Source organism: Bacillus sp. JZ109 (assembly GCF_053903135.1).
In genome coordinates this window covers 3,546,552-3,661,894 of sequence record NZ_CP096388.1, presented here as the reverse complement: position 1 = coordinate 3,661,894, position 115,343 = coordinate 3,546,552, and the positions used below count along the sequence as shown (strand labels likewise).

The window sequence follows — 115,343 nt, the reverse complement described above, 5'->3', positions numbered from 1 at the left end:
GACCGGTCAGCTGAAGTCATGGTATCGATTCTCGGTGTCATGAAGGCGGGGGCAGCTTTCCTTCCGATTGATCCTGATACACCTGAAGAACGAATCCGTTATTCATTAGAGGACAGCGGAGCAAAAATTGCGGTCGTGAATGAAAGAAACATGACGGCTATTGGGCAATATGAAGGGACAATCGTCAGCCTTGATGACGGTAAATGGAGAAATGAAAGCAAGGAGCGCCCATCATCCATTTCCGGGTCTCGCAATCTTGCATACGTCATTTATACGTCCGGTACGACCGGAAAGCCAAAGGGCGTGCAGATTGAGCATCGTAATCTGACAAACTATGTCTCTTGGTTTAGTGAAGAGGCGAGCCTGACGGAAAATGATAAGACTGTATTGCTTTCATCTTACGCATTTGACCTTGGCTATACGAGCATGTTCCCTGTACTTCTGGGCGGGGGCGAGCTCCATATCGTCCAGAAGGAAACCTATACGGCGCCGGATGAAATAGCGCACTATATCAAGGAGCATGGGATCACATATATCAAGCTGACACCGTCTCTGTTCCATACAATAGTGAACACCGCCAGTTTTGCAAAAGATGCGAACTTTGAATCCTTGCGCTTGATCGTCTTGGGAGGAGAAAAAATCATCCCGACTGATGTTCTCGCCTTCCGTAAGATGTATGGACATACCGAATTTATCAATCACTACGGCCCGACAGAAGCAACGATCGGCGCCATTGCCGGGCGGGTTGATCTGTCTGAGCCGGATGCATTTGCGAAACGCCCGACAATCGGACGCCCGATTGCGAATGCCGGCGCGCTTGTCTTAAATGAAGCATTGAAGCTTGTGCCGCCGGGAGCGAGCGGACAGCTCTATATCACGGGACAGGGGCTTGCGAGAGGGTATCTCAACAGGCCTCAGCTGACAGCCGAGAGATTTGTAGAAAATCCATATTCGCCGGGAAGCCTCATGTACAAAACCGGAGATGTCGTACGAAGACTTTCTGACGGTACGCTTGCATTTATCGGCCGGGCTGATGATCAGGTGAAAATCCGAGGCTACCGCATTGAGCCGAAAGAAATTGAAACGGTCATGCTCAGCCTCAGCGGAATTCAAGAAGCGGTTGTATTAGCGGTTTCCGAGGGCGGTCTTCAAGAGCTTTGCGCGTATTATACGTCGGATCAAGCTATTGAAAAAGCAGAGCTCCGGTACCAGCTTTCCCTAACACTGCCGTCTCATATGATTCCTGCTTTCTTTGTGCAGGTTGACGCGATTCCGCTGACGGCAAACGGAAAAACCGACAGAAACGCTCTGCCGAAGCCTAACGCGGCACAATCCGGAGGCAAGGCCTTGGCCGCACCGGAGACAGCGCTTGAAGAAAGTTTATGCCGCATTTGGCAGAAAACGCTTGGCATAGAAGCCATCGGCATTGATGACAATTTTTTCGATTTAGGCGGCCATTCATTAAAAGGGATGATGCTGATTGCCAACATTCAGGCGGAATTGGAGAAAAGCGTACCGCTTAAAGCACTGTTCGAGCAGCCGACTGTTCGCCAGCTGGCGGCTTATATGGAGGCGTCTGCCGTTTCAGGCGGCCATCAAGTCCTCAAACCGGCTGACAAGCAGGCTATATATCCATTGTCATCCGCACAGAAACGGATGTACGTGCTCAATCAGCTTGACCGCCAGACGATAAGCTACAACATGCCATCTGTTCTTCTAATGGAAGGAGAGCTTGATATTTCGCGCCTGCGTTACTCACTCAATCAGCTTGTGAACCGTCACGAATCATTGCGGACATCATTTATGGAAGCCAATGGTGAGCCTGTTCAGCGCATCATTGAGAAGGCGGAGGTTGATCTTCATGTGTTTGAAGCCAAAGAAGACGAAGCGGACCAAAAGATTAAGGAATTTATCCGGCCATTCGACTTAAACGACGCACCGCTCATTCGCGCAGCTTTGCTTCGAATAGAAGCAAAAAAACATTTGCTGCTTTTAGATATGCATCACATCATCGCAGACGGCGTCTCAAGAGGCATTTTTGTAAAAGAATTGGCGCTGCTTTACAAAGGAGAACAGCTTCCGGAGCCGGCGCTTCATTATAAAGATTTCGCCGTTTGGCAAAATGAAGCTGAGCAAAAAGAACGGATGAAGGAGCATGAGGCGTATTGGATGTCGGTTCTTTCTGGCGAGCTGCCAGAGCTTGATCTCCCGCTCGATTATGCCCGTCCGCCTGTGCAAAGCTTTAAAGGAGATACGATCCGTTTCCGTACGGGAAGTGAGACGGCAAAGGCGGTAGAAAAACTGCTTGCGGAAACCGGAACGACCTTGCACATGGTGCTCCATGCTGTTTTCCACGTCTTTTTAAGCAAAATTTCCGGACAGCGGGATATCGTCATCGGCTCCGTTACTGCCGGCCGGACGAATGCTGATGTTCAGGACATGCCGGGAATGTTCGTCAATACACTTGCCCTGAGAATGGAAGCGAAAGAACAGCAAACATTTGCGGAGCTTTTGGAGCAAGCAAAGCAGACGAGCCTGTCAGCGCTTGAGCATCAGGAGTATCCGTTTGAAGATCTCGTTAATCAGCTTGATCTCCCTCGGGATATGAGCCGAAACCCATTGTTTAATGTGATGGTGACGACAGAAAACCCTGATAAAGAACAGCTTACATTGCAAAATCTGAGCATTTCACCTTATGAGGCTCATCAGGGAACTTCTAAGTTTGATCTGACACTGGGCGGATTTACTGATGAAAATGGCATTGGCTTGCAGCTCGAATATGCGACAGATCTGTTCGCGAAAGAAACAGCTGAAAAATGGAGCGAATACGTTCTGCGGCTACTAAAGGCTGTTGCGGATAACCCGAACCAGCCGCTTTCCAGCCTGTCACTGGTCACCGAGACAGAAAAGCAAGCGCTTCTTGAGGCATGGAAGGGCAAAGCGCTGCCTGTGCCGACAGACAAAACGGTTCATCAGCTATTCGAAGAGACTGTCCAGCGCCACAAAGACTGTCCGGCTGTCACATACAACGGCCAGTCTTGGACGTACGGCGAGCTGAATGCGAAGGCAAACCGTCTCGCGCGGATTCTGATGGACTGCGGCATCAGCCCGGATGACCGCGTCGGCATTCTCACGAAGCCGTCGCTTGAAATGTCCGCCGCGGTGCTCGGCGTCTTGAAAGCCGGAGCGGCGTTTGTGCCGATTGATCCTGACTACCCGGATCAGCGGATTGAGTATATTTTACAGGACAGCGGCGCGAAGCTCCTCTTGAAACAGGAAGGCATTTCAGTGCCGGACAGCTATACGGGAGATGTCATTCTTCTCGACGGAAGCCGCACGATTCTAAGCCTGCCGCTTGATGAAAACGACGAGGGAAATCCAGAGACGGCTGTAACCGCGGAGAACTTGGCGTACATGATTTACACGTCTGGAACGACCGGACAGCCGAAGGGTGTCATGGTCGAGCACCATGCGCTTGTGAACCTGTGCTTCTGGCACCACGACGCGTTCAGCATGACAGCGGAGGACCGCAGTGCGAAGTACGCGGGCTTCGGATTCGACGCTTCCATTTGGGAGATGTTCCCGACCTGGACGATCGGCGCCGAACTTCACGTCATTGATGAAGCGATCCGCCTCGATATCGTCCGCCTGAACGATTATTTTGAAACGAACGGCGTAACGATCACGTTCCTGCCGACACAGCTTGCGGAACAGTTCATGGAGCTTGAGAACACATCACTTCGCGTATTGCTCACCGGAGGAGACAAGCTGAAGCGCGCAGTGAAAAAGCCGTACACACTCGTCAACAACTACGGGCCGACAGAAAACACGGTCGTTGCCACAAGCGCAGAAATCCATCCGGAGGAAGGCTCGCTTTCCATCGGACGGGCCATTGCCAATACGAGAGTATACATTCTCGGCGAGGGCAATCAGGTGCAGCCGGAAGGCGTAGCCGGAGAGCTTTGCGTGGCGGGGCGCGGACTGGCACGCGGCTATCTGAATCGAGAAGACGAAACCGCGAAGCGGTTTGTCGCTGATCCGTTTGTGCCGGGTGAGCGCATGTACCGCACCGGCGATTTGGTGAAATGGACGGGCGGCGGCATCGAATACATCGGCCGGATCGACCAGCAGGTCAAGGTCCGCGGCTACCGGATCGAGCTCTCAGAAATTGAAGTCCAGCTCGCCCAGCTTTCTGAGGTGCAGGATGCGGCGGTGACAGCTGTCAAAGATAAAGGTGGCAACACAGCGATCGCGGCGTATGTCACCCCGGAATCAGCTGACATAGAAGCACTGAAATCAGCACTGAAGGAAACCCTGCCGGATTACATGATCCCGGCGTTCTGGGTGACGCTGGACGAGCTTCCGGTTACGGCAAACGGCAAAGTGGACCGCAAAGCCTTGCCTGAGCCGGACATCGAAGCGGGAAGCGGAGAATACAAAGCGCCGACGACCGACATGGAAGAACTGCTTGCCGGCATCTGGCAGGACGTGCTTGGAATGTCTGAAGTCGGTGTCACCGACAATTTCTTCTCGCTTGGCGGAGATTCCATCAAAGGAATTCAAATGGCGAGCCGCTTGAACCAGCACGGCTGGAAGCTGGAAATGAAAGATCTCTTCCAGCACCCGACGATCGAAGAGCTGACCCAATATGTAGAGCGTGCCGAAGGCAAACAGGCAGACCAAGGCCCGGTGGAGGGCGAAGTCATCCTGACGCCGATCCAGCGCTGGTTCTTTGAAAAGAACTTCACGAACAAGCACCACTGGAACCAATCGGTGATGCTTCACGCCGCGAAGGGCTTTGATCCTGAACGGGTGGAGAAAACATTGCAGGCGCTGATCGAGCATCATGACGCGCTCCGCATGGTCTTTCGTGAGGAAAACGGGCACATCGTTCAGGCGTATCAACCGATCGGTGAGAGCGAGGTCAGCTTCGAAATCGTGGATCTGTACGGCTCCGATGAAGAGATGCTGAGAAGCCAGATTGAAATTCTCGCGAACAAGCTGCAGAGCAGTCTCGATCTGCAAAACGGGCCGCTTCTAAAGGCGGAGCAATATCGCACAGAAGCTGGGGATCACCTGCTCATTGCTTTACACCATCTCGTGGTCGACGGTGTGTCATGGCGGATTTTGCTTGAAGACTTTGCTTCAGGCTACATGCAGGCTGAGAAAGAAGAGAGCCTTGTCTTCCCGCAAAAAACAAACTCCTTCAAGGATTGGGCGGAAGAACTGGCGGCATTCAGCCAATCAGCGCATCTTTTACAGCAGGCTGAATACTGGTCGCAAATTGCCGCTGAACAGGTTTCTCCTTTACCGAAGGATTGTGAAACTGAGCAGCGGATCGTCAAGGATACATCATCCGTCCTATGTGAATTAACGGAAGAAGACACGAAGCATCTTTTAACAGATGTTCATCAGCCATATGGAACTGAAATCAACGATATTCTTCTCAGCGCGCTCGGTTTGACAATGAAAGAATGGACAAAGGGGGCCAAAATTGGCATTAACCTTGAGGGACACGGCCGGGAGGACATTATCCCGAATGTGAATATCTCCAGAACGGTCGGCTGGTTTACGGCACAATACCCTGTTGTGCTCGACATATCTGACGCAGATGCCCCGGCTGTGATCAAAACAGTCAAAGAAAACCTGCGCCGCATTCCGGACAAAGGTGTTGGCTACGGCATTCTTCGTTATTTCACAGAAACAGCGGAAACAAAGGGCTTCACACCGGAGATCAGCTTCAACTATTTGGGCCAATTCGACAGTGAAGTCAAAACCGATTTCTTTGAACCGTCCGCTTTCGATATGGGGCGCCAAGTAAGCGGAGAATCAGAGGCGCTGTACGCTTTAAGCTTCAGCGGCATGATCAGAAACGGCCGGTTTGTGCTTTCCTGCTCCTACAATGAAAAGGAGTTTGAAAGAGCCACGATTGAAGAGCGAATGGAACGGTTTAAAGAAAACCTCCTGATGCTAATCCGCCATTGCACGGAAAAAGAAGACAAGGAATTCACACCAAGCGACTTTAGCGCCGAAGACCTTGAAATGGACGAGATGGGAGATATCTTTGACATGCTTGAGGAGAATTTAAAATAAAACGCAAGGGAATTACAGAAGGCGGGAGCGAAACATATGAGTCAATTTAGCAAGGATCAGGTTCAAGATATGTATTACCTATCGCCGATGCAGGAAGGGATGCTTTTTCATGCCATCCTGAATCCCGGCCAAAGCTTTTACCTTGAACAAATCACGATGAAAGTAAAAGGCAGCTTGAATATCAAATGTCTTGAAGAAAGCATGAATGTGATCATGGACCGGTACGATGTATTTCGTACCGTGTTCATTCACGAAAAAGTAAAAAGACCTGTCCAAGTCGTATTGAAAAAACGGCAGTTCCGTATAGAAGAAATCAATCTGACACACTTAACGGGCAGCGAGCAAACAGCCAAAATCAATGAGTACAAAGAACAGGATAAGATCAGGGGTTTTGATTTGACGCGGGATATTCCGATGCGGGCAGCCATTTTCAAGAAAGCTGAAGAAAGCTTTGAATGGGTGTGGAGCTACCACCACATTATTTTGGACGGATGGTGCTTCGGCATCGTCGTACAGGATCTATTTAAGGTATACAATGCTCTGCGCGAACAAAAGCCGTACAGCCTGCCGCCCGTCAAACCGTATAAAGACTACATCAAGTGGCTTGAAAAGCAGGATAAACAAGCATCACTGCGTTACTGGCGCGAGTATTTAGAGGACTTTGAAGGACAAACGACGTTTGCGGAGCAAAGAAAGAAACAAAAGGACAGCTATGAGCCGAAAGAGCTGCTCTTTTCACTCCCGGAGGCGGAAACAAAGGCCTTTACCGAGCTTGCAAAATCGCAGCATACCACTTTGAGTACGGCACTGCAGGCAGTCTGGAGCGTATTGATCAGCCGCTATCAGCAGTCTGGCGATTTGGCCTTCGGTACAGTTGTTTCAGGGCGTCCCGCGGAAATCAAAGGCGTTGAACATATGGTCGGGCTGTTTATCAACGTTGTCCCGAGACGTGTGAAGCTGTCTGAGGGTATCACATTTAACGGCTTGCTCAAGCAGCTGCAGGAGCAATCGCTGCAGTCTGAGCCGCATCAATATGTGCCGCTTTATGACATCCAAAGCCAGGCCGATCAGCCGAAACTGATTGACCACATCATTGTTTTTGAGAACTATCCGCTTCAGGATGCGAAAAATGAAGAAAGCAGTGAAAACGGCTTTGATATGGTGGATGTTCATGTTTTTGAGAAGTCGAATTATGATCTCAACCTGATGGCTTCCCCGGGAGATGAGATGCTGATTAAGCTTGCTTATAACGAGAATGTGTTTGATGAGGCGTTTATCCTGCGCTTGAAATCTCAGCTTCTCACAGCAATTCAGCAGCTCATCCAGAATCCGGATCAGCCTGTCAGCACGATCAACATCGTTGACGACAGGGAGAGAGAATTTTTGCTAACCGGCTTAAACCCGCCGGCTCAAGCTCATGAAACAAAGCCTCTGACGGATTGGTTCAAGGAAGCAGTGAACGTCAATCCGGATGCACCGGCGCTTACGTATTTCGGCCAGACCCTGTCTTATCGCGAATTAGATGAGGAAGCGAACCGCCTTGCACGCCGGCTGCAAAAACACGGTGCGGGCAAAGGCTCTGTTGTAGCGCTGTACACGAAGCGCTCACTTGAACTGGTGATCGGCATTCTCGGTGTATTAAAGGCGGGAGCAGCCTATCTGCCGGTTGATCCGAAGCTGCCAGAGGACCGAATCTCGTATATGCTGGCTGACAGTGCGGCAGCCTGTCTTCTGACGCATCAGGAGATGAAAGAACAAGCGGCTGAGCTGCCGTATACAGGCACAACGCTCTTCATTGATGATCAAACACGGTTTGAAGAACAGGCAAGCGATCCTGCAACCGCGATTGATCCTAATGATCCGGCATATATCATGTACACGTCCGGCACAACCGGAAAGCCAAAGGGCAATATCACCACTCATGCCAATATTCAAGGATTGGTCAAGCATGTAGACTACATGGCATTCTCTGAGAAAGATACATTCTTGTCTGTTTCGAATTACGCCTTTGACGCATTTACTTTTGATTTCTATGCTTCTATGCTGAATGCGGCACGGCTCATTATCGCAGATGAACATACGCTGCTTGATACAGAACGGCTCACAGATCTGATCCTGCAAGAGAATGTCAATGTCATGTTTGCGACAACCGCACTATTTAATCTTCTCACAGATGCGGGAGAGGATTGGATGAAGGGGCTTCGCTGCGTGTTATTCGGCGGAGAGCGCGCGTCTGTGCCTCACGTCAGAAAAGCGCTGCGGGTCATGGGGCCGGGCAAGCTGATTAACTGCTACGGGCCGACTGAGGGAACAGTGTTTGCGACAGCTCACGTCGTGCATGATCTGCCGGATTCCATCTCCTCATTGCCGATTGGAAAGCCGATCAGCAATGCCAGTGTTTATATTCTGAACGAGCAAAGCCAGCTCCAGCCATTCGGGGCGATCGGTGAACTGTGCATCAGCGGAATGGGCGTGTCAAAAGGGTATGTAAATCGTGCTGACCTCACGAAGGAAAAGTTTATCGAGAACCCGTTCAAGCCGGGAGAAACGCTTTACCGTACAGGGGATTTAGCGCGCTGGCTGCCGGATGGAACGATTGAATACGCCGGCCGTATTGACGACCAGGTCAAAATACGCGGACACCGGATTGAGCTTGAAGAAATCGAAAAGCAGCTGCAGGAATACCCAGGTGTGAAAGATGCGGTCGTTGTGGCGGACCGCCCTGAGTCTGGCGATGCATCAATCAATGCCTACCTTGTGAACCGAACGCAGCTTTCAGCTGAAGACGTGAAGGCGCACCTGAAAAAACAGCTTCCTGCTTACATGGTGCCGCAAACCTTTACCTTCTTGGATGAGCTTCCTTTAACGACGAACGGGAAAGTCAATAAACGGCTGCTCCCAAAACCTGATCAGGATCAGCTGGCGGAAGAATGGATTGGACCGCGGAACGAGATGGAAGAAACAATCGCACAAATATGGTCTGAGGTTCTCGGCAGAAAGCAAATTGGCATTCATGACGATTTCTTTGCGCTCGGAGGGCATTCCTTGAAGGCCATGACCGCCGCGTCCCGCATCAAGAAAGAGCTCGGGATTGATCTTCCAGTAAAGCTTTTGTTTGAAGCGCCGACGATCGCCGGCATTTCAGCGTATTTGAAAAACGGGGGTCCTGATGGCTTGCAGGATGTAACGATAATGAATCAGGATCAGGAGCAGATCATTTTCGCATTCCCGCCGGTCTTGGGCTATGGCCTTATGTACCAAAATCTGTCCAGCCGCTTGCCGTCATACAAGCTGTACGCCTTTGATTTTATTGAGGAGGAAGACCGGCTTGACCGCTATGCGGATTTGATCCAGAAGCTGCAGCCGGAAGGGCCCTTAACATTGTTTGGATATTCAGCGGGATGCAGCCTGGCGTTTGAAGCTGCGAAAAAGCTTGAGGAACAAGGCCGTATTGTTCAGCGGATCATCATGGTCGATTCCTATAAAAAACAAGGTGTCAGTGATCTGGACGGACGCACGGTTGAAAGTGATGTCGAAGCGTTGATGAATGTCAATCGGGACAATGAAGCGCTCAACAGCGAAGCCGTCAAACAAGGCCTCAAGCAAAAAACACATGCCTTTTACTCATACTACGTCAACCTGATCAGCACAGGCCAGGTGAAAGCAGATATTGATCTGTTGACTTCCGGCGCTGATTTTGACATGCCGGAATGGCTTGCATCATGGGAAGAAGCTACAACAGGTGCTTACCGTGTGAAAAGAGGCTTCGGAACACACGCAGAAATGCTGCAGGGCGAAACGCTAGATAGGAATGCCGGGATTTTGCTCGAATTTCTTAATACACAAACCGTAACGGTTTCATAAATGAAGTGATGAAAGGAGGAGACAGCCAATGAGCCAACTCTTCAAATCATTTGATGCGTCGGAAAAAACACAGCTCATCTGTTTTCCGTTTGCCGGCGGCTACTCGGCGTCGTTTCGCCCTCTCCATGCTTTTTTGCAGGGGGAGTGCGAGATGCTCGCTGCCGAGCCGCCGGGACACGGCACGAATCAAACGTCAGCTATTGAGGATCTTGAAGAGCTGACGGATTTGTACAAGCAAGAACTGAACCTTCGCCCTGATCGGCCGTTTGTGCTGTTCGGACACAGTATGGGCGGAATGATCACCTTCAGGCTGGCGCAAAAGCTTGAGCGTGAAGGCATCTTTCCGCAGGCGGTTATCATTTCTGCAATCCAGCCGCCTCATATTCAGCGGAAGAAAGTGTCCCACCTGCCTGATGATCAGTTTCTCGATCATATTATCCAATTAGGCGGAATGCCCGCAGAGCTTGTTGAAAATAAGGAGGTCATGTCCTTTTTCCTGCCTTCTTTCCGATCAGATTACCGGGCTCTTGAACAATTTGAGCTTTACGATCTGGCCCAGATCCAGTCGCCTGTTCATGTCTTTAACGGGCTTGATGATAAAAAGTGCATACGAGATGCGGAAGGGTGGAAGAAGTGGGCAAAAGACATCACATTCCATCAATTTGACGGCGGGCACATGTTCCTGCTGTCACAAACGGAAGAAGTCGCAGAACGGATTTTTGCGATCTTGAATCAGCATCCGATTATTCAACCGTGATCAAAAGCGGACAGCTTCGGCTGTTCCGCTTTTTTTTATGTTGAATGCCAATTTTTGCATGGTATAATAGTCGAAATACTCAAATAAAGGAAGGTCGAAACATGCGCACGTCTCCCAGGATGAAATGGTTTGTATTGCTGTTTACGTTTGTTTTCGCCATCGGAATGAACTCATTCAGAAATTCCTTTCAATTTTTTATGCTGCCAATGGCAGATGCCTTCCATGCCGACAGGTCGCTGATTTCGGTTTCTGTCAGCATTTTTATGATCACAACCGGCATCGTCCAGTTTTTTGTCGGTTTTTTTATTGACCGTTTCAGTGTCAGAAAAATTATGGCGCTTGGAGCTGTCTGCATCAGCGCAAGCTTTTTGGTGCTTCCTTATTCACCGAATGTTCATGTGTTTTCCGCCATTTACGGTGTGCTTGGCGGAATCGGCTATTCCTGCGCGGTCGGCGTGACGACCCAGTATTTCATCAGCCGTTGGTTTGACATACACAAAGGTCTGGCGCTTGCTATTTTGACCAATGCCAACTCTGCGGGCCTGCTGCTTCTCTCGCCCATTTGGGCTGCGGCTCCGTATCATGCCGGCTGGCAGAGCACCTATACGATTTTGGGAATCGTCATGGCGGCTGTTCTGCTGCCGCTCCTCGTCTTTGGGATGAAGCACCCGCCACATGCGCAAGCGGAGTCTGTGAAAAAATCTTATGATTGGCGGGGGTTTTGGTACGTGATGAAGCAATCCCGCCTCATTCATATCCTGTACTTCGGCGTGTTTACTTGCGGATTTACAATGGGAATTATTGATGCTCACCTCGTCCCGATACTGAAGGATGCGCATGTCTCTCATGTCAACGGAATGATGGCCGCGTTCGGGGCATTTATTATCATTGGCGGATTATTGGCGGGCTGGCTGTCAGATCTCCTCGGCAGCAGAAGCGTCATGCTATCCATCTTATTTATCATTCGGCTGCTCAGCCTGATTTGCCTGCTCATTCCCATTCTCGGAATTCATCACAGCGACCTTTGGTACTTCGGGTTTATCCTGTTATTCGGGCTCAGTTACACAGGCGTGATCCCGCTGACCGCGGCGTCAATTTCGGAAAGCTATCAAACAGGATTGATCGGATCGCTGTTAGGCATCAATTTCTTTATCCATCAGGTTGCCGGAGCTCTCAGCGTGTATGCGGGCGGTTTGTTTTTTGACATGACTCATGATTATTTGCTGATTGTCGCTGTGTGCATCGTGTTTGTGGGTTTATCGGCTGTAATAGAGCTGGTGCCGTTTTTAGATAAACAGAAGGCAAAAGAAACTCACCTTTCAATATAAAAGGATCAGCACTGTCAATGCTGGTCCTTTTTAAATTTGAGTTTTTTTGTTCCGGTATTTTTAAGGATAATCTCCTTGAATCTGTTCATTTCCTCTTTGGAATGAAAAAAACGTTTTGGGATCGCAATATATTGGCCACTTGATGTATTGACCCTGAAGATATTTTTATATTCGAAAACAGCTGTGATTACATCCCAATTGAAAATGAGGTCATATTTTTTAGAACATATACGAATTCCTTCTTGGTTCAGAGTATATGTTCTTTTAGATTTCATCCGTTCGTTCTTCTTGTATGCTCTGGAAAACTTCACATATAGAAGAAGGAGGAGCAGCAGTGTAAACAGAACTGACATCACGATAATCAACATACTGTTCATCAACAAGTTAAGCGCGTCACTGCCATAAACGATACGGGGCCATCCATTAATGAAGTTAACTGCAGCAAATATGGCGCAAAACAACAGAAAGTAAAAGCATGATATTTTTGCGATTTGATAAAAAAAGATTTCTCTTACATCCTTAAAAGCGATTTCTCCTGGAAGATTGATACTTTCACTAGCATATTGAATCATACAGTAAATCTACACCTCTAACCATGTTTTTCCTTTCAGTCTAGCATAATTTCTCATTTTTTTGCAGGCATACCAGGGCGCTTTGTTTTTTTCTCCAGATTGATATTGCTCCCCACCACGCCAATCATAATACAAACAGCCCCGGCAAGATGATACCAGGCCAGGCTTTCGTTGAGAATCACAACTCCTGCAATCATCGTCACAATGGTAGATACATGATTAAAAGCACTCATTTTAAACGCCTCAATTCGCGACAGCGTATAGTTAGACAGAAATGAAGTGACAAGTGAAGACAGCACGCCCAAATACACAATGGCGAGAACGAAGCCGGGCTCCCGGAACGGCAGAAAATAAGTGCCGACTGTTCCCGCCACTCCGTGACGCACAAGGGCGATGGCGTTGAAGACGACAAAGCCGATGGCTGACATGATGTAGGTGAGCTCGGTCAGCTTGAACCGCTGCGTCATTTTTCTGGCAGCAGTATTGTACATCGCTGAAGACAAAGCAGACAATAGGATCAGCAAAGACCCTTTTAAGCTGGCTGATTCCACGTCAACGCCTTTCATCACAAAAATAAACATGACGCCGGCAACGGATAAAACCGTGAACCCCTTTTGCGTCCACGTTGGGCGTTCCTTTAAAACATAAGCGGCAAAGACCATCGTGAAAATCGGAATGGCTGCCTGAATAATTCCCGCTTCAGAGGAGGACGAGTACACAAGGCCGAATGCCTGAAAGCTGAAAAATAACGCGGGATACAGCAGGGCGAGCGGCAAAATGGCAATGACGTCCTTTATGCGGATTGATAGCTTTACCCAGCCGAATAAGATCGGTATAGTGGCCGCAGCAAACGCAATGGTGAACCGATGCGCCAAAATATCAAACGGCTCTGCTGTTTGCAGTGCGATTTTTACGAATAGAAAGGATAAACCGATAATGAACGAATATAAAATAGCCGCTATATAAGCGGGGGCTTGCTGATGTTTAACCATAATGGGAAGGGCTCCTTTACCTGAATTGCAGCGCCGGTCGCTCCCTTTATTGTATGGCCGCGGTCAGAACGGTACAATGAGAAAAACAATGAACTGTACCGGTACAAAACAGGGGGAGAAGGCATGGAGAAATATATGAGTCTAGTAACGAGGATAGAGGAGATGATGCAAAGCACCGCCTATCAAGAAGGAGACAGGCTTCCATCTATCCGTCAGCTGTCCGCCCGCTACCAAGTCAGCAAAAGCACAGTGATCCGCGCGCTGCAGGAGCTGGAAAAGCGCCACCTTATCTATTCTGTTCCGAAAAGCGGCTATTATATTGTGAAAAAGACAGGGAAATCAAAAAGCGGGCAACCTGGCCCCATCGACTTTGCCACATCTGCGCCGGATCCAGATGTGTTTCCGTATCTTGATTTTCAGCACTGTATCAACAAAGCGATTGATACATACAAAAACGATTTGTTTATTTATGGGACGCCAAAGGGGCTTCCATCACTCATCCGCGTACTCCGAAAGCTCTTGGCCACTCAACAGGTATTTGCGGATGAACGGCATATTTTTATTACATCAGGTGTCCAGCAGGCGTTATCCTTGCTTTGTGCCATGCCGTTCCCAAATGGGAAAGAGAAGATCGCCATTGAACAGCCGGGCTACCATTTGATGGTCGAACAGCTTGAGACGGTCGGGATTCCCGCCATCGGGGTGAAACGAACGGAAGAAGGGCTTGATATAGCCGAGGTTGAGCGGTTATTTCAAACAGAATCGATTAAATTTTTTTATACGATGCCGCGCTTCCATAACCCGCTTGGCTGCTCATTGTCAGAGCGTGATAAACAGGAGCTTGTGAGACTGGCAGAAGCGTATGATGTCTATCTCGTTGAGGATGATTACCTCGGTGATCTGGAGGAAAATAAAAAGGCAGATCCGCTGTACGCATATGATCTGTCCTCACATGTCATCTATTTGAAAAGCTTCTCGAAAATGATGTTCCCCGGCCTCCGCGTGGGGGCGGCTGTTTTGCCCGAAGCGCTGACTGACACGTTCTATGCGTACAAAAAACTGAACGACATCGACTGTTCGATGATTTCTCAAGCGGCATTGGAGATTTACCTGAAAAGCGGTATGTATGGCAGGCATAAGGAGAAAATCAGAGATTCTTATAAAGAGCGGTCGCTGAGGCTACATCAAGCCATTCGAACTCACAGGCAGCTGGGAAGCGGACGCTTTACGTTCTCCAGCGGGCAGGCACCCTGTATGCACACCCATCTGGTGCTTCCTCAGGATCTGCCCGCCTCAAGAGTGATTCATAGACTGAAAAAACAAGGGGTTCTCCTTGAGGCGATAGACCGTCATTATTTATCAGATTATCCGAAAGAAAATCTATTAAAAATCAATATTTCCAATGTGAAAACGGAAGATATTGAGCGCGGTGTCAAGCTGTTGATGAGCCATTTATAAAAGCTCTTCGTACGAGACCATTGTGATATCCTCAGGGAAATCAGGGTGTGCGGCGCATACAGCCATTTTGTAGCCGGGATCGACCTCATACGTTTTGATATAGCATGGGGAATGGCTGTCCGGAAGCTCAATGGATACTTGTCCGTCCTGATGCAGGCGCACTGAAAAGGAATCAAGCGGAAGCGATAAGCCTTTGCCTTCCTGTTTGATAAAACTTTCTTTCATTGACCATAGATGATAAAAATAGTCTGTCTGCTCGTCCTTGTCTTTTGCTAAAAGGTCGCTGTACTCTGTTTTTGAAAAGAAGCGCTTGGCGATCTCAAGGCTGATCGGTTTCGTTTTTTCGATATCTATGCCGATCGGCTGTGAATCAAACGCACCAATGACCCAGCGGCCGGAGTGAGAAATGTTGAAATGAGCGTCGGGAAGATCAGGGATGCACGGCTTCCCGTATTCCTGTGTGCTAAAGCGGATATCGGATTTGTCCAACTGATACTGCCTGCTTATGACTGAGCGAACGAGCACATCTCCCAGCAGGGTGCGGTGAGCATCTTCTTTATGATAAAATCTCCGGCATTTCTCCCGTTTTTCAGGTGATATGAAAGACATGAACCGTTCATTTTCTTCCTGTGAAAGCGGGCGGTCCATATAAATTCCGTAAATCTTCATTCTAGATCCTCCGTCTGCAAAAGATTGTCAAAACCATCCTATCATACTTCCACAAGACTCATATAGAGGAGAAAATAAAAAAACAAAGCCAAGGCGGCTTTGTTTTAGTGTACAGGCGGAGATGCTTTCACAGCGGCGGTCCGCCTTGCCACAGCATAATTCAGCAACTGGATTGACTGGGGCAATGAAAAGCGCAAAATAAGTCCGGTGAGGATGGCGGTCAAAATGGTGCCAAAACCGATCGGCCCGCCCATGCCCCATGCCGCAAACAAAATGGTTATTTCCATGCCGTTCCGCACCCATTGCACATTCCAGCCGGTTTTTTCTGTAATCAGCATCATCAGTGAATCACGCGGCCCCGCGCCAAGGCCTGCTGATACATAAACACCGACGCCGTAACCGATCAGCACCACGCCTAGAGAGAAGACGATGATCGAGCCTGTGTAGGTCGAGGGGGCAGGCAGAATGAAATTGAAAAAATCTATAAATACACCAATGAGCACCATATTCAGGAGGGCACCAATTTTCGGCCAAGCTCTCGTAAACAATGACGTGAATCCGACGATGAGCGCTCCAATAATGATGGACCACTGGCCGACGGTAAGCCCGAAGTGCTGAAACAGGCTGTAATGAAATGCATCCCACGGACTAATGCCGAGTGCTTTTCCTTCTATCGTCAGGGATACACCAAAAGCCAAAATGATCAAACCGGCAAAATAAAATGTCCAGCGCAGAACAAGTTCTTGCTTCACGTGAGGTCCCTTCTTTCGTAAAAATCAGTCGATTGTCATTGTAGCACATCTGACAGAAGGGCGGAATAGGCGAAAGGGGCTCAACAAAAAAACAGGGCCGCCGCAGGCGCCCTGTTTCAGCGTGTTGGCAAACCCTTGCATTCGTTGTCAGGCCTGTGCTTCGGTGCTCACGAATTTAACATTCGCTGTGCTCCAATGCTCGCCCTTCCTAGACTTCAAAGGTTTTCAATCACGCTGAAAATCACAAAATCCTAAAACGAAAATCGTTTTAGGATTTTGTCAATAATCTGAAACAGGGCGCTGGCGCCCTGTTTTTCTTATTACAGCGGGTTCAAAATCCGGTTCAAGAACCGCTGTGTCCGTTCTTCTTTTGGTGCAGAGAAAATTTGCTCCGGCGGTCCTTGCTCCACGATAACGCCGCCGTCGATGAAGATGACTTCATCCGCAACTTCCTGCGCGAACTTGATTTCGTGGGTCACGACGACCATGGTCCAGCCTTCATTGGCCAAGTCCTTGATAACCTTCAGCACCTCTCCGACAAGCTCGGGATCAAGCGCTGAGGTCGGTTCGTCAAACAGCATGAGCTCAGGCTGAATCGCCAGTGCGCGGGCGATGCCGACGCGCTGCTGCTGGCCGCCGGAAAGCTGGAACGGATATAAATCCATTTTGTCCTTCAATCCGACTTTATCAAGAAGCTGAATCGCTTCTTTTCTGACTTCCTCTTTGTTCCGTTTTTGCACCTGAATAGGGCCCTCCATCACGTTTTCGAGGGCTGTGCGGTGCGGGAACAGGTGATACGCCTGAAACACCATTCCGGATTTTCGGCGAAGCTTTAGGATATCCGCCTGTTTCACCTTTTTAGAGAAATCGATGGAGAAATCATCAAATGCAAGCTCTCCGCGATTCGGGATCTCCAGAGCGTTCAGGCAGCGAAGCAGCGTCGTTTTCCCTGAACCTGAAGGCCCAAGTATGGCGATGACTTTTCCTTTTTCAATCTTCATATCTATCTTTTTTAAAATTTCATTTTCACCGAATGATTTGTTTAATCCTTTAACGGTAAGCATACTCGGAACCTCCTTATTTGGCCACGTAGCGGTCAAGACGCCGTTCGATGACATGCTGGACGAGTGAGAGCAGGAAGCAGATAATCCAATAAATAAAGGCTGCTTCAATATAGATCACTAAAATTTGATCAAGATTCCGCGCGCCGATTTCCTGGGCTTTTCTGAACAGCTCAGCGACCAGAATTTGAGAGGCGAGGGATGTATCTTTAATCAGGCTGATAAAGGTATTGGATAATGGCGGGATCGACACACGAAACGCCTGCGGCAAAATGACGCGGAACAGCGTTTTTTGATGTGTCATGCCAATTGTGTAGCCGGCTTCCCATTGCCCTTTCGGCACGGATAAAATAGATGCCCGAATGATTTCAGATGCATAGGCGCCGACGTTTAAAGAAAAGGCGATAACTGCGCTTGGAAATGGATCTAATGTGACGTTAAAGGCCGGGAACAGATAGAAAATGATGAACAATTGAACGAGAAGAGGAGTGCCGCGTATTGCGGATACGTATACGCTGAACACCCATCTCAAAGGTCTCACTTTCGACATTCTGGCAAGCGCCGTAATCAGCGCCAGGATCATTCCGAATATAAAGGAAAGAATCGTAAGGGGAATCGTATAGTAGATTCCCCCTGAAAGTATCGGCCAGAATGACTGCTGCACCAGATCCCACGGGATCGCCGTGCCAAGCGTCAATGCCGGCAGATTATTTAGAAACATCTTCGCCGAACCATTTTTTAGATATTTTAGAAAGAGTCCCGTCCTCTTTCATTTCTTTTAATGCTTTGTTGACTTGATCAACAACCTCGCCGCTTCCTTTACGGAACGTGAAATATGTTGACTGAGGATCACCTGTTTCAAACGCGATTTTCACGTTTTTATTGCCAGATGTTTTTAAGTAGTTCAATACGGCAAGCTTATCGTTGTATGTCATATCGACACGGCCTTGCTGGATCATTTGAAGGGCCTGCGCCATACCTTCAACGCCTTCTACTTTAGCGCCGGCATTTGTAGCTAATTTGTTGTAGTTGCTTGTCAGTGATTGAGCTGACGTTTTTCCTTTTACGTCTTTTTCAGACTTAATATCGTTGTTGTCTTTTTTCGTTACGACAACAGCTCTTGATGTTGTGTATTTATCTGAGAAATCATATTTGTCTTCACGATCTGTTTTTCCGACTTGGTTGGCAACAACGTCAAACCGTTTGGAATTCAGGCCGGCAAACATACTGTCCCACTGTGTTTCCTTAAAGTCGACTTTAAGCCCGAGGCGTTTTGCGACTTCTGTGATAACTTCGACATCATAGCCAGTCAGTTTATCAGTGTCTTTGTCGTGGTAAGTGAACGGCTCATATGTTCCTTCCGTTCCGACTGTGAGCACACCTTTTTTCTTAATTGAAGCCCAAAGATCGCCATCTTTGGCATTATCTTTTGACTGATTGTCATTTCCTGCTCCGCAAGCTGCAAGAGCTGCAATACTTACGACCATGAATAAAGCCAATAATGCTTTTTTCATCTTATTCCCCACTTTTCTGGTTGATTTTATTGAAATAAAAAAATAGCTTACAAATCTAAAGGATAACTTTTTTTTAGTATGAGTCAAGTAATTGGTTTTCATAAGGCAAATTCTTTTAAAATAAATCCAAAAATTGCTGTGCCGGTTTAGGCAAATAACTGTCCGTTCTCCACATGACAGCCGGTGTCATAATGAAGGGATTATTTTCGATATGGACGGTGTGAACGTGATTTCTCATATGAACGGGAATCATTGTGACGGGCAAAATAGACGCACCGAATCCGGATGACACGAGGCTGAGCAAAGTTGCAGAGTCGTGGCATTCACAAACAATGCGCGGCTCCAGATTCAAACGATGAAATTCATTCATGACCTGATTATAGACGCCTTTTCCGTTGACAGGCCGCAGCAGGATCAGCGGAAATGAAGGAATGTCCTCCATCTTAATGGTGTCTCCGCACGGATATCCGGCTTCATCTGAAAGCACGAGCACACATGGAATGTCATCAAGCTGTTTGAATTGTACCGTGTCACTTTTGATCAGTGTTGTCGTGACCGCCGCATCGATTTGCCGGCTTTCCAGCAGTTCCAACAGTGTCGCGGGTTCATTTTCCCAAATATTAAAGGTGAGATGGGGGTATCTCTCTTTGATCTGTGTTACTTTTTCAAGCATCAAAGCCGCGCAATAAATCGTTGATCCCACGGCAAGTGTGCCGGCTACTTCCTCCTTCAGCTCCTGTACCTCAATGACTGCATCTTCAAACCTATGCAGAATCTCTTTTGCTCTTTTTAGAAAAACAGCTCCTTCATATGTAAGAGTCATTTGTTTTTTCTTGTTCCGGTCAAACAGAACAACACCAAGTTCGTCCTCCAGCTGTTTGAGCTGCCTGCTTAAAGGCGGCTGCGCCATGTGAAGCTTTTTGGCTGCGGACGTGATTTTCTGTTCTTGGGCAATGGTAATGAAGTATCGAAGCTGGCGAATGTCCAAAAGAAAGCGCCTCCTTATCATACCTTTTAGGTATTAAATATAGATTTAATAGATATTTTTCATATGGATATATCAGGAGTATGATTGAAATGAAAGCAGAATTCAAGCGTAAAGGAGGGGGCAAAGTGAAACTCGTTGTCGGAATGACAGGGGCAACAGGGGCCATTTTCGGGGTCAGGCTGCTGCAGTGGCTGAAGGCCGCCGGAGTGGAAACCCATCTCGTTGTGTCTCCTTGGGCAAACGTCACGATCAAACACGAAACAGGCTATACCTTACAAGAAGTAGAACAACTGGCCACATACACTTACTCACATAAGGATCAGGCGGCAGCCATTTCAAGCGGGTCGTTTGATACCGATGGAATGATCGTTGCGCCGTGCAGCATGAAATCTCTCGCAAGCATTCGCACCGGAATGGCGGATAATCTGCTGACACGTGCGGCGGATGTCATGCTCAAGGAGAGAAAAAAACTCGTCCTCTTAACGAGAGAGACGCCTTTGAACCAGATTCATCTCGAAAATATGCTAGCGCTTACGAAAATGGGCACCATCATTCTTCCTCCGATGCCGGCATTTTATAATCAGCCGAGCAGCTTAGAGGAAATGGTTGACCATATTGTGTTCAGAACGTTGGACCAATTCGGCATTCGGCTTCCTGAAGCGAAGCGCTGGAATGGGATTGAAAAACAAAAAGGAGGAGCTTGATCATGGCTTATCAAGATTTCAGAGAATTTCTCGCTGCCCTTGAAAAAGAAGGACAGCTGCTTACAGTGAATGAAGAGGTAAAGCCGGAACCGGATTTAGGGGCCGCCGCACGGGCAGCCAGCAATCTTGGCGATAAAAGCCCCGCGCTCTTATTTAACAACATTTACGGCTATCATAACGCACGAATTGCGATGAATGTCATCGGCTCTTGGCCAAACCATGCAATGATGCTGGGCATGCCGAAAGACACACCGGTAAAAGAACAGTTTTTTGAATTCGCAAAGCGTTATGACCAATTTCCGATGCCGGTCAAACGTGAGGAAACAGCGCCATTTCATGAAAATGAAATCACAGAAGATATCAATTTGTTCGATATACTGCCTCTTTTCAGAATAAACCAAGGAGACGGAGGCTACTATCTAGACAAAGCGTGTGTTATTTCCCGTGATCTTGAGGACCCTGACAACTTCGGCAAACAAAATGTCGGCATTTACAGAATGCAAGTCAAAGGAAAAGACCGCCTCGGCATTCAGCCTGTCCCGCAGCACGATATTGCAATCCATCTGCGCCAAGCTGAAGAACGCGGCATCAATCTTCCGGTCACTATTGCGCTCGGCTGTGAGCCGGTCATTACAACGGCGGCATCGACTCCGCTTCTCTATGATCAATCAGAATACGAAATGGCAGGTGCGATTCAAGGCGAACCATATCGCATCGTCAAATCAAAGCTGTCTGATCTTGATGTTCCGTGGGGCGCTGAAGTGGTGCTTGAAGGTGAGATTATTGCCGGAGAGCGCGAATATGAAGGGCCGTTCGGTGAATTCACAGGACATTATTCCGGCGGACGCAGCATGCCGATTATCAAAATTAAACGCGTCTATCACAGAAACAATCCGATCTTTGAACATTTATACTTAGGCATGCCTTGGACAGAATGCGATTACATGATCGGCATTAACACATGCGTGCCGCTTTATCAGCAGTTAAAAGAAGCGTATCCGAACGAAATTGTGGCAGTAAACGCCATGTACACACACGGTTTAATCGCGATTGTTTCCACAAAAACCCGTTATGGCGGATTTGCGAAAGCGGTTGGCATGCGCGCACTCACAACGCCGCACGGACTTGGCTATTGCAAAATGGTCATTGTCGTTGATGAGGATGTCGATCCATTCAACCTTCCGCAGGTCATGTGGGCGCTTTCGACCAAAATGCATCCGAAACACGATGCGGTCATCATTCCGGACTTATCTGTCCTGCCGCTTGATCCGGGATCCAATCCATCAGGAATCACTCACAAAATGATTCTTGACGCCACTACACCGGTTGCGCCGGAAACAAGAGGCCATTATTCACAGCCGCTTGATTCTCCGCTAACAACGAAGGAATGGGAACAAAAACTAATGGACTTAATGAATAAATAAGGAAAGGATGTTCGAAATGCATACATGTCCTCGATGCGACTCAAAAAAGGGAGAAGTCATGAGCAAATCGCCTGTAGAAGGCGCATGGGAAGTTTATCAGTGCCAAACATGCTTTTTTACATGGAGATCCTGTGAACCGGAAAGCATTACAAATCCCGAAAAATACAATCCAGCGTTTAAAATTGATCCAAAGGAAATAGAAACAGCAATTGAAGTTCCGGCGGTGCCGGAACGAAAGGCTTGATCCGCGTGAACTGTATGTCAGACCGTCTCTTTGAGCTGCTTGACGGGAGCTGCCTGAATGAGAAGCAACATGAGGCCTTCGTTCTGCAAACAGTATCAGAGGATGGCTGGCCGCATGCCGCTATGATCAGTGCAGGTGAAATCATCGCGCTGAGCCGAACTGATATCCGAATCGCTCTGTGGAAAAACACAATGACTTCGGCCAACATCCTTCGTACAGGAAAAGCACAGTTCACGGCGTGGTGGAAGGGAGCGGCCTATTATGTAAAGCTTGAATGCGCGCCTTTACCGCCTTTGAAAGATGCTGAATATGATAGAGACCGTTTTTCCTGCCGCATCGTTTCAGTGAAGGAGGACGTTGCGAAATACGCTGATTTGACTTCAGGTGTCCGTATACAGCTTCACAGCGCTGAAGAGGTGCTGAGCAGATGGGAAAAGACCCTGGAAGATTTAAAGCGGTAATATCGATAGCCTGACGCCATGCGTCAGGCTTTTTTTATATAATGAAAACAAAGGGGGCGTGAGAAATGGAACGTGCGGGGATCTGTCACTCGGACGGCTTTGATTTAGCTTATCGAATTGAGGGCGAGGGCGCACCCATCCTTGTGATCGGGAGTGCGGTTTACTATCCGCGCCTTTTTTCCTCAGATATCAAACAGAAATATCAATGGGTCTTTATCGACCATAGGGGATTTGCTAAGCCTAAGCGGGAGCTTCGTGCGGAGGATTCGAGGCTTGATGCCGTCTTGGCTGATATCGAAAGGATGAGAACATTTCTTCAGCTTGAGGATGTTACTATCCTGGGACATTCCGGGCACGCTTTTATGGCTTTAGAGTATGCCAGGACATATCCCAAACAAGTTCGGAAGGTGGCGCTCTTCAATACTGCGCCTGATAACAGTGAAGAAAGACAGCGAAAAAGCGAATCATTTTTCATGGAAACAGCCAGCCTTGAGAGAAAGAAACGCTTTGAAAAAGACATCGCGAATTTGCCGCAGGACATCGACAAAGATCCTGAAAGGCGCTTTGTGCACATGTGTATTCGCGCTGAAGCGAAAAGCTTTTATCAAGAGCGGCCGCATGCAGCTGCCTTATGGGATGGTGTATTCACGAATATGCCGATCATTGATGAATTATGGGGCAATACATTTGCCCAGATTGATCTTATTCAGCGGTTAGCTGATGTTCGTATGCCGGTGTATATCGGATTAGGGAGATATGATTATTTGGTTGCGCCCGTTGCGCTATGGGATGCAGTTGACTGTTTATATCCCCATGTGGATAAGGTTATTTTTGAAAGGAGCGGCCATCAGCTGATGCTGGAAGAACCGGAAGCCTTTGATCAAAGCTTCAGGAAATGGCTTGATCAATAAAAAACAGCCCGCAGATCAACATCTGCGGGCTGTTTCTGATTATAAGACCCCTTTCATCGCGCGTTTGATCATCGGCGAGAGCAGCAGGAGAATGCCGCCAAGAACGATAGAAATCAAACCGATGGTGCCGAAGTACATTGTTTCAGGAATTTTATCAAACAATCCGGCTACTTGGGCATTGATCGCTTGGGCTGCTGCGTTCGTCAGAAACCACATACTCATTGTCTGTGCAGAGAAGGCAGCTGGTGCCAGTTTCGTTGTCACGGATAAACCGACTGGAGACAGGCACAGCTCTCCAAGCACGACAAGCAGGAAGCTGAGAACGAGCCAAAGCGGGCTTACGAGTGCTTCTTTTCCTTGCATAGCAGGGAATACCATAATGATAAATGACAATCCGGCCAAAATAATTCCGATTGAGAATTTAACTGGTGTAGACGGCTGGCGTTTGCCAAGCTTCATCCAGAGCCATGCGAATATTGGTGCAAAAATGACGACAAACAATGGATTTAATGATTGGAACCATGATGACTGAAGTTCGAATCCGCCCAATGAAAGTCTTATTCGTTCATCAGCGTATACCGCAAGAATGGTCGCTCCCTGTTCCTGAATGGCCCAGAACATGACAGCACCGATAAACAAAGGAATGTAAGCGGCAAGACGGGATTTTTCTGTGCTGTCCGCTTTTTTGCTTGTAAACATGATGATGAAATAAATGACAGGAATCAAAATACCGAGAATACTTACAAGGTCGATAAAACGATTGATCGTCAGCACGCCTGTTTGTACAGAGATCATCACTGCGATCGCCACGATGATAACACCGATTCCGGTGCCAATCGCAGATTTTTTAGACAGCGGATTCGGCACATTGGAACCTGCAAGCCCGAGGTTTTTCTTTCTTGTCAAAGCAAAAACGATAAGTCCGAGAAGCATTCCGACCGCGGCAGCTCCGAAGCCGAGATGATAGTTGTACTTCTGTCCGAGTGTTCCGACAATTAACGGCGCAAGTAAACCACCGAGGTTAATCCCCATGTAGAAAATACTGAAACCTGAGTCGCGGCGCGGGTCTTCTTTCGTGTAAAGATCCCCAACCACGCTTGAAACGTTTGGTTTTAATAAGCCTGTTCCGACAATAATAAGCACCATGCTGATATAGAATGCAATCGCGCTGCCCGGATAGGCGAGTGCAATGTGGCCGAACATAATGAATATGCCGCCGTAAAACACGGTGTTTGCGGTACCGAATACCCGGTCAGCGAGCCATCCGCCAATAATGGTGGACATGTATACGAGTGATCCGTAAATCGACATAATGGCAACCGCAGTGCCCTTGTCAAAGCCGAGCCCTCCGTTTACCGTCTCTGTATACAAATAGTAAAGTAAGATTGCTCTCATTCCATAGTAAGAGAAACGCTCCCAAAATTCGGTGAAAAATAGTGTAAATAGTCCTCGCGGGTGACCAAAGAACCCTTTTTGCGGGACGCTTTTAATGATACTTTCGTTATCAATCGAAGCCATGTCAGCCAAACCCTTTCTAAAAAAAGTGTATTATAAAAATCATATTCTTATATAATACTTGTGTCAATATAATTTATACTCATTTCAAATAGTTCCATAATGGAAAAATTATAAATACCTAAAAATAGTGATTTTCTCCTAATTTTTATACTCTTTATCGTGAGATTTTCTTACACAACTATTCCTTTATATTTTTTTAATAAAATTTTAGAGAAATGTACAAGCAGATCGGGCCTTTGTGAGTAACATGATAGTAATCATAGAGAAGGAGGCTCGCAATTGGCTGAATTCATATTAAATGCAGCGGATTTCGGTGTTCCTGGAGATGGTAAAACGGATTCGACAGAACGGATTAATCAGTGCCTCAGTACAGCTGTTTCGAAAGGCTATCATACTGTCTGGTTTCCAAAGGGAACATATTTAATAGACGCAACGCTTGGCGGAGATCTTAATCAGAAGTTTCGAAACGCGGGGATCATTGTTCCCGGCAACCTTGAGATTATGATGGACCCCGAATGTATCATGAAAGTGATACCGAATAGTTCGTGGGGTTATTCCGCATTTTATGTAGGCAAGCAAGAGAATATAACCATTTCCGGGGGACAAATTATCGGCGAACGGGATGAGCATACGTATGCCTCGGCAGGGATAAGGTCAACCCATGAATGGGGCTTTGGCATATGTATTGAAGGATGCTCGAATGTTGTCATTGATGATGTGAAAATTTCCGATTTTACCGGCGATGGGATCATAGTCAGCCCAAGGGGATTAAAGACCAATCAAGATTATCGAACGTCAGAGCAAATTATCATCCGCCGCTGTGAGGTTCGGCGGTCGAGGAGAAATAACATTTCCATTACCGGATGTGACATGGTCACGGTGGAGGAATGCTTGATTGAAGATGCCGGAACGGGGAATGGAACAGCGCCGAAATTCGGAATTGACATTGAAGGATATGGCGAAGGTGATGTTGATTATGAGGAACCGATTAATGTATCAATTCGCAATAACCACTTTGTTGGAAACGTTTCAAGTTCTGTGACCAATTTTAACGGGTATGGCATTTTAATAGAAGGAAATCACTCAGACAATACAATCAGCTACGGATATGGGACGCAAACAGTGATCAAGGGAAATATACTGAGGCGCCCTGAAGACGCGGCGGCTGCGCCAAGAGTCGGGATAACCGGACTCGGTGTATCACAAGGAAAAGAGACCAGTGATGCAGTGATCGCTGGCAACCTCATTACCGGATTTTCAACAGGAATTGATGTCAGGGGAAAGAGCGTTCTTGTGACGAACAACAAAATCAGCAACTTTGAAAATACAGGGATATTGGTTTATCAGTCCTCCGACGTAAAGGTAGACGGAAACCAAATTCAAAACGGACTGTCTGAAACAAGGCGCAGCATCGGTCTTCGCGCAGTGCTTTCAGATGACACCGCTTTTCTGAATAACTGTCTCATTCAAGTCGTTGACGGTGTGAGCGTTTCGGGCGGAAACATGATCATTAAAGATAATCTCCTGAGAAAATTCAGCCGAGGCATTTGGATTGCTCAAGGGAACGCGGTGATTGAAGGGAATACACTGAATCCTGGCGCGTTTGAAGCAGTGCCGGAATCATATTCTGTTTCCGTTACAAACAATGCCGGCGCTATCATCAAAAACAATACATTTAAAGAGTTTAAAAATTACCCCATTTACTGCTCCACAAGTGCAAAAACCTCAATTATCGGCAACCACTTAGAGAGATCTCCGCTTTTGGTCACCATCTATATCAGCGCCGGTGTGCATGAGATTTTTGATAATACCATTTCAGTCAACAGAACAGCCGGGAATCCGATTGTGATTTATCTCAATGGCTCTGCAGGCTCTATCATCTCAGGAAACACCATCAATAACCTCTCCGCGGGCACTGCGACAGCTATTCAAACAAACACGTCAACCAATTCCAAAATCATCGGCAACCGCATTTTTAAAGGGACTATCAACAAACACAGCAGTGATGCAATAGACGGCAATATTATGGTCTGAAAAAAGCGCCCCCTCTAGGGGTTCTTTTTTTTCGATTTATAGATCACGTACATTTCTCTCACAAGTACTAACACAAAAAATAAAAGCACGACCCATTCCGCAAATGTTGTCATCTTAAAGCTGGACATATTGTTATAAATGGCTTTTGTTAAACTGAACCCTTGAAGCATGTCCATCAATACAGAAATAGCTAATAAACAAATTAATATAACTCCTGTCACGCCCAATATCTTCATGCTTCATCATCCTCCGCTTTTAGTGTCTATCGTTGGCGGAGAAGTTATACCGCATCTAAACCTAATGCATAATCTCAGTTTTAAAAGGAAGAATATGAGAAAACGACAAGGAAAGGTATTTGTGTATGCCTTTATTTTCTAAGCGAAAGAACAATACAAGTTCGAAAGACAAGCGCAATACAGAAGAAAAGAATCAGGAACAGAAGCAAGAAAAAGAAAGGCCGGTTCTCATTTCTCCAAGTTTGGCAAAGAATATAGCGGAAACGAAAAAGGAAGTCGGAAGCAGCTCTGACGTCATCATTCGCGAGATTAAAATCGGGGAGCAGGATCATGTCCACCTAGCTGTTATCTATATTGCTGGGCTGGTCGATAATAACACGATCCATGAGTCGTTAATTGACCCATTGGTACAGGATGAGTCTATCCAGAATACTCATGCGATCCAGCAAATTCTTGAAAAAACGCTCCCGCTCGGCGGGGTGAAAGCGGAAAAGAGCTGGGACAAGCTTTTTTCCGAGTTAATGCTTGGCAATGCGCTCATTTTTGCTGATGGCTATGATGAAGCTTTGATTTGCAGCACTCAAGGGGGAGAGCAGCGCTCCATCCAAGAGCCGAGCACCCAGGTGTCATTCCGCGGCCCGCGCCAAGGGTTTACAGAGTCTCTGCAAACCAATATTTCCATGATCCGGCGATACATTAAAAATCCGAATTTATGGGTTGAAAAAATGAAAAAAGGTTCTGTTACGAATACGGATATCGCTCTCATGTACATTCAAGGAATATGTGATGAAAAGGTGCTGAAGGAAGTGAAGCAGCGCCTGGAAAAAATAGATATTGACAGTATTTTGGAATCTGGATATATTGAGCAGCTGATTGAAGATGAAACCTTTACGACGTTTCCGACTATGTATCATACAGAACGCCCTGATGTTGTAGCGGGTAATCTGTTAGAAGGAAGATTCGCGATTATTGTGGACGGAACACCGTTTGTGCTTATTGCCCCGGCCTTATTTGTCCAGTTTTTTCAGTCTGTTGAGGATTATTATTCGCGTTTTGACATTGCGACAAGCATAAGAATTCTTCGTGTTTTAGTCTTTTTCATTTCGCTTGTGGCACCGGCTGTATACGTGGCAGCCACGACGTTTCATCAAGAAATGATACCGACTCAGCTGTTAGTGGTCATTGCGGCCCAGCGGGAAATTGTCCCGTTTCCGGCTGTTGTGGAGGCGCTGACGATGGAGGTTGCTTTTGAGATTCTGAGGGAAGCGGGAGTCAGGCTGCCCCGGGTTGTCGGCTCGGCAGTGTCAATCGTAGGCGCGCTCGTAATCGGCCAGGCTGCCGTACAGGCTGGTATCGTCTCTCCGGCAATGGTGATTATCGTGGCACTCACCGCGATTGCGAGCTTCGCAACACCGGCGTTTGCAATGGCGATTTCAGCCCGGCTTATTCGGTTTATTTTTATTATTGCCTCAGCTGTTATGGGTTTTTACGGGCTGATTTTAGGGATCATTATGATGTTTGTCCACTTATGCAGTCTTCGTTCATTCGGCGTTCCATATATGTCGCCGCTTGCACCCTTTTCTTCACAAGGTGTAAAGGACGCGCTTTTCCGGATTCCGTGGTGGGCTGATGAAAAAAGGCCGGAATCGATCAGTAAGGAAGATAAGGTGCGGCAGGGGAAGGATCAACGCCCAGAGCCGGCAGCTTCACGAGGAATGGTGAACAAAGACTTGGAAGAAGGGGATCAGAATGGTACGTAAATGTCTATTAGCCGTTCTCATGCTTTTGAGCGTCATTGTGCTGCCCGGCTGCTGGGATAAGCGTGAACTGACAGATCTTGCGATTATCTCGGCGATTGGCATCGATCGGACAAACGAAGGCAACTACGTGCTGCATCTTCAAATTATCAATCCCGGAAATGTCGCCGGCGGGCTTCAGGGAGGCGGTGCTGGGGACAGGCCGCCTGTATCTGTCTATTCAATTGAAGGCGACAATTTGACGGAAGCACTCAGAAAAGCCTCCATGAAGGTATCTCGGCGGCTTTATTTTGCCCATACCAACCTAGTCGTAATCAGCGAAAAGCTGGCGAAAGAGGAAGGGCTGGATTTTGTATTAGACAATCTTGACCGGGACACGGAATTCAGGACAACGGCGACCTTCGTCGTTGCCCATAAAACAAAAGCAGAAAACATCGTGAAAATCCTGACGCCTATTGATAAAATTCCGTCAAACAAAGTCAATAAAACCCTCGATTTCACGGAGGCGCAATACGGTCGGGTGGTCAAAACCAATATTCAGGACGTTTTGAAAACACTTGCCAGCGACACAAGGGCACCGATTATTCCGGGTTATTTGATGATTGGCGATGATAAAAAAGGAGTCAGCATGGAAAACACGCAGGCAACTGACCCGAAAGCCATTCTTCAGGCAGACGGCTTGGCGGTTTTTGATAAGGCTGGGTATTTAAAGTATTGGATTGAAGATGATGAAAGCGTGGGGGCAGTCTGGCTTATGAATAAGGTCCAGCATACGTTTATTAATGCTGATTGGGGCAAGACGAAAGATGCGGTCAGCTTGCAGGTTACCCATCAAGATACAAAGCTGGTACCTGATATGCGGAACGGACGTCCGCACATCCATGTGAAAGTGACGGTTGAAGGAATTATAGATGCTGTCAAATACCCTTTCCAATTGTCTAATCCGAAGGTGCTGGCCGCTATTGAAAAAGCGCTCAACAAAGAGCTTGAAAAGGAAATCAGCCATACTGTGAAAATGATCAAGAAGAATAAGATAGATTTTGTCGGTTTTGGTGACACGATATATAGAAAGTATCCGGAGCAGTGGGAGAAAATGAAGAACACATGGGACAAAGAATATTTGCCCGAACTGCCCATCGATGTGAAGGCCGAGACGTATATCAGAAGGACGGGATTGCGGAACAATCCGATCAAACACCAGTTTAAAGATGATTAGGTCTGAAGAAAGGGGAAGTGACAGATGGAAAAAGCCAGAATAAGCATAAGGCAGCTGTTTGTCATGATTATCATTTTTGAGCTGGGCAGCTCCTTATTGATTACACCCGGATCAATGGCGGGCAGGGATGCTTGGATCGCAGTTCTGTTGGGGTGTGCGGCCGGTTTGTTTCTTTTCTATTTGTATCAAGGAATTTATCAATGTTACCCCAATTCTTCTCCGAAAGAATATATGGATGATATGCTGGGAACCAAGCTGAGCTGGCTGTTTTCATTTCTCTATATCTTGTACTTTGCCTATATTGCCGCAAGGGTCCTGCGTGACTTTGGAGAAATGCTGCTGACATTTGCTTATCATGATACACCTATCATTATTGTAAATGGTTTATTAGTGATAGTTAGCATATACGCTGTAAGAAAAGGAATCGAAGTGCTCGCCCGCGCGGCTGAGCTACTTTTCGGAGCCATGTATTTACTGGGCGCGATCGGCCTCGTGCTGATTGTTGTCTCAGGTTCTATAGACCCGCATAACTTAAAACCGGTTTTGGCAGACGGCATTTCTCCTGTCCTTTACTCAGTTTTCACTCAGACCATGTACGTTCCGTTTGGCGAAGTCGTTTTATTTGTGATGATTTTCCCTAACCTGAATGACAGAAAAGATGTGAAAAAAATGGGGATGATTGCCATAGCTATTAGCGGATTGGTTGTGGCGCTCACCGTGGCGATTAATATCAGCGTGCTTGATGTTGATCTTACACTCAGATCCCAGTTCCCGCTTTTAAGTACGATTCAGACAATCAAGGTCGAAGAATTTTTAGACCGGCTCGATGTCTTTTTTATGCTGGCGCTGATCATCGGCGGCTTCTTTAAGGTTAGCCTCTACTTATATGCCACTGTGGTTGGGACATCTACGCTCTTTAAGGAAAAGAACCCCTCTCAATTGGCTTATCCGATGGGATTGGGCATCTTAATCCTTTCTATAACGATCGCTACTAACTTTTCAGAGCACTTGAACGAAGGCTTGAAAGTGGTGCCGCTGTATATTCATTTGCCTTTTCAATTATTGTTTCCGCTCTTTCTGTTTATTGTGGCTGTTTGGAAAAAGAAACGAAGAGAGAAGTCAAAAGGGACAGGAGCAAAAAAATGATAAAAAGAGCGGGGGGATGCAGCCGCCGCTCTTTTTATGTTCACTTCTATATAAAAGGGGGATATAGGGTGCGCCCCTGTCTGCACTGGCAGAGGCGCGTTTTGTTATACGACTGCGACGTTTTCCTTCACAGTAAAGCTTCCTCTTGAAAGTCTGATATTGATGTCTGACACTTTTGCAATTTGTTCATCGTGCGTCACCATAATGACGCATTTATCTTCCTTGTGCGCCAGATCCTGAAAGAGCCGTACAATTTCTTTTGATGTGTCCTCATCAAGGTTTCCGGTCGGTTCATCGGCTACGATAAGATCCGTGTCACAGCAGAAAGCCCTTGTAATTGATACCCGCTGCTGCTGTCCGCCGCTCAGTGTGAGCACTTTTTGCCGGGCTTGTTTTTCGTTGATGCCAACCTTCTGCAGCATGTCAAGCGCATATGATTCTTTGTTCTTTTCTTTAGAACCTGTGATTTCCATAGCGGTTGTGACGTTCTGCAAAGCCGTCATATACGGGAGCAGGTTGTACGCCTGAAAGACGATTGATACATATTGATTTCTGAAATTGGTTAAGCCGATTTTAGAAACCGCTTTTCCGTCGTAAAGGATGTTTCCTTCTTTTGGTGCGTCAAGCCCGCCTGCCAGAGACAGGAAAGTGGTTTTCCCCGTCCCTGATGTGCCGACAATTGTGTAGAATTTGCCTTTTTGAAAGCTGATGTTAATATCCTGAAACAATGGCTGGCTTTTGTCTTTATACCAGTAGCCGACTTGCTGAAATTCTAATAAGCTCATAGGTTCCGCCTCTTTCTATTCCTGTTTTGTCAATATCGTTTTCGGATGAAGCCGCAGTACTGAAATTGACGGCAGCAATGTTGCAATGATTGCGATTAGGATGCCGATCCCGCCAAGAATAAGCATGTCGTTCATAGAAACCGCGACGTTCAGTGAATCGATAACGTCCACGTTTGATGAACTGTGGCCGAACATTCCGCCGCCCATGCCGCCACCGCCGCCGGGCATTTGTCCGCTTGCGGTTTGCGTTGAATCGGTTGATGAACTGATCTGCTGGGATAAAAGCTGATTTCCAAGCTGATTCGCGACGAGATTTCCCGTCACAGATGCAAGGCCGATAGCGATAACGGCCACAATCAGAATCTCAGTCAAGAACTGTCCAATCAATTTCCATCGTTTTTCACCGATGGCCATTAACACGCCCATTTCGTATTTGCGCTCCCTGATTGACATCATGACAATCAGGCCAAGGATGACGGCGCCTGCCACTGATACAAGATACACCACGTTTTTAGAGAAAGAAGCCACATTTTCAATCGGGCCGACCATTTGCTGGTAAAGCTGATCGTTTGTATTCAGTGTGTACGTATCGAAGTCAATTGATGTTTTCTTCGCTGCTTTTACGAAAGCATCCATATTTTTCGCGTCGTCCATATAGTAAACAGCTGAGTCAATCGTATTTTTATAGTCGTCGCCTTTCAGCGCCGCTGTTGCTGTGTAAGGCGTATAAAGCTTGTTATAAGGATTTAAGAAAGAGAAATTTTGGGCTTGGTCATCACCTGAAGATGTTGTTTTATAAATACCGACGATCTTCAGCTTTACTGTCGTATCTTCATCTGTTGCTGATTCAATTGTGATCGAATCGCCAACGCTCAAATCATTTTCTTCCGCTAATGTTTCGTTGATCACTGTTACTTTTTTGCCGACATCTGATTTTGTAATCGCGCGTCCGTCAGTGATTTTTGAATCTCCGTCAGAGAAGTCATCAACTAATGCTGTGCTGATGACACCTTCAATCGAAAGATCGGCTTGCACCATTTGCGGTCCGCCTTGTCCGCCACCTTGGCTGTTTTTAGCGGTTGAGCTTGAACTGCTGGAGCTGGAATCACTTGAACTAGAGCTTTCAATCGCATCAAAGTTTCCTGCGTTGGCTGAAGCTGATGTGGTGTAATTGTAGCTCTTCACATGATCAAGCGCTGCAAGCTTATTCGCATCAGACACTTTGATCGGTGTTGATTCGAAGCTGCGTTTTTCACCGCTGTCCTGCTGCTTTTCCATTTGCTTTTGGCGGTCAACCTGAAGTGTCACGCTTCCGCCGAGTTCCTGTCTGGCCAGTTCGCTTGACTTTTGTGCTGCCGACTGGATGGTGAGGCCTGATAGAACAAAGACACATATGACTGTAAACACAAATAATTGCAATAACGTTTTTCCCTTTTTAGCCTTCATATTCCAAAAGGCCCGTTTGATAAAGTTCATTTATGTTCCTCCGCATTGGTATTTTTATTGATAAGACCGCCTCTGGGGCGCGTCCCCTTGCTGATAAATTAATAGTAGTCCAAAGGTATGAAAAAAATATGAACAATCTATTTCTAGTTGATGAAATAAAAACTAACAATTGTGAAACGCAAAACCTTCTGTTTAAAATGGTGCTATTATATAAAAAAGCATCAAAACAACCGGAGGATATAATGAAAATATTAATGATAGAAGATAATGTTAGTGTATGTACGATGACGGAGATGTTCTTTTTTAAAGAAGGTTTTGAAGCGGAATTCGTTCATGACGGGTTAGAAGGGTACCAGCGTTTTACGGAAGAAAATTGGGATCTGATCATTTTGGATATCATGCTTCCATCTATGGACGGCGTGACCATCTGCAGAAAAATAAGAGAGACAAGCACGGTGCCGATTATCATGCTGACTGCCAAAGACACTGAATCAGATCAGGTCATCGGGTTTGAGATGGGGGCGGACGATTATGTCACAAAGCCGTTCAGCCCGCTGACATTGGTTGCCCGCATCAAAGCCGTCATCAGAAGATACAAGGCGACAGGCAAAGCTGTTATTGATGAAGATATGATCGAATCAGAATGCTTTACCATTAATAAGAAGACGAGAGAAGTATTATTAAACGGAGAGCCTGTAGAAAATCTCACGCCGAAGGAATTCGATCTGCTTTATTACCTTGTCCAAAATCCGCGGCAGGTGTTCTCCAGAGAACAGCTGCTTGAGCAGGTATGGGGCTATCAATTTTATGGAGATGAGCGAACGGTTGACGTTCATATCAAACGGCTGCGGAAAAAGCTTGCCAGCGAGGACAAGCCTTTCCTGTATACTGTGTGGGGAGTAGGGTATAAATTTGATGAAGATTAAATATTTATATCAGCTGCTGCTAAGCCATATCAGCATTTTGATTTTAGCGTTTGTCATTATCATTTCTCTGTTTTCCCACTTTGTGAAGGAATTTGCCTATCAGAACAAAGTAGAGGAATTGACGTCATATGCGGTGCAGATTGCAAATGAATTCCAAGCCGGCCAGGTGGACATGCGCAGGCTCTATCCTTATCAGGACATGTTAAGCACAAGAAAGACGCAGTTTATCATCTTTAATGAAGAGCAGCAGCCCTATTTTCTTCCTGAAGGCTTTCATCACCCACCAAGGGAACAGCTGAAGAAATCAGAATGGAATAAGCTTAAAAAAGGGCAGACTGTCATGATCAGGGCAGATGGCCGTTTTGATGATGAAGTGTCACTTGTGGCGCAGCCTATATTTGTTCAGAACGAATTTAAAGGCGCCGTTCTGCTGATTTCTCCGATCAGCGGCGTTGAACAGATGGTCAATCAGGTCAACCTCTATATGTTTTACGCTGTGATCAGCACGCTTGTGATTACGATTCTCGTGAGTTGGCTTCTGTCCAAATTCCATGTCAAGCGGATTCAAAAGCTGAGAGAAGCGACAGATAAAGTGGCTTCCGGCGATTATGACATCCATTTGGAAAACAGCTACGGGGACGAAATCGGCGTTCTGGCCTCTGACTTTAATATCATGGCGAAAAAACTAAAGCAGTCAAGGGATGAAATCGAGCGCCTTGAGAAGCGGAGAAGGCAGTTTATCGCTGACGTGTCACATGAATTAAAAACACCGCTGACGACGATCAACGGTTTGGTTGAAGGGTTGAACAGCCATACGATTCCTGAGGATAAAAAGGATAAATGCTTCTCGCTGATCAGTGAGGAAACGAAGCGCATGCTGCGGCTCGTAAAAGAAAATCTGGATTATGAAAAAATCAGATCCCAGCAAATTACCTTGAACAAGCTAGACGTTCCTCTGATCGAGGTGTTTGAAATCGTGAAAGAGCACTTGCAGCAGCAGGCGGAAGAAAAACAAAACAAGCTGATGATCCAAGTAGAGGATCACGTCATCGTACATGCCGATTATGACCGGTTCATTCAAATTCTCGTCAACATTACGAAAAACAGCATCCAATTTACGCAAAACGGTGACATTTGGCTGCGCGGAATGGAAGGTTATAAAGAGACGATTATTGAAATTGAAGACACGGGTATCGGCATTCCAAAAGAGGATATTGAGCATATTTGGGAGCGATTCTATAAAGCAGATATTTCAAGAACGAACACAGCATACGGTGAATACGGACTCGGTCTCTCGATCGTCAGGCAGCTCGTTGAAATGCACCAGGGCACAGTAGAAATCAAGAGTGAAGAAGGGAAAGGCACAAAGTTCATCATCCGCCTTCCTTTAACGGCAAAACAGCAATAGCATACAGGGCGGCGCATCAACTGATGCATCCGCCTTTTTTGCACACCGCTTCGGTTTATTGCGTGCTCCCGAAAACAAAGATTGCGTGTTTTTCGGGTTGGGACGGTCTATAAACATGATAAAATATGACATAAACAGTTTTTGATGGGAGAGGGTGAAGGAATGAAGAGCGGGGTAATTCCTTCTTCAGCGGTCGGTCAAAAAATTAACGAGTGGTACAGATATATCCGGACATTCAGCGTGCCGGATGCCGAAGTGTTAAAAGCTGAAATCCAGCAGGAACTGAAACACATGCAGCATGATTCCAACTTGCTGCTTTATTATTCACTAATGGAATTCCGGCACCAGCTTATGCTGGATTATCTTGAGCCGTTAGAGAAATTAAATATCGAAGACCAGCCAAGCCTGTCTGAATTATCAAGAAACATTGACAGCAACCAGGCAGATCTCAAAGGGCTGCTCGACTATTACGTGAATTTTTTTCGCGGGATGTATGAATTTGATAAGCGGGAATTTATTTCTGCCATTACATACTATAAACAGGCGGAGAAAAAGCTCTCCTTTGTCGCAGACCATATTGAACGGGCTGAATTTTATTTTAAAATCGCGGAAGCTTATTATTATATGAAGCAAACGTATTTTTCATTGATTAATATAAAAAACGCCTATGAAATTTACGTGGAGCAGGAAACCTATAATGTGAGAATCATTCAGTGCCATTTCGTGTTCGGGGTCAACCTGATGGATGAAAGAAATTTCGAACAAGCCGCACGCCATTTCAAATTGGCGCTCAACATGGCCCAAGCAGAACAAAAAGCCCAGCTGGTTGGAAGAGCATACTACAATCTCGGGTTATGCTATTACAATCAAGACCTTCTAGACCCTGCCATTGATTACTTTGAAAAAGCGGTCTCCACATTTGAAAGCAGCAGGATCGTCAATTCTCTCCCGCAAGCCTATTTTTTAATCACCCTGATTTATTATAAACAGGGAAAACATGATAAAGCTTCGGAATATCACAAGCGGGGCTATGAATATGCTAAAGAAACAGACGATGCAGACTATGCCGTAAAATTCGAGTTTTTACAATCCCTATATCAGGATCAGCCCAATGAAGAAGGAATCGAACGATGTTTCCAATACTTAAAAAATAAAAATATGTACGCTGATATAGAGGATTTAGCCCTAGAAGTAGCAAAATATTACTATGAACAGAAATGGTTTAAACTGTCTGCTTCCTACTTTCTACAAGTTGAAGAGGCAAGAAAACAAATACAAAGGAGTGAAGGTTTGTATGAAATTGAAATCTAAGTTGTTTGTTATTTGTTTGGCCGCAGCCGCGATTTTTACAGCGGCTGGCGTTTCTGCTAATGCGGAAGCACTCGACTTTCATGTGACAGAAAGAGGAATGACGTAAGAACAAGCCCCTTCTCATTAGCGAGAAGGGGTTTTTCTTTTCAAAAAACACCGCAGGACATAGTCTTGCGGTGCCGCCTTCATGGAGATTACGTTTATTTAGTAGCCTCCTACAAATGCAGTTCCCACAATGATCAAGAGGATAAATAACACAACAATCAAAGCGAAAGAAGTTCCGTAACCTGACATTTTGTGCACCTCCTTGCGAGATTGCTTCAGCATATACTGCAAAACTGTGGCGGACAGGGTTCCGCAGAGACGGTCAGCAGCTTAGTAGCCGCCAACAAACGCAGTCCCTACGATAATTAAAAGAATAAACAATACAACGATTAAAGCGAAAGAACTGATGCCGCCGTAACCGCCGCCGTTAGAGTATCCTGACATAAGGTTTCACCTCCCTATGAAGGATACTATAAGATATGCTGAACCGATCCATTTGGCAGGGATAATAGTGGACAAGAGAAAAAATGAAGAATTCGGCTATATGAAGGTGATATAAAAAATAGCGGGCGCTGCCGCCCGCTATTTATGTACGATTAAGAGATCAGCACGCCCGCGAAAAATTCCTGGTATAACGCTTGAACGGCTTTTCTTTCTTCGGCTTCTTTTACGCCAAACATCATGCTCACTTCAGAAGATCCCTGATTGATCATTTCGATATTCACCTGTGCCTCTGATAATGCTTTGGCGGCTCTTGCCGTTGTACCGACATTGTGGCGCATCGCTTCCCCTACAACCATAATTAGGGCGAGATGATGCTCGACGATGACTTCATCGGCATGCAAATCCTCTTCGATCCGTTTGATGACGCTGCGTTCAGTGGCTGCATCCATTTGCCCCTGCCGTAAAATGATTGTCATGTCATCGATTCCCGATGGAACATGCTCATACGTCAAACCATGCTCCTCCAGGATGTGAAGGGCTCTGCGGCCAAAACCGATTTCTCTGTTCATGAGATACTTGCTGATATAAATGCTGCAAAAACCGGTGTCGCTGGCAATGCCGACGACAGGCCCGTTTGTGTTATCCCGCTTGCTGACGACGCGGGTGCCTTCGGCTGAGGGGTTGTTCGTATTTTTGATCTGAACAGGAATCCCCGCTCTGAATGCCGGAATGAGCGCTTCATCATGAAACACTGAAAAACCCGCGTAGGACAGCTCCCGCATCTCTCTATATGTCAGCTCGCTGATTTCCTTTGGATTCTCAACGAAGGACGGATTGACAGAATACACAGCGTCTACGTCTGTAAAGTTTTCGTACAAATCGGCTTGTAGTCCGTTGGCAAGAATCGAACCGGTAATATCAGAACCGCTCCGTGAGAATGTGATCACATCGCCATCCTTGCTGAATCCGAAAAAACCGGGAAAAATGATGAGTCCGTCACGTTCCCGAAGACGATAGAGGTTTTGATAGGATTCAGGAAGAACTTGCGCGTTGCCGGGTTCATTTGTCACAAAGAGGCCAGCATCCTTCGGGTTTACATATTCCGCTTTGACGCCTTTATAACGGAAGTAAGCGGCGATCAACTTGGCATTGTTATCCTCTCCGCTGGCCTTGACTGCGTCAAGGTATTGCTCGGGATTGCTTTTATCTCCTTCTAAAAGCGTAAACAGATCATTTCTGATTTTTTCGATAATGCTTTGCCCCAGCTGAAGCTCATTGGCGATGAGAGCGTACCGTTCCACAACAGCTTCCGCCAGTTCAGGTGCGCTGCCTGATGCCAAATATTGTTCTGCACATGCGATTAAGAGATCAGTCACTTTCGTATCCTCGGCATAGCGTTTTCCCGGAGCTGAGACGACTACAGCTTTCCGTGCCGGGTCTGAGGTAACGATGTGAAACACCTTGTCAAGCTGGGCGCCTGAAGCAAGTGAGCTGCCTCCGAATTTAACGACCTTCATGTTTACATCTCCTAATGTTTAAAATTTTCACACAAATTTAGTTTTTATTATCTCTCTTTCAGTACTGTAAATCAAGGGGGAATTTCTATCCGGGGAGAACATTTGTATTTTCCACGAGGAATAATGTCAGGTTTGCTGACCGTATACCTGCGTTATAAAGATAAATATGGTAAACAGCCTAACGTTTTGGGATGGAAAATGGTTAGAATGATTAGTAAAATGGATAAATGACTAGGTTAATATTTTTAAAGAATATTGACTAACCCTAGAAAAATGGTAATATGTAAATGATAATGATAATCAATTACTATATGGCCATATTGTTTTGAGTCCTTGCGGAGTAGGAGATACGTTCTTTTTGCTGTAAGGATGTAAGGAGGCAGCATGAAGCTACGTTACTTATTTATTCTACTTATCATATTAGCAGTCACATCTGTATTTATCGGTGTAGAAGATCTGTCGCCGCTTGATCTCTTCGATTTAAGCAAACAAGAGGCGTCAACGCTGTTTGCAAGCCGTTTGCCGCGATTGATCAGCATTGTCATCGCGGGATTAAGCATGAGCATCTGCGGTTTGATTATGCAGCAGATCAGCAGAAACAAATTCGTGTCACCGACGACGGCGGGCACGATGGATTGGGCGAGGCTCGGCATTTTAATTTCCTTGCTGCTGTTTACATCCGCCAGTCCTTTAATCAAAATGCTGGTCGCGTTTGTCTTTGCCCTTGCAGGAAATTTTCTGTTTATGAAAATCCTTGAAAGAATCAAGTTTAACGATACCATCTTTATTCCGCTTGTCGGTTTAATGCTCGGGAATATCGTCAGTTCAATCGCGACATTTATCGCATATAAATATGACTTGATCCAGAATGTGTCATCATGGCTGCAGGGAGACTTCTCTTTAGTCGTGAAAGGAAGATACGAGCTTCTTTATCTGAGTATTCCGCTCGTGATCATTGCCTATGTGTATGCGGATAAATTCACATTGGCCGGTATGGGTGAAAGCTTTTCTGTCAACCTCGGCCTGAAGTACAAACGGGTTGTGAACATCGGGCTCATTATCGTGTCCCTGATCACGTCCCTTGTTATTTTGACTGTCGGTATGCTGCCGTTTCTCGGTTTAATCATCCCGAATATTGTATCGATTTACAGAGGAGACAATCTGAAGAGCAGCCTGCCGCATACTGCGCTGTTGGGAGCGGTGTTTGTGCTGTTTTGCGATATACTGGGCAGAATCATTATCTTCCCTTATGAAATCTCGATTGGCCTGATGGTCGGAATCATCGGCAGCGGCATTTTCCTGTTTATGCTGTTAAGGAGAAAAGCCTATGCGTAACCAGATGAAAATAGCTTTGCTCGTTGTTTTAGCCATTGTATGTATCGGCTTGTTTCTGTTTTATGACTTAGGCAATTGGGATTACACCCTGCCGAGACGAATCAAAAAGGTCTCAGCCATTGTGCTGACCGGGGGAGCGATTGCGTTTTCGACCATGATCTTTCAAACGATTACGAACAACCGCATCCTGACGCCGAGCATTTTGGGCCTTGATTCTCTCTACATGCTGATTCAGACTGGCATTATCTTTTTGTTCGGTTCTGCGAATATGGTCATCATGAATAAAAACATCAACTTTATCATCTCTGTTCTGCTGATGATACTGTTTTCTCTTGTTTTGTATCAGATCATGTTCAAGGGTGAGGGGAGAAATATCTTTTTCCTTCTGCTTATCGGAATCGTGTTTGGCACGCTGTTCAGCAGCCTGTCTTCTTTTATGCAGATGCTGATTGATCCGAACGAGTTCCAAGTTGTGCAGGACAAGATGTTTGCCAGCTTTAACAATATCAATACGGATTTGTTATGGCTCGCGTTCATCATCTTCCTGCTGACAGGCGTTTATGTCTGGCGTTTTACAAAATTTTTCGATGTGCTGTCGCTCGGACGCGAGCACGCCGTGAATTTGGGCATTGACTACGACAAAGTGGTGAAGCAGATGCTGATCGTGGTTGCGATTTTGGTTTCTGTTTCAACAGCGCTAGTCGGGCCGATTATGTTTTTAGGCCTTCTGGTCGTCAACCTGGCGAGAGAATTCCTGAAAACATATAAGCATTCATACTTAATCGCAGGCTCCGTTTTCATCAGCATCATTGCGCTGGTCGGAGGGCAGTTTGTGGTTGAGAAAGTGTTTACCTTCTCAACGACGCTGAGCGTCATTATTAATTTTGCCGGCGGGATTTATTTTATCTACTTGCTGTTAAAGGAGAATAAATCATGGTAGAGGTCAGAAATGTAAGCAAACAATATGGCGGGAAAGTTGTTCTTGAAGAGACGTCAGTCACTATTCAAAAGGGCAAAATCACCTCGTTTATCGGTCCTAACGGCGCCGGCAAAAGTACGCTGCTGTCTATCATGAGCCGCCTGATCAAAAAGGATTCCGGCGAGATTTACATAGACGGACAAGAGATTGGAGCATGTGACAGCAAAGAGCTTGCCAAGAAAATGAGCATTTTGAAGCAGGCGAACCAAATTAATATCAGGCTCACGATCAAAGACCTCGTCAGTTTTGGCAGGTTTCCGTACTCACAGGGCCGGCTGACAGAGGAAGACTGGGTTCATATTAACCAGGCGCTCAGCTATATGAAGCTGGAAGACATTCAAGACAAATACTTGGATCAGCTGAGCGGCGGACAGTGCCAAAGGGCATTTATCGCCATGGTCATTGCCCAGGACACAGATTATATTTTTCTGGATGAGCCGCTGAACAATCTGGATATGAAACACTCAGTTGAAATTATGAAACTGCTGAAACGGCTGGTAGAGGAGCTTGGAAAAACGATCGTCATCGTTATTCACGATATCAATTTTGCTTCAGTCTATTCTGACCATATCGTCGCTTTGAAAAACGGCCGAATCGTAAAAGAAGGACCACCTGAAGAAATGATAGAAACATCAGTGCTTGAGGAAATCTACGATATGACCATCCCGATTCAGACGATTGATAATCAAAGAATAGGTGTCTATTTTTCTTAATATATAGAAGAGGTGAAGAGCATGAAAAAGTTCGCATTACTATTCATCGCTTTGGTGACGGCAGTTGTGATTTCTGCATGCGGAAACCAAAGTACAAGCAGCAAAGGTTCTGATTCTAAGGAAGAACAAATCACGGTGAAACACCAGCTGGACAAAAACGGAACAAAAGTACCGAAGAGCCCTAAAAAAGTTGTCGTATTTGACTTTGGAAGCTTAGATACATTAGATAAACTTGGACTTGATGATAAAGTAGCGGGACTGCCGAAACAAGCCCTTCCTAAATATCTGTCCAAATTCAAGGATGACAAATATGCTGACGTCGGAAGCTTAAAAGAGCCAGACTTCGAGAAAGTGGCAGATTTAGACCCTGACTTGATCATTATCTCAGGAAGACAATCTGAGTCTTACAAAGAATTCTCTAAAATTGCGCCGACGATTTACCTTGGCGTAGACACAGCGAAGTATATGGAATCATTTAAGTCTGACGCAGAAACAATCGGTAAGATCTTCGATAAAGAAGATGAAGTGAAGGATGAACTCGCAAAAATCGATCATTCAATCGCAGATGTAAAGAAAATGGCTGAAAAGCTTAACAAAAACGGTCTCGTCATCATGGCGAACGACGGGAAGATCAGCGCATTCGGTCCTAAATCAAGATACGGCCTGATCCATGACGTGTTCGGCGTGACACCGGCTGATAAAAACATCAAAGCGTCTACTCACGGACAAAGCGTTTCTTACGAGTACATTTCAAAAACAAACCCGGATTACCTGTTTGTCATTGACCGCGGTACAGCGATCGGTGAAACATCATCTACTAAACAAGTCGTTGAAAATGATTATGTGAAAAATGTAAACGCAGTGAAAAATGATCATGTCGTCTACCTTGATTCTGCTACTTGGTACTTATCAGGAGGCGGTCTTGAGTCTATGGCGCAAATGATCAAAGAAGTGAAAGACGGTTTAGAAAAGTAAAACCAAAAAGAGCCTCCGCTAGCGGGGCTCTTTTTTTGTTGATCAGCGTGCCGGCTGCTGTTCGGCAGGGCGCTGAGGTTTCTTTAATGTGAATGAGAGAAGGAAGCCGACAAGTGCAATGACGGCAGCCACAATAAAAGCGGCATTCATGCCGTGCAGGGCGGCGTGCTTTACATTTGTCGTGCCTGCATGTGCCGCCTGGTTGCTCATCACGGAAACCAATAGTGCGGTTCCGATCGAGCCGCCGACTTGGCGAATCGTGTTGTTCATCGCAGTTCCGTGCGGAATCAAGTGGCGCGGCAGCGCGTTGATTCCGGCTGTTGTCACCGGCATCATGATCATGGCGGTGCCTAAGAGACGAACGGTGTATAAAACGACAATCCAAGCGAGTGACGTATGGTCAGTCAGCTGCATAAACGGCAGAGATGTCAGGAAGATGATGCAGAAACCGGCAATCGCCAGCCCTCTTCCGCCGACACGGTCAAAAATTCTGCCGATAATCGGCGACATAAAGCCCATCACAACGGCTCCCGGAAGGAGCATAAGCCCTGTATCAAAAGCTGTGACGTCTCTGACATTTTGTGTATAAAGCGGCAGGATGGTTTCCGTACCGATCAATAATGCAAAGACGAGGGTTCCCAGCAGTGTTGTTAAGCTGAAAACGCCAAACGTGAAGACGCGGAATTCCAGCATCGGTTTTTCAAGCTTCATTTGTCTTGTGATAAACAAGAGCAGCGCGATGACACCCACCAGCAGTGAAATCAAGACGGTTGAACTGGACCAGCCATAAGAGCCGACGCTTGAGAAGCCGTACAGAAGGCCGCCGAACCCAAATGTTGAAAGGATGACTGATAAAATATCAATCTGTGTTTTTCTTAAAGTCGTCACGTTTTTCATCAGGATGCTGGCAAGAATCAAATCAATCACAGCAAACGGAAGAATAATATAAAACAATGATCTCCAAGAGAAAGCTTCGACAGCCCATCCGGAAAGAGTCGGTCCGATCGCAGGCGCGAATGAGATGACCAATCCGACCATACCCATAGCCTGGCCGCGCTTTTCAATCGGAAAGATTGTCAGGAATACAGTCTGCATGAGCGGCATCATAATGCCGGCTCCAGCCGCTTGAATGATACGCGCTGTCAGCAGAACCGGGAAGTTCGGCGCGAACGCTCCGACGACTGTTCCGGCAGTGAAAATGCTCATTGCTGTGATGAGCAGCGCCCGGCTTGTGAATTTCTCAATTAAAAACGCGGTAATCGGAATTAAAATCCCGTTGGTTAACATAAATGATGTGGTCAGCCATTGTGCTTGGTTGGCATCGACATTGAAATCCCTCATGATATGGGGAAGTGCGGTAATCAACAATGTCTGGTTCAAAATCGCCACAAACGCTCCGGCTAACAAAATGCCGACAATGACAGAACGGTTAAAAGGTTTTTGTTCAATACTTGTGTTCAATACATATCCCTTCTTTTCTCTAAGTAATTAACAGTGTTTTTAACATGGAAACGGGCTGTGTTAAAACACCGGTTTGTTCCAGATAGCCAATCAGTGATTTGAGTAAAAAAGCGCGGGGTTCTTCCTTCTTCGCTTCTTCCTCCAGCATGGCGGCTGCGGATGTCAGTTCATCTACGTCATAGTCCGCGGCGGACAGGGAAGAGATGCCTTTATGTAATTCCTTCAGGCTTTCCGATAATAGGACTGATTTATCCTTTGGCTTGTAGGAGGATGCTGAATGAATATAAAGCTCGATGGCTTCGGGCGGAAGAAGAGACTGGCGGGTTTCCCTGTTTTTGATAATCTGATTGAGGGTGCTGATGATAAACTCTGCGATCGGGTCAAGCTCAAGCGGTTTTTCCTCGATTTTGATCAGCATTAAAAACTCACGCATCATGCCGTGAAGAATGATAACCAAATCCCACACAAACGGGAGAATGGTTTCTCCATACGCCTGGATCAGCGAATCGCGGTGCCAGCAGATAATCGTCGATCTGGTCTGATGGATATGCTGTTTGACCCGGTCATTGTGCAGCTTGGGGTTTCCGTAGGTCAGCATATTGAAAAACTGCTGGTTCCGCCTGAAGCCCTCCAGTTCCATTTTGACCTTTTGTGTCAAACGCTCCTCCGGTGTAAGCGCGGTATTTTCCTGAAGTCTTGAGGCTGCGGCCACCATTTGCTTCTGGTTAAATGACAGCAGCTCCAAAAGCAGATCTTCTTTAGATTGGAACAGCTTATATATCGAAGCTTTTGACATCTTACATTCTTCTGCGATCGCCTGCATGGAAACCGACGTAAAATCCTTTTCCGAAAAAAGCTTTCGCGCGGCTAACAAGATATCTGTTTTTTTATCAAGCATCTCATGGCTTCCTTCTTTCTTGAACATTAGAAAACCCATTGGTTCACAGAAAACCAATGAGTAACTATGAAAAAATTTTACCAAATAAACAAAATAGAAGTCAATGGATTTTAACCGGGTAAATGAAAGGCCTGCCGGAAAATCCGACAGGCCGAATAAGAGCTTATTTTTCAACTTTAAATCCTTGTTTTTCAAGCATTTCACGGATGTGCGGATAGTACAGGCGCTCATAGTAGGAAGCGATGCTCTGTGACCAGTTTCTTGTTTCTTTTCCGTTTGTCCGTTTATTCATGTATTCAGACATCTGTTTGTCGTATGCCTGAATGTGAGACGTCAGCTCATCCTGATTCAAATAAGTTTCCTGATGATTGACAGCTTCCTGCGGCAAGCGCGGTTTTTTCGCTGAACGGTCGGCAGGATGCCCAATGACAAGGCCGGATAAAGGGAACACGTATTTTGGAAGCTCAAGCAGTTCGATCAGCTCTTGAGGGTTTCCGCGAACTGCACCGATCGGAACTGTGCCAAGTCCGAGTGACTCGGCCGCTGCTGTTGCTGTGCCGAGTGCAATACCAGCGTCTACTGCGCCGACAAGAACAGATTCCAATCCATTTGTGATTTCCATTTTGAAATCATGCAGATCTTCAAGCGCAATTTTGGCCCGGTTGAAATCTGCGCAGAACAGCAGGAAAACAGGAGCTTGATCGATCCATGGCTGGCCGCCTGCCAGCTCGGAGATTTTCTTTTTGCGCTCTTTATCCTGGACTGTGATCACAGTCACTTGCTGTCCGTTGATAGAAGAAGGGGCTGATTGCACCGCTTCAATGATTTGGTCCAATTGCTCCTGAGCTACAGGCTCATCTGTGTAGCTGCGAATCGAGCGGTGGTCTGTTAAAGATTTAATCACTTCATTCATATGAGACACCCTTCCTTTACTCGCTAAGCTCTGTGCGGACAACATCAAGAGGAGCGCTCAGCAGTTCTTTTCCTTTTGCGACAAACCCTTGGAAATGCGCAGTTTCGTTATGGAATTTCATTGCCGCTTCATCTTTCCATTTTTCAAGCATGACAAATGTATTTTCTTCGCCTACTTTTTCGAATAGGTCGTATTGCGCGTTGCCTTCCTCAGCTCTTGAATGCTGAACAAGTGATTGAGCCTCGCTCAAAAATTCCTCGCGTTTTTCTGGTTTTACTTTGATGTAAGCTTGTAATACGATCATTTAAATCTCCTCCGTTGTTATGCGAATTTATTGTTCGAATTTCATCGAACTAAATGTAACATGTATTCTAAATGAGGTAAAGGAAAAACCCTTATATAGTAAAATTGTCATTCTAATTGTTGTGTGATACATTTGTGTCATGAACATTCCAAACCATCCAGAAACAGAAACATTGCAGCTGACAAAGGTTCTTCATGCACTTAGTGATCCGCTTCGTTTAGAGCTCGTCAAGCAATTAGCTGAAGCAAAAGAAAAAACGTGCAGCACCTGTGCAGATGTGCAGGTTGCCAAATCGACTTTGTCGCATCATTTTAAAGTTTTGAGAGAATCAGGCATCGCTCAAGTTCGGATAGAAGGAAAGCGCCGGTATTATTCGCTTCGCGCTGAAGACCTTGAAAAGGCATTTCCGGGCCTGCTTGAAGCCGTGCTGAATGTAGACCAGGACCGCTGGTGAATCAATCCCCTGTAACGGGGATTTTTTTATGTCCGTAAACCGCTTTGAAAAGCCGCTGCACACCCTCCTGAATATCTTCTTCCTTCAGCCGTGCAAAGCCGATAATGAGAGCGGGCCTGCCCGTTTGCCGCTTGTTTTCCTTCAAGTTAAATCGGCTCATTCCGAATATTTCAAGCTGCAGCCCGGCAGCATGTGACAGGATGTCTTGTTCGGTGCGCCTGGTATCAAATTCGGTAACAAAATGCAGCCCCGCATTTGCCCCTTTTACGGTAACCTCTCCGCTGAACTCTGCTTCTAAAGCGGTGATCAGGAGTTCTCTCTTTTCTTTATAATGCTGCTTCATTTTTTTTATATGCTTCTGATATTCACCAGACTCGATAAATTCCTGCAGGGTGAGCTGTGTAAGTGATGAGCAAGTCTGCAGATCGTAGCCCCGCTGTTTGTATGTCCTCAACAGCTCAGGCGGCAACACCATATAGCTGATCCGCAAGCCGGGGAGAAGGGACTTTGAAAAGGTTCCCATATAGATAACATTTTGAAAACGGTCGAGGCTTTGCAGCGCCGGAATACTGTCTACATCATATGTGAATTCACTATCATAATCGTCCTCAATGATATATCGGCGCGGCTCCTCGGCTGCCCAGTTCAGCAGCTGAATTCTTCTGGATACAGGCATAATCGTTCCGGACGGAAACTGATGCGACGGGGTGGTCACCAGCACATCTGGCTGCTGTCTGGTGATTTCAGCAATCGACATGCCCTTTTCATCCAGCATGATCGTCTTGACTTGTTTTCCGGCATTCTTCAAAAGCTGATACATGCGCCTGTAGCCAGGCTCCTCCATCGCATACACGGCTTCCTTGGGTAAAAGCTCAGTCAACAGCTGCATGAGCACCTGTGTGCCTGCCCCTATGATCATTTGTTCTGGCCTGCATTTTACACCCCTCGTCAGGGAAATGAGCCTGGTAATGGCCGCTCTCACTTCATATATCCCTTGCGGATGTGACATATCGCCGAGCGTGCGGTATGAGCGGGAGGCCGCTTTTTGCTCGCAGCGGAACCAGCTTTTGATCGGAAAATGGTCTGTATCGGAACTCATGTGTGAAAACGATATCCAATCGCTCTGGTCGATGTGAATCTCTTTTAGATCATCCGGCAGTGCAAATGGAGGGTGCTCCTCGGCGGAAAACATGTCTAGTTCCTCCACGAAGAAACCCTTTCGTTCAATGGCGTACAAATACCCTTCAGCCAGCAGCTGCTGATAGGCTGAATTCACTGAATTTACGCTGACCTTGAGATTTTCAGCCAGCTCCCGCTTGGAGGGAACCTTCGAGTGCGGCAGCAGATTGCGGCTGAGGATTTCTTTTTTCAGCTTTTGATAAATTTGCTGATAGATATAATCGGCTTGCTCTGAACGATCGAGTGTAATTGTGATATCCATTTTGTAGTTTCTCCTTCTGATACCATCAAAAAGTTATAATTGGTACTTTTCATCATACCAAAGAGAAGTCAGAATGATAAGAAAATACCGACAGGGGGATATTCACATGAGTCAAACAACAGCAAGCATCACAACTGCACAATGGCAGCAAAAACGGGATCAATTTGTGTCAAAAGGTGTGAGCAACGGCAACCGCAGTCTGGCGGTCAAAGGAGAAGGGGCCGAGCTGTACGATCTGGATGGACGGAGATTTATTGATTTTGCAGGCGCCATCGGCACGTTAAATGTCGGACACTCGCATCCGAAGGTGGTTGAGGCTGTGAAGCGGCAGGCGGAGGAGCTGATTCATCCTGGTTTTAATGTCATGATGTATCCGTCTTATATCGAGTTAGCCGAAAAACTGTGCGGCATCGCGCCGGGCAGCCATGAGAAAAAAGCGATTTTTCTTAACTCAGGGGCAGAAGCGGTCGAAAACGCTGTGAAAATCGCCAGAAAGTATACAAAGCGCCAAGGCGTTGTCTCGTTTACACGCGGGTTTCACGGGCGCACGAATATGACGATGAGCATGACAAGCAAGGTAAAACCTTATAAATTCGGTTTCGGGCCTTTTGCGCCAGAGGTTTATCAAGCGCCGTTCCCTTATTATTATCAGAAGCCGGCCGGCATGAGTGATGAAAGCTATGACGATATGGTCATTCAAGCATTCAATGATTTCTTTATCGCTTCAGTGGCGCCTGAAACGGTGGCGTGTGTCGTGATGGAGCCAGTGCAGGGAGAAGGCGGGTTTATTATTCCTTCGAAACGGTTCGTACAGCACGTCGCTTCATTCTGCAAAGAACACGGCATTGTTTTTGTTGCTGATGAAATCCAAACCGGCTTTGCCAGAACTGGCACTTATTTCGCAATTGAGCACTTTGATGTAGTGCCCGATCTGATCACGGTTTCTAAATCGCTTGCGGCAGGCCTGCCATTAAGCGGTGTGATTGGGCGTGCGGAAATGCTTGATGCGGCAGCGCCAGGGGAGCTGGGCGGCACGTATGCAGGCAGCCCGCTCGGCTGCGCGGCGGCTTTGGCAGTCTTGGATATTATCGAAGAAGAAGGACTGAATGAGCGATCTGAAGAAATTGGCAAAATCATTGAAGACAAGGCGTATGAGTGGAAACAAGAATTCCCGTTCATCGGTGACATCCGCAGACTCGGGGCGATGGCCGCAATCGAAATCGTCAAGGATCCTGACACGCGTGAGCCTGATAAGGCAAAAGCAGCAGCGATCGCGGCCTATGCGAATCAAAACGGATTACTTTTGCTGACAGCGGGAATTAACGGTAATATCATCCGCTTTTTGACACCGCTCGTCATCTCAGACAGCCTATTAAATGAAGGGCTCAGCATCTTGGAGGCGGGCCTGCGAGCTTAATCATTGGAAAGAAAACGGCTGGGTCTGCTATCATTTTAAGTAATCATGAAAAGAAAGGAATGTTCAATATGCCAGATCAATTAACGGTCTACAACCCGGCTACGGGCGAGGAGATCAAAACGATTCCTCAGCAATCAGCCAAAGAAGTAGAAGAAGCCATTGAACGTTCACATCAAGCGTTTAAAACGTGGTCTAAAACATCAGCGAACGAAAGAGCGTCTCTTTTGAAAAAATGGTATGAGCTGATTGTTGAACATAAAGAAGAACTTGCAGATTTAATTACAAAGGAAAACGGAAAACCATACAAGGAAGCAGTTGGCGAAGTGCTTTACGGCGCAGGCTATATCGAATGGTTCGCAGAGGAAGCGAAGCGTGTGTACGGAAGAACGGTCCCGGCCCCGACAACGGGTAAACGAATTGTTGTCACACGCCAGCCGGTCGGCCCCGTTGCTGCTATCACGCCCTGGAATTTCCCGAATGCGATGATTACACGCAAAGCAGCGCCTGCTCTTGCCGCTGGCTGTACATTTATCATCAAGCCGGCGCCGGACACACCGCTGTCTGCTTATGAACTAGCGCGCCTCGCATATGAAGCGGGCATTCCGAAGGATGTTCTTCAGGTTGTAATCGGCGATGGAGAAGAAATCGGAAATGTGTTCACAAGCAGTCCGAAAATCCGCAAAATCACGTTCACAGGCTCAACACCTGTAGGGAAAATCCTTATGAAAAACAGCGCGGACACCGTGAAGCACGTCTCAATGGAGCTCGGCGGACACGCCCCGCTGATCGTAGATGAAGATGCGGACATTGACCTTGCTGTTGAACAGGCGATGGCGTCCAAATACCGAAACGCCGGCCAAACCTGCGTATGTGCCAACCGCCTGATCGTTCATGAATCCATTAAAGATGAATTTGCTGCGAAACTGAGCGAGCAAGTGTCTAAGCTGAAAGTCGGAAATGGACTTGAGGAAGGCGTCAATGTCGGCCCGATTATCAACAAACGAGGCTTCGAAAAAATCGTCAGCCAAATTGATGATGCGGTTGAAAAAGGCGCGAAGGTTATTGCTGGGGGCACATATGACCGAAACGATGACAAAGGGTGCTACTTTGTGAATCCGACAGTGCTCACCGATGTCGATACGTCCATGAACATCATGCATGAGGAAACATTCGGTCCGGTCGCCCCGATCGTCACGTTTTCTGATATTGATGAAGCGATTCAGCTTGCCAACGATACACCGTATGGCTTGGCTGCTTACTTCTTCACAGAAAACTACCGCCGCGGCATCTATATTTCCGAGAATCTAGAGTATGGCATTATCGGCTGGAATGACGGCGGACCGTCAGCGGTTCAAGCGCCATTCGGCGGAATGAAAGAAAGCGGCATTGGCCGTGAAGGCGGTTCAGAAGGTATCGAGCCGTACCTTGAAACAAAATATTTGTCCATCGGTTTATAAAAAAATGCACGCTCCTGAGAGCTGCCGGATTTTCCGGCAGCTCTTTTTGTGTTCCGGCGAATAATCACAACAATTCCAGCCAAAATAACAGCAAATACATTTTGAAAGAAGGTTCCCCAACAATGGATTTATTATTGGCTCTTCTCCCGGCTTTGTTTTGGGGGAGCATTGTTCTCTTCAATGTGAAATTAGGCGGCGGGCCGTACAGCCAGACACTGGGAACGACGATCGGGGCACTCATTGTTTCTATCGTTATTTACTTTTTTGTTCAGCCCGTTCTGTCACTTCGCATTTTTATTGTTGGAATCGTATCCGGCTTATTTTGGTCACTTGGACAGGCCAACCAGCTGAAAAGCATTCAATTGATGGGCGTGTCGAAAACAATGCCGATTTCCACAGGAATGCAGCTCGTTTCCACCTCATTGTTCGGTGTGATCGTGTTCCGCGAATGGTCAACACCGATTGCGATTACGCTTGGCGTTCTCGCTTTGATCTTTATCATTGTGGGAATCATTCTCACGTCCTTGGAAGATAAGAATGATAAAAAAGAGGGCGAGCCAAGCAATTTGAAAAAGGGCATTTTGATTCTCCTTGTTTCGACTCTTGGTTATTTGGTTTATGTAGTCGTGGCTAGATTATTCAATGTGTCCGGCTGGTCCGCGCTGCTGCCACAGGCAATTGGCATGGTGGTCGGGGGGTTAGTTTTAACCTATAGACACAAACCCTTTAACAAGTATGCGATCAGAAATATTCTCCCAGGGTTAATCTGGGCAGGCGGAAATATGTTTTTGTTTATTTCTCAGCCGCGAGTCGGCGTTGCAACGAGCTTTTCCCTTTCACAAATGGGAATTGTCATTTCTACGCTCGGCGGTATTTTCATCCTGCGTGAAAAGAAAACGAAACGCCAGCTTATAGCAATTGCGATCGGAATTATCCTGATTATTGCCGCGGCTATATTCTTGGGAATCGCCAAAACAAATTCATAACAAATGGAGGAAGATGTATATGTATCCGGATTTAAAAGGAAAAGTCGTCGCTATTACAGGAGCTGCTTCAGGGCTCGGAAAGGCAATGGCCATTCGCTTCGGCAAGGAGCAGGCAAAAGTGGTTATCAACTATTATAGTAATAAACAAGATCCGAACGAGGTAAAAGAAGAGGTCATCAAGGCGGGCGGTGAAGCTGTAGTCGTCCAAGGAGATGTCACGAAAGAGGAAGATGTAAAAAATATCGTGCAAACAGCAATTAAAGAGTTCGGCACACTTGATATTATGATTAATAATGCTGGTCTTGAAAATCCTGTGCCATCTCACGAAATGCCGCTTAAGGATTGGGATAAAGTCATCGGCACAAACTTAACGGGTGCCTTTTTAGGAAGCCGTGAAGCGATTAAATATTTCGTGGAAAATGATATCAAGGGAAATGTCATCAACATGTCCAGTGTGCACGAAGTGATTCCTTGGCCGTTATTTGTTCACTACGCGGCAAGTAAAGGCGGGATAAAGCTGATGACAGAAACATTGGCGTTGGAATACGCGCCGAAGGGCATTCGCGTGAACAATATCGGGCCAGGTGCGATCAATACGCCAATCAATGCTGAAAAATTTGCTGACCCTAAACAGAAAGCAGATGTAGAAAGCATGATCCCGATGGGATATATCGGCGAACCGGAGGAGATCGCCGCAGTGGCAGCCTGGCTTGCTTCGAAGGAAGCCAGCTACGTCACAGGCATCACGTTATTCGCGGACGGCGGCATGACACAATATCCTTCATTCCAGGCAGGACGCGGTTAAATAAAAAAGCGACCCAGACATGACATCTGGATCGCTTTTTTTATTATGCACGCTTTTTCTTAACAAGCGCTGCTACAGATAAAATAATGGCAGCCGCAGACAGCACAATCGCTGTAATGTCTAGAGCTGAAGAACCTGGGTTTTCGGAATCGTCTTTTGTTTTCGTGGCGCCGTGCTCATCTGTCACTTGTTTTGCAGACGTGATGTTTGTAATGGAATGAGGTGTATCGGCATCCTCGTCACCTGTCCACTCAACAATACTGCCGTCTTTGTAATATTGGTATGCGTCCCAAGCAGCTTCCTCCGCTTTGTCAGGGTTTTTGGCAACAAAGGTAAACTGCTGGAACTGTCCTTCCTGAATGCCTCCGTCAGTCGCCTCCCATGTCACGGACACTGATTTGTCATCATGTTTTTGAGTGGAAACCTTCCAGCCCGGAATTGGCTCATATTGCTGGAATTCAACATCCTTCGGCATTTTGAGGACAACCTTCGTTGTCGGCAGATTTTTCTCAGAAGGAACCTTCATTGTATACGTTTCCCAAGAGCCTGCAGCAGACTCAGCCGGTTTTACAGAAACATGCGCGCTGGCAGGGGCCGTAAAGAATAAGAGGGAGCCGACAATAGCCGGACATAGTGTCAATGCGATTTTTTTCAACAACGTAAACACTCCTTAATTGGTCTTTGTAAACATGATATTGATTTCGTTAAAGTCGCCGGTCAGGCCGTGGACTTTGATCTTCCAGTTTCCTTTTTCATTAATCGACAGGTTTTGATCTTGGAAGACGCCTTTTGTTTTTTCTTTTAATGTAAAGGTGCTTTTGTTTTCGCTGCCTGACAGGCCTGTTTTATAAACGGTTAACGTGATTTGCTGGATGTTTTTCACGGGATCTCCGTTATGGTCGGTGACACGCAGCTCAAAAACATTTTTTCCGGGCTGGTTTGGGCTGATGCTGAGAGAAACGCTTTGTCCGTTTTCAATCGCTTTGGTTTGGTAGAACGGTTCCGGCGCTGGCTCAGGCGGGCTTGGCAGGCTTGTAAACACGGCAGCTGTGATCAATACAGCGATGCCGATTGCCCACTCCGCTTTCAACGTTCGGCTGATTCCTGTGCGGCGCTGCTTTCTGGTAAGCAGAAAATGAATCGCACCTAAGACCAGCATGAAAACAAACAGCCCGCTTTTCACTAAAAGAGCTTGGCCGTACGCTGTATGGAACAGTGAATCCATTGAACGAATGATGAAAAATCCATTGAGCAAGCCTGAAAACAAAATGACGCCGACTGCAGTGAGCGCCCAGGGAGAGAACCGTCTGACCGTCTCCCACGCGAGCGTTTTGTCAGGCTGCCTCCATTCTTTTGAGAGCAGCAAAACGAGTGCCGCTATTCCGCCGACCCAGATGGAAGCGGAAGTTAAATGAAGGAAATCCATCAAAATGCCGACCGTTTTTTCTTCAACGACAGCAGCATGCCCGGTAAACGCCTTGGCAAGCAGGAGACCGAAAAAGAAAATGAGCGGCGCTGTCCAATAGCCAAAGGATGAAAAGCGGTTTTTCCGTATCGCAGGGATGACAGACAGTGCGAGCAGCACGAACAGCGCGGCCTGTATGATCCAAATGGAGCCGCCTGCTGTCTCAAACAGTGTTTCTCTGATGTAGCCCGGCTGGAATGCGCTGCCCCAGCCGCCGCCTGTGTTCGCTTTTGTCTGAATCGGAAGCTGAAGCAAAAGCGCCAGCCCCAGTGCTGCGATCGAGCCGGTCAGGATACGTCTCGTCCGTTTGACGAGCTGTTCTGATTTCCCTTTATACCAGAAAAGATGGAAGAAAACCGTTCCGATAAACAGAGATAGGGCTGTATACAGAATCGCGCGATCTGCTGCTGTTCCCGGATTCAGCGCTGAATCGGCTGCTTTTTGGCTGCTGAATCCGCCATCCGCTTTCCCGATACTGAACGGGATGACGCCGGAAACCGGATGCCCGTCCGCGGATACGGCATTCCATTCCGCTCTGTACACATCATGAGGCAGATTCTTCTTCAGCTTCACTGTCATGATGTGATGATTATCTTTTTTGATTTCAGTCTTGTCCGTATCCACACGGTCGCCGTTTGAATTATAGACTTTAATGTAATGAAACCCTTCTTCAACCGGTTCATTAAATTCGATTTCCACCTGTGCAGGGGCGCTTTTTAATTCGCTGTTTTCCCCAGGTGAAGATTTGACAATATAGGCGTGAGCAAAGCTTGTTTTCGGCAGGAAAACAAGAAAAAGCAGAAGGATGATCCACCATCTGTTTCGCTTCATCACTCAGACACCACCTTCCGCTGTATGTGTTGTGTTATTTCTTGGTGCAGGTGCAGCGTTTCTTTCGGTCTTGAAGCATGTCTTCCAGTGCTTGGGCGAAAGTGCGGACGGCTCCGCCGAATCCTTTTTGAAATCGTTCGGCATGGTCAAGTGTCGCAAACGGAATGGCCTGCGGCTGGCAGCAGTGCAGGTTTAATTCAGCATTTACGACGAAATAAGCCGAACCGGCACTGACGGTTGTCTGTAACAGAAAATCTCTGCAAATCAAGTGTGAAACCTCTTCCGTTTTATCCGCGTAACGCAAAAACGCGCAATGTGCGCAGCATAGCTGTTCAATGTCTTGGTTTACCGTAATCAGCTGAACCGAATGAGCTTGATTGACGGGCTTCAAGCAATAGCTGCACATATGATCTGTTTGAGGTGTTCGGACGGGGAGCGTGATACCGCCGGCGGTTTTTATGACCTGATTTGACTGAACCAGCTGATTGACATCTCTATATACCGTCATTTCCGAAACGCCGAACCTTGCGCTGATGTCAGAAATTCTAAGCGAGCCTTCTTCTTTCAGCCACTTCAGTATGTGTTGCTGTCTATTAATCGGAAGCATTCATACACCCTCTTCATTAAGATCTATTTAAGCGTAGAGGATTTTAGAGACGGAGACAAGTAAGTGGATGATAAAAAATGTGAAAATGTGTTGAACAGCAACAAAACGAAACAGAAGGGACTCTGGTATAATAGACAGATGGAATAGAAAGTGAGGAATACCCTATGAAAGGAACACCATGCCCGAACTGCGGCAAACCTTTGACAGGCGATATGGTCAGATCATCAAATGTGCCTTGTCAATTTCGCTGCGGCCACTGCCGGGAACGGCTTTATGAATATAAAGTTTCAGCTCCGATTATGCTGGTATCATTAGCGGCCATCGTGCTGCTTATTTATCTTTTGCTGCTCCTCCGCAATGCGGCAGGCTCAGTGCTGCCAGCTGTACAGCACGTGCCGATGGCTGTATTTGCGCTTGTGTGCGCGTATCCCGTTTTTATTGTGAGTGAGCGGATGATCGCAAAGTACGTGATTCAAAACGGCAACATTATTTATAGAGGAAAGAGAAAAGGCTCCTGATATCAGGAGCCTTTTTATTTTTAAAAAATTGTCACAGTCATGTGCCAAAGTCCTCTTTACTTTCAATTGTATAGGGACTGTAAGCGTTTTAACATAGAGTCAAAGGGAAGCATCATTCTCTGAACATATTTTTTTATCTTACAGCGACAAACAAAACAGGGAGGGTTTATATATGCAGCAGCAAGAACAGCAGCAAGGCGGCATGAAAGTGAAAGTGCAACGCTTTGGGAGTTATTTGAGCGGAATGATCATGCCGAATATCGGCGCGTTTATCGCGTGGGGTATCATTACCGCGCTGTTTATTCCGGCAGGATGGTTTCCGAATGAACAGCTGAACACGCTGGTCAGCCCGATGATTACGTATTTATTGCCGCTTTTGATAGCGTATACAGGCGGAAAAATGATCTACGACCACCGCGGCGGAGTTGTCGGAGCGACAGCGGCAATTGGGGTGATTGTCGGATCGGATATTCCAATGTTTTTAGGCGCAATGATTATGGGTCCGCTTGGCGGATACCTCATTAAACAGACTGATAAATTATTCAAGGATAAAGTCAAGCAAGGCTTTGAAATGCTGATCAACAACTTTACGGCAGGGATTGTCGGCGCGGCTTTAACGATTCTCGCGTTTTACGCCATCGGCCCGGTTGTCCTGACGCTAAATAAATTGCTGGCGGCTGGTGTGGAAGTCATTGTACACGCTAATTTACTGCCCGTAGCCAGTGTTTTTGTAGAACCGGCGAAAGTGTTGTTCCTCAACAACGCCATCAACCATGGAATCTTAAGCCCGATCGGAATCGAGCAAGCATCCCAAACAGGAAAATCAATTCTGTTTTTAGTAGAAGCAAACCCTGGACCGGGGCTCGGCATTTTGCTGGCGTACATGTTCTTTGGCAAAGGATCTTCAAAATCAACGGCTCCCGGTGCGGCGATCATCCATTTCTTCGGAGGGATTCACGAGATTTACTTCCCGTACATTTTGATGAAACCGGCCCTGATTCTTGCAGCCATTGCCGGCGGAGCAAGCGGACTCTTAACGTTTACGATCTTTAATGCCGGACTTGTCGCGGCAGCGTCACCGGGAAGCATTATCGCATTGATGGCAATGACGCCAAGAGGAGGCTATTTCGGCGTATTGGCGGGTGTATTGGTCGCTGCAGCTGTATCGTTCATCGTTTCAGCAGTGATCCTGAAATCCTCAAAAGCTAGTGAAGAAGACCTGGCTGCCGCAACAGAAAAAATGCAGTCCATGAAGGGGAAGAAAAGCCAAGCAGCAGCTGCTTTAGAGGCGGAACAAGCCAAAGCAGAAGAAGCGTCTGAGCTGTCTCCTGAAAGCGTGAACAAAATTATCTTTGCGTGTGATGCGGGAATGGGATCAAGTGCCATGGGGGCATCCATCTTAAGAAACAAAGTGAAAAAAGCGGAGCTTGACATCAGTGTGACCAACACGGCCATTAACAATCTGCCAAGCGATGCGGATGTTGTCATCACCCACAAAGATTTAACAGACCGCGCGAAAGCAAAGCTGCCGAACGCGACGCACATATCAGTGGATAACTTCTTAAACAGCCCGAAATACGACGAGCTGATTGAAAAGCTGAAAAAGTAATCTTATAGAAAGAGAGTGATACTCATGCAAGTACTCGCAAAGGAAAATATTAAACTCAATCAAACGGTATCATCAAAAGAAGAGGCCATCAAATTGGCAGGCCAGACGCTGATTGACAACGGCTACGTGACAGAGGATTACATTAGCAAAATGTTTGAACGTGAAGAAACGTCTTCTACGTTTATGGGGAATTTCATTGCCATTCCACACGGCACAGAAGAAGCGAAAAGCGAGGTGCTTCACTCTGGAATTTCAATCATACAAATTCCAGAGGGCGTTGAGTACGGAGAAGGAAACACGGCAAAAGTGGTATTCGGCATTGCGGGTAAAAATAATGAGCATTTAGACATTTTGTCTAATATCGCCATTATCTGCTCAGAAGAAGAAAATATTGAACGCCTGATCTCCGCTAAAAGCGAAGAAGATTTGATCGCCATTTTCAACGAGGTGAACTGACATGATCGCCTTACATTTCGGTGCGGGGAATATTGGGAGAGGGTTTATCGGCGCGCTGCTTCACCACTCCGGCTATGATGTGGTGTTTGCGGATGTAAACGACACGATGGTCAGCCTCCTCAACGAAAAAAAAGAATACACAGTAGAACTGGCAGAAGAGGGACGTTCATCAGAGGTCATTGGCCCGGTCAGCGCGATTAACAGCGGCAGTCAGACCGAAGAGCTGTACCGGCTGATGAATGAGGCGGCGCTCATCACAACAGCTGTCGGCCCGAATGTGCTGAAGCTGATTGCTCCATCTATCGCAGAAGGTTTAAGACGGAGAAACACTGCAAACACACTGAATATCATTGCCTGCGAAAATATGATTGGCGGAAGCAGCTTCTTAAAGAAAGAGATATACAGCCATTTAACGGAAGCAGAGCAGAAATCCGTCAGTGAAACGGTAGGTTTTCCGAATTCTGCCGTTGACCGGATCGTCCCGATTCAGCATCATGAAGACCCGCTGAAAGTATCGGTTGAACCATTTTTCGAATGGGTCATTGATGAATCAGGCTTTAAAGGGAAAACACCAGTCATAAACGGCGCACTGTTTGTTGATGATTTAACGCCGTACATCGAACGGAAGCTGTTTACGGTCAATACCGGACACGCGGTGACAGCGTATGTCGGCTATCAGCGCGGACTCAAGACGGTCAAAGAAGCAATCGATCATCCGGAAATCCGCCGTGTCGTTCATTCGGCGCTGCTTGAAACTGGTGACTATCTCGTCAAATCGTATGGCTTTAAGCAAACTGAACACGAACAATATATCAAAAAAATCATCGGTCGCTTTGAAAATCCTTTCATTTCGGACGATGTGACCCGCGTAGCGAGGTCACCTCTCAGAAAACTGGGAGAAAATGATAGGCTTGTAGGCCCGGCAAAGAAAATAAAAGAACCGAATGCACTGGCGGAAGGAATTGCCGCAGCACTGCGCTTCGATTTCACCGGTGACCCTGAAGCGGTTGAACTGCAAGCGCTGATCGAAGAAAAAGGATACAGCGGCGTACTTCAAGAGGTGTGCGGCATTCAGTCCCATGAACCGTTGCACGCCATCATTTTAAAGAAACTTAATCAATAACCGATCACCCGTGACACAATGTCACGGGCTTTTTTTACTATCTCGCAATCTAGTATAATAGAAAGCGCTTACGAAAACAGGGGAAGGAGAATGACAATGAAACAATTCGAGATTGCGGCAATACCGGGAGACGGTGTAGGAAAAGAGGTTGTAGCGGCTGCTGAGAAAGTGCTTCATACAGCGGCTGAGGTACACGGAGGTTTGTCATTCTCATTCACGGCTTTTCCATGGAGCTGTGATTATTACTTGGAGCACGGCAAAATGATGCCCGAAGATGGAATACATACGCTTACTCAATTTGAAGCGGTTTTTTTGGGAGCCGTCGGAAATCCGAAGCTGGTTCCCGATCATATATCGTTATGGGGACTGCTGCTGAAAATCCGGAGGGAGCTTGAGCTTTCCATTAATATGAGACCCGCCAAACAAATGGCAGGCATTACGTCGCCGCTTCTGCATCCAAATGATTTTGACTTCGTGGTGATTCGCGAGAACAGTGAAGGTGAATACAGTGAAGTCGGCGGGCGCATTCACAGAGGCGATGATGAAATCGCCATCCAGAATGCCGTGTTTACGAGAAAAGCGACAGAACGTGTCATGCGCTTTGCCTTCGAATTGGCGAAAAAACGGCGCAGCCATGTGACAAGCGCCACAAAGTCTAACGGCATTTATCATGCGATGCCGTTTTGGGATGAAGTCTTTCAGCAGACAGCCGCTGATTATAGCGGAATCGAAACATCATCTCAGCATATTGATGCGCTGGCCGCTTTTTTTGTGACGCGTCCGGAAACGTTTGATGTCATTGTGGCGAGCAACTTGTTCGGTGATATTTTAACCGACATCAGCTCAAGCCTGATGGGAAGCATCGGCATTGCGCCTTCTGCGAACATCAATCCATCCGGCAAATATCCGTCCATGTTTGAACCGGTTCACGGCTCAGCTCCTGACATTGCCGGACAGGGCCTTGCCAATCCGATTGGCCAGATTTGGACAGCGAAGCTGATGCTCGACCACTTCGGAGAGGAAGAGCTGGGGGCGAAAATTCTGGATGTAATGGAGCAAGTGACTGCCGACGGCATCAAAACACGCGACATTGGGGGACAAAGCACAACGGCTGAGGTCACTGATGAAATCTGTTCGCGCTTAAGAAAGCTCTGATGAATCAGGCCGGGGCAGATGGCTGCCCGGGCCTGTCCATTTCCTTACGAAAATTTCCACGAAAGTCTAACCAAGCAGATCCAAATGCTGTATAATAATTTGGAATTCTTAGGAAAGCATCGGGTGAAGGAAGTTGAATGCAAAAACAATCACGTTAAAGAAAAAAAGAAAAATCACAACGATCGTTATACTCAGTATCATTATGATCGCAGCTCTCATTTTTACGATCAGATTGGTGTTTTACAAGCCTTTTCTTATTGAAGGATCATCAATGGCCCCAACGCTTAAAGACTCAGAAAGAATACTGGTTGATAAAGCAGTCAAATGGACTGGCGGGTTTCACAGAGGCGACATCATAGTCATTCATGACAAAAAGAGCGGCCGCTCTTTTGTCAAACGTTTAATCGGTTTGCCTGGTGACAGCATTAAAATGAAAAATGATCAGCTATACATAAATGATAAAAAGGTGGAAGAACCATACTTAAAGGAATATAAACAGGAGGTCAAAGAGTCGGGTGTAACCTTAACGGGTGACTTCGAGGTTGAGGTTCCTACCGGTAAATATTTTGTGATGGGAGATAACCGTCTCAATTCACTGGATAGCAGAAACGGAATGGGCATGCCTTCTGAGGACGATATCATCGGTACTGAATCTCTCGTCTTTTATCCATTCGGTGAGATGAGACAGGCAAAATAAAACTCAGTGCAACAAAGAACATGGAACGTACGGAACCAAAACACGCGATAATAAAGCGCTGTAAGCGATTAAAAAATTTCTGATGAAACAGGGCGGAGCCGTTTTTCCGCCCCGTTTTTTATGATAGAGAGCGTTTTGAAGAAAAGGGCCCTGTTGAAATAAACAGAATCAGGATTGGCGAAGCCGTGAAGCGCATCGAATTGATAAATCTCAAGATGGGTATGCTGTTTTTCCCGCAGTTTTTTGATAAGAAGCGCTACGTCAAACGACGGCTCATAATTAGGGAAAAACAATAGGACCGGGCAGGCTGGCACGTGATGAAGAGAGTCGCGTATCCGGGAACCGTAATAACAAACCGATCCGCTCACCTCAGGCATACTGCTGCATTTCCATGCGATAGTAGCCCCCACGCTGAATCCAATCACAAAGATGTGCCGTCCGGCGTTTTGTCTGATCACATTCTGGATGATGGTTTCTCCCGTTTTCAGCCGTTCGTGTTTTGTAAATTGTTCGTATGCCGTTTTTTCTTCTTGCAGTGTGTAGACTTCATCCTCGCCGAGCAGGTTGGGCGTCAACACATCATATCCAGCCATTTTGATCAGCCGGCCCATCTTTTTCATATGGCTGTTTACACCGTATATTTCGTGTACGAGAATGACAAGCGGTTTTGGGGACATAACGGCCTCCTTTTGTGTTTTTTCCATTATATCCTATCGTTTCACTTTAGGCTGAGATATAATGGTCAAAAAAAGGAGATATAAAATGAACTCATTATCTTTGCCTCACCGCTATCCATTTTTGTTTATTGATGGCGTGACGGACAGCGAGCCCGGCAAACATGCGGCAGCTTATAAGCTGATTAGTGAGAACGACTGGTTTATCACTGATACGCAAACAGAAATGCCGTTTTCATTTGTGATTGAAGCGCTTGCGCAAACCGCGGCTTTTACAGGAATTACAGATGAGAACAGCTTGGGATTATTGTCTTCGGTGAAGAAAGCGGAAAAGCTGGGAGAAGCTGTGCCTGGTGACCGGCTTGATCTTACGTTTGAAGTCACGCGCAATCGGCGCGGGTTTGTGTTCGGACATGCCAAGGCGTCAGTTGGAGAGCAGCCTGTTGCTGAAGCTGAAATCGGCATCTATATTGAAAAATGAAAAAAACCCTTCACAACATTTTGTGAGGGGTTCTATTTTGTGTCGTAATCCCGTTCGCTTTGAGAGTTATCTCTTTGCTGGCGTTTGTGTTTTTCATCATTCATATTTTCCTTCAGCTCTTCATTAGGAATCGGATCGGTTAAGTCGTTGTGCTCGGGGTTTTCATTTGGTTTGTTTTGCTGTTTTTTTTCTGTCATGTTTGATCACCTCACCGTTTGTTTTCCTCTTATCCATTCTCCTCAAACATAGGAAATCGCTTTTTTGTCCCGCTGGGTATAATGTATTAGAATAGAGAGAAGCACAACAAAAAGATAAAGAGAGGTACATATATGTCTGTTCAAAGAGAAGATGTAGATATCAAGCTGATCGCAATTGATATGGATGGTACACTGCTGAACGACGAGCAGCTGATCTCGGATGAAAACCGCAAAGCCATTCGTGAAGCGGAGGATAAAGGTGTGTATGTGGTGATCAGCACGGGCCGGACGCTGATGACATGCCGGGAGCTGGCGGAATCGCTAAAGCTGTCATCCTTTCTAATCACGGCAAACGGCAGTGAAATTTGGGATTCGAATTTTAATTTGGTGGAACGGAAGCTGCTTCATACGGACCATATTCAAATGATGTGGGATTTGCGGAATAAGCACAACACTAATTTCTGGGCTTCTACGGTGAATAAAGTATGGAGAGGCGAGTTTCCGGAAAACATTACGGATCATGAATGGCTCAAATTCGGCTTTGACATTGAGGATGACGATATCCGAAACGAAGTGCTTGAGGAGCTGAGAAAAAACAAAGAGCTCGAAATCACAAATTCAAGTCCGACAAACATTGAAGTCAACGCGCTTGGCATCAACAAAGCTGCAGCCCTTGCCAAGGTTACGGAAAAACTCGGCTTTACAATGGAGAATGTGATGGCGATGGGCGACAGCCTTAATGACATTGCGATGATCAAAGAAGCGGGTCTTGGCGTCGCAATGGGCAATGCGCAAGACATCGTAAAAGAAACGGCTGATTATATCACGGATACAAATATTGAGGATGGTGTCGCTAAAGCGATTCGCCATTGGGTACTATAAAAAAAGAGAGTCCTAAGATGGACTCTCTTTTTTAGTTTGGCAGGTTTTCTTCTGGGACCATGGTAGGTTTTCTGACAAAAGTATTTCACAAACTGATATGATTCACTTATAATGAAATAAAGTTCAAAAATTCGGAATAGTCGTTCCGGATTTCGGGACAATAAATGACATAAAGCATATCGTTTGCTTTGGCAGGAGGGATTCTGTGTTTCAGATTGATTTAAACTGTGATTTGGGAGAAAGCTTCGGAGCCTACAAGATAGGCCTTGACCAAGATATTTTAGAGTATGTGACATCAGCGAATATCGCATGCGGATTTCATGCAGGAGATCCTAGTGTTATGCGAAAAACCGTCGCGCTTGCAGCGGAAAAAGGCGTAAAAATCGGCGCGCATCCGGGCTTGCCGGATTTACTCGGTTTTGGGCGCCGCAATATGGCGATTTCTCCTGAGGAAGCGTATGATCTTGTCGTTTATCAAATTGGCGCGCTCTCTGGCTTTCTAAAAGCAGAGGGACTTCACATGCAGCACGTCAAGCCGCATGGCGCTTTATACAATATGGCGGCAGTCGATCAAAAACTGTCGGATGCTATCGCGAAAGCTGTCTATAAGGTTGATCCCGGCCTGATTCTTTTCGGTCTTGCTGAGAGCGAGCTTGTAAAAGCGGGAGAACGGATCGGACTTCAGACCGCAAATGAAGTGTTCGCCGACAGAACATACCAATCGGACGGCACGCTGACACCGCGCTCCCAGCCGGACGCACTCATTGAAAGTGATGATGCCGCCGTCACCCAGGTCATCAAAATGGTGAAAGAAGGGGCGGTCAAATCTCAGCAAGGACATGATGTGTCATTAAAAGCAGATACAGTCTGCATTCATGGAGATGGAGCCCATGCGCTGACATTTGCGCAAAAAATCAGAAAACAGCTCAAAGCGGCTGGAATTGAAGTGACAGCTATTTCAGAACAGAAGTCAACATAAAGGAGGAACAATAGATGGAGCAGCAGAAAAAGACAGCAGGAAAAAAAGCGGGCAGCTGGTCATTGCTGATGGGCGCCGCCTTTTTAATGGCGACATCAGCAATCGGACCGGGTTTCCTCACCCAAACCGCAACATTCACAAACACACTCGCAGCAAGCTTCGGTTTTGTCATCTTAATCTCTATTATTTTAGATATTTTCGCCCAAACCAATGTGTGGCGCATCATCGCAGTTTCTGGAAAACGAGGTCAGGAAATTGCGAATATGGTGCTTCCCGGACTGGGGTATTTCATCGCCATTCTCGTCGTGCTTGGCGGACTAGCTTTTAATATTGGGAATATCGGAGGGGCCGGGCTGGGACTTCAGGTGCTGTTCGGCATTACACCTGAAACAGGCGCTTTAATCAGTGCCGTTATCGCCATTTTGATTTTTGTCATCAAGGAAGCAGGAAAAGCGATGGACCGTTTTACGCAAATCGCGGGGTTCGTGATGATTATTTTAACGGTCTACGTTGCGGCGACGACAGCTCCTCCGGTCGGACAGGCAGTCGCAAATACATTCGTCCCGGAACACATCAGCATATTTGCCATTGTCACCCTAGTGGGCGGAACCGTCGGCGGTTATATCACATTTGCCGGGGGACACCGTTTGCTTGATGCCGGAATTAAAGGGAAGGAATCCATTCCGCAGGTGACAAAGAGCTCGGTTGTCGGCATTTTAATTACATCTGTCATGCGTATCGCTCTTTTTCTTGCGGTTCTAGGCGTTGTATCGAAAGGCCTGCACATCGATGAAAGCAACCCGGCGGCTTCTGTCTTCAAGCTGGCTGCTGGAAATGTCGGTTATAAAATTTTCGGATTGATCATGTGGTCTGCGGCGATTACGTCTGTTATTGGAGCAGCCTATACATCTGTTTCATTTTTTAAAACCTTTTCTCCAAAAATTGAAAAGAATTCACGCGGTATTATTATCGGATTTATTGTGGTTTCTACGTTAGCTTTTGTCACAATCGGCCAGCCTGCGAAGATCCTCGTCCTTGTCGGTTCACTGAACGGCTTAATTCTGCCGATTGCGCTCGGAACGCTGCTTGTTGCCGCCTACAAGAAAAACATTGTCGGTGATTATAAGCATCCGCTTTGGCTGACAAGCACAGGCGCGCTTGTAGTGATTGTAATGGCAGTTATGGGAATCTACACGTTATGTACACAACTTCCTCAATTGTGGAGCTGATATAAGTGGAGCAATTAAACAAAATGGCGCCAAAGGATGTACGCGCCCTGATACGAGAGGGGACAATAAACGGGCCGACCGCAGGCATGTCCGGCGGCTACGCCCAAGCGAATCTTGTGGTTTTGAAAAAGGACCTTGCGTTTGATTTTCTGCTGTTTTGCCAGCGAAATCAAAAGCCCTGCCCCGTGCTGGATGTGACTGAAGCAGGTTCGCCTGTGCCGTCTCTGGCTGCGCCGGATGCTGATATCAGAACGGACTTTCCGAAATACCGTATTTACAGACACGGTATCTTATCGGAAGAAGTATCTGATATTACGCCATACTGGGAGGACGATTTTGTCGGCTTTCTGATCGGATGCAGTTTCTCCTTTGAACAGGCACTGATCAATAATGGGGTAGCTGTCCGGCATATTGATGAGGGGACAAACGTCTCGATGTATAAAACGAATATCGATTGTGTTCCTGCGGGGGCGTTTCACGGACAGATGGTTGTCAGCATGAGACCGGTTCCTGAACGGCTGGCTGTACGTGCCGCGCAAGTGACCTCGCGTTTTCCGGCTGTGCACGGAGGGCCGATCCATATCGGCAATCCGGGAGCAATCGGGATTCGCGATCTTGGGAAACCGGATTTCGGAGATGCCGTTTCCATTCGAGAAGGCGAGGTTCCTGTTTTTTGGGCATGCGGAGTGACACCGCAAGCCGTGGCTATGAATGTAAAGCCTGAAATGGTCATCACACATGCGCCGGGGCATATGCTCATCACAGATATTCGAGACGAGTCGCTTGCGGTGCTGTAACCTCTCGTCATCCTGATGAACGAGAAATAAAAGAGGTGAGAAAGATGACTGTACGATATCAAATCGAACAGCTCGGTGATTCTGCAATGATGATCCGATTCGGAGAAGAAATCAACGAACAGGTCAACGGCATTGTCCACGCCGCGGCCGCTTATATAGAAGAACAGCCATTTCCGGGATTCATTGAATGTATCCCGGCTTTTACAAGTCTAACCGTATTTTATGATATGTATGAAGTGTACAAGCATTTGCCTCAAGGCATAAGCTCACCTTTTGAGAAGGTCAAGCGCGATGTCGAAGAGCGGCTGGTAGAAATAGCCGAAGACTATGAGGTCAACCGCCGCATTGTAGAAATTCCCGTTTGCTATGGCGGTGAATTCGGTCCGGATTTAGAAGAGGTGGCGAAGATCAATCAACTGTCACCGGAGGAAGTAATCGACATTCATACAAACGGTGAATATGTGGTGTATATGCTTGGCTTCGCGCCCGGTTTTCCTTTTCTAGGCGGGATGTCAAAATGCATTGCAGCTCCGAGAAAATCATCGCCAAGACCGTCGATTCCCGCAGGTTCGGTCGGTATTGCGGGATTGCAGACAGGCGTTTATCCGATTTCAACGCCGGGCGGCTGGCAGCTGATCGGCAAAACGCCGCTGGCTCTTTTCCGGCCGCAGGAAAACCCGCCGACATTGCTGCGGGCGGGAGATACTGTGAAATTCGTTCGCATCTCAGAAAAAGACTATCACGCCTATAAGGAGGAGTCCAATTGAGCATGAAAGTATTAAAGCCCGGACTGCTCACAACGGTTCAGGATATAGGCAGAACGGGTTACCAAAAATACGGCGTTCTGGCCAGCGGCGCTATGGACACGGTTTCACTGCGCATTGCCAATCTGTTGATAGGAAACGGCGAAAATGAAGCAGGTCTCGAAATAACGATGATGGGGCCCGGTCCGTCGTTTCATTTTTCAAAACAGACACTGATTGCTGTGACAGGGGCGGACTTCACGCTGCGTATTAATGACGAGGAAGCGCCTTTATGGAAACCTGTGCTCATCAAGGAAAACAGCACGGTCAGCTTTGGCCCCTGCAAACTCGGCAGCCGTGCTTATTTGGCGGCAGCCGGTGGCATTGAGGTGCCTGCCGTCATGGAAAGTAAAAGCACATACGTCAGAGGAAGCATCGGCGGACTTCATGGCAGAGCGCTTCAAAAAGAAGATGAACTGAACATTGGAGAGATGTCAGCTCTTTCGCAAACCATCCTTTCCCGCTTAAGTTCGCAGCTTGGAAAACAGGGATTTGCAGCACCGAAGTGGTCAGTCAGCCGCGGCAGATTTTTACCATTGAAGAAGAATCCCGTCATTCGGGTGCTGGAAGGAAAGCAATTTGCCTTTTTCACAGAAGAATCAAAAACGCGTTTTTATGAAGAAGCATTTCGTGTCACGCCGCAGTCCGACCGTATGGGCTACAGGCTCAAAGGAGAACCGCTCGAACTGAAGGCCCCGCTTGAGATGGTGTCGGAAGCGGTTTCATTCGGAACAGTTCAGGTGCCGCCTGACGGCAACCCGATTATCCTGCTTGCAGACCGGCAGACGACTGGCGGCTATCCGAGGATCGCGCACATCATATCCGCTGATCTTCCGATTGTTTCCCAAATCATGCCGGGCGAGCACGTTCAGTTTGAGCCTGTGTCCCTCCAGGAGGCAGAAGAGCTTGCGGTAGAACGGGAACAGCATATAAAAGAACTGAAAACGAGAATGAAGATGGAATGGCTGACATAGCAAAGGGGATGAATGATGCAGAATAAAAATAAAACCGTAGTCAAATCTATGGCGCTGCTTAATTTGTTTTTGCATAAACCAAGCCTAACCTTAAGTGAACTGGTGTCGCTGACGGGAATGCCGAAGACCTCTGTTCACCGGATGGTCAGCTCCTTGGAGGAAATGGGGTTCCTCAGTCGGGATGCGTCCGGCGCTTATTCGCTGGGATTGGTGTTTTTGGAATTCGGACAGCTTGTCGCTGACAGGCTGGATATCAGAAAAATAGCGAAACCGGTGATGGAAGAGCTGTGCCGGGAAGTGGATGAGGCCGTGCAGTTGATCATGAGGGACGGCAATGAAGCGATATACGTTGAGAAAATAGAAGGGACACAGACTGTGCGGCTGTATACAGCGATCGGCAGGCGTTCTCCCCTATACGCGGGAGCGTGCGCCAGAAGCATTCTGTCCTTTCTTCCCCGTGAAGAAATCGAAGCATACATCAAACAAACCGAGCTCATTTCGATTGGCTCCGGAACGATTACCGATCCCGAAAAACTGCTTCAGGAGATTGATGCCTCTGTGCAAAATGGCTATACTGTCAGCTATTCAGAGCTCGAAAACTATACGGCGGCGATCGGCGCCCCGATCTTTAACCATAAGCGCCAAGTGGCAGCCGGCATTAGCATTGCAGGCTTTGAAGCGAGATTTACAGAAGACAGGCTGCCCTATTTAACAGAAAAGGTGAAGGACGCCGCTTTACAGATTTCAAGAAAAATAGGATATACATAAGTAGCCAATCTTTTCTCTGCTGCGTACATTAACGTATCGACGTTCAAGAGTGGAGGAAAGAACATGGTGCTTCGATATACAGCTCTGGGCGATTCCTTGACGACAGGGAGAGGCTCCGGGCTGTTTTCACCCGGCTTCGTCCAGCGTTTTGGGGACATGATGGAAGCTGACTTGAAAACAAGAACGGCAATAAACATATTTGCCAGATCAGGCCTGAATACAGAAGAGATTTTGGGACTCCTGTCATATCCCTATGTGCAAAAATGCATTCAAGATGCTGATATGATAACGATCACAGGGTGCGGAAACGATCTCATCGATTCGGTCTTAGCCTACCAAACCTCTAAGGATGAAACGATTTTCAGCCGTGTATCCGCCCATTGCCATGAGAATTTTGAAAAGATGATTGCCAAAATCGCCGAGATTAAAGGAGAAAAACCTTCCCCGTACGCAATCCGAGTGTTCAACTTATACAATCCGTTTCCCGGCATTGAAATCGCCGGCAAATGGATCACATCCTTTAATTCACATTTAGAAACACTTGCATCAGCACCCCATGTCAAAATCGCAGATGCCTATAGCATCTTCAAAGGCAAGGAGCGGGAATATCTGTCCTTTGACGGTGTCCATCCGAACTGCAAAGGCTATCAAGCGATGGCTGAAGCCGTTCACAAGCTAGGCTATAAAGAACTATCAGTTTCATAAAAAACGCGCCTCATGACAGGCGCGTTTTTTATGTGTGATCGAAATATTAAAAGAAACTTAAAATTCTCTGTCTTCTGTTCTACAGACAAACAAAGTGCGCTAGAATAATGGAGGACGTAGGCAAATATAGCCATAACGTTCAATATTTCGTATATAAGGAAGGATGGTCCTTTTGTTTCGGATTTTTAAAATGTCTTTTGCGGTTATCATTATTATACTGGCGCTTATTGCTTTTAACTATACGGAACACACCTCTGTTATCCAATCGGTCATGCTCGTCTTTCTTGGCGCGGTCATGTTTATGCAGGGGCTTGAAGAGCGCAAAAAAGAAAATGACGGCTCAGGCGCTTTTAATATTTATACCGCCGTTTTTGTATGGTCTGTCTCCCTTATCGGTTTTACACTTCATATTATATAAATCTATTACACATCCTGAAAATGCTCGACCGTCGGGAACGGGTTATAGAATCGATGAAGCAAGGCTTTCCACTCTTGATACTCTGAAGAACCGCGAAAGCCTTCCGTATGGTTCTCAAGTGTTTCCCACTCCACAAGAAGCAGATATTTATGCGTTTCCTCCATGCATTTTGATAACGAGTGAGTGATATAGCCCTTCATGCCGGAAATAATCGGCGCCGCTTGCCGGAATGCATCCTCAAACTCTTGTTCAAGGCCTTCTTTAATGTGAAGCATTGCTGCCTCTCTGACCATGCTATCCCTTCTTTCTGTCTTTTCAAATAGTCTACAGCAAACGATAGGAGATTTCTGCAAAATCGGTGAACTTTTCCTTCATTTTCAAAAAAATCTTGCACGCACCAATTCAATTAAGAGAAAATAACAAGTGGAAGGCAGGGGAAAGTCATGTTAAAAAAGTGTATTCTACTAGTATTTCTATGCGTCGGATTGATTGGGTTAATCGGATGCTCCAAAACAGATTCACCAGAGGATCGCATGGAAGCATTCGTGAAACAGTGGAACGATCAGCAATTCGATGACATGTATCAAAGCCTGACTAAAGATGTCAAAAAAGAAATCTCCAAAAAAGATTTCGTCAACAGGTATAAAGCCATCTATGAGCAGGCCGGCGTAAAAAATTTGAAAGTCACTGCGGGAGAAGTAGATAAGGACGATCAAGACAACAAGACAATGAAACATATCCCGTATAAAGTCAGCATGAACACAAATGCCGGCAAAGTCAGCTTCAAGAATACTGCTGTGCTGAAATTAGAAAAAACAGATGACGAGGAGTCATGGAATATAGATTGGGACCCATCGTTTATTTTCAAGCAGCTGGCTGACGACAAAACCGTGCAAATTATGAGCATTGAACCGAAACGAGGCCAAATTTACGATAAAAATGGAAAAGGTTTAGCTGTCAATACAGATGTTCCGGAAATTGGAATTGTTCCCGGAGAGCTTGGCGATAAAAAAGAGAAAGTTATAAAAGAACTCGCCAAAAAACTTGATTTGACTGAAGACGACATCAAGAAAAAGCTAGATCAAGGCTGGGTAAAAGACGATTCGTTTGTGCCGCTCAAAAAGGTCAAGCCTGACCAGGAGAAATTAGTTTCTGAAGCGACGTCATTACAAGGCGTAACAAGAACGAATGTCAGCTCCCGCTACTATCCGTATGGCGAAAAGACAGCCCATTTGACAGGCTATGTCCGCGCCATTACAGCGGAAGAACTGAAGAAAAAGAAAGAAGGAACGTACAGCGATACGTCTAACATCGGTATCGCCGGACTTGAAAATGTGTATGAAGACAAGCTAAGAGGCACAACTGGCTGGAAAATCTACGTGCCGCAAACCGGGGAAGTCATCGCTGAAAAGAAAGCAAAGGACGGCGAGGATCTTCACCTCACAATTGATATCAAAACGCAAACGAAGCTGTATGATGAACTGAAGGATGACAGCGGGGCGGCAGTCGCGCTGCAGCCGAAGACAGGCGAAACACTCGCCCTTGTCAGCGCGCCTTCCTACGATCCAAACGGATTTATTTTCGGCTGGAGCGATAAGGAATGGAAAAAGCTAAACAAAGATAAAAACAATCCGTTTTCAGCGAAATTCAATAAGACATACGCGCCAGGTTCTACCATTAAACCGATTGCGGCTGCTATTGGAATCAAAAACGGCACCCTTAAAGCCGATGAGAAGAAAACAATCAAAGGCAAGGAGTGGCAAAAAGATTCGAGCTGGGGCGGCTATTCAGTGACACGTGTGTCTGAGAGACTTCAACAAGTCGATTTGGAAAACGCCCTTATTACGTCAGACAATATTTATTTTGCCCAGAATGCGCTTGATATGGGAGCGGACACCTTCACAAAAGGCTTGAAGACATTCGGTTTTTCAGAGGACGTTCCGTACGAATTCCCGATCCAGAAATCGTCTATTGCAAATGACAAGCTTGATTCAGACATTTTGCTTGCGGATACAGGCTACGGACAAGGGCAAATGCAAATGTCTCCGCTTCACTTGGCAACTGCTTACACGCCATTTGTTGACAATGGAGACCTTGTCAAACCGACGCTGATCAAAAAAGATTCACAAACAGCTGATGTTTGGCACAAGCAAGTGGTCACCAAGGAAGGAGCAGCAGACATTACAAAAGGTCTGAAAGGCGTTGTGGAAGATGAGCGCGGATCAGCGTATCAGCCTGTCGTGAAAGGAATCACAGTGGCCGGGAAAACAGGAACAGCCGAGCTGAAAACATCAAAAGATGATAAAGACGGCACGGAAAATGGCTGGTTTGTCGGCTACGATTACAAAAACAAAGACCTGCTTGTCGCCATGATGATCCAAAATGTGCAGGACCGCGGCGGCAGCCACTATGTCGTTGAGAAAGCGAAAAAGCAATTTCAATCGAATTAAAATGTCTTTTTAAAAGGAGCGAAAGGAAAAAGGGGATCTGAGGCCGAATGAACTAGTAAGGGGCAAAACCCGGTTTATACAAAGAAAAGAGGGATTTTGCATGCAGCGTATTCAATTGGCGGAGGATCTTCAATTTTCAAGAGTCATACACGGGCTTTGGCGGCTGAATGAATGGAACTATTCAGATGCTGAACTTCTGAGCCTCATTGAATGGTGTATCGATCACGGCATCACGACCTTTGATCATGCGGATATTTATGGAGGCTATACGTGCGAAAAGCTGTTTGGAAACGCCCTTGCCCTTTCGCCTGGATTAAGAGAAAACATAGAGCTGGTCACAAAATGCGGTATCGTTCTTGAATCGCCTGAACGGCCAGCTCACAGATCGCATCATTATAACACAAGCAAATCGCATATTTTGGCATCCGTTGAGCAATCGCTTATGAACCTTAGGACGGATTATATCGATGTGCTGTTGATTCACAGACCGGACCCGCTCATGGATCCGGAGGGGGTAGCAGAGGCGTTTCAGGCCTTGAAATGCTCTGGCAAGGTCAGGTACTTTGGCGTTTCAAATTTTAAAGATCACCAGTATCGGATGCTGGAATCATATTTGCCTGAGCAGCTCGTAACCAACCAGATTGAGCTTTCCGCATACGAATTAGAAAATATGCTCGACGGCACTTTGAACCTGTGCCAGGAAAAACGGATTCCGCCGATGGCTTGGTCGCCTCTGGCAGGCGGCAAAGTATTCACTGGAAACACGGATAAAGACCAGCGTGTCCGCACGGCGCTTGAATCCGTCCAAGGGGAAATCGGCGTTGCTTCATTGGACGAGGTCATGTACGCATGGCTGTTCACGCATCCGGCCGGCATCATGCCGATTGTCGGAAGCGGAAAGCGTGAGCGGATTTCCGCCGCGATAAATGCGTTGTCATACAAGCTTGACCAGGATCAATGGTTCCGCATTTTTACAGCCGTACAGGGTTACGATATTCCATAAAAAGCATCAGCTTACCAGCTGATGCTTTTTCAATATTGTCACACCGCATAGTGCCAAATTACCATTTATAAGTGATTGATTCTTGCTTGAAAGCGTTTTATATTAAAAGGAAACCTCTCTATATCCTCTACTGCATCTCCTTGCGACTTCATCCGCACATCAAGATAGTCTAGGAGGTCTTTTTTATGTATATGACTGCCAGAGAACAAAAGCTGTTAAAGCACTTATTATTACAAAACAGATATATAACCGTAACTGAGCTTGCTGAGCTGATGCAAGTCAGCACGAGAACCATTCACAGGGAACTCAAATCAATTAAACCGCTGATGGAAACCGTGGGGCTTACGTTAGATAAACAGCCCGGTAAAGGGTTGAAAGCAGTGGGAAGTCCCGAAGATAAACAAAAGCTGCTTACTGATTTATCATATGAACAGCATGAATACAGCGCCGACGAACGGAAACTGCTCATTCTTTGTTCGTTATTAGAGTCTCAGGAGCCAGTCAAACTGTACACGCTTGCTCATGATCTCCAGGTGACGAATGCCACGGTCAGCTATGACTTAGATGAGCTCGAGAAGTGGATTTCTCCCTTCGGACTGACACTGATCCGCAAAAGAGGTTTTGGCATCCAGCTTATAGGGCCGGAGAATGCGAAACGGAAAATTGTCGGCAACTTGATTGTGAACCGTCTCGACATCCAAATGTTTTTGGAAGCGGTTGAATTAAACATCAAAGGAAAAACCGATTCTTCAGAGAAAATGTTCGGGGTTGTCAGCAAAGGTGAGCTGTTAAAAATGGAGCGCATCTTATTTCAGCTCAAAGAAAAAATCGCTTTTTCATTGTCCGACAGCTCCTATATAGCGCTCGTCGTCCATCTGACGTATGCGATCGAACGAATTAAGCTTGGGGAAACCATCACCATGGAGCAAAATGAGCTTGAGGAACTGATGAATGCGAAAGAATACAGTTCCGCTCTTGAAATCGCGGGCGAGCTTGAACGTGCCTTCGGCGTGACGATTCCAGAGGCGGAGGTCGGCTATATTACAATCCATCTTCGAAGCGCCAATCGAAAATACAAAACAGAATACAAAGCGCAGGAAATTGAGCTGGAAACAGCCCTGCAAACAAAGCGGCTCATTGCTTTTATTTCAGACAAAATCAGAATGGATCTGACGAAAAACTACTCTTTATATGAAGGCTTGATTGCCCATTTGGAGCCGGCCGTCAGCCGCATAAAAGAAAATATTGAGATATACAATCCGATGAAGGAACAGATCAAGCGCGATTATTTTCTGCTTTATATGGCGATCGAAGAAGGCGTCGAAAAGTATTTTCCGGGCATGTCCTTTTCTGATGATGAAATCGCTTTTATCGTTCTTCACTTTGGCTCGGCTCTTGAAATCAAAAAAGAAGAAGCAAAAGTGAAAGCGCTTGTCGTCTGCTCAAGCGGGATCGGCTCCTCGAAAATGCTTGCCTCCAGACTGAAAAAAGAGCTGCCGGAAATTGAATCGTTTGATATGTCATCCCTGATCGAGCTAAAGGGGAAGGATGTTCAAGCCTATGATATGATTGTGTCCACTGTACCGATTCCTTATGAAAACATTGATTACATCATGGTCAGCCCACTATTAAATGAGGAAGACGCAAACCAGGTCAAGCAGTATATCAAGCGGAAGATTCCCCTTATTCTTAACAAAAAAAGAAGCCCGAAGGAAGAGGCGCAGCAAGCTGATGTACCTGACATGCTAGAGGCGGCGGAAAGCATAGGGCGGTATATGGAAGTTATCCAAGATGTTCTGCGCCATTTTACGCTAGCTCCACTCAAAACAAACCCGGACCATAGCATGCTTTTGCTAGAGCTTTTTCAACAGCTGAAGAAGGATGGCCTGATCCGTAATCCGGAAAAAGCCGCGGTTTGCCTGGCTGAGCGGGAGAAACAAGGGGGATTGGGAATCCCCGGAACAAACATGGCGCTTTATCATCTCAAAAATGATGAAATCGTCCTGCCTTTTTTCAAAATGTTTGATCTCACCACCTCCTATGAAGTGGATGGCATGGACGGAAATACCCTCAGGATGACACGCATTCTCGTCATGATGGCGCCTAACTCATTATCTGCTGAAGGCTCGGAGATTTTAAGCGCGATCAGCTCGGCAATTATCGAGAGCGGAGAAAGCATGGCGGGGTTTCAGGAAGAAGGAGAACAAGAATTGTATCAGCGGTTAAACCGCATATTTTTCACATGGATGAAAGAAAAAAACATACTGTAATCCTGCATGGCACACGTCAAAAATTTGGCGTGTGTTTTTCTTTGGACGGGGAACAAAATAAGAAAATGTGGGACTATTTTATCATTCAGTATTGGAATAATTCCAAAATGAAATAGTTTTACAAGTTATCTTTTTTGGGTTAAAATGGGTGAGGTAAGGAAGAAAATCTAACAAATTATTGAAGATTCAAGAGAATATAGGAGATGACGATATGGAAACATTACAGCATCTGATTCTGCATGACATGCCGAATAGCGAAGATATAGAGGCTGTAAAAAGCGGAGACCATACACTGACATATAAAGGTTACCGTAAACGGATTAATCAGCTGGCGAATGCCATGCTTCAAAAAGGAATTCAAAAGGGCGACCGTGTTGCATTGCTTTGCAAAAACGGCCATCCCGCCTCAACTGTTATGTTCGCCGCACTTGAAATAGGTGCTGTTGTCGTACCTGTCAGCTGGCAGCTGAAACCATATGAAATGACAGGCATTTTAAAAGCAAGTGAACCGAAAGCAATGTTTTACGGAGCGGAGTTTAAAGAGACACTGGATGAAGTTCTTCCTGAATTGTCCTCACTGTGTGTAACAATGGAAACAGGAACAGCTTACGAAACATCTGCTGAATTTGAAGCGCTGTTTGCAGGTCCTGATCATTTGCCAGAGACGGAAATGGTTTCCCCTGATGATACAGCACTTTTGATGTTTACATCTGGAACAACGGGTAACCCGAAAAGATGCATGATTACACATGGCGGCATATACAGATACGTTAAAAAATCCAACAGCTCAATAGCACGCATGAAGGGCCTTCGTTTTCTCGCGTGCCATCCGATTTATCATACGAGTGCGCTCATTTGCATCATGCTTGGAACGTTTGCAGAAACAACCTTTGTGTTTACAAAGGATCAAGATCCTGTTCACATGCTGAAGGTCATTGAAGAAGAGAAAATTCAGACCGTGATGGCTCTTCCTGTGTTCTACACGTATTTGCTTGAGGCGTGGGAAACGCACCAAACTGACTTATCTTCGCTTGTTATTTTAATGACAGGCGGAACAAAAGTGCCGAGCAGCCTAATCCGCCGCTATCTTGATATTGGCATTCCGCTTGCGCATGGCTATGGAAGTACTGAGGCTTGGGGCATCAGCACATGGACGCCTGATATGGGAATGGATAAAGCGGCATCTGCAGGAAAACCTGTGGCAGGTGTTAAAGTCAAAGTGGAAGATCCTCTGACCGGAGAAGAACTTCCTCAAGGAGAAATCGGCGAAATCGTTGTTCATACTCCATTCTTATTTAAAGGCTATGAAGACAATCCTGAAGCAACAGCGAAAGTGCTGCAAAATGGATGGTTTAGAACCGGAGATTCAGGATATGTAGATGAAGATGGCTTTATTTTCATCACGGGACGCTACAAGGATGTCATTATTTACGGAGGCGATAACGTCTATCCTGATCAGGTTGAAGAAGTTATCCAGCAGATCCCGGGAATCCTTGAAACGGCTGTGGTCGGTATTCCAGACCCGCTTTACGGTGAAAAACCGAAAGCTTTTATCGTGAAAAATGGCGGCCAGCGCATCACGGAAGAGGATGTCATCGCATTTTGTAAAGAACGCCTGTCCGCTTACAAAATACCTGAAGTTGAATTTGTTAACGAACTGCCGAAAAACAACCTTGGCAAGGTGAAAAAAGACGTCCTGCGCAATCAGGCTGTACATTCATAAAAAAGAAGCCCGCCACTTTATGTGGCGGGCTTCTTTGCACTTGCACAGACGGAAAGCTCAGGCTTAATGTTCTTAAATTGTATATCAATGTCTTCGAAGCCGGCTGCTTTAAAGTCAGCAATCATCTGTCTTCCAAATGATTTGGTTTTCTCAGGACTGGCATCCGCTTCCCGCGGCTGCATCGTAATGGCTGCTTTGCCGCCTGGCTTTAATGCCCGATAAATCTGTTTCATGCCTTTTGTTTGGTCATTCCAAATGGTGTAGTTATTAACGGAAATCACTTTATCATAAAACGAGGCGGGGAGAGGAAATGTCTCGATGCTTCCTTGTATCAGGCGTACGCCCTTTGGTTTCACTCTGCGGGCGGCCAGCTTCAGCATGGCCTCTGACACATCAATCCCATGGAGATGAACATCCTTCTCGCGTTTCAGCATCTGCTGCATGCAGTATCCCGGGCCAAACCCGACTTCTAAAATGCTGTCCCCGCGCGTGATACCCAGCTGATTGATTGTCCACTGATTCAGTGTTTGATTTTCAGCAGCCATTATGTACCCGGCAATCATGCCGATGACGCCCTTTGGCCTGCTGAATCTTCTAGAAAGCATGTTAATCATTCAGCAACCAACCCCCTTTTTGAGTTAATTTCCTCCCAGCGTTCCATGTGAAACATTTTTCTGATAAAGCAATGCGAAGGTGCTACGCCATGTTTATCCAAAGAGTGTGTGAGGTACACAACAAATAGACATGAAAACAAAGGAGGAGAATCATCATGGCAAATTATCCAAAAGAACTGCCGGCACAAACTCAAAGTCGCCAGCCGGGAATTGAAAGCGAAATGAATCCGAGTCCGGTGTATGAGTACGAGGATTATAAAGGAGCAGACAAATTAAAAGGAAAAGTAGCTCTTATTACAGGCGGCGACAGCGGGATCGGACGCGCGGTTTCCGTCGCTTACGCAAAGGAAGGCGCTGACATCGCCATTGTGTATAAGGATGAGCATGAAGACGCTGAGAAGACGAAGAAACGTGTTGAACAAGAAGGCGTAAAATGCCTGCTGATTGCTGGTGACGTAGGTGAAGAGGAATTCTGCAATGAAGCGGTTGAAAAAACGGTCAAGGAACTAGGCGGCCTTGACATCCTTGTCAACAATGCAGGTGAACAGCATCCGAAAGAAAGCATCAAAGATATTACGAGCGAACAGCTTCACCGCACATTCAAAACAAACTTTTATTCTCAATTTTATTTGACTAAAAAAGCAATTGATTACCTGAAACCGGGCAGCGCCATCATCAATACGACATCCATCAACCCGTACGTAGGGAACCCGACACTGATTGATTATACAGCGACAAAAGGGGCGATCAACGCCTTTACAAGAACAATGGCGCAGGCGCTTGTTAAAGATGGCATCCGTGTAAATGCAGTCGCGCCGGGTCCAATCTGGACGCCACTAATCCCAGCTACGTTCCCTGAAGAAACAGTTGCTCAATTTGGGCAAGATACGCCGATGGGCCGTCCTGGACAGCCTGTTGAGCACGTCGGCTGTTATGTGCTCCTGGCATCAGATGAGTCCTCTTACATGACAGGACAGACCCTGCATGTCAACGGCGGAAACTTTGTGACGACATAAGAGGGAGTGAGACATATGGGCATCACGAAAGAAGAAGTGAACAGCTACTATCAAAAAGCAGGGATTGTATTAACGGACGAGGAAGTAGACCAAATCCAGCTGATGGATTACGGCTTAGGAAAAGAAAGAAAAGTCGGGCTCCAGCTCTTCGTCTACGTCAATACAGACCGTTATTGTTCAAAGGAATTGGTGCTGTTTCCGGGACAGACTTGCCCGGAACACCGCCATCCGCCGGTCGACGGCCAGGAAGGCAAGCAGGAGACCTTCCGCTGCCGCTACGGAAAAGTGTATCTTTACGTAGAAGGAGAAAAAACGCCGCTTCCAAAGGTTCTCCCTCCTCAGGAAGACAGAGAACACTATACGGTCTGGCACGAAATTGAGCTAGAACCGGGCGGGCAATACACGATTCCACCAAACACAAAGCATTGGTTCCAGGCCGGGGAAGAAGGTGCCGTCGTGACGGAGATGTCATCGACGAGCACGGATAAACATGATATCTTTACCGATCCAAGAATATAAGGATGGGCTTAACAGCCCATCCTTTTTGTATTGAAAAAAACAGAATCATCGCTATAATGGTTAAAAAAGGAAAGAGGGCGAGGCAATGTTCACTTGCAAGGTAAATGAGCACATCACCATCCGATTATTGGAGCCAAAGGATGCGGAGCGACTGGCCGAACTCATTATCCAAAATCAGCAGCGGCTTGGCAAGTGGCTGTTTTTTGCGGAAAATCCAAGCAGCGCTGAAACGTACCGAGAAACAATCATTCCAGATTGGCGGCGCCAGTATGCCGACCTGAACGGCATTGAGGCGGGGCTCCTTTATGACGGCAGCCTATGCGGCATGATCAGCCTGCATAACCTTGATCAAGTGAATCGTAAGGCGGAAATCGGATATTGGATTGCCAAAGAATTTGAAGGGAAAGGCATTATTACAGCTGCCTGCCGAAAACTCATTACGTATGCTTTTGAAGAGCTTGAGCTGAATCGTGTGGCGATCTGTGCGGCTGTCGGAAACGAAAAAAGCAGAGCGGTTCCGGAGCGGCTCGGGTTTCTAGAGGAAGGCAGGGCACGGGACGGCTTATACGTAAACGGCATGCATCACGACCTCGTCTATTACAGTCTGTTAAAGCGTGAATGGGAAGGCGAAAAATAAAGAGCACACTTTCTTGTTTAAATCTTCCCCGGATGTGGAAAAGTAACAGCGGAGACGTTAAAAAGGAGTGATTCGAGATGAATCAGCAAGACATTAAACAAAAAGTGCTTGATGTTCTAGATCACCATAAAGTAGGTTCGCTCGCAACAGTTCAAAAGGGCAAACCGCATTCCCGCTACATGACTTTTTTCCATGACGGGCTGACGATTTACACACCGACAAGCAAGGAAACTCATAAAGCGGAAGAAATTGAGAACAACCCCAATGTCCACATTTTATTAGGCTATGATTGTGAAGGCTTTGGCGATGCATATGTCGAAGTTGCCGGAAAAGCCAAAATCAACAATTCGGCAGAACTCAAGGACAAAATATGGAGTTCCAAATTAGAGCGCTGGTTTGACGGCAAGGATGATCCGAATCTGGTGATTCTTGAAATTGAACCGGAGGATATCAGATTAATGAATGCCGGGGAGAAAACACCGGTCTCACTCGAACTATAAAAAATTTGTGTTTTCAGGGGCGATATGTTATTATGAATAGCTAGTAAGAAAAATAAGCAAATAAAAAAGAAAGTAAACTTCTTTTTTCTGTTTTGAGAGAGAAGCTTACCGCTTCCCAAGCAGCATAACCAGCTGCCCTTATTCTTTTCCTTCATAACAAATCGCCCCTAACGATGAGATGGAAAAAAGACTTTTTTGTTTTACAATTCACACCGGCGCGGCTTCGGAGCCGCAGTGACGATTGAGAGGTAGGGCTTTCGTTGTCTTGTGTTCAAGAAATTTCCATGGTGTTTACTTTCCAGAATGATTCTTCGGAACAATGCTTTATGAATCTAACCCGCCTGACTTGGCGGATGATATAATCTTTATTTGCGTATAGAAAAGAATAAGACAAACCGCCCGGCGTACGCCGGACGGTTTTTTTATTGCAAAAAACACATCGTACTGAAACCTCCTTGTCTTCTTTCCAGTCTTATCTCTAGGATGAAATTGGAGGAAGAATAACGTGCATGTCATTACAACACAAGTACTTTTTATTTTTTGTTTTTTATTGCTGATTCACTCGATAGAAACCTTAGCCTATGCTACAAGGCTTTCCGGGGCCCGCGTTGGATTTATTGCGTCCGCTCTTTCCCTGTTTAATGTCATGGTCATCGTGTCCAGAATGTCGAACATGGTGCAGCAGCCCTTTACCGGGCATTTAATTGATGATGCTGGAAAAAACGCACTGGCGATTGTAGGGGAGCAGTTCCGCTTTTTAATTTTCGGATCGACAGTCGGCACCATTTTGGGCATTATCCTGCTCCCGTCTTTTGTCGCTCTTTTTTCACGGGCGATTATTCACTTGGCGGGCGGCGGCGGCTCCGTTTTTCAAGTTTTCCGAAAGGGATTCTCGAAACAAGGATTCAAAAATGCCCTTTCCTATTTGCGTCTGCCGTCTATTTCATATGTAAAAGGATTTCATATGCGCTTGATTCCGAAGCGTTTGTTTGTCATCAACATGCTGATCACATCGATTTATACGATTGGCGTGCTTTCGGCTTTATATGCAGGCCTTTTGGCGCCGGAGCGCAGCACGACAGCCGTCATGGCTTCGGGTTTGATCAACGGAATTGCGACGATGCTGCTGGCCATTTTTGTTGATCCTAAAGTATCCGTTCTAGCCGATGATGTGGCAAAAGGAAAACGAAGCTATATCTATTTAAAATGGACCTCTGTCACAATGGTCACATCAAGGGTGGCGGGCACACTCCTCGCCCAGCTCATGTTTATTCCGGGGGCCTACTATATCGCGTGGCTGACAAAGTGGTTTTAATAAAAAAGGCTGGATCATAAAAATCCAGCCTTTTTTGCGTTCCCTTATTTATATTTCCTTAATCCGCGGTCGTACAAAAAATTTCCGAATGGGACGAAAGCGGCGACGAAGCCGGCAGCTGACCATTTCAGCGGCCATTTGACAGAGAAGGTTGCATAAGCCAAGACAAGCAAATACAAAATGAACAACCCGCCGTGAACCGAACCGACAATTGTCACCGCAAGCGGAAGGCCTGCCCAATATTTAAGCGGCATAGCGATGAACAACAGGATTAAGAGTGACATTCCTTCAATAAAACCCATCGTGCGAAGTCTTCCAATCGGCGTGTGCAGCATAAATCGCCCTCCTTGTGGACACGTTTTCATTTTATACTATAAACAATCCGGAGGGGCATATGACAGCTTTCAAAAAATGTTCGGAAAACATTCATTTTTACATGCCTTTTCTAGGGAACTGTACTTGTCATTTACAAAAATACCCGAGATAATGTGTACAAAATCAAAAAAAGAAGGATGTTGAAATGAAACTTGACCAGATTGATCTGAATATCATTGAGGAGCTGAAGAAGGACAGCCGTTTGTCGATGAGGGAATTAGGCAGAAAAATTAAGCTGTCGCCTCCATCTGTGACAGAACGGGTAAGACAGCTTGAATCGTTTGGCATCATTAAGCAATACACGCTGGAGGTCGACCAGAAAAAACTGGGGCTTCCCGTTTCCTGCATTGTGGAAGCAACCGTTAAAAATGCGGATTACGAGCGGTTCAAAAGCTATATTCAAACATTGCCGAATATTGAATTTTGCTACCGGATTGCGGGTGCAGCCTGCTATATGCTGAAAATCAATGCCGAAAGCCTCGAAGCGGTAGAAGATTTCATTAACAAAACATCGCCCTACGCGCAAACCGTCACTCACGTCATTTTCTCAGAAATTGACACGAAAAACGGGCGCGGTTAGAGAGTGCCGCGTGAAGTCTGTTATAATAACAGGATGAGCGCGAAAGAAAGAGAAGTGATCAAGCATGTCAAAAACAGTTGTATTAGCTGAAAAACCTTCAGTCGGCCGGGATTTAGCCCGGGTGCTGAAGTGCCATAAAAAAGGAAACGGTTATCTCGAAGGCGATCAATATATTGTGACCTGGGCTTTAGGCCATTTGGTGACGCTTGCTGATCCAGAAGGCTACGGAAAAGAATTTCAATCATGGCGCCTGGAGGATCTGCCGATTATCCCAGAACCCTTAAAGCTTGTGGTAATAAAAAAAACCGGAAAGCAGTTCAATGCAGTCAAATCCCAGCTTACCCGTAAAGACGTCAATCAGATTGTCATCGCGACTGACGCAGGCCGGGAAGGTGAGCTTGTTGCGCGCTGGATCATTGAGAAAGCGAATGTCCGAAAACCAATCAAGCGGCTGTGGATTTCATCTGTGACGGATAAAGCGATCAAGGAAGGTTTTCAGAAGCTGCGCAGCGGCAAAGAATATGAAAACCTGTACCATTCTGCCGTCGCCAGAGCGGAAGCGGATTGGATTGTGGGGATCAACGCCACCCGTGCACTTACCACAAAATTCAATGCCCAGCTCTCATGCGGTCGTGTGCAGACTCCGACGCTTGCCATGATTGCAAAGCGTGAGACAGACATTCAGGCGTTTACACCCGTTCCGTATTACGGCATACGTGCTGCAGTCGACGGCATGACGCTGACGTGGCAGGATAAGAAATCAAAGCAGACGAGAACGTTCAATCAAGATGTAACAAGCCGTCTGCTAAAAAATCTCCAAGGAAAGCAAGCGGTCGTAGCTGAGCTGAAAAAAACAGCGAAAAAAAGCTTTGCGCCTGCGCTTTATGATTTAACGGAGCTGCAGCGTGACGCCCACAAGCGCTTCGGTTTTTCTGCTAAAGAAACGCTTTCTGTCCTGCAAAAGCTATATGAGCAGCATAAGCTCGTCACATATCCGCGGACGGACTCTAGATTTTTATCCAGTGACATCGTCCCGACGTTAAAAGACCGTCTGGAAGGCATGGAAGTAAAACCGTATGCCCAATATGTCAGCCAAATTAAAAAACGCGGCATTAAATCTCATAAAGGATATGTCAATGACGCGAAGGTGTCAGACCACCACGCGATTATCCCGACCGAAGAGCCGCTCGTTCTCAGCAGTCTGAGTGATAAAGAACGAAAGCTGTATGACCTGATTGCGAAACGTTTCCTGGCTGTATTAATGCCTGCATTCGAATATGAGGAAACAAAGGTCATCGCAGAAATCGGCGGAGAAACCTTTACGGCGAAAGGCAAAACCGTGCAGTCGCAAGGGTGGAAAGCCGTTTATGATATGGCGGATGAGGATGATGAGCAGGAGGATGATAGAGACCAGACCCTTCCTGCGCTTCAAAAAGGCGACACACTTGCCGTCCGCACGTTAACGGAAACAAGCGGCCAAACGAAGCCGCCTGCCCGCTTTAACGAGGGGACCTTGCTGTCAGCGATGGAAAACCCAAGCGCATTTATGCAGGGAGAAGAAAAAGACCTCGTCAAAACGCTTGGAGAAACAGGCGGCCTCGGCACGGTGGCAACGCGTGCCGACATTATTGAAAAACTGTTCAACAGCTTTTTAATCGAGAAAAAAGGCCAAGATATTTTTATCACATCTAAAGGAAAACAGCTCCTGCAGCTTGTTCCGGAGGATCTGAAATCACCGGCCTTAACAGCAGAATGGGAGCAAAAGCTGTCTGCGATCGCGGCCGGCAAATTGAAATCGGCTGTTTTTATTAAAGATATGAAGGCTTACGCTCACCAAACGGTAAAAGAAATCAAAAACAGCAGCCAAACCTTCCGACATGACAACATCACGGGAACGGCATGTCCGGAATGCGGCAAAATGATGCTGAAAGTAAACGGCAAACGCGGGACGATGCTCGTGTGCCAAGATCGTGAATGCGGAAGCAGAAAAACGATTGCCCGAAAAACAAACGCACGCTGCCCGAACTGCCATAAACGAATGGAGCTTCGCGGCCAAGGCGAGGGCCAAACCTTTGCGTGTGTGTGTGGTCACCGTGAAAAGCTCTCTGTATTTGAAAAACGAAAAAACAAAGACAAAGCGCGTGCTACCAAACGGGACGTATCCTCTTATATGAAAAAACAAAATAAAGATGAGCCGATTAACAACGCGCTGGCAGAACAGCTGAAAAAACTTGGTTTGGATAAATAATAAAAAAACCTGTGCATATCGCACAGGTTTTTCTATTGGACTTAGGTCCTGTTTTTTTAATGTCCAAAAAGGGAAAAAAAAGCTAGCAATCTGCATTTTTTTCTTTTATAGTAAATGTACTTTGTAACGTGGCAGTCATATTTTCGTCTATAACTATTTGTGAGCGTCTGATTTGCTTCAGGCGACAAAGGGGGATTTGCCTGTGAGGCATGTACTAATTGCTGTCATCTTATTCTTCTTATCTATCGGACTTTCCGCAGGGTGTGCTGAAGCTGGAAACAAGACCCAAAATCAGTCGGCAACAGAAGTGAATGCCAGCCCGCTCCAGCCGGCGGAATATTTCATCTATCACAATTTAATGAATGACCAAGGGCTGATCAAAACCGATTTTTCAGACCAGCCTTCTTACTTGTCGGAATCTCTCGGCCTGTGGATGGAGTTTCTGCTCAGCAAAAATGACGCACCGCATTTCCAGGATCAATATCAGCATCTGACTGATTCATTTCTGCTGAGCAATCACTTGGTGACGTGGAAGATTCAAAATGGCCAAGCGAGCGGGACGAATGCGCTGATAGATGATATGAGAATTATGCTGTCTCTTGACCAAGCCGCCGCAAAATGGGGCCGCAGCGACTACGCGCAAACGGCTAGGGATATCGGCACGTCTTTGAAGACATACAATATGAACAATGGGTTATTTACAGACTATTACGACTCACAGGCCGCTTCAAAGGATGTGACGCTTTCATACGTCATGCCTGACGCCTTAGCTGTCTTAAAGAAGAATGGAATCATAGACGAAGACACAGAACAGCGGAATGCCAATGTTCTCTATTCAGCTCCTTTAAAAAATGGCTTTCTGCCGAAAACATACAGCTCGGAGACGAAGGAATACACATACGACAGTGAAATCAACCTGATTGATCAGCTTTACACTGCTTGGCATTTGCCGGAAGGGGATGAAAAAGCATCTGTTTTAGCGGACTGGATCAAGCAGGAATTTCAGAAAAACGGAAAGCTGTACGGGCGGTATTCGGCAGATACGAAGGAGCCTGCCGTCCAATATGAGTCTCCATCCGTATATGCATTAGCCGTATTGTTTTTGACAAAACAGCATGAAAACAGTTCTGTCATCAAAGCCATATATGACAGAATGAATGACTTTGAAATTCATGATCCGGTGAAATCGTATTATGGAGGCTATATGAGCGGCACTCAGACGCATTCATTTGACAATCTGCTGCCGCTGTTAGCCGAAAGGAAGCTTTTTAATGAAAATATCATTCAGTGAATCACATAAATTATTTGCTTATTTTTCAGGGCTCATCGCGGCCCTGTCTCTGTTTATTTATTATGTGTTAGCCCAGCAATCGGAAGGTGCTCTGATCCTTTGCATCACATTTGTCGTCATCGCCGCAGGCATCTGGTTCGGCCCGATTTACGCGCTGGCAGTGACCTTAATCGTACTCTTTGTTCTCGGCACCTTAATGATGTTTTTCCAGACTGGACAGACATCGCTCTTTCCGGCTGAGGAAGGGCTGCGAATGCTTGTCGTGTGGGGAATCGCGCTTTTGCTGTTTTCTTTTATTTCTGGACGAATCCACGATATTACGGCAGAGCTTCGGCGCTCAATGACACGGCTTCAATCCGAAATCAAAAGCTTTGTTGCTGTTGACAGAGTGACCGGTTTTGATAACAAGCAAAGGATGAAGCTGGAACTTTCAGAAGAAATCAAGCGGGCGGAGCGCTATGGCAATTCTTTTGTGTTTTTGCTGCTCCATATGCATTATTTCAAAGAGTTTAAGTCTTTGTACGGTGAAAAAGAAACGGACCGCCTCTTCCAATATGTCGGTCAGCAAATCAGGACAAGCGTTCGGGAAACGGATAAGAAATTCCGTCCCTCTGACGAGCGTATCGGGATCGTGCTGACGCACACGCCTGCTGAACATATGCCGGCCGTTCTGACCAAGCTGAAGAAACAATTGGATACATATCAGCTGGAAAATGGAAAGTATGTGTCGCTTACGTTCCACGTTTGCTATTTGCCCTACCGCAACGATATCAAAACAGCTGATCAATTTTTAGAAGAACTGGAAAACGAGATGATGATGAATGAACTATAAAGGAATCACATTGCTATGCGTCATGATGCTTCTATTTTTAGCTATTGCGACTTTTCCCGTTTCTGCGCAAGCGAAAGATCAGGATGCCGGCATTCTCATCATCTACTCAACCTTGGACGGCAAAGAGTCGTCACAAGTCAAAATGCTCGATTTGCTTGCGGGTCACTTTACATCCCATGTGACAGTCAAAAAAGATTCAGACGTTGAAGCGTCGGATTTCAAAGGGAAAGACCATGTGATTTATTACGGCCAAACGAAAAGAAAGCTCAGCAAAAAATTGCTGTCTCTTATCAGCGGCGTAAAAAACCCGGTTGTCGCCATTGGCTATAACGCAGGCCAAATCAACCAATTTTCCGGGCTTTCATTAGCCCGCAAAGAAAATGTGTTTCAGGTTCACAGCAGGTCGGAAAAGGCCGATGTGTCTCTGGAAAGCGGGCTTAACGTGCTGAGCATATCAGGCCTGAAAGGAACGGCGCTTTACACCTTCAAAGCTGATGACGGCACAACGCATTCTTTTATATGGAAAACAAAAAAAGGGAATGTGTACATTGGATTAACAAATTTGTTAAATGACAATTTGATCGTGGCGAAACAGCTCAGAGAAGCTTTCGGAGAGAAGGCGGGGACGACGTTATTGTATTTGCGTCTCGAGGATATCAGCCCGATGTCTGATGAAAAACTGCTGCTTCAAGCCGGTACATACCTGCATAAGCGGCATATTCCTTTTATCCTGGCGGTCATTCCGGTTTACTTGAATCCGGAAACAGGTGACAAAGTGTATTTGTCTGATAAACCGAAGATGGTCAAGGTGCTGAAAAAGCTGCAAAGCATGGGCGGCAGTATCATTGTTCACGGCTATACTCACGCTTATCGCTACAGTGAAACAGGAGAGGGCTTTGAATTTTGGGATGCAAAGGCGGATCAGCCGATTACATCCGGAAATGCCGAAGACCCCCCATCCATTTTGGAGAAAGAACAGGACTTCCCGAACGAACAAGCCTATCACAGCTATCTTGAACCATTTCGGGAAAAGGAAGAAACGTATACAAAACAAAAACTGACGCGTGCCATTGAGGATTTGACATCATCGGGTCTTTACCCGCTGGCGTTTGAAGCGCCGCATTACACGATGTCCGAATATGGCTATCAAATCGCCTCGCAGTATTTTACAAGCATTTTCGGCCAGGTCCAGCTCAGCAGCACAACATGGAAAACATCCGGTGCACCTCCGTTTGTGACTGCTCCTTCGATGTTGCACGGAATGACGCTTTATCCGGAAACGATCGGTTTTGTCGACACATCGAAGCAAAACCCGCTCGGTGAGATGGAAGAGTACATCTCCCAGATGATTGATTTTGAAGGCGGAGTAGCCGGTGGATTTTATCACCCGTACCTTGGGATGAAATATCTGCCGGAGCTGGTTGATCAGATGGAACGCATTCCAGACAGTGAATGGCTTGATTTAAAGAAAACGAAACAAACCGTCAAAACAGACAAAGTGGAAATTCATACAAGCGGTGACGGAACGATTCAGGTGAAAAACGGCGTAAGCGCCATTGACGAGTTTTTCGATCATCACCGGCAAACCCCTCTTGAAAAGGCGTTATGGATTCTATCCGCTGTTGTGCTCTTATTTGTCATCATGTTTGTCAGTTATACGTTTTACTTGAGAGCCACATTGAAAAAACGAATTTTTAAGGAGAGAAGAAGCCTTGGGTAATACGCTGTTCTTTATCTCGCTAAGTTTAATATGGGTTATGCTTCTCTACCACATGTTCCTCATGCAGGGCGGGTTTCGCCACTATATGACCTTCGAACGGAATATCCCAAAGTGGAGAGAAAACATGAAGGAACTGCCGAAGGTCAGCGTCCTCATCCCGGCGCATAACGAAGAGGTTGTGATTCGGCAGACGCTGAAGGCCATGGTCAACCTTTATTATCCGAAGGACCGGCTGGAGATTATCGTCGTTAACGATAATTCATCAGACCGGACGGGTGATATCGTCAATGAATTTTCCGAGAAATACGATTTCATCAAAATGGTGATTACGAAGCCGCCAAATGCAGGAAAAGGAAAATCCTCTGCACTTAACTCAGGTTTTGCCGAATCAAACGGCGATGTGATCTGTGTGTATGACGCCGACAACACGCCTGAGAAAATGGCCGTGTATTACCTCGTGCTCGGCCTGATGAATGACGAAAAGGCAGGCGCCGTGGTAGGGAAATTCCGCGTCATCAATGCGGCAAAGACGCTGCTGACGAGGTTTATTAATATCGAAACGATCTGTTTTCAGTGGATGGCCCAGGGAGGCAGATGGAAGTGGTTCAAAATCGCCACGATCCCAGGCACCAACTTTGCGATCCGCAGAAGCATTATCGAAAAGCTCGGAGGCTGGGATGACAAAGCGCTCGCTGAGGACACTGAACTGACCATCCGGGTGTATAATCTCGGCTATCACATCCGCTTTTTCCCTGCCGCCATCACGTGGGAGCAGGAACCGGAAACATGGAAGGTATGGTGGCGCCAGCGCACCCGATGGGCGCGCGGCAATCAATATGTCGTGCTCAAATTTTTGGCGCAGTTTTTTAAGCTGAAACGAAAACGGATTATCTTTGATTTGTTTTATTTTTTCTTTACGTACTTCCTGTTTTTCTTTGGCGTGATCATGTCGAATACGATTTTTGTTGTGAATTTGTTTTATGATTTGCATTTATCGGTTGGATTTTTGGCAATGATTCTCTGGATTTTGGCATTTTTCTTATTTATGACAGAGGTCATGATTACGTTGAGCATTGAAAAAACAGAAATGAACAAGCAAAACTTTTTTATCGTATTTCTCATGTACTTCACATACTCGCAGGCATGGATTGTGCTTGTTATTTACTCTTTATTCGTAGAAATCAAGCACCGTTTATTCAAGCAAGAGGTCAAATGGTACAAGACAGAACGATACAATCAACATAAAAGCGGGTGACCTTTTTGAAACAAATAATGATTTTTCTCACAAGCTTCATGCTGCTGGCGATGACTGGACAAACGGCTCTTGCCAAAGACGTACAGGTCAGCGGTTCGCTCCTCGGGAAAAGCAGCCAAGAACAAGCCAAACAGCAGGTGCTGACAAGCGAGCTGATTACACTGTATGGATCAAAAGACAGCGCAGAGCTGACGTATCAGATCCCGGCAGGCGCTTCTTCAGGCAATCAGCAATTGGTAATCGAATACGAGGCATCAAATCTTTTAATTTCTCCATCATCGTTAACGGCTGTCATTGATGATGAACCGGTCAAGACGTTAAAGCTTGATGGTGATTCCAAACGGAAAACAGTGAAGCTGAATCTGAATAAAAGCCAGTCTGCGCAAGGCTATCACAACGTATCGTTGAAATTCTACGGCGTAATGAAAGAGGGCGTGTGCGTCAGACAGGATACATCAGGCAACTGGATCAAAATTTATCCGGACAGCCGGCTGACACTTGCTGACAGCAGTGAAGCGAAGGGAACGTCGCTGGACCATTATCCGTATCCTTTCGCCCAATCTGGAAATACAGCGGAAGAAACAGCTATCATTATTCCGGATAACCCAAGTTCAGCAGAAATAGAAGCTGCTGTTAAAACAGAAGGCTATTTGAAAACGGTGGACAGCAGTGTCAGTATTGCGTATGTCACGGAATCTGAACTGAAAAAAATCGATAAGCCGACGATTGTTATCGGCGTGGACAAGCATTGGAACGGCAAAGTGAAAAACCTGTTGAAACAAGCCGGACTACAGGCAAAAGGAGAAAACCTTCTGCTTGCGGAGCGGGTGCTGAAAGCAGAGGGCAAACAGCAGCCGGTTCTGTTTGCGCAAGCAGCGTCCGAGGACGCGCTCACTAAAAAAATCAGCGTGATGACAGATCAGACATACACAGGCCAGCTCAGCGGCGATACACTTTCAATCAGCAAGCTTCAGCAGACTGAAAAAAAAGAAAGCGATAAGCTGACCCTTGAGAATTTTGGAGCGGGCGATATCACAATTGGAGCTGACAAAACATCTTCAGCACATTATTTTTATCCGGCTTCGGCTGTTTTAGATGAAAACCAATTGGCGAAGCTGTCGCTTAAACTGAAAAAGTCTGAAACGATTCAAGCCTCAACGGCTGAAAACGAGTCAGTCTCTCAGGCCGCAGAACTGAAAGTGATGATCAACGGCCAGCCGCACTCGGTCCGGCTTGATGAATTAGGAAAAGAAGATAAAAACGGATTCTATCATGTCACAGTGAAAGTGGACCCTAAGCTGCTGCAAAAAAAACGCTACATTGATATTCAGTTCGTCACGACCGGTTTAAAGGAAAACAACCCTTGCAACACCACTGATGAAGAAAAGTGGGTTTTTATCGATAAAAATAGTACATTATCATACGCCATCAAAGGCATGTCTCCGTCAGCGGATTTTCAAGAGTGGCCGCTGCCTTACGCCGGAAACCAGGATCAAACAACGTTAATCGTGCTTCCTGACACCGTAAGCCAATCGAAGCTAGAGGAGCTTTCTCTCGTGACGGAATCCTTTGGCAGCGAAGCACAGCATTCATATACGGTAAAGAAATCATCTGACGTTACAGCAAATGATGCAAAAGGACGAAACCTCATTTTCATAGGAGGGATCAATCAATTTTCTCTTCTGAAGGAGAAATCATCAGATCTGCTTGTGCCGCAGGAAAAGAACGGATCGTTTGATGTATCTGGTTTCGAGATGCTGAATGAGACGACAAAACAAGTGGTATTTACCCAAGCATCGGTTTGGGATTCACGCTATACAATGGCTGTCTTTGCACCGTCAAAAGGAGATGGCACGGCTGTCACAAAAGAGATCATCAGTTATCTGAACAGCAACGATGAGTCGGCAACCGTCCTTAATGAAACAAACAGCCAGCAGGTGTTTACAAACCACCAGCAGCTCAAATCGGAAACAAACAGTTCCGATGCAGAACAACCAACACAGGATCATAGCCAGAAATGGATGTATATTGGTGTGCTGGCACTCATTATGGTGGTTGCGGCAGTGTTCATTTGGATTGCCGTAAGACGCAGAAAAAGAAAGACAGATACAGAATAAAACAGAGGCGATTTTAGCCTCTGTTTTTTTATTTTTGGTAAGTAAATTCCATTTGTGGAACCTGTCATTTTATTTTTTTCTCTCAGCCAATAAGCCTCTTTACAACGTGCGGGAACGGGAGTATGATCTCTTTTAGAAAACAAATCGCTTAATCTGAAATCAGAGCGGGGGACCCAATAGAACGGCTTTTTGCCGTTGGGGTGAATCCTTTTTAGGTAGGGCTAACTCTCATATGCCCGAATCCGTCAGCTAACCTCGTAAGCGTTCGTGAGAGGAGATGAATGAAACCTGTGTTCGATGTTATGGCACAGGGGCATCCGTTTGCCTCTGTGTTTTTTGTTGTTCATTTTTGAATGCAAATCGCATACAGAGACATCATAGCAGAAAGGACTATCAACAACATGTGAGAGCAAGACACTGATGTTTTATTGTTTTAATTGAAAAATGAGAAATTAAAAGGGGAAGACATCGATGTATCATTCAATCAAACGTTTTTTGATTGGGAAACCACTAAAATCCCAAGCAGCTGGAGAGCAAAAACTGACGAAATTAAAAGCCTTGGCTATGCTTTCCTCAGATGCGCTGTCATCTGTTGCATATGGGACAGAACAAATTCTAATCATTTTGGCAACAATCAGTGCTGCCGCATTTTGGTACTCCATTCCGATTGCGGTTGGCGTTCTCATATTACTGCTCGCGCTGATTCTTTCATACAGGCAAATTATTTACGCTTATCCGCAGGGCGGCGGGGCGTATGTCGTTTCTAAAGAAAATCTCGGTGAAAAACCGGGATTGATTGCGGGCGGTTCATTGCTTGTTGATTATATTTTAACAGTAGCGGTAAGTATTTCCGCAGGCACGGACGCCATCACGTCAGCCTTTCCTGCATTGCATGATTATCATGTGCCGATCGCTATTTTTCTCGTGTTAGTGATTATGATTTTGAACCTGCGCGGTCTTTCGGAATCGGCATCCATTCTTGCCTACCCGGTTTATCTGTTTGTGGTGGCGCTTTTGGTTCTCATTGCAGTCGGGTTGTTTAAACTCATGACAGGACAAATAGACCAGCCAGCCCATCATACACCGCTGGGCACACCAGTAGCCGGCATTACGCTGTTTTTGCTGCTTAAGGCTTTTTCCTCCGGATGCTCAGCGTTGACCGGGGTTGAGGCCATTTCTAACGCGATACCTGCATTCAAAAACCCGCCTGCGCGAAACGCGGCAAGAACGCTTGCGATGATGGGGATTTTGCTGGCGATTCTGTTTTCCGGCATCACGGTGCTCGCGTACGGGTATGGTACGGCGCCGAAGCCTGATGAAACAGTGGTTTCACAAATTGCGTCCGAAACCTTCGGACGGAATGTGTTCTACTATGTCATCCAAGGTGTCACATCGCTTATTTTGGTTCTTGCGGCAAATACGGGATTTTCAGCCTTCCCGCAGCTTGCCTTCAACCTGGCGAGAGACCAGTATATGCCGCGAATGTTTACAGTCAGGGGCGACCGCTTAGGCTTCTCAAATGGGATTATCTTTTTAGGCTTTGCCTCCATTGTTCTCATTATCTTATTCGGAGGACAGACGGAGCACTTAATCCCGTTATATGCTGTGGGCGTATTTATTCCATTTACGCTTTCACAAACCGGCATGTGCATGAAATGGATCAAGCAAAAACCAAAAGGCTGGATCGGAAAAATGCTGATCAACTCCTGCGGTGCTCTGATATCGTTTATGGTTCTATCCATTCTGTTTGTGACGAAGTTTAATGTCGTATGGCCTGTGTTAATCTTTATGCCTATCGTCGTTTTGCTGTTTTTTGCGATTAAAAATCACTATACAGCGGTTGGTGAACAGCTTCGCATCGTAGACAAAGAGCCGGAAGAAATCAAAGGCACCGTTGTGATTGTGCCTGTGGCCGGTGTCACCACCGTCGTGCAAAAATCGATTCACTATGCGAAATCACTGTCCGATCAAGTGATCGCCGTTCACGTGTCATTTGACAGAGAACAGGAAAAGAAATTCGAAAAACGCTGGGAAGAGCTTAATAACGGCGTGCGTCTCGTTACGCTTCACTCCTCGTACAGAAGCCTTGTCCATCCGTTTGATAAGTTTTTGGAAACAGTTGAGGCAAAAGCGAAGAAGGAGCAGTTTTCCGTTATGGTGCTGTTTCCGCAATTTATAACGAAAAAACGCTGGCACACCATCCTTCACAACCAATCGGCCTTCCTCCTCAGAGTCCGGCTGTTCTGGAAAAAGGACATAATGGTTGCCACACTGCCGTATCATTTTAAAAAGTAAAGCTCTAGGACCAAGGGAATCACCTTGGTCCTTTTTTGCGTGAAAAGGAGGTATGGCGGTGTATACACAAGGTGCTTTTGTGATCGTATTGAACGAAAGTCAGCAAATTCTGCTGGTGAAACGAAAAGATGTCCCTCTATGGGATTTGCCGGGCGGCAAGGTTGATCCCGGGGAATCGGCTGAGGAAGCGGCAGTGCGGGAGGTATTGGAAGAAACGGGATACAATGCAGCGCTTTCTGCGAAAATAGGTGTTTACCAAAGGCCAAAGTTTCAAGATGAACAGCATCTGTTTTTCGGAAGCATAACAGGCGGACAAGCAGTGGCTGACGGCACAGAGACAGCGGGATTAAAGTGGGTTTCCCCGGGGCGTTTGCCGCTTTTTATGGTGCCGAATCGAAAAAGGCAGATCAATGATTTCAAGAACGGCGCTCAAGATGTAAATGTCACCGTCAAGGATAGAGGGTTGCTCGCGGCGATCGACCTGTTGAAAAGAAGACTTGGCAAGTGATTCAGGTCTCCGGGTTTTAAAGCCTTTCTCCTGTGGTATTGAAAAAAGGAAAAAGGAGGATACGTTATGGCACATAAAACTGCAGGACAAGTAATGACAGAGCTGCTTGAGCAATGGGGAGTTGATCATGTATACGGCATCCCCGGAGACAGTATAAATGAGTTTATTGAAGAATTAAGACACGAAAGAAATCAACTGAAGTTCATTCAAACCCGCCACGAAGAGGTAGCGGCACTGGCAGCCGCAGCTGAAGCAAAACTCACCGGCAAGATCGGAGTCTGTCTGTCAATCGCAGGGCCGGGAGCGGTGCACTTATTAAATGGTTTATATGATGCAAAAGCGGACGGCGCCCCTGTGCTTGCGATTGCAGGACAGGTTTCTTCTGGCGAAGTCGGACGGGACTATTTCCAGGAGATTAAGCTGGAGCAAATGTTTGAGGACGTGGCTGTGTTCAACAGAGAGGTACATAGCGCAGAATCACTTCCGGATCTCTTAAATCAGGCGATCAGGACCGCCTACAGCAAAAAAGGCGTTGCGGTATTGAGCGTGTCAGATGATTTGTTTGCGGAGAAAATCAAACGGGAGCCCGTGTATACTTCACCGGTGTATATTGAAGGGAACCTTGAACCGAAAAAAGAACAGCTCGTCACCTGCGCCCAATATATTAATAACGCTAAGAAACCGATTATCCTGGCAGGGCAGGGAATGAAAAAGGCGAAACGGGAGCTCTTAGAATTTGCGGACAAAGCCGCCGCTCCGATCGTTGTTACACTCCCGGCAAAAGGTGTCGTTCCCGATAAGCACCCGCATTTTCTCGGCAACCTCGGGCAGATCGGAACAAAGCCGGCTTACGAGGCAATGGAGGAATGTGATTTATTAATCATGCTCGGAACATCATTCCCGTACCGTGATTATTTGCCTGATGACACGCCGGCAATCCAGCTCGATTCAGACCCGGCAAAAATCGGAAAACGGTATCCGGTGACAGCGGGCCTTGTCTGCGATTCGGCTCTCGGTCTGCGCGAATTGACAGAGTATATTGAACGCAAGGAAGACAGAAGATTCCTGAATGCCTGCACAGAACATATGCAGCATTGGTGGAACGAAATTGAAAAAGATGAGACAGAGGCAACAACACCGCTTAAACCTCAGCAGGTCGTGGCCCGTCTTCAGGAAGCGGCAGCCGATGATGCGGTGCTCTCTGTCGATGTCGGCACTGTGACAGTCTGGATGGCGCGTCATTTCAAAATGAACGCGAACCAGGATTTCATCGTCTCCAGCTGGCTTGCGACAATGGGCTGCGGCCTGCCGGGAGCGATCGCCGCAAGCTTGTCCGAATCGGAACGCCAGGCGATCGCTGTCTGTGGTGACGGGGGATTTTCCATGGTCATGCAGGATCTTCCGACCGCTGTCAAATATAAGCTCCCGATCACAGTCGTCATTTTAAACAATGAAAATCTTGGCATGATTGAGTACGAGCAGCAGGTCAAAGGCAATATCGACTATGTCACAAAACTTCAAAATGTCGACTATGCCGCATTTGCAGAAAGCTGCGGAGCAAAAGGCATCAAAGTGACCAAAGCGGAAGAGCTTGCGCCGGCATTCCATGAGGCGCTGCACTCTGACCAACCTGTTGTTGTGGATGTCATGATTGGAAACGAACCGCCGCTGCCTGGCAAAATCACCTACGGGCAGGCGAAAGGCTTTAGCAAGTACATGCTGAAAAACTTCTTCGAAAACCAAAAATTTGAAATGCCGTCACTGAAGAAAAGTTTGAAACGGTTATTCTAAAAAAACAGAGGCCCCAAAAGGCCTCTGTTTTTTGTTGGAAACAAACGTATTTTCAGCTATAGCATGTTTGAATTCATAAAATGATCGGTGTATGTATTAGGAACTGATTTCGCCATACTCGAAACAGACAAAAGGACAAATGCATCTTGTTTCAAAGGAAGATGCATTTGTCCTTGCATGCTTATTCTTATCAAATCTTACAGAACTCTTCTCATTATAAGCTTATTTCTCTTTTTTCTTCAGCCCGAAAAAGAAAGGAAAAGCAGAACCGACCAAGAAGGTGCCGAATAAAAACATGCCGCCGATAAACACGTGGAAATTTGTGTGTCCGGCCGTAAACGCCGTGATTAAGGAAATGATACTGAGCACGATCATGGCAATGCCGGGCGCGACTCTCATTTTTCCCTTGGATCTATGGGCAGCAACAGAACATAAAATGCCGATAACAATAGGAACAATCCACAAATAAAACAGAATAAATACTGACATCATCAAAACTCCGATTTTTCTTCTATCATAACAAATTTCTGTCAAAAAGGGTATCAATGAGCTTTTGCGAAAAAATAAAAACCGGCTTTAGAAGCCGGTTTTTTATCGAAACGTATCTACAATTAAAAACACATTCAAAGCAACGATCAATACAGCAATCAGCCAAGACACCACTGTGACCCATTTGGCGTTGATCAGAGATCCCATGATCCGTTTATTGCTTGTAAACATAATAAGCGGAATGAGGGCAAAGGCGATCCCGAAGGACAGCACGACCTGGCTCAGTACGAGAGCGGTCGTCGGATTAACACCTGACGCGATGATCAAGATCGGCGGAATAATCGTGATAAATCGCCGTACATACAGCGGAATGCGGTAGTTGATAAATCCTTGCATAATCACGTCGCCTGAAAGTGTGCCGACAGACGAACTGGATAGACCGGCAACGAGCAGCCCGATCCCGAATAAAGCCGCAGACATAGGGCTGACAAGATGTCCGAATTGCTGAAATGCGACGTCAAGATCCTCAACAAACAGGCCGTTTTTGAAGAATAATGCAGCAGCCACAATCAGCATACTTGCATTAATAGCCCCTGCAATCAGCATCGCTATTAAAATATCAATAAATTCAAACCTAAAGATTTTTTTCCGTTCTGCATCAGTTTTGCCAACCACCCGCCGTTGTGTAAGGGCAGAGTGTAAATAAATGGCGTGCGGCATAACAGTTGCGCCAAGAATACCCGCTGCAAGAAGCACACTGTCGGTGCCATGAAACGCCGGGACAAAAAGGCCCTTCATCACTGACACGGCATCAGGCTTTGCGAAAAAGGTCTGCAGCGCAAAGGCGATCACGACCACAAACAGCATACCGGCAATACCGGCTTCAAGTGAGCGGTAACCGCGGCGCTGAAGCTCCAATATCGCGAAAGAACCGATCGCAGCTATAATAGACGCTTCAAGCATCGGAATGCCGAACAGCAAATACAGTCCCAGAGCCGCTCCGATAAATTCCGCCAGATCAGTTGCGATAATGACCAGCTCGCCCTGAATCCATAATCCGATCGAGACAGGCTTCGGGAATTCTTCACGGGCAACCTCAGGCAGATTTTTGCCTGTCGCAATACCGAGTTTGGCGGATAGGGATTGAATTAAAAGGGCCATGATATTAGAAAATAAGATCACCCATAAGAGCATATATCCGTATTTAGAACCCGCCGAAATATTCGTTGCGAAGTTGCCGGGATCAATATAGGCAATGGCTGCTATAAATGCAGGGCCGAGAAAAGGGAGCAGCCCTCTGAATCCTCTGATTTTCCCGTCAAGCGCATCTTGGACGGCTTTGGAACGGGGAGATTGTGCTGTGATGTCCTTGTTCATCATGTCTCACCTGAATTCTGTTTGTTTTTGCCGTACAACAAAGAGTTTCCTTAAGGCAAATTATTTTATCTACATCATATGACCATCCCGGTTTCTTGTCAACCGAAAATGTTCAAAATACACTTCTGAATTTTTCCCTGTTATGTAACATGATATGTAGGGATTCGGGATAAGGTCCCATATAAAAAGACATCGTTTCAGTTCGAAACGATGCCTTCTGTATCTAATGAGTCTAGGCTTCCTTCCGCAGCCCGCGGAATATAAGGCCCAGCAAGAATACGAAGATGGCTGCCCCGATGATGGCCGGGAAAATAGCAAAGCCGGCGAGGCTCGGTCCCCATGTGCCAAGAAGTCCGTGCCCAATCCAAGCGCCGATCAGCCCGGCAATCATAGAGCCGAAAATTCCTCCCGGCAGCCGGTTTCCTACAATGGCGCTCCCAATTAATCCGATAACAATAGCAACAACTAATGAAACCAAAAAGCTAAGCATCATGATCACCTCTCATAAATGATTTACCAATCAATAACCGCTCCTGATCATTTCGAAACACTTAAAAGCATATTCCTTTATGATCCTGTTTTAATCTTTCTCTGCACACTGCCGTCAGCTAAATGAACAATGACCTCAGTGCCTTTATGCGCCGCGATTTCCTTTGCCCGTTCAATCGCTTCTTTCTTTGTATCCTTGATTTCAGACACGCGTTTGGCGCCCTCGGCTTTGACTGCCCAGCCTTTTTTATGCTTAATAACATGTTCTGCTTTGTTCATGAGCTCGGGGCCGCTGCCGCTGCTTGGATCAGCATCGCGTTCTGTCTCATCATCATGCGTCAGGAAATCATCAATTTCATCTGTAGAGGCGTTTTCCGCCCATTCCTTCGCTTTGCTTGTCGCAATTGGAATCGCGCGCCCTTCCTCATAGCCTTCATCAATCATCGCATTCGCAATGTCTATCGCCTTTTTTCTCACCGGCTTCTCAAGATTTTTTAATGAAGCAGGATAATCCTTCATCGACCAAGGCATGTCCATCACTCCTTTTCCTTTTATAAAAATGGTACCCGCAGGTGAAAAATAAAAACGCATCCGAAAAAATGAAGGTATACTATATAGTAGAAAAAACGGAAGGGAAGTGCGGATTGGGTGCCAACAGAACGAAAAGAAGACTTACATCAGCAATTAAAAGAGATAGAGAAATGGGAAAAAGATCAGCAAAAAGTCTGGTTTTGGGAAAAGCTCAGCCGTCTCCCGTTTCAACTCCTGGACAAGCTGACACCAGAATTCATCCAGAAAAAGATCGGCAAGCTCTTGGATGAGGTCGGCAGCTTTGTTCAAACAGGCGGACAGTACCTGACATCTGAAAAACAGATTATCAGGATGTTTCAAAAGAAACTGCCGGGGGAGATCTTTGAATCGCTGGAGGACATCCGGAAAGCTCCTCTTCCTGTCATGGATGAAATTGCGGAAGGAATGGGCAAAAACAGAACCAACGCAGCAACCGTTCAAGGCGCGACAACCGGTGTGGGCGGCGTGTTTACGCTGGCGGCAGACATTCCGGCAGTGCTTGGCTTATCACTAAAAACATTACAGGATATCGCAGTCGCATACGGCTATGACCCAAAGGAGAAAAAAGAACGCGTCTTCATTGTGAAATGTCTGCAGCTGACGTCGGCTGATGTTGTCGGCAAAAGATCGATTTTGCAAGAATTAAAACACTACGATCAAGACCGTACATATAAGAATGTCGCTTCTCAAATCCAAGGCTGGCGAGAAGTTGTTTTAGGCTATCGAGACACGTTTGGCTGGAAAAAACTTTTCCAGATGGTGCCGGTTGCCGGAATGGTTTTTGGCGCCGCTGCCAATCGCTCAACATTAAACGACATTACCGAGACAGGCATGATGCTGTACAAAAAGAGGCGCATTCTTGAACGACTGAAAGAAACAGAACGAGAGATGGAATAGCAGAAAGCAGACGGACACCGCGATCCGCCTGCTTTTTTTAGTGGAAACACACCCAATGTGTTTTGTTTGTTTAAAAGAATTGATAGCGGGAATACAACAACCAACACCAATTAAAGGAGGAATTCAAAATGGCAGACGATAACAAAATGAGCAGAGAAGAAGCAGGTAGAAAAGGCGGAGAAACAACAAGCAAGAACCATGACAAAGAATTCTATCAAGAGATTGGGAAAAAAGGCGGAGAAGCCACAAGCAAAAATCATGACAAAGAATTCTATCAAGAAATCGGTGAAAAAGGCGGAGAAGCCACAAGCGAAAATCATGACAAAGAGTTCTATCAAGAAATCGGTGAAAAAGGCGGAGAAGCCACTAGCGAAAACCATGACAAAGAATTCTATCAAGAAATCGGCCGAAAAGGCGGAGAGGCAACAAGCAAAAATCATGATAAAGAATTCTACCAAGAAATTGGCTCAAAAGGCGGAAACGCCCGCAACAACGACTAATCAAAAGCATAAAGGCAGACAACCTGTAAATAAAAAAGCGATCCGGCACATCAGCTGGATCGCTTTTTTTTGGAATCTTCTCAATTTATGCCGCTATTGAGATACAATAAGTGAAAAAGGGGTTTTCGCTAATGTCCAAGATGCAAAACTTGCTCGCCATCGCAAATGAAGTCAAAGAAAAGCACGCCAATTTTTCAATCTCAGAGGTCAACGACCACTGCGTGCGCCTTGCGGTGTTTACGGGAGAATATGACTGGCACCATCACCCTGACTCAGACGAATTGTTTATTGTTCTTGAAGGGGAGCTGCTGATCGATTTTAAGGACAAAGAAACCGCGGTGCTCAAAGCAAATGACAGCCTGCTGATCCCTAAAGGCACGGTTCACCGCACACGCTCTTACGTCAGAACGGTAAATCTCTGTGTGGAGCATAAACAAGCCGAAACCGTCATCATAGAGGAGCAGCCATGCTAATCAAAAAGATGATATGTGAAGTAGATGCTGCAAACGCTGAAGCATTTGCAAAAGCGCAGTCACAGTGGGAAGCGTTATCGCATATAAGCGGCTTTATCAAACAGGCCGGCGGCTGGCGAAAAACGATAGACGAGCCGCTCACCGCAGAAATCATCAGTGTATGGGAAAACAGAGAAGCCTATGATCATTTTATGGAGAACGAACATGACAGCATATACGAGGAAAACGATCAGAAGGCTGTAATTCTTTCGATAGAGGTGACGGTGTACGAAGAGGATAAACCGTTCGTTCACGATCTGTTACATAACCCCGATATCCGGTACGAACCAAACTGGACGGTTCTGAAGGCATAATCAAAGCCCAAAACATCATGTTTTGGGCTTGTCTCTTTACTCGCGTCCCGGAAGTGTATTATGAACAAAAGGCGGTGCTGGTTTTAACTCCGGTTTTTCTCCAAACGTTTTTGCTTCTTTCACATATTCAAAGGCTTCTCCGTCCGGCGCTTTTTCATTCAGCCAGTTTTGCTCGGCGCTTACTTCGCCTTCAGAGAAATTGATAAGCTGATGTGAGAACTCTTGTTTTTCGAGCGCTTTCGGGAATGTACCCGGCACAACCGGACCTTCCTGTGCTTCTAATTCTTTAATGGCGGCGAGCCATTGGTTCTGGTGCATCGTGTCACGCGCCAGCAGGAAGCTGAGCATATCTTTGACGCCTTTGTCATCCGTCATTTCAAACAGGCGTGCGACCTGCAGACGGCCCTGAGATTCCGCATTCAGGTTGGCGCGGAAGTCTGCCAGCAGGTTTCCGCTTGCTACGATATAACCGCCGCTCCAAGGTACGCCTGTACTGCTTTCCGGCATGGCGCCAAGTCCTGATACAATCGCATGGTGAGGGTTCATGCCGCCTAGGATGGAGCCGATGACCGGATCTTCAGCAGCTTTTTCCTGCTGATCAAGAGGGGCATCCTCAAGAAGTCTGGCAATCATCGTTGCAATCATTTCAACATGCCCGAGCTCCTCAGTTGCCGTATCCATCAGCAAGTCCTTGTATTTTTCATTTCCTCTTGTGTTCCAGCCTTGAAATAAGTACTGCATGGCAACTGAAATTTCTCCGAATTGCCCGCCTAAAATTTCTTGCATTTTTTTAGCGAATAATGGATCTGGACGATCTGGTTTAGCAGGATGCTGCAGCATTTTTGTGTGCTTAAACATGTACCCATCTCCTTTTTCGTTTATCTCTTTTTATATTTCCGATCGATAGAAAGATAAACGAAAAACAGCGTATCGAGATGGGAACTATGAATCTTTTCGCAGCTCCAACAGTTCCCGGATCAGCTCCCGGCCAAAGATGGGCTCATACTGCCGGTAAACAGGGTCAAGACGCTTCATCCATTCTTGTTTCTCTTTATCTGACAGCTCATAAATATGTATAGCAGAATTCTTTTTGATTTCTTCCAGCTGCTCCTTGTTCATTTGTTCGGCATACGTTTCATTCCACTCCGTTGTCTCCTTCATCGCTTCAGTCAAAATGCGTCTTGTTTCTGGTGTTTGCGCCTTCCAGAAGTGTTCATCAGTCATGACAGCGTAGCCGAGATAACCGTGGCTGCTTATTGTCAAATAGTCCTGAACATTATAAAATTTTTTAGAATAAATGTTTGAAATTGTATTTTCTTCGCCATCGACTACATTGTTTTCTAACAGCTGAAAGGTAGAATTGAAGGATTCCTGATGAGGTGTTGCGCCAAGCAGCTTGAACTGATCCTCAATCACATCGCTTTGCATAATGCGCAGATCCTGCCCTTTTAAGTCATCCGGTGTTTTGACCGGCCCTTGATTTGTTGTGATTTGCTTAAAGCCGTTCGTCCAATAGGCCAATCCTTTCAATTGGTTTTTCTTTAGAGAATCAAACAGCTGTGTGCCGATGCTTCCGTTCAGCCCTTTTTTGACGGCGTTGTAATCTGTAAATGCATACGGCAGATCCAGCACTCCCCATTCAGGCGAGAGCATGCCGAGCTTCGATGTGGAGGGGGCGATAAATTGAACATCGCCGTTTTGCAATGCTTCAATTTCTTCAATGTCCGAGTACAGGCTTCCATTCGGAAATACCTCTATTTTTATTTTTCCGCCTGATTTTTCGTTCACCAGATCAGCGAATTTATTGGCGGCCAGCCCTTTTGGCGTATTTTCAGCAACCACGTGGCTGAATTTAAACACGATTTGATCCTGCAGGCCTTCCTGGTCGTCATCATAAACAATCTTTTTATTGCCGGTATGATCATGGAATCCGATAAATAAAGCGGTTGCAATTCCAGCGATCATCAGTGCGAGACATGCAAGCAAACTCTTCATGAAAAGCCCTCCCCTATGTTAAGGATAATGGGGGCTATGACATTCGTAAAGACCTGAAAGGAGAAGCTGATGAACAAAAAGAAGCTCTCAATCCGTTGGAAAATCACGATCTTATCCTATATACTCGTCATTTTCTCCTTTTTGATCGGCGGCATTGTGCTCATCGGCAACATTCAGCATACAGAGGAGCGGGAGCTGAAAAAGCGGTTGATGAATACGGCCCGGACGGTGTCAGAGATGACAGAAGTGAAAGAAGCCTTGGCGCGAAAAAAACAAACAGAAGCGGTTCGCCATGCGGTTGAAGAAATCAGGATGATTAATGAAGCAGACTATATTGTCGTCATGGATATGAATCACATCCGATATACGCATCCTGTCAGCACAAGCATTGGCAAGAAATCAGAAGGTGCAGACGAGGAGGCAGCTTTTGCGGAGCACATTTATTTCTCTGAAGCAAAGGGCGAGATCGGCACGGCGGTTCGCGCTTTTTATCCGGTAAAGGATCAAGACCTGAACCAAATAGGCGTGGTGCTTGTCGGAAAAACGCTGCCGGGGATCGCTGACATCCTGCTTCATTTAAAGCGTGATATCGCCTTCATCGTTGTGCTGACACTCGGCTTTGGCCTTGCTGGTTCCTTTTTGCTGGCCCGCCATATCAAAAAACAAATGTTTCAGCTTGAACCCCATGAGATTGTCCGAATGTATGAAGAACGGACAGCGACGTTTCACTCGATGAATGAAGGGGTGATCGCTATTGACAATCGTCTCGTCATTACGATCTTCAATGAAAAAGCGAAACAGATCTTTGAAGTGCAGGGGGATCTAATCGGCAAGGTGATTTGGGAGGTTCTCAAGGATTCGCGCCTGCCCGAAATCGTGGAGCGGAACAAAGCGGTTTATAATGAAGAAATTCGTGTCAGCGGTAAGGTGATCATGAGCAGCAGAATTCCGATCGTCATGAAGAAAAAAGTGATCGGCGCCGTTGCGATTTTTCAGGACAGAACGGAAGCGGCCAAGATGGCAGAGGAATTGACTGGTGTCAGAAACTTTGTGGAGGCGCTCCGTGTCCAAAACCATGAGCATATGAATAAGCTGCACACGATCGCCGGTCTCATCCAGCTGGGGAAATCTGAAAAAGCCTTGCAGCTTGCATTCCAGGCGTCAACTGAGCAGGAAAATGTGACTGAATTTCTGCACCGCTCGATTCAAAATGACGCTGCGGCAGGCCTTCTATTAAGTAAAATCAGAAGGGGAAGAGAGCTCGGCATTGCTGTTCATATAGATGAAAACAGCAGTCTTCAGCAATTTCCCGAGCATGTTGATCAGCATGATATTGTCGTGCTTTTGGGGAATCTGATTGAAAATGCCTTCGGCTCATTTGAAACCGTTCAATCTGAAGACAAACGAATTGACATTAGTATCGAACAAACAGATGATATCCTTGCTATTTTAATAGAAGATAACGGCTGCGGAATTGAACCGACACATATGCCTCGCCTTTATGACAAAGGTTTTACGGTCAATAAAACTGGCGGCACAGGCTATGGCCTGTATTTAGTGAAACAAATCATAGACAAAGGATCGGGCACGATAGAAGTTGATTCACATGCGGGGCAGGGGACATCTTTTTCTATCGTTTTTCCAATGAAGGGGGAGGAAGCACAGCATGGCTCGTAAAGAATGGAAGGTTCTGCTCATTGAAGACGATCCGATGGTTCAAGAGGTCAATAAGGATTTCATTACAACTGTTAAAGGCGTTACTGTCTGTGCAACGGCAGGAAACGGAGAGGAAGGCATGAAGCTGATTAAAGAAGAACAGCCGGATCTCGTCATTCTCGATGTGTACATGCCGAAAAAAGACGGCATCAAGACCTTGCAGGAGATCAGAAAGCAAAAGCTTGAAGTGGATGTCATTGTCGTCTCCGCTGCAAAAGACAAGAAAACGATCTCACTCATGCTGCAAAACGGGGCGGTTGACTATATCTTAAAGCCGTTTAAGCTTGAGCGAATGAGACAGGCGCTCGAAAAGTACAAGCAATATAAACAAAAAATCGAAGCGAATGATACGCTGTCCCAGGAACAGCTCGATGCGATCCTGAATATTCCGCAGCAGGCCGTACAGGATCTGCCGAAAGGGTTGAATCACTTCACGATGAATGAAGTCACTGCTTTTTTGAAACAGCAAACCGCATCCCTTTCTGCTGAAGAGGTTGCCAAGGCGCTCGGCATCGCCAGAGTGACAGCCAGACGATATCTTGATTACTTAGAAAAAACCGGGATCATCAAATTGGACGTTCAATACGGCGGAGTCGGCCGGCCGGTCAACCGCTACGTGTTAAAAGGATAAACCTGAGACCAAAAAGACCAAAATGTCCGTTATGATCATAAACTTCCCTAGACTGTATGAAAACGCTATCATTCTAGTAAGAAAGACACAAAAGGCGAATAGGACAGGGGGATGAAGATATGAAACTGTTTAAAAATTTAACAGTTCAGGTCATAACCGCGGTCATCATCGGGGTCATTGTCGGGCTGGTCTGGCCGAATGTCGGCAAAGAAATGAAACCGCTTGGCGATACATTTATCAACGCTGTTAAAATGGTGATCGCACCAATCATTTTCTTCACAATCGTTCTCGGGATTGCAAAAATGGGCGATATGAAGAAGGTTGGAAAAGTAGGGGGAAAAGCGTTTATCTATTTCGAGGTTGTCACCACCCTCGCACTCATTATCGGTTTATTTGTCGTCAATATTATGAAGCCGGGTGCGGGTCTTGATTACAGCAAGCTTGAAAAAGGAGATGTATCACAATACACGCAAAATGGCGGTCAGGGAATCGACTGGATTGAATTTATTACACACATTGTTCCGTCCAACATGGTTGATGCCTTCGCAAAAGGGGACATTTTGCAGGTCTTATTCTTTTCTATTCTTTTCGGAGTGGGTCTTGCGGCATTAGGCGAAAAAGGAAAAAGCGTCATTGATTTCTTCGACAAGGTTTCTCACGTTTTTTTCAAAATTATCGGCTACATTATGCGTGCCGCGCCAATCGGGGCATTCGGGGCGATGGCGTATACAATCGGACACTTCGGGCTCGATTCCATCAAACCGCTGGCAAGCTTAATGATGTCTGTTTATATTACGATGTTCCTGTTCGTATTTGTTGCTTTAAATATCATCTGCAAGCTTTACGGATTCAGCCTGTGGAATTACCTTCGCTTCATTAAGGATGAGCTTTTGATCGTGCTTGGCACAAGCTCTTCCGAATCGGTGCTTCCGCGTATGATGGATAAAATGGAGCGCTACGGCTGTTCCAAATCCGTTGTCGGGCTTGTTATTCCGACGGGCTATTCGTTTAACCTCGACGGCACATCCATCTATTTATCAATGGCGACTGTCTTTTTGGCACAGGTGTTTGGAGTAGACCTCAGCATCGGCCAGCAAATTACGATTATCCTCGTTCTGATGCTGACATCGAAGGGAGCGGCAGGTGTGACGGGAAGCGGATTTATCGTCCTTGCCTCAACGCTGTCAGCGCTGCAGGTCATTCCGCTGGAGGGGCTTGCACTCCTGCTCGGGGTCGACCGTTTCATGAGTGAAGGAAGAGCCATTGTGAACCTGATCGGAAACGGAATCGCCACGATCATTGTTGCCAAAAGCGAAAATGAATTTGATGAAGCAAAAAGCGTAGAGGCTGTTGAAGGCATGAAAAAAATGAAAACAGCAGTCTGAAAAAAGAACGGCCCATCCATGGGGCCGTTTTTTTAATTGTTTAAGAATTATTAAGGTAAGGACAGAGACCTCAGCATTTTTTTGTTATATAATTTACAAATGGATACTATATTGAATGAAGGACGTTTGTCCTAACAGGAGTGTATAAATGGCCGCTTTAGTTAAATTTTTTCAGCACCCGGGAGTAAGGCGTTTCTCCATCTTTGTCGTGTTAACTGGTGTGTTATATCTATTTAAGAGCATGATCAACTTAATATTGCTTACCTTCATTTTCACATTTCTAATGGATCGTTTGGAGCTTGTCGTGCGGCAGTTTGTAAGCCAGTTCTTCCGCGTGAGCCAGCGGGTTGTCATTACGTTTCTTTACATGTTGCTGGCTGTGCTGCTTACAGTCGGGGGCTTTGTGTTTTATCCGGTCGTCGCGGCGCAGATCCAGCAGCTGGTAAAGCAGATTAAACATATTGCGTATCATCCTGACAGCATCCCTTTCTTTGATGAGATCACCAGTGTCTTCGGAGATATTAACATCAGTTCATATGTCAAAGAGGGCTTCAATGTAGTGTATACGTATCTGGCCGATATCAGCACATTCGGCTTGCAGGTCGTGATGGCGCTCATTCTTAGCATGTTTTTCTTATTTGAGAAAAAACGGCTTTCTGAATTCATGGCGAAATTTAAAACGAGCAAACTGAGGGTCTTTTATGAGGAGATTGCTTTTTTCGGAAGCAAATTTGCAAGAACGTTCGGCAAGGTGCTCGAGGCTCAATTTATCATTGCGCTCGTCAACTGTATTCTGACGTTTATCGCGCTTTGGATTATGCATTTTCCGCAGCTGTTTGGGCTTTCGATTATGGTGTTCTTCCTTGGATTGATCCCTGTAGCAGGCGTCGTCATTTCCCTGATTCCGCTCAGCATTATCGCCTACAGCACTGGCGGTGGAATGTATGTGCTCTACATTGTCCTTGTCATATTCGCCATTCATGCGATCGAAACATATTTCTTAAATCCGAAGCTGATGTCGGCGAAAACAGAGCTGCCAATCTTTTTCACCTTCACAGTACTCATTTTCTCTGAACACTTTTTCGGCATTTGGGGTTTAATTATCGGGATTCCGATCTTTGTGTTTCTCCTTGATATTCTGGATGTCACCAACAAGGAAGATAGGTCTAAAGGACCCCGAGAGAATAGCGATAAAGTTTAAAATCGAATAATGAGTGTGCCTCGATCTGCCGGCCTGCCTGTTCAGGGCATGGAATTAAGACTCGGAATCGGAGCTTGGCATTGCTTCGCACAGTGGTGAACACAACAGGTGACAATGCCTGTCATCATTACAGAAACTGAAAAGAACAAACAGTCGGAGTAAACGCTCATCATCGGTTTAACCAAACATTTGGAAGCAACAAATGCTATAATACAAACAGTGCCTAATGTTGGGCACTGTTTATTTTTTGTCGAAAAAGGAGGAAGGCTTTATGGCTGAGCCGATTTTACATATTGAAGGCCTCGATAAAAAGATTGGGTCTAAACAGATTTTAAAACAGATCAGCATGGACGTCATGGAGGGTGAAATCATCGGCCTTCTCGGTCCAAATGGTTCCGGAAAAACAACACTCATCCGTATTATCGTCGGGCTGCTGAAACAAAACAGCGGAAGCGTGACAATCAGCGGATTCCAGCATGATACAGAGTTTGAAAAAGCGATGGAAGCGGTTGGAGCGATTGTTGAGAACCCTGAGTTCTATCCGTACCTGACAGGCTGGGAAAACCTCAAGCACTTTGCGAATATGCACAAAAAAATAGCGGATGAACGGCTTGATGAAGTGGTGGAACGTGTCGGGCTGACGTCAGCGATTCATGATAAGGTGAAAACCTATTCCCTTGGGATGCGCCAGCGTCTGGGAATCGCCCAGGCAATTCTTCACCGGCCGAAGCTTCTCATTCTAGATGAACCGACAAACGGCCTCGATCCTGCGGGGATGAAGGATTTTCGCGATCATATTAAGGAACTCGCAGAAATGGAAGGAACAGCTGTCCTGTTTGCCACTCATTTATTGCGCGAGGTTGAAGACTTGTGCGACCGTGTCATCATCATTCAAAAAGGTGAGATCAAAGCGGAAGTCAGCTTACAAGGAACTGATCAAACCACAGAAAAAGCGATTATAGAAGTGCAGCCGCAAGAAAAAGCGCTCAATTGGCTGACAGGCAATCAATATCAAGCTGAGAGCCAAGACGGGACGATTGTAGTTGATGTGGCAAAAGAAAACATACCGGAGCTGAACCGATCACTTGTCGGACAAGATCTGAATGTATTTTCCATTACGCCTTACACGCAATCACTGGAAGACGAATTTATAAAAGCGACGACCGCTCATCAAGAGGAGGGAGAAGAGCTTGTCTAAATTAATTTGGAATGAACATATGAAACTTTTTAATCGGAAGGTCACTTTGGTTTCCCTTATCCTGATGGCTGTCTTTCAATTCTTCATGGCTTTGATCATTAAACGGATTGTCATCAGTGCCGGAACAGATGAAAACTTCATCGGCTATTTATCGTATACACCGAGCCTGAACATTTTGCTGCAGGCTTTAACGATCGTAATTGCAGCAACAATTGTTTCGATGGAATTTGATAAAAAGACGATCAAATTTTTGCTCATTCGTCCGGTTAAACGCCAAAAGGTCTTTTGGTCAAAATTAATCACAGTCGTGATGGTCAGCTTCTATTTGTATCTGGCATACTACATTCTGGCATTATTATTCGGTCTCGTGTTTTTTGGCACATCGGTGACTGCGGAATCAAAGACATTGCTGGTCAACACCTTGGCGCTGATCGGGTCAAACTGGCTTGAAGCTGTAATGATGGGATTATTCGGGCTGCTTTGTTCTTCGCTGTTCCGCAACAGCGCGGTAGCAGTTGTTGTTTCTTTTGTCGTTTTATACGGAGCGAGTACACTTGTTCAGCTCATGAAGTTGTTTGAAAACAAGTGGGGCAGCTTTTTGCTTTTTGCGAACACTGACTTTACGCAATACAGAAGCGGAGAGACAGCGTTGTTTTCAGGCATGACGCCATTGTTTTCAATTGGAATTCTCATCATACATGCCATATTCTTCATCGTTGTTGGCTGGTGGTGCTTCTGTAAACGGGATGTTCGGGTCTAAAGGCAAGGAATGACATTTTTGTGAAAAAGCTCACGTAAATCAATATCATTTGATATTTTGGTTTATACTAAAGGTACTGACGGAGGTGTCTCGATTGAGGAACTTTATTACCGCTTTACCGATCGTATTGCTGCTTGGATTCTCATTTGTGTCATTCATGTTTCAGTTTGAACATCTTGTTTATTTCAGGCTCGCGCTTGGGTTGTTTTCTCTCGTGGGACTGTACATGATATATAAAATGAAGACGGGCATCCGCTATTTTATCATCTATCTGTATGCCAGCTGGATTGTGTTGGCCGCAGTGACCGCTTTTGAAGAGCCGATTTTCTCAAGCTTTTTCTTTGGCGGCCTGGTGATGACGATGGGTTACCTGACATATATGCTGATTTATCTCGGCATGAAACAAGACCGGGATGCAAATCCTGTGTAATCGCGCTGTTCCCTTGGGGAACGGCGTGTTTTTCTATACTGGACAAAAAGATTAACAGTTGCGGAAAAATGGCAGGAAATCTATAATACATATTAAATTTATCGGAATTAAAACTTGGGGGGCTGCCGGATGTCATTATTTATACAAAACGATCAACAGCGGCAATGGATGGAGAAAATCGGACGGATTGCGGATGAATTTCAGCAAACAGCTGCTGAAGATGACGAACAGGGACGTTTTCCTGCAGAGAAAATACAAAAACTGCGTGATGCTGGGTATACAGCATTAACATTGCCGGCATCTCATGGCGGAGGGGGCATTTCTGTTTACGATATGCTCCTGTTTCAAGAACGGCTTGCACGGGGAGATGCTCCGACGGCTCTTAGCATCGGCTGGCATTTGAGCGTGATCGGGGAGCTTGGAGAAGGCAACAGCTGGGATGAAGACGTATTTGCATTTGTTGCCAAGGAAGTCCAGAACGGAGCTGTCATTAACAGGGCGGCGACTGAAGCGAAAACCGGAAGCCCGACAAGAGGAGGGCGTCCCGGTACACACGCCGTCAAAAAGGATGGCAAATGGGCAGTGAACGGGAGAAAAACCTTTACGACGATGTCACAAGCTCTGGATTATTTTTTAGTAACCGCATGGATTGAAGACAAACAAACAACAGGCGTGTTTCTCATTCATAAAGATGATCCCGGCTTGTCGATTGAAGAGACGTGGGATATGATGGCGATGCGGGCGACTGGGAGCCATGACCTTGTACTGAACGAAGTAATGCTTGATGACAATAAGCTGGTGGAACTGCTTCAAGGGCCTCGTGGAGCTAAGCCGAATGGCTGGCTGCTTCACATTCCTGCGATTTATCTTGGTGTGGCTCAAGCTGCTCGTGACTATGCAGTGCAATTTGCATCTGAGTATTCTCCAAACAGCTTGAATGGACCGATCAAGAATGTCCCGGCCGTACAGCAAAGAACAGGCGAAATGGAGCTTGAACTGCTCAATGCCAGACACTTTCTTTTCCATATCGCTCAATTGTATGACGATCCGGAGCGGCGTCCACACTTGACCAGCGAGCTCGGTGCGGCGAAACATATCGTCACAAACGCTGCGCTGTCTGTTGTTGATAAAGCGATGAGAATTGTCGGGGCCAAAAGCCTGGAACGAACCAACCCGCTTCAGCGCTATTACCGTGATGTGCGCGCCGGTCTTCACAACCCGCCGATGGATGACGCCGTGATACACAAGCTGGCAGCTGAAGCGTTTGAGTCATAAAAAAAGAGCCTAGCCGGCTCTTTTTATGTATTGTTTTGCTCTTGCAGATTTTTTTGATGCTTGCGGTCGATCCTGTCATAAATAACGTTCATCAGCTTTGGATTGCCCATAATCGCCTCTTTGTTTTCCTGGATCAGCTGTTGGTAAGTTTTCACTTTACGCTTCGGCATGCTCCGGTGCCCTCCTGACATGGTTGTATTCACTTTCTAACTCCGTCAGCGACAATTCATACAGATGACGCTTTGACTTTTTGTATATACCATTCTGTATTAACAGATGAATGAGCTGTTTTTTTCTGATTTCTGCAGACTGAGGTGTCATTGTGTCACCAACCTCCAATCAAACGATATTGATAATCATTATCAATTAACTTCAGTATACAATGTCCGCGTTAGCCTGTAAAGGTGAAAACAGTCCTATTCTTTCGCCAATTTACAAACATTCAACAAATCGACAAAAAGTTTCCCGGGCAATAATTTGCTGTCGAAATATTCCGCTTCATTGAACGCACCCTGCTATTTTTCATGTTTTGAACCATACTATGTAATAGAATGGAGGCTGGTATTCAATGGAGCGGACAGAAAATCTGAAAAAGGGAGAAAAAGGGGCGCTCCTCAATATTTTTGCATATGTCATCCTTGCTGTTGTAAAGCTAGTTATCGGGATTCTATATCATTCTGAAGCGCTGAGAGCAGACGGGTTAAATAATGGAACAGATATTGTTGCGTCAGTAGCGGTGCTGATAGGATTGCGGATTTCTCAAAGACCGGCAGACAGCGATCATCCATACGGCCATTATCGGGCTGAAACAATTTCGTCTCTTGTTGCGTCTTTTATTATGATGGCAGTCGGCATTGAAGTGTTAATCGGCGGAGGAAAAGCGATTGCGGGCGGCACAACGGAAACGCCAAATCTTATCGCGGCATGGACGGCGTTAGGCAGTGCTGTGTTTATGTATGGCATCTATTTATATAACAAAAGGCTGGCAGCGTCCATTAAAAGCTCTGCCCTGATGGCAGCGGCAAAGGACAGCAGGTCAGACGCTTTTGTAAGTGCCGGCGCGTTTATCGGTGTTTTTTCGTCCCAGCTGAAGCTGCCGTGGATTGATCCGGTAACGGCTTTTATCATCGGCATCATCATTTGCAAAACAGCGTGGGATATCTTTAAAGACGCTTCACATTCCTTAACAGACGGCTTCCATTTAAAAGATCTTGAGCCTTACAAACAGACCGTCGGCAGGATCGAAAATGTGCATCGCCTAAAGGATGTGAAAGCGAGGTATTTAGGCAGTACAGTTCATATCGAGATGGTCATTACGGTTGATCCGAAGCTTACAGTAGAAGAAGGCCATGGAGTGGCGGATGAAGTAGAAGACAAAATAAAACATGAACACGATGTCACTCATGTTCATGTTCATGTAGAGCCTGACGACATAAAATAAGGGTGTTTAACGAATTA

The 115,343-nt window shown here is 46.3% G+C and carries 113 protein-coding genes and 1 riboswitch (2 of these 114 cut by a window edge); of the genes, 75 read left to right on the top strand and 38 right to left on the bottom strand.

All coding sequences use genetic code 11. The features are described from left to right. The 4 genes from srfAB to M1D94_RS19270 all read left to right on the top strand — a co-directional run. Window positions 1-6,093: the 3' portion of a surfactin non-ribosomal peptide synthetase SrfAB gene (gene srfAB / locus M1D94_RS19285; RefSeq protein ID WP_456270312.1), read on the top strand. The gene continues 4,659 nt to the left of window position 1, outside the view; only the last 6,093 of its 10,752 coding nucleotides appear in the window; the start codon falls outside the window, past its left edge; its stop codon occupies window positions 6,091-6,093. 36 nt (window positions 6,094-6,129) lie between these two features. Further along, the gene (srfAC, locus tag M1D94_RS19280; RefSeq protein ID WP_326243344.1) at window positions 6,130-9,957 is read left to right on the top strand and encodes a surfactin non-ribosomal peptide synthetase SrfAC; all 3,828 of its coding nucleotides are present in this window, start codon (window positions 6,130-6,132) and stop codon (window positions 9,955-9,957) included. Between the two features lie 28 nt (window positions 9,958-9,985). Then, window positions 9,986-10,714, top strand: a complete 729-nt coding sequence (srfAD, locus tag M1D94_RS19275; RefSeq protein WP_003234568.1) for a surfactin biosynthesis thioesterase SrfAD — start codon at window positions 9,986-9,988, stop codon at window positions 10,712-10,714. 101 nt (window positions 10,715-10,815) lie between these two features. After that, window positions 10,816-12,042, top strand: coding sequence for an MFS transporter (locus M1D94_RS19270; RefSeq protein WP_282627565.1), 1,227 nt, complete (start codon window positions 10,816-10,818; stop codon window positions 12,040-12,042). A gap of 14 nt (window positions 12,043-12,056) precedes the next feature. Here the strand turns inward: M1D94_RS19270 and M1D94_RS19265 are convergent, their stop codons facing one another. Together M1D94_RS19265 and M1D94_RS19260 are read right to left on the bottom strand one after the other, a co-directional pair. Then, a complete protein-coding gene (locus tag M1D94_RS19265) occupies window positions 12,057-12,614 on the bottom strand; it encodes a YcxB family protein (protein WP_282627564.1) in 558 nt (185 codons plus the stop codon). Window positions 12,615-12,667: 53 nt separating this feature from the next. After that, window positions 12,668-13,606, bottom strand: a complete 939-nt coding sequence (locus M1D94_RS19260) for a DMT family transporter (RefSeq protein WP_424935133.1) — start codon at window positions 13,604-13,606, stop codon at window positions 12,668-12,670. Between the two features lie 123 nt (window positions 13,607-13,729). On the opposite strand from M1D94_RS19260, the gene M1D94_RS19255 reads away from it, so the two are divergent. Then, complete coding sequence (locus tag M1D94_RS19255; RefSeq protein ID WP_161621343.1) at window positions 13,730-15,064, top strand: aminotransferase-like domain-containing protein; 1,335 nt, start codon at window positions 13,730-13,732, stop codon at window positions 15,062-15,064. Here the strand turns inward: M1D94_RS19255 and M1D94_RS19250 are convergent. From M1D94_RS19250 to bsdA, 6 genes are all read right to left on the bottom strand, one after another. Next, window positions 15,059-15,733, bottom strand: coding sequence for a 4'-phosphopantetheinyl transferase (locus tag M1D94_RS19250; RefSeq protein ID WP_032726545.1), 675 nt, complete (start codon window positions 15,731-15,733; stop codon window positions 15,059-15,061). The genes M1D94_RS19255 and M1D94_RS19250 overlap by 6 nt on opposite strands. Window positions 15,734-15,837: 104 nt before the next feature. Further along, on the bottom strand, window positions 15,838-16,485 hold the full coding sequence (locus M1D94_RS19245; protein WP_014475783.1) for a YczE/YyaS/YitT family protein: 648 nt from the start codon (window positions 16,483-16,485) through the stop codon (window positions 15,838-15,840). 320 nt (window positions 16,486-16,805) lie between these two features. Continuing rightward, entirely contained in the window at window positions 16,806-17,549 is a 744-nt protein-coding gene (tcyC, locus tag M1D94_RS19240) for a cystine ABC transporter ATP-binding protein TcyC (protein WP_003234543.1), read from the bottom strand. Between the two features lie 13 nt (window positions 17,550-17,562). After that, window positions 17,563-18,267 (bottom strand): cystine ABC transporter permease TcyB, encoded by a 705-nt coding sequence (gene tcyB / locus M1D94_RS19235; RefSeq protein ID WP_003234541.1) that lies wholly within the window; start codon window positions 18,265-18,267, stop codon window positions 17,563-17,565. Continuing rightward, window positions 18,254-19,060, bottom strand: coding sequence for a cystine ABC transporter substrate-binding lipoprotein TcyA (gene tcyA / locus M1D94_RS19230; protein WP_032726543.1), 807 nt, complete (start codon window positions 19,058-19,060; stop codon window positions 18,254-18,256). Before tcyA ends, tcyB begins: the two co-directional genes overlap by 14 nt. Window positions 19,061-19,175: 115 nt before the next feature. Next, window positions 19,176-20,048, bottom strand: a complete 873-nt coding sequence (gene bsdA, locus M1D94_RS19225; RefSeq protein WP_003234533.1) for a transcriptional regulator BsdA — start codon at window positions 20,046-20,048, stop codon at window positions 19,176-19,178. Window positions 20,049-20,137: 89 nt separating this feature from the next. Between bsdA and M1D94_RS19220 the strand changes: the two genes are divergently transcribed. The 5 genes from M1D94_RS19220 (at window position 20,138) to M1D94_RS19200 (ending at window position 23,792) form a co-directional block, all read left to right on the top strand. Beyond that, window positions 20,138-20,752, top strand: a complete 615-nt coding sequence (locus tag M1D94_RS19220) for a non-oxidative hydroxyarylic acid decarboxylases subunit B (protein WP_014478815.1) — start codon at window positions 20,138-20,140, stop codon at window positions 20,750-20,752. A 2-nt stretch (window positions 20,753-20,754) separates the two neighbouring features. Then, window positions 20,755-22,176, top strand: coding sequence for a phenolic acid decarboxylase BsdC (gene bsdC / locus M1D94_RS19215; protein ID WP_003234529.1), 1,422 nt, complete (start codon window positions 20,755-20,757; stop codon window positions 22,174-22,176). A 16-nt stretch (window positions 22,177-22,192) separates the two neighbouring features. Continuing rightward, a complete protein-coding gene (gene bsdD / locus M1D94_RS19210; RefSeq protein ID WP_049141356.1) occupies window positions 22,193-22,420 on the top strand; it encodes a phenolic acid decarboxylase subunit BsdD in 228 nt (75 codons plus the stop codon). Further along, window positions 22,417-22,881 (top strand): pyridoxamine 5'-phosphate oxidase family protein, encoded by a 465-nt coding sequence (locus M1D94_RS19205; RefSeq protein WP_128737504.1) that lies wholly within the window; start codon window positions 22,417-22,419, stop codon window positions 22,879-22,881. The genes bsdD and M1D94_RS19205 overlap by 4 nt, the downstream gene beginning before the upstream one ends. A gap of 65 nt (window positions 22,882-22,946) precedes the next feature. Then, window positions 22,947-23,792 (top strand): alpha/beta fold hydrolase, encoded by an 846-nt coding sequence (locus tag M1D94_RS19200; protein ID WP_456270311.1) that lies wholly within the window; start codon window positions 22,947-22,949, stop codon window positions 23,790-23,792. A gap of 39 nt (window positions 23,793-23,831) precedes the next feature. Here the strand turns inward: M1D94_RS19200 and M1D94_RS19195 are convergent, their stop codons facing one another. Beyond that, complete coding sequence (locus M1D94_RS19195) at window positions 23,832-25,310, bottom strand: peptide MFS transporter (protein WP_032722910.1); 1,479 nt, start codon at window positions 25,308-25,310, stop codon at window positions 23,832-23,834. Window positions 25,311-25,589: 279 nt separating this feature from the next. Between M1D94_RS19195 and M1D94_RS19190 the strand changes: the two genes are divergently transcribed. Then, window positions 25,590-27,344 carry a right-handed parallel beta-helix repeat-containing protein gene (locus M1D94_RS19190; protein ID WP_038828425.1) on the top strand — a complete coding sequence of 585 codons (1,755 nt, stop codon included), beginning with the start codon at window positions 25,590-25,592 and terminating at the stop codon, window positions 27,342-27,344. Window positions 27,345-27,358: 14 nt separating this feature from the next. On the opposite strand, the gene M1D94_RS19185 is transcribed toward M1D94_RS19190, so the two are convergent. After that, window positions 27,359-27,580 (bottom strand): hypothetical protein, encoded by a 222-nt coding sequence (locus M1D94_RS19185; protein ID WP_014475793.1) that lies wholly within the window; start codon window positions 27,578-27,580, stop codon window positions 27,359-27,361. 125 nt (window positions 27,581-27,705) lie between these two features. Between M1D94_RS19185 and gerKA the strand changes: the two genes are divergently transcribed. The 3 genes from gerKA to gerKB are packed head-to-tail and all read left to right on the top strand — an operon-like array spanning window position 27,706 to window position 31,699. After that, complete coding sequence (gerKA, locus tag M1D94_RS19180) at window positions 27,706-29,340, top strand: spore germination protein GerKA (protein ID WP_038828426.1); 1,635 nt, start codon at window positions 27,706-27,708, stop codon at window positions 29,338-29,340. After that, a complete protein-coding gene (gerKC, locus tag M1D94_RS19175) occupies window positions 29,330-30,553 on the top strand; it encodes a spore germination protein GerKC (RefSeq protein ID WP_021481760.1) in 1,224 nt (407 codons plus the stop codon). The genes gerKA and gerKC overlap by 11 nt, the downstream gene beginning before the upstream one ends. A 24-nt stretch (window positions 30,554-30,577) precedes the next feature. Next, a complete protein-coding gene (gene gerKB, locus M1D94_RS19170) occupies window positions 30,578-31,699 on the top strand; it encodes a spore germination protein GerKB (protein WP_038828428.1) in 1,122 nt (373 codons plus the stop codon). 104 nt (window positions 31,700-31,803) lie between these two features. On the opposite strand, the gene M1D94_RS19165 is transcribed toward gerKB, so the two are convergent. Next, window positions 31,804-32,484: an ABC transporter ATP-binding protein gene (locus M1D94_RS19165; RefSeq protein WP_014662766.1), complete on the bottom strand. Its 681-nt coding sequence runs from the start codon at window positions 32,482-32,484 to the stop codon at window positions 31,804-31,806. A 15-nt stretch (window positions 32,485-32,499) separates the two neighbouring features. Beyond that, window positions 32,500-33,960, bottom strand: coding sequence for an ABC transporter permease (locus M1D94_RS19160; protein WP_041850694.1), 1,461 nt, complete (start codon window positions 33,958-33,960; stop codon window positions 32,500-32,502). Between the two features lie 212 nt (window positions 33,961-34,172). Here M1D94_RS19160 and yclJ point away from each other — a divergent pair, with 212 nt between their 5' ends. The 4 genes from yclJ (at window position 34,173) to phrC (ending at window position 37,681) form a co-directional block, all read left to right on the top strand. After that, window positions 34,173-34,856, top strand: coding sequence for a two-component system response regulator YclJ (gene yclJ, locus M1D94_RS19155; protein WP_015482792.1), 684 nt, complete (start codon window positions 34,173-34,175; stop codon window positions 34,854-34,856). Continuing rightward, window positions 34,843-36,264: a two-component system sensor histidine kinase YclK gene (yclK, locus tag M1D94_RS19150; RefSeq protein WP_072173981.1), complete on the top strand. Its 1,422-nt coding sequence runs from the start codon at window positions 34,843-34,845 to the stop codon at window positions 36,262-36,264. Before yclJ ends, yclK begins: the two co-directional genes overlap by 14 nt. Window positions 36,265-36,426: 162 nt before the next feature. Then, window positions 36,427-37,575: a response regulator aspartate phosphatase RapC gene (gene rapC, locus M1D94_RS19145; protein ID WP_014475800.1), complete on the top strand. Its 1,149-nt coding sequence runs from the start codon at window positions 36,427-36,429 to the stop codon at window positions 37,573-37,575. Then, a complete protein-coding gene (phrC, locus tag M1D94_RS19140) occupies window positions 37,559-37,681 on the top strand; it encodes a phosphatase RapC inhibitor PhrC (protein WP_003224994.1) in 123 nt (40 codons plus the stop codon). Before rapC ends, phrC begins: the two co-directional genes overlap by 17 nt. Window positions 37,682-37,779: 98 nt before the next feature. Here phrC and M1D94_RS19135 read toward each other — a convergent pair whose 3' ends face one another. The 3 genes from M1D94_RS19135 to M1D94_RS19125 form a co-directional block, all read right to left on the bottom strand. Next, entirely contained in the window at window positions 37,780-37,869 is a 90-nt protein-coding gene (locus tag M1D94_RS19135; RefSeq protein ID WP_015482794.1) for a YjcZ family sporulation protein, read from the bottom strand. 81 nt (window positions 37,870-37,950) lie between these two features. After that, on the bottom strand, window positions 37,951-38,064 hold the full coding sequence (locus tag M1D94_RS19130; protein ID WP_014478831.1) for a YjcZ family sporulation protein: 114 nt from the start codon (window positions 38,062-38,064) through the stop codon (window positions 37,951-37,953). 152 nt (window positions 38,065-38,216) lie between these two features. Further along, window positions 38,217-39,581: an aspartate kinase gene (locus tag M1D94_RS19125; protein WP_015715246.1), complete on the bottom strand. Its 1,365-nt coding sequence runs from the start codon at window positions 39,579-39,581 to the stop codon at window positions 38,217-38,219. 384 nt (window positions 39,582-39,965) lie between these two features. Between M1D94_RS19125 and yclN the strand changes: the two genes are divergently transcribed. The 4 genes from yclN to yclQ are packed head-to-tail and all read left to right on the top strand — an operon-like array spanning window position 39,966 to window position 43,583. Further along, window positions 39,966-40,916 carry a petrobactin ABC transporter permease YclN gene (gene yclN, locus M1D94_RS19120; RefSeq protein WP_014475804.1) on the top strand — a complete coding sequence of 317 codons (951 nt, stop codon included), beginning with the start codon at window positions 39,966-39,968 and terminating at the stop codon, window positions 40,914-40,916. Next, window positions 40,909-41,856: a petrobactin ABC transporter permease YclO gene (gene yclO, locus M1D94_RS19115; RefSeq protein ID WP_125121454.1), complete on the top strand. Its 948-nt coding sequence runs from the start codon at window positions 40,909-40,911 to the stop codon at window positions 41,854-41,856. Before yclN ends, yclO begins: the two co-directional genes overlap by 8 nt. Then, window positions 41,850-42,608 (top strand): petrobactin ABC transporter ATP-binding protein YclP, encoded by a 759-nt coding sequence (gene yclP, locus M1D94_RS19110; protein WP_014475806.1) that lies wholly within the window; start codon window positions 41,850-41,852, stop codon window positions 42,606-42,608. Before yclO ends, yclP begins: the two co-directional genes overlap by 7 nt. Window positions 42,609-42,629: 21 nt before the next feature. Beyond that, entirely contained in the window at window positions 42,630-43,583 is a 954-nt protein-coding gene (yclQ, locus tag M1D94_RS19105; RefSeq protein ID WP_424935130.1) for a petrobactin ABC transporter substrate-binding protein YclQ, read from the top strand. 42 nt (window positions 43,584-43,625) lie between these two features. On the opposite strand, the gene M1D94_RS19100 is transcribed toward yclQ, so the two are convergent. From M1D94_RS19100 to M1D94_RS19085, 4 genes are all read right to left on the bottom strand, one after another. Beyond that, the gene (locus M1D94_RS19100; protein ID WP_014478836.1) at window positions 43,626-45,044 is read right to left on the bottom strand and encodes an MDR family MFS transporter; all 1,419 of its coding nucleotides are present in this window, start codon (window positions 45,042-45,044) and stop codon (window positions 43,626-43,628) included. 19 nt (window positions 45,045-45,063) lie between these two features. After that, entirely contained in the window at window positions 45,064-45,942 is an 879-nt protein-coding gene (locus M1D94_RS19095) for a TetR/AcrR family transcriptional regulator (protein ID WP_003246592.1), read from the bottom strand. A 163-nt stretch (window positions 45,943-46,105) separates the two neighbouring features. Next, window positions 46,106-46,855, bottom strand: coding sequence for an oxygen-insensitive NADPH nitroreductase (gene nfsA, locus M1D94_RS19090; RefSeq protein ID WP_032726528.1), 750 nt, complete (start codon window positions 46,853-46,855; stop codon window positions 46,106-46,108). A gap of 16 nt (window positions 46,856-46,871) precedes the next feature. Continuing rightward, window positions 46,872-47,159 carry a putative quinol monooxygenase gene (locus M1D94_RS19085; RefSeq protein ID WP_003234477.1) on the bottom strand — a complete coding sequence of 96 codons (288 nt, stop codon included), beginning with the start codon at window positions 47,157-47,159 and terminating at the stop codon, window positions 46,872-46,874. 139 nt (window positions 47,160-47,298) lie between these two features. Here M1D94_RS19085 and M1D94_RS19080 point away from each other — a divergent pair, with 139 nt between their 5' ends. Continuing rightward, a complete protein-coding gene (locus tag M1D94_RS19080) occupies window positions 47,299-47,613 on the top strand; it encodes an ArsR/SmtB family transcription factor (protein WP_003234476.1) in 315 nt (104 codons plus the stop codon). Window position 47,614: 1 nt separating this feature from the next. Here the strand turns inward: M1D94_RS19080 and gabR are convergent, their stop codons facing one another. After that, a complete protein-coding gene (gabR, locus tag M1D94_RS19075) occupies window positions 47,615-49,054 on the bottom strand; it encodes a MocR-like transcriptional regulator GabR (protein ID WP_456270310.1) in 1,440 nt (479 codons plus the stop codon). Between the two features lie 106 nt (window positions 49,055-49,160). Between gabR and gabT the strand changes: the two genes are divergently transcribed. The 4 genes from gabT to gdh all read left to right on the top strand — a co-directional run bounded on the left by gabT (window position 49,161) and on the right by gdh (window position 53,719). Further along, entirely contained in the window at window positions 49,161-50,471 is a 1,311-nt protein-coding gene (gene gabT / locus M1D94_RS19070; protein ID WP_120027776.1) for a 4-aminobutyrate--2-oxoglutarate transaminase, read from the top strand. A 68-nt stretch (window positions 50,472-50,539) separates the two neighbouring features. After that, entirely contained in the window at window positions 50,540-51,928 is a 1,389-nt protein-coding gene (gene gabD / locus M1D94_RS19065) for a succinate-semialdehyde dehydrogenase (protein WP_014475814.1), read from the top strand. Between the two features lie 122 nt (window positions 51,929-52,050). After that, the gene (glcU, locus tag M1D94_RS19060; RefSeq protein WP_282627557.1) at window positions 52,051-52,914 is read left to right on the top strand and encodes a glucose uptake protein GlcU; all 864 of its coding nucleotides are present in this window, start codon (window positions 52,051-52,053) and stop codon (window positions 52,912-52,914) included. Between the two features lie 19 nt (window positions 52,915-52,933). After that, window positions 52,934-53,719, top strand: a complete 786-nt coding sequence (gdh, locus tag M1D94_RS19055) for a glucose 1-dehydrogenase (RefSeq protein ID WP_003246720.1) — start codon at window positions 52,934-52,936, stop codon at window positions 53,717-53,719. Between the two features lie 43 nt (window positions 53,720-53,762). Here gdh and M1D94_RS19050 read toward each other — a convergent pair whose 3' ends face one another. The 3 genes from M1D94_RS19050 to ycnK are packed head-to-tail and all read right to left on the bottom strand — an operon-like array spanning window position 53,763 to window position 56,622. Continuing rightward, a complete protein-coding gene (locus M1D94_RS19050; RefSeq protein WP_021481748.1) occupies window positions 53,763-54,377 on the bottom strand; it encodes a YcnI family copper-binding membrane protein in 615 nt (204 codons plus the stop codon). Window positions 54,378-54,389: 12 nt separating this feature from the next. Beyond that, entirely contained in the window at window positions 54,390-56,015 is a 1,626-nt protein-coding gene (ycnJ, locus tag M1D94_RS19045) for a copper transporter YcnJ (protein WP_456270521.1), read from the bottom strand. 34 nt (window positions 56,016-56,049) lie between these two features. Further along, window positions 56,050-56,622, bottom strand: a complete 573-nt coding sequence (ycnK, locus tag M1D94_RS19040) for a copper uptake transcriptional regulator YcnK (protein WP_070548562.1) — start codon at window positions 56,620-56,622, stop codon at window positions 56,050-56,052. Window positions 56,623-56,786: 164 nt separating this feature from the next. Between ycnK and M1D94_RS19035 the strand changes: the two genes are divergently transcribed. The 6 genes from M1D94_RS19035 (at window position 56,787) to sipU (ending at window position 62,180) form a co-directional block, all read left to right on the top strand. After that, on the top strand, window positions 56,787-57,140 hold the full coding sequence (locus M1D94_RS19035; RefSeq protein ID WP_072173985.1) for a hypothetical protein: 354 nt from the start codon (window positions 56,787-56,789) through the stop codon (window positions 57,138-57,140). A 172-nt stretch (window positions 57,141-57,312) separates the two neighbouring features. Then, window positions 57,313-58,749, top strand: a complete 1,437-nt coding sequence (locus M1D94_RS19030) for a PTS mannitol transporter subunit IICB (RefSeq protein WP_041850702.1) — start codon at window positions 57,313-57,315, stop codon at window positions 58,747-58,749. A gap of 24 nt (window positions 58,750-58,773) precedes the next feature. Continuing rightward, the gene (locus M1D94_RS19025) at window positions 58,774-59,205 is read left to right on the top strand and encodes a PTS sugar transporter subunit IIA (protein WP_003246714.1); all 432 of its coding nucleotides are present in this window, start codon (window positions 58,774-58,776) and stop codon (window positions 59,203-59,205) included. A 1-nt stretch (window position 59,206) separates the two neighbouring features. Beyond that, the gene (locus M1D94_RS19020; RefSeq protein ID WP_163190376.1) at window positions 59,207-60,328 is read left to right on the top strand and encodes a mannitol-1-phosphate 5-dehydrogenase; all 1,122 of its coding nucleotides are present in this window, start codon (window positions 59,207-59,209) and stop codon (window positions 60,326-60,328) included. Window positions 60,329-60,418: 90 nt separating this feature from the next. Then, on the top strand, window positions 60,419-61,483 hold the full coding sequence (locus M1D94_RS19015) for a tartrate dehydrogenase (RefSeq protein ID WP_003234436.1): 1,065 nt from the start codon (window positions 60,419-60,421) through the stop codon (window positions 61,481-61,483). 133 nt (window positions 61,484-61,616) lie between these two features. Beyond that, window positions 61,617-62,180 carry a signal peptidase I sipU gene (sipU, locus tag M1D94_RS19010; RefSeq protein ID WP_021481743.1) on the top strand — a complete coding sequence of 188 codons (564 nt, stop codon included), beginning with the start codon at window positions 61,617-61,619 and terminating at the stop codon, window positions 62,178-62,180. A gap of 68 nt (window positions 62,181-62,248) precedes the next feature. Here the strand turns inward: sipU and M1D94_RS19005 are convergent, their stop codons facing one another. Next, window positions 62,249-62,857 (bottom strand): dienelactone hydrolase family protein, encoded by a 609-nt coding sequence (locus M1D94_RS19005; RefSeq protein ID WP_038829069.1) that lies wholly within the window; start codon window positions 62,855-62,857, stop codon window positions 62,249-62,251. Window positions 62,858-62,942: 85 nt separating this feature from the next. On the opposite strand from M1D94_RS19005, the gene M1D94_RS19000 reads away from it, so the two are divergent. After that, window positions 62,943-63,335, top strand: a complete 393-nt coding sequence (locus M1D94_RS19000; RefSeq protein WP_276354602.1) for a 3-hydroxyacyl-ACP dehydratase FabZ family protein — start codon at window positions 62,943-62,945, stop codon at window positions 63,333-63,335. Between the two features lie 32 nt (window positions 63,336-63,367). Here the strand turns inward: M1D94_RS19000 and M1D94_RS18995 are convergent, their stop codons facing one another. Beyond that, window positions 63,368-63,532, bottom strand: coding sequence for a hypothetical protein (locus tag M1D94_RS18995; RefSeq protein WP_003234425.1), 165 nt, complete (start codon window positions 63,530-63,532; stop codon window positions 63,368-63,370). A 132-nt stretch (window positions 63,533-63,664) separates the two neighbouring features. Here M1D94_RS18995 and M1D94_RS18990 point away from each other — a divergent pair, with 132 nt between their 5' ends. The 9 genes from M1D94_RS18990 (at window position 63,665) to M1D94_RS18950 (ending at window position 71,087) form a co-directional block, all read left to right on the top strand. Next, the gene (locus M1D94_RS18990; RefSeq protein WP_003234424.1) at window positions 63,665-64,414 is read left to right on the top strand and encodes a phosphoglycolate phosphatase; all 750 of its coding nucleotides are present in this window, start codon (window positions 63,665-63,667) and stop codon (window positions 64,412-64,414) included. A gap of 205 nt (window positions 64,415-64,619) precedes the next feature. Then, the gene (gene pxpA, locus M1D94_RS18985; protein WP_049141379.1) at window positions 64,620-65,393 is read left to right on the top strand and encodes a 5-oxoprolinase subunit PpxA; all 774 of its coding nucleotides are present in this window, start codon (window positions 64,620-64,622) and stop codon (window positions 65,391-65,393) included. Window positions 65,394-65,407: 14 nt separating this feature from the next. After that, entirely contained in the window at window positions 65,408-66,622 is a 1,215-nt protein-coding gene (locus tag M1D94_RS18980) for an NRAMP family divalent metal transporter (RefSeq protein ID WP_003234422.1), read from the top strand. A 23-nt stretch (window positions 66,623-66,645) separates the two neighbouring features. Beyond that, complete coding sequence (locus M1D94_RS18975; protein WP_249851327.1) at window positions 66,646-67,419, top strand: putative hydro-lyase; 774 nt, start codon at window positions 66,646-66,648, stop codon at window positions 67,417-67,419. Between the two features lie 44 nt (window positions 67,420-67,463). Next, window positions 67,464-68,186, top strand: a complete 723-nt coding sequence (gene pxpB / locus M1D94_RS18970) for a 5-oxoprolinase subunit PxpB (protein ID WP_032726510.1) — start codon at window positions 67,464-67,466, stop codon at window positions 68,184-68,186. 2 nt (window positions 68,187-68,188) lie between these two features. Then, window positions 68,189-69,196: a 5-oxoprolinase subunit PxpC gene (gene pxpC / locus M1D94_RS18965; protein WP_424935151.1), complete on the top strand. Its 1,008-nt coding sequence runs from the start codon at window positions 68,189-68,191 to the stop codon at window positions 69,194-69,196. A gap of 15 nt (window positions 69,197-69,211) precedes the next feature. Further along, window positions 69,212-69,964 (top strand): IclR family transcriptional regulator, encoded by a 753-nt coding sequence (locus M1D94_RS18960; RefSeq protein WP_014478857.1) that lies wholly within the window; start codon window positions 69,212-69,214, stop codon window positions 69,962-69,964. Window positions 69,965-70,027: 63 nt separating this feature from the next. Then, the gene (lipC, locus tag M1D94_RS18955; protein ID WP_072175522.1) at window positions 70,028-70,669 is read left to right on the top strand and encodes a spore germination lipase LipC; all 642 of its coding nucleotides are present in this window, start codon (window positions 70,028-70,030) and stop codon (window positions 70,667-70,669) included. Window positions 70,670-70,841: 172 nt separating this feature from the next. Continuing rightward, entirely contained in the window at window positions 70,842-71,087 is a 246-nt protein-coding gene (locus tag M1D94_RS18950) for a YczI family protein (protein ID WP_003240256.1), read from the top strand. Between the two features lie 5 nt (window positions 71,088-71,092). On the opposite strand, the gene M1D94_RS18945 is transcribed toward M1D94_RS18950, so the two are convergent. Continuing rightward, entirely contained in the window at window positions 71,093-71,380 is a 288-nt protein-coding gene (locus tag M1D94_RS18945; RefSeq protein WP_424935127.1) for an antibiotic biosynthesis monooxygenase family protein, read from the bottom strand. A gap of 150 nt (window positions 71,381-71,530) precedes the next feature. Here M1D94_RS18945 and pbpC point away from each other — a divergent pair, with 150 nt between their 5' ends. The 4 genes from pbpC to M1D94_RS18925 all read left to right on the top strand — a co-directional run bounded on the left by pbpC (window position 71,531) and on the right by M1D94_RS18925 (window position 78,533). Then, a complete protein-coding gene (gene pbpC / locus M1D94_RS18940) occupies window positions 71,531-73,537 on the top strand; it encodes a penicillin-binding protein 3 (RefSeq protein ID WP_014478860.1) in 2,007 nt (668 codons plus the stop codon). A gap of 100 nt (window positions 73,538-73,637) precedes the next feature. Next, the gene (locus tag M1D94_RS18935; RefSeq protein WP_103803488.1) at window positions 73,638-74,540 is read left to right on the top strand and encodes an aldo/keto reductase; all 903 of its coding nucleotides are present in this window, start codon (window positions 73,638-73,640) and stop codon (window positions 74,538-74,540) included. A gap of 185 nt (window positions 74,541-74,725) precedes the next feature. Next, the gene (gene mtlR, locus M1D94_RS18930; protein ID WP_456270309.1) at window positions 74,726-76,810 is read left to right on the top strand and encodes a mannitol operon transcriptional activator MtlR; all 2,085 of its coding nucleotides are present in this window, start codon (window positions 74,726-74,728) and stop codon (window positions 76,808-76,810) included. A gap of 211 nt (window positions 76,811-77,021) precedes the next feature. Further along, on the top strand, window positions 77,022-78,533 hold the full coding sequence (locus tag M1D94_RS18925; RefSeq protein ID WP_032726504.1) for a class I adenylate-forming enzyme family protein: 1,512 nt from the start codon (window positions 77,022-77,024) through the stop codon (window positions 78,531-78,533). Window positions 78,534-78,550: 17 nt separating this feature from the next. Here M1D94_RS18925 and M1D94_RS18920 read toward each other — a convergent pair whose 3' ends face one another. Beyond that, the gene (locus M1D94_RS18920; protein WP_014478864.1) at window positions 78,551-79,147 is read right to left on the bottom strand and encodes a class I SAM-dependent methyltransferase; all 597 of its coding nucleotides are present in this window, start codon (window positions 79,145-79,147) and stop codon (window positions 78,551-78,553) included. Between the two features lie 155 nt (window positions 79,148-79,302). On the opposite strand from M1D94_RS18920, the gene M1D94_RS18915 reads away from it, so the two are divergent. The 5 genes from M1D94_RS18915 to amj all read left to right on the top strand — a co-directional run bounded on the left by M1D94_RS18915 (window position 79,303) and on the right by amj (window position 83,134). After that, on the top strand, window positions 79,303-80,163 hold the full coding sequence (locus tag M1D94_RS18915) for an SDR family oxidoreductase (RefSeq protein WP_003234401.1): 861 nt from the start codon (window positions 79,303-79,305) through the stop codon (window positions 80,161-80,163). A 15-nt stretch (window positions 80,164-80,178) separates the two neighbouring features. Next, a complete protein-coding gene (gene lyxE, locus M1D94_RS18910) occupies window positions 80,179-80,682 on the top strand; it encodes a D-lyxose ketol-isomerase (protein WP_003234400.1) in 504 nt (167 codons plus the stop codon). Between the two features lie 85 nt (window positions 80,683-80,767). Then, window positions 80,768-81,319 carry a GNAT family N-acetyltransferase gene (locus M1D94_RS18905; protein ID WP_003234398.1) on the top strand — a complete coding sequence of 184 codons (552 nt, stop codon included), beginning with the start codon at window positions 80,768-80,770 and terminating at the stop codon, window positions 81,317-81,319. A gap of 77 nt (window positions 81,320-81,396) precedes the next feature. Then, window positions 81,397-81,819, top strand: a complete 423-nt coding sequence (locus tag M1D94_RS18900; protein ID WP_003234396.1) for a pyridoxamine 5'-phosphate oxidase family protein — start codon at window positions 81,397-81,399, stop codon at window positions 81,817-81,819. Window positions 81,820-82,324: 505 nt separating this feature from the next. Continuing rightward, entirely contained in the window at window positions 82,325-83,134 is an 810-nt protein-coding gene (gene amj / locus M1D94_RS18895; protein ID WP_003234394.1) for a lipid II flippase Amj, read from the top strand. A gap of 44 nt (window positions 83,135-83,178) precedes the next feature. Here amj and M1D94_RS18890 read toward each other — a convergent pair whose 3' ends face one another. Further along, a complete protein-coding gene (locus M1D94_RS18890) occupies window positions 83,179-83,469 on the bottom strand; it encodes a DUF3817 domain-containing protein (RefSeq protein WP_015252794.1) in 291 nt (96 codons plus the stop codon). Window positions 83,470-83,654: 185 nt separating this feature from the next. Between M1D94_RS18890 and lrpC the strand changes: the two genes are divergently transcribed. From lrpC to M1D94_RS18840, 10 genes are all read left to right on the top strand, one after another. Then, window positions 83,655-84,089 (top strand): transcriptional regulator LrpC, encoded by a 435-nt coding sequence (gene lrpC, locus M1D94_RS18885; RefSeq protein WP_003246585.1) that lies wholly within the window; start codon window positions 83,655-83,657, stop codon window positions 84,087-84,089. A 64-nt stretch (window positions 84,090-84,153) separates the two neighbouring features. After that, window positions 84,154-86,337 carry a DNA topoisomerase III gene (locus M1D94_RS18880; RefSeq protein WP_282627554.1) on the top strand — a complete coding sequence of 728 codons (2,184 nt, stop codon included), beginning with the start codon at window positions 84,154-84,156 and terminating at the stop codon, window positions 86,335-86,337. Between the two features lie 202 nt (window positions 86,338-86,539). Next, window positions 86,540-87,628, top strand: a complete 1,089-nt coding sequence (locus tag M1D94_RS18875) for a hypothetical protein (protein WP_021481724.1) — start codon at window positions 86,540-86,542, stop codon at window positions 87,626-87,628. Next, window positions 87,609-88,460, top strand: a complete 852-nt coding sequence (gene epsK, locus M1D94_RS18870; protein ID WP_282627553.1) for a cyclic-di-GMP receptor EpsK — start codon at window positions 87,609-87,611, stop codon at window positions 88,458-88,460. Before M1D94_RS18875 ends, epsK begins: the two co-directional genes overlap by 20 nt. Before the next feature lie 10 nt (window positions 88,461-88,470). Further along, on the top strand, window positions 88,471-90,180 hold the full coding sequence (locus M1D94_RS18865; protein WP_282627570.1) for a DUF2334 domain-containing protein: 1,710 nt from the start codon (window positions 88,471-88,473) through the stop codon (window positions 90,178-90,180). Then, window positions 90,173-91,435, top strand: coding sequence for a glycosyltransferase family 2 protein (locus tag M1D94_RS18860; protein WP_014475851.1), 1,263 nt, complete (start codon window positions 90,173-90,175; stop codon window positions 91,433-91,435). Before M1D94_RS18865 ends, M1D94_RS18860 begins: the two co-directional genes overlap by 8 nt. Before the next feature lie 5 nt (window positions 91,436-91,440). Further along, a complete protein-coding gene (locus M1D94_RS18855) occupies window positions 91,441-93,552 on the top strand; it encodes a cellulose biosynthesis cyclic di-GMP-binding regulatory protein BcsB (protein ID WP_095252671.1) in 2,112 nt (703 codons plus the stop codon). Between the two features lie 135 nt (window positions 93,553-93,687). Then, window positions 93,688-93,831, top strand: a riboswitch (cyclic di-AMP (ydaO/yuaA leader). A gap of 192 nt (window positions 93,832-94,023) precedes the next feature. Then, window positions 94,024-95,847 (top strand): potassium transporter KimA, encoded by a 1,824-nt coding sequence (gene kimA / locus M1D94_RS18850; protein ID WP_003234374.1) that lies wholly within the window; start codon window positions 94,024-94,026, stop codon window positions 95,845-95,847. Window positions 95,848-95,905: 58 nt separating this feature from the next. Further along, window positions 95,906-96,355, top strand: a complete 450-nt coding sequence (gene mutT, locus M1D94_RS18845) for an 8-oxo-dGTP diphosphatase MutT (protein WP_046160069.1) — start codon at window positions 95,906-95,908, stop codon at window positions 96,353-96,355. A gap of 66 nt (window positions 96,356-96,421) precedes the next feature. Continuing rightward, window positions 96,422-98,146, top strand: a complete 1,725-nt coding sequence (locus M1D94_RS18840) for a pyruvate oxidase (RefSeq protein WP_321541291.1) — start codon at window positions 96,422-96,424, stop codon at window positions 98,144-98,146. A gap of 56 nt (window positions 98,147-98,202) precedes the next feature. On the opposite strand, the gene M1D94_RS18835 is transcribed toward M1D94_RS18840, so the two are convergent. The 5 genes from M1D94_RS18835 to M1D94_RS18815 all read right to left on the bottom strand — a co-directional run bounded on the left by M1D94_RS18835 (window position 98,203) and on the right by M1D94_RS18815 (window position 101,032). Further along, window positions 98,203-98,340 carry a hypothetical protein gene (locus M1D94_RS18835; protein WP_050496044.1) on the bottom strand — a complete coding sequence of 46 codons (138 nt, stop codon included), beginning with the start codon at window positions 98,338-98,340 and terminating at the stop codon, window positions 98,203-98,205. Window positions 98,341-98,368: 28 nt separating this feature from the next. Continuing rightward, on the bottom strand, window positions 98,369-98,635 hold the full coding sequence (locus M1D94_RS18830) for a hypothetical protein (RefSeq protein WP_021481716.1): 267 nt from the start codon (window positions 98,633-98,635) through the stop codon (window positions 98,369-98,371). Between the two features lie 102 nt (window positions 98,636-98,737). Next, the gene (locus M1D94_RS18825; protein ID WP_032680356.1) at window positions 98,738-100,015 is read right to left on the bottom strand and encodes an Nramp family divalent metal transporter; all 1,278 of its coding nucleotides are present in this window, start codon (window positions 100,013-100,015) and stop codon (window positions 98,738-98,740) included. A gap of 229 nt (window positions 100,016-100,244) precedes the next feature. Next, window positions 100,245-100,502: a GlsB/YeaQ/YmgE family stress response membrane protein gene (locus M1D94_RS18820; protein WP_003246519.1), complete on the bottom strand. Its 258-nt coding sequence runs from the start codon at window positions 100,500-100,502 to the stop codon at window positions 100,245-100,247. Window positions 100,503-100,579: 77 nt separating this feature from the next. Continuing rightward, window positions 100,580-101,032 carry a DUF2188 domain-containing protein gene (locus tag M1D94_RS18815; RefSeq protein WP_003246574.1) on the bottom strand — a complete coding sequence of 151 codons (453 nt, stop codon included), beginning with the start codon at window positions 101,030-101,032 and terminating at the stop codon, window positions 100,580-100,582. A gap of 117 nt (window positions 101,033-101,149) precedes the next feature. On the opposite strand from M1D94_RS18815, the gene M1D94_RS18810 reads away from it, so the two are divergent. The 4 genes from M1D94_RS18810 to M1D94_RS18795 all read left to right on the top strand — a co-directional run bounded on the left by M1D94_RS18810 (window position 101,150) and on the right by M1D94_RS18795 (window position 103,294). Further along, window positions 101,150-101,968 carry an EcsC family protein gene (locus tag M1D94_RS18810; RefSeq protein WP_015715265.1) on the top strand — a complete coding sequence of 273 codons (819 nt, stop codon included), beginning with the start codon at window positions 101,150-101,152 and terminating at the stop codon, window positions 101,966-101,968. Window positions 101,969-102,096: 128 nt separating this feature from the next. Next, window positions 102,097-102,468 (top strand): glucose starvation-inducible protein GsiB, encoded by a 372-nt coding sequence (gsiB, locus tag M1D94_RS18805; RefSeq protein ID WP_003234357.1) that lies wholly within the window; start codon window positions 102,097-102,099, stop codon window positions 102,466-102,468. Between the two features lie 131 nt (window positions 102,469-102,599). Continuing rightward, window positions 102,600-102,941 carry a cupin domain-containing protein gene (locus M1D94_RS18800; protein ID WP_003246564.1) on the top strand — a complete coding sequence of 114 codons (342 nt, stop codon included), beginning with the start codon at window positions 102,600-102,602 and terminating at the stop codon, window positions 102,939-102,941. Then, complete coding sequence (locus M1D94_RS18795) at window positions 102,935-103,294, top strand: YdbC family protein (protein ID WP_003246730.1); 360 nt, start codon at window positions 102,935-102,937, stop codon at window positions 103,292-103,294. The genes M1D94_RS18800 and M1D94_RS18795 overlap by 7 nt, the downstream gene beginning before the upstream one ends. A gap of 36 nt (window positions 103,295-103,330) precedes the next feature. On the opposite strand, the gene M1D94_RS18790 is transcribed toward M1D94_RS18795, so the two are convergent. Beyond that, window positions 103,331-104,152: a manganese catalase family protein gene (locus M1D94_RS18790; RefSeq protein WP_003234352.1), complete on the bottom strand. Its 822-nt coding sequence runs from the start codon at window positions 104,150-104,152 to the stop codon at window positions 103,331-103,333. 84 nt (window positions 104,153-104,236) lie between these two features. Then, window positions 104,237-105,289: a C4-dicarboxylate TRAP transporter substrate-binding protein DctB gene (gene dctB, locus M1D94_RS18785; RefSeq protein WP_003234350.1), complete on the bottom strand. Its 1,053-nt coding sequence runs from the start codon at window positions 105,287-105,289 to the stop codon at window positions 104,237-104,239. 69 nt (window positions 105,290-105,358) lie between these two features. On the opposite strand from dctB, the gene dctS reads away from it, so the two are divergent. The 8 genes from dctS to M1D94_RS18745 all read left to right on the top strand — a co-directional run bounded on the left by dctS (window position 105,359) and on the right by M1D94_RS18745 (window position 113,885). Next, complete coding sequence (gene dctS, locus M1D94_RS18780; protein WP_003234348.1) at window positions 105,359-106,966, top strand: two-component system sensor histidine kinase DctS; 1,608 nt, start codon at window positions 105,359-105,361, stop codon at window positions 106,964-106,966. Then, window positions 106,956-107,636 (top strand): two-component system response regulator DctR, encoded by a 681-nt coding sequence (gene dctR / locus M1D94_RS18775; protein WP_064671968.1) that lies wholly within the window; start codon window positions 106,956-106,958, stop codon window positions 107,634-107,636. The genes dctS and dctR overlap by 11 nt, the downstream gene beginning before the upstream one ends. 119 nt (window positions 107,637-107,755) lie before the next feature. Beyond that, window positions 107,756-109,021 (top strand): C4-dicarboxylate transporter DctP, encoded by a 1,266-nt coding sequence (gene dctP, locus M1D94_RS18770; protein WP_064671969.1) that lies wholly within the window; start codon window positions 107,756-107,758, stop codon window positions 109,019-109,021. Between the two features lie 148 nt (window positions 109,022-109,169). After that, complete coding sequence (locus M1D94_RS18765; protein WP_038827763.1) at window positions 109,170-110,222, top strand: AI-2E family transporter; 1,053 nt, start codon at window positions 109,170-109,172, stop codon at window positions 110,220-110,222. Window positions 110,223-110,493: 271 nt separating this feature from the next. Then, a complete protein-coding gene (locus tag M1D94_RS18760; RefSeq protein WP_021481708.1) occupies window positions 110,494-111,420 on the top strand; it encodes an ABC transporter ATP-binding protein in 927 nt (308 codons plus the stop codon). Beyond that, complete coding sequence (locus M1D94_RS18755) at window positions 111,413-112,180, top strand: ABC transporter permease (RefSeq protein ID WP_015715273.1); 768 nt, start codon at window positions 111,413-111,415, stop codon at window positions 112,178-112,180. Before M1D94_RS18760 ends, M1D94_RS18755 begins: the two co-directional genes overlap by 8 nt. A gap of 94 nt (window positions 112,181-112,274) precedes the next feature. Continuing rightward, the gene (locus tag M1D94_RS18750) at window positions 112,275-112,610 is read left to right on the top strand and encodes a hypothetical protein (protein WP_003225151.1); all 336 of its coding nucleotides are present in this window, start codon (window positions 112,275-112,277) and stop codon (window positions 112,608-112,610) included. 129 nt (window positions 112,611-112,739) lie between these two features. Next, window positions 112,740-113,885, top strand: a complete 1,146-nt coding sequence (locus M1D94_RS18745; RefSeq protein WP_032726490.1) for an acyl-CoA dehydrogenase family protein — start codon at window positions 112,740-112,742, stop codon at window positions 113,883-113,885. Between the two features lie 23 nt (window positions 113,886-113,908). Here M1D94_RS18745 and fbpB read toward each other — a convergent pair whose 3' ends face one another. Both fbpB and M1D94_RS18735 read right to left on the bottom strand, forming a co-directional pair. Beyond that, on the bottom strand, window positions 113,909-114,088 hold the full coding sequence (fbpB, locus tag M1D94_RS18740) for a Fur-regulated basic protein FbpB (protein WP_080262603.1): 180 nt from the start codon (window positions 114,086-114,088) through the stop codon (window positions 113,909-113,911). Continuing rightward, window positions 114,042-114,206, bottom strand: a complete 165-nt coding sequence (locus M1D94_RS18735; protein ID WP_014478893.1) for a Fur-regulated basic protein FbpA — start codon at window positions 114,204-114,206, stop codon at window positions 114,042-114,044. The genes fbpB and M1D94_RS18735 overlap by 47 nt, the downstream gene beginning before the upstream one ends. 247 nt (window positions 114,207-114,453) lie before the next feature. On the opposite strand from M1D94_RS18735, the gene M1D94_RS18730 reads away from it, so the two are divergent. Further along, window positions 114,454-115,326 carry a cation diffusion facilitator family transporter gene (locus tag M1D94_RS18730; protein WP_014475869.1) on the top strand — a complete coding sequence of 291 codons (873 nt, stop codon included), beginning with the start codon at window positions 114,454-114,456 and terminating at the stop codon, window positions 115,324-115,326. Between the two features lie 14 nt (window positions 115,327-115,340). Here the strand turns inward: M1D94_RS18730 and M1D94_RS18725 are convergent, their stop codons facing one another. Then, window positions 115,341-115,343, bottom strand: the 3' portion of a protein-coding gene (locus M1D94_RS18725; protein WP_003234326.1) for a thioredoxin family protein. Its footprint extends 318 nt past the window's final position; 3 of the gene's 321 nt are visible here — the last part of the coding sequence; the start codon falls outside the window, past its right edge; it ends in the stop codon at window positions 115,341-115,343.

Excerpts from the sequence above, each read along its gene's own strand:
- srfAC (WP_326243344.1), top strand. The coding sequence starts at position 6,130 with ATGAGTCAATTTAGCAAGGATCAGGTTCAAGATATGTATTACCTATCG.
- srfAD (WP_003234568.1), top strand. The coding sequence starts at position 9,986 with ATGAGCCAACTCTTCAAATCATTTGATGCGTCGGAAAAAACACAGCTC.
- M1D94_RS19270 (WP_282627565.1), top strand. The coding sequence starts at position 10,816 with ATGCGCACGTCTCCCAGGATGAAATGGTTTGTATTGCTGTTTACGTTT.
- M1D94_RS19265 (WP_282627564.1), bottom strand. The coding sequence starts at position 12,614 with ATGATTCAATATGCTAGTGAAAGTATCAATCTTCCAGGAGAAATCGCT.
- M1D94_RS19260 (WP_424935133.1), bottom strand. The coding sequence starts at position 13,606 with ATGGTTAAACATCAGCAAGCCCCCGCTTATATAGCGGCTATTTTATAT.
- M1D94_RS19255 (WP_161621343.1), top strand. The coding sequence starts at position 13,730 with ATGGAGAAATATATGAGTCTAGTAACGAGGATAGAGGAGATGATGCAA.
- M1D94_RS19250 (WP_032726545.1), bottom strand. The coding sequence starts at position 15,733 with ATGAAGATTTACGGAATTTATATGGACCGCCCGCTTTCACAGGAAGAA.
- tcyC (WP_003234543.1), bottom strand. The coding sequence starts at position 17,549 with ATGCTTACCGTTAAAGGATTAAACAAATCATTCGGTGAAAATGAAATT.
- tcyB (WP_003234541.1), bottom strand. The coding sequence starts at position 18,267 with ATGTTTCTAAATAATCTGCCGGCATTGACGCTTGGCACGGCGATCCCG.
- tcyA (WP_032726543.1), bottom strand. The coding sequence starts at position 19,060 with ATGAAAAAAGCATTATTGGCTTTATTCATGGTCGTAAGTATTGCAGCT.
- M1D94_RS19220 (WP_014478815.1), top strand. The coding sequence starts at position 20,138 with ATGAAAGCAGAATTCAAGCGTAAAGGAGGGGGCAAAGTGAAACTCGTT.
- bsdC (WP_003234529.1), top strand. The coding sequence starts at position 20,755 with ATGGCTTATCAAGATTTCAGAGAATTTCTCGCTGCCCTTGAAAAAGAA.
- bsdD (WP_049141356.1), top strand. The coding sequence starts at position 22,193 with ATGCATACATGTCCTCGATGCGACTCAAAAAAGGGAGAAGTCATGAGC.
- M1D94_RS19200 (WP_456270311.1), top strand. The coding sequence starts at position 22,947 with ATGGAACGTGCGGGGATCTGTCACTCGGACGGCTTTGATTTAGCTTAT.
- M1D94_RS19195 (WP_032722910.1), bottom strand. The coding sequence starts at position 25,310 with ATGGCTTCGATTGATAACGAAAGTATCATTAAAAGCGTCCCGCAAAAA.
- M1D94_RS19185 (WP_014475793.1), bottom strand. The coding sequence starts at position 27,580 with ATGAAGATATTGGGCGTGACAGGAGTTATATTAATTTGTTTATTAGCT.
- gerKA (WP_038828426.1), top strand. The coding sequence starts at position 27,706 with ATGCCTTTATTTTCTAAGCGAAAGAACAATACAAGTTCGAAAGACAAG.
- gerKC (WP_021481760.1), top strand. The coding sequence starts at position 29,330 with ATGGTACGTAAATGTCTATTAGCCGTTCTCATGCTTTTGAGCGTCATT.
- gerKB (WP_038828428.1), top strand. The coding sequence starts at position 30,578 with ATGGAAAAAGCCAGAATAAGCATAAGGCAGCTGTTTGTCATGATTATC.
- M1D94_RS19165 (WP_014662766.1), bottom strand. The coding sequence starts at position 32,484 with ATGAGCTTATTAGAATTTCAGCAAGTCGGCTACTGGTATAAAGACAAA.
- M1D94_RS19160 (WP_041850694.1), bottom strand. The coding sequence starts at position 33,960 with ATGAACTTTATCAAACGGGCCTTTTGGAATATGAAGGCTAAAAAGGGA.
- yclJ (WP_015482792.1), top strand. The coding sequence starts at position 34,173 with ATGAAAATATTAATGATAGAAGATAATGTTAGTGTATGTACGATGACG.
- rapC (WP_014475800.1), top strand. The coding sequence starts at position 36,427 with ATGAAGAGCGGGGTAATTCCTTCTTCAGCGGTCGGTCAAAAAATTAAC.
- phrC (WP_003224994.1), top strand. The coding sequence starts at position 37,559 with ATGAAATTGAAATCTAAGTTGTTTGTTATTTGTTTGGCCGCAGCCGCG.
- M1D94_RS19135 (WP_015482794.1), bottom strand. The coding sequence starts at position 37,869 with ATGTCAGGTTACGGAACTTCTTTCGCTTTGATTGTTGTGTTATTTATC.
- M1D94_RS19130 (WP_014478831.1), bottom strand. The coding sequence starts at position 38,064 with ATGTCAGGATACTCTAACGGCGGCGGTTACGGCGGCATCAGTTCTTTC.
- M1D94_RS19125 (WP_015715246.1), bottom strand. The coding sequence starts at position 39,581 with ATGAAGGTCGTTAAATTCGGAGGCAGCTCACTTGCTTCAGGCGCCCAG.
- yclN (WP_014475804.1), top strand. The coding sequence starts at position 39,966 with ATGAAGCTACGTTACTTATTTATTCTACTTATCATATTAGCAGTCACA.
- yclO (WP_125121454.1), top strand. The coding sequence starts at position 40,909 with ATGCGTAACCAGATGAAAATAGCTTTGCTCGTTGTTTTAGCCATTGTA.
- yclP (WP_014475806.1), top strand. The coding sequence starts at position 41,850 with ATGGTAGAGGTCAGAAATGTAAGCAAACAATATGGCGGGAAAGTTGTT.
- yclQ (WP_424935130.1), top strand. The coding sequence starts at position 42,630 with ATGAAAAAGTTCGCATTACTATTCATCGCTTTGGTGACGGCAGTTGTG.
- M1D94_RS19095 (WP_003246592.1), bottom strand. The coding sequence starts at position 45,942 with ATGCTTGATAAAAAAACAGATATCTTGTTAGCCGCGCGAAAGCTTTTT.
- nfsA (WP_032726528.1), bottom strand. The coding sequence starts at position 46,855 with ATGAATGAAGTGATTAAATCTTTAACAGACCACCGCTCGATTCGCAGC.
- M1D94_RS19085 (WP_003234477.1), bottom strand. The coding sequence starts at position 47,159 with ATGATCGTATTACAAGCTTACATCAAAGTAAAACCAGAAAAACGCGAG.
- M1D94_RS19080 (WP_003234476.1), top strand. The coding sequence starts at position 47,299 with ATGAACATTCCAAACCATCCAGAAACAGAAACATTGCAGCTGACAAAG.
- gabR (WP_456270310.1), bottom strand. The coding sequence starts at position 49,054 with ATGGATATCACAATTACACTCGATCGTTCAGAGCAAGCCGATTATATC.
- gabT (WP_120027776.1), top strand. The coding sequence starts at position 49,161 with ATGAGTCAAACAACAGCAAGCATCACAACTGCACAATGGCAGCAAAAA.
- gabD (WP_014475814.1), top strand. The coding sequence starts at position 50,540 with ATGCCAGATCAATTAACGGTCTACAACCCGGCTACGGGCGAGGAGATC.
- glcU (WP_282627557.1), top strand. The coding sequence starts at position 52,051 with ATGGATTTATTATTGGCTCTTCTCCCGGCTTTGTTTTGGGGGAGCATT.
- gdh (WP_003246720.1), top strand. The coding sequence starts at position 52,934 with ATGTATCCGGATTTAAAAGGAAAAGTCGTCGCTATTACAGGAGCTGCT.
- ycnJ (WP_456270521.1), bottom strand. The coding sequence starts at position 56,015 with ATGAAGCGAAACAGATGGTGGATCATCCTTCTGCTTTTTCTTGTTTTC.
- ycnK (WP_070548562.1), bottom strand. The coding sequence starts at position 56,622 with ATGCTTCCGATTAATAGACAGCAACACATACTGAAGTGGCTGAAAGAA.
- M1D94_RS19035 (WP_072173985.1), top strand. The coding sequence starts at position 56,787 with ATGAAAGGAACACCATGCCCGAACTGCGGCAAACCTTTGACAGGCGAT.
- M1D94_RS19030 (WP_041850702.1), top strand. The coding sequence starts at position 57,313 with ATGCAGCAGCAAGAACAGCAGCAAGGCGGCATGAAAGTGAAAGTGCAA.
- M1D94_RS19025 (WP_003246714.1), top strand. The coding sequence starts at position 58,774 with ATGCAAGTACTCGCAAAGGAAAATATTAAACTCAATCAAACGGTATCA.
- M1D94_RS19020 (WP_163190376.1), top strand. The coding sequence starts at position 59,207 with ATGATCGCCTTACATTTCGGTGCGGGGAATATTGGGAGAGGGTTTATC.
- M1D94_RS19015 (WP_003234436.1), top strand. The coding sequence starts at position 60,419 with ATGACAATGAAACAATTCGAGATTGCGGCAATACCGGGAGACGGTGTA.
- M1D94_RS19005 (WP_038829069.1), bottom strand. The coding sequence starts at position 62,857 with ATGTCCCCAAAACCGCTTGTCATTCTCGTACACGAAATATACGGTGTA.
- M1D94_RS19000 (WP_276354602.1), top strand. The coding sequence starts at position 62,943 with ATGAACTCATTATCTTTGCCTCACCGCTATCCATTTTTGTTTATTGAT.
- M1D94_RS18995 (WP_003234425.1), bottom strand. The coding sequence starts at position 63,532 with ATGACAGAAAAAAAACAGCAAAACAAACCAAATGAAAACCCCGAGCAC.
- M1D94_RS18990 (WP_003234424.1), top strand. The coding sequence starts at position 63,665 with ATGTCTGTTCAAAGAGAAGATGTAGATATCAAGCTGATCGCAATTGAT.
- M1D94_RS18980 (WP_003234422.1), top strand. The coding sequence starts at position 65,408 with ATGGAGCAGCAGAAAAAGACAGCAGGAAAAAAAGCGGGCAGCTGGTCA.
- M1D94_RS18975 (WP_249851327.1), top strand. The coding sequence starts at position 66,646 with ATGGCGCCAAAGGATGTACGCGCCCTGATACGAGAGGGGACAATAAAC.
- pxpB (WP_032726510.1), top strand. The coding sequence starts at position 67,464 with ATGACTGTACGATATCAAATCGAACAGCTCGGTGATTCTGCAATGATG.
- pxpC (WP_424935151.1), top strand. The coding sequence starts at position 68,189 with ATGAAAGTATTAAAGCCCGGACTGCTCACAACGGTTCAGGATATAGGC.
- M1D94_RS18960 (WP_014478857.1), top strand. The coding sequence starts at position 69,212 with ATGCAGAATAAAAATAAAACCGTAGTCAAATCTATGGCGCTGCTTAAT.
- lipC (WP_072175522.1), top strand. The coding sequence starts at position 70,028 with ATGGTGCTTCGATATACAGCTCTGGGCGATTCCTTGACGACAGGGAGA.
- M1D94_RS18945 (WP_424935127.1), bottom strand. The coding sequence starts at position 71,380 with ATGGTCAGAGAGGCAGCAATGCTTCACATTAAAGAAGGCCTTGAACAA.
- pbpC (WP_014478860.1), top strand. The coding sequence starts at position 71,531 with ATGTTAAAAAAGTGTATTCTACTAGTATTTCTATGCGTCGGATTGATT.
- M1D94_RS18935 (WP_103803488.1), top strand. The coding sequence starts at position 73,638 with ATGCAGCGTATTCAATTGGCGGAGGATCTTCAATTTTCAAGAGTCATA.
- mtlR (WP_456270309.1), top strand. The coding sequence starts at position 74,726 with ATGTATATGACTGCCAGAGAACAAAAGCTGTTAAAGCACTTATTATTA.
- M1D94_RS18925 (WP_032726504.1), top strand. The coding sequence starts at position 77,022 with ATGGAAACATTACAGCATCTGATTCTGCATGACATGCCGAATAGCGAA.
- M1D94_RS18920 (WP_014478864.1), bottom strand. The coding sequence starts at position 79,147 with ATGATTAACATGCTTTCTAGAAGATTCAGCAGGCCAAAGGGCGTCATC.
- M1D94_RS18915 (WP_003234401.1), top strand. The coding sequence starts at position 79,303 with ATGGCAAATTATCCAAAAGAACTGCCGGCACAAACTCAAAGTCGCCAG.
- lyxE (WP_003234400.1), top strand. The coding sequence starts at position 80,179 with ATGGGCATCACGAAAGAAGAAGTGAACAGCTACTATCAAAAAGCAGGG.
- M1D94_RS18905 (WP_003234398.1), top strand. The coding sequence starts at position 80,768 with ATGTTCACTTGCAAGGTAAATGAGCACATCACCATCCGATTATTGGAG.
- M1D94_RS18900 (WP_003234396.1), top strand. The coding sequence starts at position 81,397 with ATGAATCAGCAAGACATTAAACAAAAAGTGCTTGATGTTCTAGATCAC.
- M1D94_RS18890 (WP_015252794.1), bottom strand. The coding sequence starts at position 83,469 with ATGCTGCACACGCCGATTGGAAGACTTCGCACGATGGGTTTTATTGAA.
- lrpC (WP_003246585.1), top strand. The coding sequence starts at position 83,655 with ATGAAACTTGACCAGATTGATCTGAATATCATTGAGGAGCTGAAGAAG.
- M1D94_RS18880 (WP_282627554.1), top strand. The coding sequence starts at position 84,154 with ATGTCAAAAACAGTTGTATTAGCTGAAAAACCTTCAGTCGGCCGGGAT.
- epsK (WP_282627553.1), top strand. The coding sequence starts at position 87,609 with ATGAAAATATCATTCAGTGAATCACATAAATTATTTGCTTATTTTTCA.
- kimA (WP_003234374.1), top strand. The coding sequence starts at position 94,024 with ATGTATCATTCAATCAAACGTTTTTTGATTGGGAAACCACTAAAATCC.
- M1D94_RS18840 (WP_321541291.1), top strand. The coding sequence starts at position 96,422 with ATGGCACATAAAACTGCAGGACAAGTAATGACAGAGCTGCTTGAGCAA.
- M1D94_RS18830 (WP_021481716.1), bottom strand. The coding sequence starts at position 98,635 with ATGTCAGTATTTATTCTGTTTTATTTGTGGATTGTTCCTATTGTTATC.
- M1D94_RS18825 (WP_032680356.1), bottom strand. The coding sequence starts at position 100,015 with ATGATGAACAAGGACATCACAGCACAATCTCCCCGTTCCAAAGCCGTC.
- M1D94_RS18820 (WP_003246519.1), bottom strand. The coding sequence starts at position 100,502 with ATGCTTAGCTTTTTGGTTTCATTAGTTGTTGCTATTGTTATCGGATTA.
- M1D94_RS18815 (WP_003246574.1), bottom strand. The coding sequence starts at position 101,032 with ATGCCTTGGTCGATGAAGGATTATCCTGCTTCATTAAAAAATCTTGAG.
- gsiB (WP_003234357.1), top strand. The coding sequence starts at position 102,097 with ATGGCAGACGATAACAAAATGAGCAGAGAAGAAGCAGGTAGAAAAGGC.
- M1D94_RS18800 (WP_003246564.1), top strand. The coding sequence starts at position 102,600 with ATGTCCAAGATGCAAAACTTGCTCGCCATCGCAAATGAAGTCAAAGAA.
- M1D94_RS18795 (WP_003246730.1), top strand. The coding sequence starts at position 102,935 with ATGCTAATCAAAAAGATGATATGTGAAGTAGATGCTGCAAACGCTGAA.
- M1D94_RS18790 (WP_003234352.1), bottom strand. The coding sequence starts at position 104,152 with ATGTTTAAGCACACAAAAATGCTGCAGCATCCTGCTAAACCAGATCGT.
- dctB (WP_003234350.1), bottom strand. The coding sequence starts at position 105,289 with ATGAAGAGTTTGCTTGCATGTCTCGCACTGATGATCGCTGGAATTGCA.
- dctS (WP_003234348.1), top strand. The coding sequence starts at position 105,359 with ATGAACAAAAAGAAGCTCTCAATCCGTTGGAAAATCACGATCTTATCC.
- dctR (WP_064671968.1), top strand. The coding sequence starts at position 106,956 with ATGGCTCGTAAAGAATGGAAGGTTCTGCTCATTGAAGACGATCCGATG.
- dctP (WP_064671969.1), top strand. The coding sequence starts at position 107,756 with ATGAAACTGTTTAAAAATTTAACAGTTCAGGTCATAACCGCGGTCATC.
- M1D94_RS18765 (WP_038827763.1), top strand. The coding sequence starts at position 109,170 with ATGGCCGCTTTAGTTAAATTTTTTCAGCACCCGGGAGTAAGGCGTTTC.
- M1D94_RS18760 (WP_021481708.1), top strand. The coding sequence starts at position 110,494 with ATGGCTGAGCCGATTTTACATATTGAAGGCCTCGATAAAAAGATTGGG.
- M1D94_RS18745 (WP_032726490.1), top strand. The coding sequence starts at position 112,740 with ATGTCATTATTTATACAAAACGATCAACAGCGGCAATGGATGGAGAAA.
- M1D94_RS18735 (WP_014478893.1), bottom strand. The coding sequence starts at position 114,206 with ATGACACCTCAGTCTGCAGAAATCAGAAAAAAACAGCTCATTCATCTG.
- M1D94_RS18730 (WP_014475869.1), top strand. The coding sequence starts at position 114,454 with ATGGAGCGGACAGAAAATCTGAAAAAGGGAGAAAAAGGGGCGCTCCTC.